The following is a 112,628-nucleotide window of genomic DNA, read 5'->3' on the forward strand; positions in this document are numbered from 1 at the left end:
TGGCCAAGAACCTGTCCGACGCTGAGCGAGCCGGCATCGCCGTGCACGTCGGCGCCAAGCCCGGCGACTGTGTGTTCTTCGGCGCCGGCACGACCAAGTCCACCCGCGGCCTGCTCGGTGCCGCTCGGCTCGAGATCGGTGAGCGCTGCGACCTGATCGACAAGGCCGCCTGGGAGTTCGTCTGGGTCGTCGACGCCCCGCTGTTCGAGCCGTCGAGCGACGCGGTCGCCTCGGGCGACGTCGCCGTGGGCGCCGGAGCCTGGACGGCCGTGCACCACGCGTTCACGTCGCCCCAGGATCTCGACACGTTCGACACCGATCCGGGCAACGCGATCGCCTGGGCGTACGACATCGTCTGCAACGGCAACGAGCTCGGTGGCGGCTCCATCCGAATCCACCGTGAAGACATCCAGAAGCGCGTCTTCGCGATGATGGGCATCGGCGAGGACGAGGCGCAGGAGAAGTTCGGCTTCCTGCTCGACGCCTTCAACTTCGGCGCGCCGCCGCACGGCGGCATCGCCGTCGGGATGGACCGCATCTGTGCCCTGCTTGCCGGCGCCGACTCGATCCGTGAGGTCATCGCGTTCCCCAAGTCGGGAGGCGGATTCGATCCGTTGACCGCAGCCCCAGCGCCGATCACGACCGAGCAGCGCAGGGATGCCGGGGTGGACTGGAAGCCCGAACCGAAGAAGGTGGACGTCGCACCCGCCAACTAGGCTCGCTGCATGAGCGACGACGGGCTGTTCGACCTTCCTGAAGCACCCCCGTCGACCGGCACGGGTGGTGGCAGTCTGTCGGGCAACACGCACGCCTCGGCGCCGCTGGCCGTACGCATGCGGCCGCGGTCGCTCGACGAGCTCGTCGGCCAGCAGCACCTGCTGGCGCCAGGATCGCCGCTGCGGCAGATGATCGAGGGCAACCAGCCGCTCACGATCCTGCTGTGGGGCCCTCCAGGCACGGGCAAGACGACGATCGCCAGCCTGCTCAGCGCCCACACGCAGCGCCGCTTCGTCGAGGTCTCCGCGGTCTCGGCCGGCGTCAAGGAGGTCCGCGAGACGATCGCCGGTGCCCGCCGTGCGCTGGCGCAGAGCGGCGTCGAGACCGTCCTGTTCGTCGACGAGGTCCACCGCTTCAGCAAGTCCCAGCAGGACGCGTTGCTGCCCGGCGTCGAGAACCGTTGGGTGTCGCTCGTCGCCGCGACGACCGAGAACCCGCACTTCAGCGTCATCTCGCCGCTGCTGAGCCGCAGCCTGCTGCTGACGCTCGAGTCACTGACCGACGACGACATCGGCGTGCTCGTCGACCGCGCGCTCACCGACGAACGCGGTCTCGGCGGCACCGTGACGTTGACCGAGGAGGCCAAGAGCCATCTCGTACGCCTGGCAGGTGGCGACGGTCGCCGGGTCCTGACCTATCTGGAGGCCGCCGCCGGCGCCGCGACGAGCCAGGGCAAGACCGAGATCGACGTCGACGACGCGGCTCTGGCCGTCGACAAGGCCGCGGTGCGCTATGACCGGCAGGGCGACCAGCACTACGACGTCATCAGCGCGTTCATCAAGTCGATCCGCGGCTCCGACGTCGACGCATCGCTGCACTACCTCGCCCGGATGATCGAGGCGGGGGAGGACCCGCGATTCATCGCGCGACGACTCATGATCCACGCCAGCGAGGACATCGGCATGGCCGATCCGACGGCTCTCCCGCTGGCGACCGCCACGGCGCAGGCCGTCGCGATGATCGGCTTTCCCGAGGCGCGCATCCCGCTGGCGCAAGCCGTGATCCACCTGGCGTCCGCGCCCAAGTCCAACGCCGTCGTCGAGGCGATCAACCGCGCACAGGCGGATGTCCATGCCGGCAAGGTCGGTGCCGTGCCGCCCGCACTGCGCGATGCGCACTACTCCGGCGCCAAGCAGCTCGGACACGGCCACGACTACAAGTACCCCCACAACGACGTCCGTGGCGTGGTCGGCCAGCAGTACGCACCCGACGACGTCGACGGGGCGACCTACTACGAGCCCAGCGAGCACGGGTTCGAGGCGCGACTGGGTGAGCGTCTCGCCGTGATCCGGGCCATCCTGCGCGACCGCTGACGAGATAAGGTCGTGGGCATGTCGGCGGAGCTCTGGATCCTCGTCGCGACCGCACTTCTCGCGGTCGTGACGATCGGTGCTGCCGTGATCGCCGTACGCGCCGCGCGCCGGGTCGCCCTGCCTCCCGAACCCCGGCCGGTCGCACGTGCGCCATACGAGTCGTCGCTCGTCATCACGTACGACGAGCCGGAGACGATGCACGTGCCTCACGAGCTGCAGCCCCGCATCGTCGAGGGCCATCTGATCGTGCCGCCGTCGCAGCAGCAGGTCGTCAACACCGCGCTGGGCCGCCCCGGCGTACGCCTCTCGATCCTGGCTCACGGACTGGCGCACGCCCTGCGCCCCGAGAGCCGCGACCGCATCACCGCGATGATGCGCCGCGAATACCGTCGTCGCCGCCGTGAGCGCCTGCAGGCCGGCCGCCGTGCCGTACGCGCCGGCCGCCCCACTCCGCCCTCCGAGGAATGGCTGGGGGGACCCTCATGAGATCCCGCGTCGTGTGGTTCGTCGCCGGCTCCGCCGCAGGGCTCTACGCCTCGGTCAAGGCCCGTCGAGCCGCCTACCGGCTCTCCACGCCGGGTCTCGTCGACCAGGCCGCAGCCCTCGGGCTCGGCTGGCGAGCGTTCAGCTCAGAGCTGCGAGACGGCATGGAGACCCGCCAGCGCGACATCGCGCGCGGGTTGTCCGGCGCCCCCCATGACCACACCGACCTGCTCCGCCTCGAGGCCGAGCACACCCAGAAGGACCAGACCTGATGCAGACCGCGGAGATCCGCCGCCGATTCCTCGCGCACTTCGAGAACGCCGGCCACACCGTCGTGCCCTCGGCGCCGTTGCTGTTCGACGACCCCAACTTGCTGTTCGTCAACGCCGGCATGGTGCCGTTCAAGCCCTACTTCCTCGGCCAGGAGACGCCGCCGTGGGACACCGCCACGAGCGTCCAGAAGTGCGTCCGTACGCAGGACATCGAGGAGGTCGGCAAGACCACTCGTCACGGCACGTTCTTCCAGATGAACGGCAACTTCTCGTTCGGCGACTACTTCAAGGCCGGCGCCATCACGCACGCCTGGAGCCTCATCACGAGCTCGGTCGACGACGGCGGGCTCGGCTTCGACCCCGACACGATCTGGGTCACGGTGCTGCACTCCGACGACGAGGCGCGCAGCCTCTGGAAGGAGATCGCCGGCCTGCCCGACGAGCGCATCCAAAGCCGAGGGCTGCTCGACAACTACTGGCACATGGGCGTCGCCGGCCCTGGTGGGCCGGCCAGCGAGATCTACGTCGACCGTGGTCCCGAGTTCGGCCCCGACGGCGGCCCGGTCGTCGACGAGGACCGCTTCCTGGAGATCTGGAACCTCGTGTTCATGCAGGAGGAGATCACCAACGTCCGCGCCAAGGACCAGTTCGACGTCCTCGGCGACCTGCCCAACAAGAACATCGACACCGGCATGGGCCTCGAGCGCGTCGCCTACCTGCTGCAGGGCAAGGGCAACCTCTACGAGATCGACGAGGTCTTCCCGGTCATCGAGAAGGCGTCGGAGATCTCCGGTCGCACGTACGGCAAGGACCACGCCGACGACGTACGCTTCCGGGTCGTCGCCGACCACGTCCGCAGCGGCCTGATGCTGATGGGCGACGGGGTGACGCCGGGCAACGAGGCACGGGGCTACGTCCTGCGCCGCCTGCTGCGCCGGGCCGTGCGCTCGATGCGCCTGCTGGGCTACGACGATCCCGCACTGCCCGAGCTGCTCCCGGTGAGCCTCGACCGCATGAAGGCGTCCTACCCCGAGCTCGAGGCCGACTTCCCGCGCATCTCCCAGATCGCGTACGCCGAGGAGGACGCGTTCCGCCAGACACTCGGCAAGGGCACGCAGATCTTCGAGAGCGCCGCGATCGCGGTCAAGGACAGCGGCGGCACGACGCTCCCGGGCGAGCAGGCGTTCGCACTCCACGACACCTACGGGTTCCCGATCGACCTGACGCTCGAGATGGCGTCGGAGCAGGGTCTTGCGGTCGACGAGGAGGGTTTCCGCTCGCTCATGGCCGAACAGCGCTCGCGCGCCAAGGCCGACGCGAAGTCCAAGAAGGGCGCGCACGCCGACACCACGGTCTATCGCGCTGCGCTCGACGCCAACGGCCCGACCGACTGGCTGGCCTACACCGATCTCACGACCGAGTCGCGGGTCATCGCACTGATCGCCGGCGGCGACAGCGTCCCGGCGATCCCGGCCGGCTCGATCGGTGAGGTCGTGCTCGACCGCACCCCGTTCTATGCCGAATCCGGTGGCCAGAACGCCGACGCCGGCGTGCTGACGTGGGACGGCGGCCGCGCCGAGGTCCTCGACGTGCAACGGCCCGTACGCGGTCTCGTCGTGCACCAGGTCCGCGTGCTCGACGGCGAGCTGACGCTCGACCAGCAGCTCGAGGCAGCCGTCGACCCCGAGTGGCGCCTCGGCGCTCGTCAGGCCCACTCCGGCACCCACGTCGTGCACGCCGCCCTCCGCGAGGTGCTCGGCCCCACCGCGCTGCAGTCCGGTTCCTACAACCGCCCGGGCTATCTGCGCCTCGACTTCGGCTGGAACAGCGCATTGTCGCCCGACCAGCTGCACCAGGTCGAGGACGTGTCCAACCGCGCCCTGCGAGCCGACCTGCCGGTCAGTGCGCAGATCATGTCGCTGCCCGAGGCTCGCGAGTGGGGTGCGCTCGCACTGTTCGGCGAGACGTACGGCGAGGACGTCCGCGTCGTCGAGATCGGCGGCCCGTGGTCGCGCGAGCTCTGCGGCGGCACGCACGTCGAGCGGTCGTCGCAGATCGGCACACTGGTCATCACGTCCGACGGCTCGGTGGGCGCCGGCAACCGGCGCATCGAGGCGTTGACCGGCATCGAGGGCTTCGACTACCTCGCCCGCGAGCGCGACGTCGTACGCCAGCTCACCGACATCCTCAAGACGCAGCCCGACGAGGTGCCCGCCCGTGTACGCGACCTGGTCGAGCGGCTCAAGTCCGCGGAGAAGACCGCCGAACGCATGAAGGCCGCGCAGCTCCTCGGTGCCGCCGGTGACGTCGCGGCCACGGCCAAGGACGTCAACGGCGTCGCCTACGTCGGCCATCACGCGGCCGGCGCCGGCGGGGGAGACGTGCGCACGCTCGCGCTCGACATCCGCGGACGCCTGCGCGATCGTCCGGCCGTCGTCGTCGTGATCGGCGACGCCGGCGACAAGCCCGCGGCAGTCGTCGCGCTCAACGACGCCGCCCAGGAGCGAGGCCTCTCGGCCAACCAGCTCATCGGTGTCGTCGGCGACAAGATCGGCGGCCGTGGTGGCGGCAAGGCCGACGTGGCCCAGGGCGGTGGCACGGACGTCTCGGCGATCCCGGCTGCGCTGGCTGCGGTCGAGGCGGCACTGTCAGCGTGACGATGCGTCGTGGCCGGAGGGTCGGTGTCGATGTCGGCGACGTACGCATCGGGGTCGCGGTCAGCGATCCCGACGGCATCCTCGCGACACCGGTCGAGACGGTTCCGGCGGGAACCGGCGCGATTGCCCGGCTCGCCGAGATCGTGCGCGACTACGAGCCGATCGAGTGCGTCGTCGGGCTCCCGGTCGGCCTGTCCGGCCGTGAGGGCCCGGCGGCAGTCAAGGTGCGTACGTTCTGCGCCGAGCTGCTGCCGGCGATCGCACCGGTGCCGATCCGGCTGTTCGACGAGCGCATGTCGACCATGACGGCCGAGGGGCAGCTGCGACACAGCGGACGCTCCGGAGCATCCAGACGCACGGTGATCGACCAGGCTGCCGCTACGGTGATCCTGCAGACGGCACTGGACACAGAACGGACCCGTGGGTCCGCCCCCGGAGAGAGCTTGTGAGGGATCGATGAGTGACAGCGGACTGGACCTGATGACGGGTGGCTCCTCGGGCCCAGGGCGCCGGCGTGCCAGCACGCCCCCGAGCAAGCCGTGGGGACGCCGCATCGTGACGCTCCTCGTCATCCTCGCGCTGGTGCTGGGCGGCTACTTCGTCTGGACCAAGGTCTCGGGCTTCATCAGCGGCCCGGCCGACTACTCCGGCACGGGCACCGGAAGCGTGACCGTGGAGATCCCGCAGAACTCCAACGGCCAGCAGATCGCCGACATCCTCGCCGAGAAGGACGTCGTCAAGAGCGCCGAGGCGTTCTACCAGCTTGCGCTCAAGGACTCGCGGTTCCAGGCGATCCAGGCCGGCTACTACAAGGTCAAGAAGCAGATGTCGGCCGAAGCGGCGATGAAGGCGCTGTCCGACAAGCGCAACATCGTCGGCGCGCCGGGGGAGAGCCGCGTGACGATCCCTGAGGGGTCGCGCATCAAGAGCATCACCAAGATCATCGCGGCGCGGACCAAGATCTCGGCGGCTGCCGTCACCAAGGCGCTCAAGGACCCCGACGCACTCGGGCTGCCCGCGGTGGCGAAGGGCAACCCCGAGGGCTACCTGTTCCCGGCGACGTACTCGGTCGGTGCCAAGACGACCGCGACCCAGCTGCTCAAGCAGATGGTCGCCAAGACACTGTCAGTGGCCAAGGACCTCGACATCGGCACCCGCGCCCGTGCCCTGGGCCTCGATGGCGAGCAGGTGCTGACCGTGGCCAGCATCCTGGAGTACGAGGCCAAGAAGGACTCCGACTACCCCAAGGTCGCTCGGGTCCTCTACAACCGGCTCAAGGCCGGCATGCTGCTGCAGCTCGACTCCACCGTGTCCTACGCCAGCGGCCGCGAGGGCGACGTGTTCACGACCCAGGCCGAGCGCGACTCCGACTCGCCCTACAACACCTACAAGGCCGCGGGCCTGCCGCCGGGACCGATAGGCTCGCCCGGCGAGAAGACCATCGAAGCGGCGCTCAACCCGGCCGATGGTGACTGGCTCTACTTCGTCGCGGTCAACCTCGAGACGGGCGAGACGGTGTTCTCCAACACCAAGGCTGAGCACGATGCTGCGGTCCTCAAGCTCCAGGAGTACTGCCGTTCCGCCGACGCCAAGGGTTGCTGATGCATTGCGCCGTCCTGGGCTCGCCGATCGCCCACTCGCTCTCCCCGGCGATGCACCGCGCCGCGTACGTCGAGCTCGGCCTCGACTGGACCTACGAGGCCGTCGAGCTCGAAGAGGATGGACTCGAGCTGTTCCTGTCGTCCCTGGGTGACGACGTCCGCGGCTTCTCGGTCACCGCACCGCTCAAGCGCCGCGTCGCCGAGCTGGTGCCCGAAGCCAGTGAGATCGTCGGGCGCCTCGGCGTGGCCAACACGATCCTGGTCGAGGACACCGGACTGCGCAGCGACAACACCGACGTGCCGGGTGCCGTGGCGGCGCTGCGGGAGCGCGGTGTCGAGCAGGCCCGCTCGGCACGCATCCTCGGGGGCGGGGCGACCGCAGCCTCCATGGCGTACGCCGTCGCGTCGATCGGCGCCGAACGCGTCGAGTTCGTCGTCCGCGAACCCTCCCGTGCGACCGAGGCCGCCCATGCGGCCAAGGCTGCGGGCCTCGCGGTGACGATCCACACGATCGACGAACCGCTGATCGACAAGCTCGACCTCCTGATCTCGACCATGCCGGGTGAGGTCGTCGGATCGCGCTCGCACGAGCTCGTCGACTCGTCGCGTGCGGTGTTCGACGTGGTCTACGACCCGTGGCCGACGCCGATCGCCAAGGCCGCCGAACAGGCAGGCGTCCGCGTGGTGTCGGGGCTCGACCTGCTGGCCCACCAGGCGGCGCTCCAGGTCGACCTCATGACCGGCAGCCAGGTTTCTCCACAGCTGTTGCGCCGAGCCGCACTGGCTGAGCTCTCGACGCGCTAGGTTCGCACCCGTGACCATCGCCATCGTTGCTCTGGCAGCGGCTCTCATCGGCGCGGCCGGGCCGTGGGTGCTCAGGCGCATGCCGGAGCCTCCCGAGCCCGATGAGGACAAGGTCACCTACGCCGACCTGTCGCGGACTCGCGGACTCGCCGTGGGACTGGCGATCGGCGCCGCGCTCATGGCCGGGATCGTCGCGTGGAAGATCGAGCCCCCCGAGCTGTTGCCCGTATGGGTCCTGGTGACGGGCGTGGGCTCATGGCTCGTGTTCATCGACTGGCGCACGAGGCTGTTGCCGTACGTCGTGGTCGCACCGACCTATCTGGCGACCTACGCGCTCGTGGGTCTCGGCGCGATCCTGCTGCAGGACGTCGATGTGCTCGTCGACGCGCTGGTGGCCAACATCGTCGTCTACGTGATCTTCCGGGTGCTCTATGCGATCGCGCGCGGCGCGTTCGGCTTCGGTGACGTACGACTCTCAGCAGTCCTCGCCACGGCACTTGGCGCCTTGGGCACGCACGAGGTGCTCGTCGGCATGTACGCCGGATTCCTTCTCGGCGCGGTGTTCGGTCTGGTGCTCTCGCGGCTCAAGATCGTCGACTCGAAGTCGTACGCCTTCGGGCCCTACATGGTCGTCGGCGCCGTCATCGGTGCCGCCTGGGGGCCCGCGCTCTACGGAAGTTGATCGCCGGGCTTGACCTTGACCCGAGGGTCAACGTCTAGCGTGGTCGGCATGAGGATCGGCGAGGTCGCCCGGCAGGCCGGGGTCACCATCAAGGCAGTGCGCTACTACGAGTCGCTCGGGCTGGTCTCGGCGCAGCGACTCGGCAACGGTTACCGCGACTACGACGACCGGGCCGTGCGCCTGGTCCGCGAGGTGCATGCGCTCGGTGCGCTCGGCATCAAGGCCGAGCAGACCCGGCCGTTCCTCGACTGCCTCGTCTCGGGCAACGCCGAGGGCGATGACTGCCCGGCCTCCCTCGAGACGTACCGGTCGGCGATCACCGACATGAGCGCACGGATCGCCGACCTGACCGAGCGCCGTGACGCCCTGGTCGAGCTGCTCGCCAAGGCCTCCGACCGCGCCGAACCGCTCTGCGACCTGACCCCCACCCGCCTCGACCTCCAGGAGATCCGATGAGCAAAGTCCCCGCCGTCACCGACGCCACGTTCGCGCAGGAGGTGCTCGCCTCGGAGACGCCTGTGCTCGTCGAGTACTGGGCCGAGTGGTGCGGCCCTTGCCGGCAGGTCTCGCCGGTGCTCGAGGAGCTTGCCGACGACTACGGCGACAGGCTCCGCATCGTCAAGATGAACTCTGACGAGAACGTCGTCACAGCCGCCGCCCAGCGGGTCATGGCCGTGCCGACGCTCCAGGTGTTCCAACGCGGTGAGCTCGTCGCGTCGATCGTCGGCGCCAAGCCCAAGCGGGCGCTGGCCGCCGAGCTCGACCGCTTCGTCCAGTAGGACGGACGCCGTCCCGGGTGACGCATGGGGCGTGGGAGAATTGCTCCCATGCTTCGTTGGTTGACCGCAGGTGAGTCGCACGGCCCCGCCCTTGTCGCCGTCCTCGAGGGATTGCCTGCCGGAGTGCAGGTGACCAGCAAGGACATCCAGGCGGCGCTCGCGCGTCGGCGCCTCGGCTACGGCCGCGGTGCCCGCATGGCGTTCGAGCAGGACGAGCTCGAGATCGTCGGCGGGCTGCGGCACGGCTCGACGTTGGGCAGCCCCATCGCACTGCGCATCGGCAACAGCGAGTGGCCCAAGTGGGAGCAGGTCATGGCGGCCGATCCGGTCGACGCCGACATCCTCGACGGGCTCAAGCGCAACGCGCCGCTGACCCGCCCGCGTCCGGGCCACGCCGACCTCGCCGGCATGCAGAAGTACGGCTTCGACGAGGCTCGTCCGATCCTCGAGCGCGCGAGTGCGCGCGAGACCGCGGCCCGCGTCGCCCTCGGCGAGATCGCCGCGCAGTTCATCCAGCAGACGACCGGCGCCACGATCGTGTCGCACGTCGTCGAGCTCGGCACCGTACGCGCGCCGGCCGGCGTGATCCCGAGTCACGGCGACGTCGAGGCGCTCGACGCCGACCCGGTTCGTTGCTTCGACCCCGAGACCAGCGCCGCGATGGTCGCGGAGATCGATCAGGCCCACAAGGACGGTGACACGCTCGGCGGCGTCGTCGAGGTCGTCGTCGAAGGGCTGCCGCCGGGCCTCGGCTCGCACACGCACTGGGACAAGCGGCTCGACGGTCGTCTCGCTGCCGCGTTGATGGGCATCCAGGCCATCAAGGGCGTCGAGCTGGGCGACGGCTTCGAGCTGGCCCGCACGCGTGGGTCGCTCGCTCACGATGAGATCGTGCCGACCGCCGACGGCATCCGGCGCGTCTCGGGTCGTTCTGGCGGCACCGAGGGGGGCATGACGACGGGCGAGATCCTGCGCGTACGTGCGGCGATGAAGCCCATCGCGACCGTCCCCCGCGCGTTGCGCACGGTCGACGTCGAGACCGGTGAAGAGGCGCGTGCCAACCACCAGCGGTCCGACGTGTGCGCCGTGCCGGCCGCCGGCATCGTCGCCGAAGCCATGGTCGCGCTCGTGGTTGCCGATGCGATCCTCGAGAAGTTCGCCGGCGACGCGGTCGAGGAGACCCGTCGCAACGTCGAGGGCTACCTCACGAACCTGAGGCACCGTTGAGCCCCGTTGTCGTCCTCGTCGGTCCGCCCGGTGCGGGCAAGACCACGGTCGCCGAATCGCTGGCCGAACGACTGGGGGTGCCGTTCCGCGACACCGACCAGGACGTCGAAGCTGGGGAAGGCGTGTCGGTGCAGGACCTCTTCATCGACCACGGTGAGGCGCACTTCCGTGCGTTGGAGGAGAAGGCTGTCGCTGCGGCGCTCGGCGACCACGACGGCGTGCTGGCCCTCGGCGGTGGTGCCGTGCTCAGCGCGGCGACCCGTGAACTGCTCCAGCAGCACCGGGTGCTCTTCCTCGACGTCAGTCTCCCGGCCGCGGTGGCGCGCGTCGGCATGAACGGCAATCGCCCCCTGCTGCTCGGCAACGTCCGTGCCCAGATGAAGAACCTGCTGGACCAGCGCCGCCCGCTCTACGCCGAGGTGGCGCGCTTCACGATCGTCACCGACGAGCTCGACGCAGCCCAGGTCACCGACCAGGCACTGGAACTGATCAAGGAGGACCGATGACCACGCGCCTGACCGTGCCGACCGATCGCCCGTACGACGTGGTGATCGGCAATGGTGTGCATGAGCAGCTGCGGGGACTCATCGGATTCGGGCTCGGCGTCCTGAGGGTCGCGATCATCCACTCGCCGACGATGGCCAAGCAGGCCGAGATCCTGCGCGAGCCGCTGGTCTCCGACGCGCTCGAGGTGCACCTGATCGAGGTGCCCGACGGCGAGTCGGCCAAGAACGCCGACGTGCTGGCGTTCTGCTGGAAGGTGCTCGGCGAGGCCGGGTTCACCCGGTCCGATGTCATCGTCGGCCTGGGTGGTGGCGCCACGACCGACCTCGCCGGATTCGTCGCCGCCAGCTGGCTGCGGGGCGTCCGGTTCGTCAACGTCCCCACGACGGTGCTCGGCATGGTCGACGCCGCGGTCGGTGGCAAGACCGGCATCAACACCGGCGAGGGCAAGAACCTCGTCGGCGCGTTCCACGAGCCGGTCGGGGTGTTGTGCGACCTCGACGTGCTCCGCAGTCTGCCTGCCGCCGAGCTCCGCAGTGGCCTGGCCGAGGTCGCCAAGTGCGGCTTCATCGCCGACCCGACGATCCTCGACCTGATCGAGGCCGCGCCCGAGTCGCTCGCCGACGCATCGTCCCCGATCGTCGCCGAGCTGATCGCCAAGGGCATCACGGTCAAGGCCCGCACGGTCGCCGGCGACCTGCGCGAGACCGGCGACGACGGGATCGGTCGCGAGGCGCTCAACTACGGTCATACGTTCGGCCACGCGGTCGAGCGGTTCGAGCACTACCGGATCCGCCACGGCGAGGCGGTGTCGATCGGCATGGTGTTCGTCGCCGAGGTGGCACACCGCGCAGGCCGCATCGACCAGGACCTGCTGGACCGCCATCGCTCGATCCTCGGCACGCTCGGGCTCCCCATGACGTACCGGCCGGGCATCTGGGAGGCGCTGTCGTCGACCATGCGGCTCGACAAGAAGACGCGCGGCGACCAACTGCGTTTCGTGGTCCTCGACGGTCTGGCCAGGCCGGCGATCCTGGCCGGGCCTGACGAGCAGCTGATCCTCGACGCCTACCGGGCCATCTCCTCGTGACCACGGAAGCACGCCGCAACCGCCTCGTCGCCGAGCTGGCCGCGCGCGGGCTCGACGGCATCGTGATCACGACACTGGTCAACGTCCGCTACCTCACGGGGTTCACCGGCTCCAACGGTGCGCTGGTCGTGCCGCGTGAGGGCGGTGCGGTGTTCCTGACGGATGGCCGCTATCGCGACCAGGCCGACGCGGAGCTGCCGGACGTCACGCACCAGATCGGCCGCGACCTGCTGGCTGGGGCGGCCGAGCACATCGCCGGCGGCACGTGGGCCGCCGAGACGCACACGCTCAGCGTCGACGGGCACGCGCGGCTCATCGAGCTCGCGCCGAGCATTACCTTCGTACCCGCCGAGCGGCTCGTCGAGGCGCTGCGCGAGGTCAAGGACGACGCCGAGGTCGATGCCCTGCGGCGCGCCTGCGACATCTCGACCCGCGCGCTCGAGTCGTTGCTGGAGGGCCCGGTGGCCGGACGCACCGAGCGCGCCGTGGCCCGCGACCTCGAGAACCGCATGCTCGACCTCGGCGCAGAGGCGATCGCGTTCGAGACGATCCTCGCCGCCGGTGAGAACTCCGCGATCCCGCACCACAGCCCCTCCGAACGCGTCCTCGGCGACGGCGACCTGGTCAAGATCGACTTCGGCGCCCGCGTCGCCGGCTATCACGCCGACTGCACGCGTACGTTCGTGCTGGGCCGCGCTGATGAGTGGCAGCGGGAGATCCACGCAGCCGTGCGGGAGTCGCAGGCGGCCGGGGTCGAGGCCCTGCGCGAGGGCGTCGCGGTGGCCGATTCGTACGCTGCGGCGTCCTCCAGCCTGGAGGCCGCAGGGTGGCTGCACGCGTTCACGACGGGGCTCGGACACGGCGTCGGGCTCGAGATCCACGAGGACCCGTTCATCGGGCCCTCACACACAGGTAAACTGGCTAGTCGCACTGTCCTCACGATGGAGCCGGGCATCTATGTCCCGGGTCGTGGGGGAGTACGTATCGAAGACACCGTCCTCGTGACCACGGGCGCCCCCGAGGTGCTCACCACGATGACCAAAGACCTCCTGGAGATTGGCTGATGGCCACCACGAACGACATCAAGAACGGCATGGTCCTCGACCTCGACGGACAGCTCTGGTCCGTCGTGTGGTTCCAGCACCACAAGCCCGGCAAGGGCGGCGCGATGGTCAAGACGACCCTCAAGAACGTCATGAGTGGCAAGACCGTCGACAAGACGTTCAACGCCGGCCTCAAGATCGAGACCGCCAACGTCGACAAGCGCGACTTCCAGTACCTCTACCACGACGGCGACTCGTACGTCTTCATGGACAAGACGACCTACGACCAGGTCAACATCTCCGAGGCCGTCGTCGGTGACGCCAAGGACTACATGCTCGACAACCAGGACGCGATGGTCGCGATGCACGAGGGCGTGCCGCTCTACATCGAGCTCCCGGCGTCGGTCGAGCTGCTCGTCGAGTACACCGAGCCGGGCCTGCAGGGCGACCGCTCCAGCGGCGGCACCAAGCCCGCCCGCCTCGAGACCGGCAAGGAGATCCAGGTCCCGCTGTTCATCGTCAACGGCGAGAAGATCAAGGTCGACACCCGCGACGGCAGCTACCTCGGTCGCGTGCAGGCCTGATGGCCGCTCGTACGAAGTCCCGCAAGCGCGCCCTCGACATCCTGTTCGAGTCCGAGGCGCAGAGCCTGCCGCCCGGCGGCACTCTCGCTGATCGCCGAGCGGACACCGAGTACCCGGTCAACGACTACGCCGTGCTGCTGATCGAGGGCGTCGTCACGCACCGCGACCGGCTCGACGAGATCATCACCGAGAACGCGAAGGACTGGACGCTCGACCGCATGCCGGCCGTCGACCGCAACCTGCTGCGCATCGGCGCCTACGAGATCCTCTACGTCGACGACGTCCCCGACGCCGTTGCCGTCAGCGAGGCGGTGAGCCTTGCCAGCGACCTGTCGACCGACGAGTCGCCGTCGTTCGTCAACGGCCTGCTCAGCAAGATCGTCGAGCTCAAGCCGACGCTGGCTGTCTGAGGCTGCTACTTCGAGGGTTCCGGGGTCTCGCAGTCGATCTTGGGGTTCACGCCCACGTAGTTGAGCGGTCCAGCCAGCACCGTGAGGACCGTGTCGCCGACCTTGGCGCACGTGGCATCTCCCGACGACGTGAAGTAGTCGCGCTGGGCGGCTGCCAGCACGCCGATGATGAGCCAGATGATTACGACCGCGGAACCGATGCGCATGATGCCCTCCTGATCCTGCGGAGTACCCCGAGCCGCGTCGTGCAATCGGAGCGCCTCGAGAAGGTGCAAGCGCTGCGGCTGCCCGACGTGGTCGTACGGCTCAGCGCCAGTCCCGAGGTGTTCGACGTCGGGGACGACGGCTCGTTCCACGCGACGTTCGATTTCTCGGGCTACGTGGTCGCCGAACGGCGCCCGCACAGCGGCAGCGAGTGGGAGAACGACGATGATCGCGAGCACGAGACGTGGACCGAAGGCGCGTGGGACTGGCGCATGCGACTCTCCGAAGAGATCGACCCCTCACAGCTCGCCACGATCCGGGCTCAGCTCGCCGAGCCGCGTCCGGATCACGAGTGACGCGCTGCTAGGCTGACCGACGAACATCGACATCCTTTAACGGCCGTCCCGAGAGGCGGAGAAGGAGGTCAGACATGGTCGCGTCTGATGACGCCCCCCGTGCTGACAACTCGCACGCACCCGCACGAACCGTCCTGGACGACAAGGACATCTCCCGCGCCCTGACGCGCATCACGCACGAGATACTCGAGCGCAATCGCGATGCCTCCGACGTGGTCCTGCTCGGCATCCCGACACGGGGCGTCCACCTGGCCCGGCGCATCGCGAAGCGTATGTCCGAGGTCGAGGGCCGGATCATCACCGCCGGCGCGCTCGACATCACGATGTATCGCGACGACCTGCGGCTCAAGCCGGCCCGGGCGCTCGAGCACACCGAGATCCCCGACGACATCGACGGCAAGATCGTCGTGCTGGTCGACGACGTGCTGTTCTCCGGCCGGACGATCCGCGCCGCGCTCGACGCACTCAACGAGCTGGGCCGGCCCAAGGCCGTGCAGCTCGCCGTGCTGATCGACCGCGGTCACCGTGAGCTGCCGATCCGCGCCGACTTCGTGGGCAAGAACCTGCCGACCTCGCTGGTCGAGAAGGTCAAGGTCGCCCTGACCGAGTCCGACGAACGCGACGCGGTCGACATCCAAGGGGGAGCGGCATGACGTTCACACACCTGCTCAGCGCGGGCGACCTCGACCGTACGGACGCGATCCGCATCCTCGACACGGCCGAGGAGCTCCTCGGTCTGGCCAGCCGGCCGATCAAGAAGCTGCCGACGCTGCGCGGCCGCACCGTGGTCAACCTGTTCTTCGAGGACTCGACCCGCACCCGCATCTCGTTCGAGGCCGCGGCCAAGCGACTCAGCGCCGACGTCATCAACTTCTCGGCCAAGGGCTCGAGCGTGTCCAAGGGCGAGAGCCTCAAGGACACCGCACTGACCCTCCAGGCCATGGGCGCCGACGCGGTCGTCATCCGCCACCAGCACTCCGGTGCACCGCACCGCCTGGCCAACGCCAAGTGGACCAACGGCGCGGTCATCAACGCCGGCGACGGCACCCACGAGCACCCGACGCAAGCGCTGCTCGACGCGTTCACGATGCGTCGCCACCTCGGCGAGCTCGAGGGCAAGAACATCACGATCGTCGGCGACGTCCTGCACAGCCGCGTGGCGCGATCCAACGCGCTGCTGCTCGACACCCTCGGCGCCAACGTCACGCTCGTCGCGCCGCCCACGCTCCTGCCGGTCGGCATCGAGAAGTGGCCGGTCGAGACGTCGTACGACCTCGACTCGTCGCTCGAGAAGGCCGACGCCGTCATGATGCTGCGCGTGCAGCAGGAGCGCATGAATGCCGCGTTCTTCCCCAGCGCCCGCGAGTACAGCCGCCGCTACGGTCTCGACACGCCACGGCTCAACCGGCTGCCGGACCACGCGATCGTCATGCACCCCGGCCCGATGAACCGCGGCATGGAGATCACCGCCGATGTCGCCGACCACGTGCGATCGGTCATCGTCGAGCAGGTCACCAACGGCGTGGCCGTACGCATGGCCGTCCTCTACCTCCTCCTCGGCGGCGCAGCCGGGGACTCCACCACCGAAGAAGGAACTGAATGAGCTCGTACGTCATCCGGGGTGCGAACATCCTCGGCGAGACCGTCAGCGACATCGCGATCGAGGACGGCGTCATCACCGCGATCGGCGCCGGCCTCGAGGGCGACGAGGTGATCGACGCGACCGGCCTGGTCGCGCTGCCCGGCCTCGTCGACCTGCACACGCACGTACGCGAACCTGGCCGTGAGGACGCCGAGACCGTCCTGACCGGCTCCAAGGCCGCAGCGCGCGGCGGATTCACGTGCGTGCACGCGATGGCCAACACCGACCCGGTCGCCGACACCGCGGGTGTCGTCGAGCAGGTCTGGCGCCTCGGCCGTGAGGGCGGCTACTGCGACGTGCAGCCCGTCGGCGCCGTCACGATCGGCCTCGGTGGAGAGCGACTCGCCGAGCTCGGCGCGATGGCCGACTCGGCCGCCGCCGTTCGGGTGTTCTCCGACGATGGCAAGTGCGTCTCGGACGCCGTGATCATGCGCCGAGCCCTGGAGTACGTCAAGGCGTTCGACGGCGTCATCGCGCAGCACGCTCAGGAACCCCGCCTCACCGAGGGCGCCCAGATGAACGAGGGCCCACTGTCCGGCGAGCTCGGCCTGACCGGCTGGCCGGCCGTCGCCGAAGAAGCCATCATCGCCCGTGACGTGCTGCTCGCCGAGCACGTCGGCTCGCGCCTGCACGTGTGCCACCTGTCGACGCGCGGCTCAGTCGAGATCATCCGCTGGGCCAAGGGCCGCGGCATCGACGTCACCGCCGAGGTCACGCCGCACCACCTGTTGCTGAGTGACGACCTGGTGCGCAGCTACGACCCGATCTACAAGGTCAACCCGCCGTTGCGCTCCAACGACGACGTCGCCGCAGTGCGCGAGGGCCTCGCCGACGGCACGATTGACATCGTGGCCACGGATCATGCTCCACACCCGATGGAGGACAAGGAGTGCGAGTGGTCCGCCGCCGCATTCGGCATGCTCGGTCTGGAGACCGCACTGTCGGTCGTCCAGCAGACCATGGTCGACCCGGGCCTGCTGACCTGGGCGGAGGTCGCCGAGAAGATGTCGGCCAAGCCCGCCGAGATCGGCCGCGTCAGCAACCAGGGCCGTCCGCTCGAGGTGGGGGAGCCGGCCAACATCGTGCTCGTCGACCCCGCCGCGACCCGCGTGATCGACGCCCGCGACACGGCCTCGCTGTCGCGCAACAACCCGTACGCCGGACTGACGCTGTCCGGTGAGGTCGTCGCGACCTTCCTTCGCGGCAGACCGACCGTCCGCGACCGCGCCCTCGTGGAAGGTGTGACGGTATGACAGACGCAATCCTCGTGCTCGAGGACGGGCGGGTGTTCCGCGGCGAGTCTTTCGGCGCGATCGGCGAGACGATCGGCGAGATCGTGTTCTCCACCGGCATGACCGGCTACCAGGAGACGCTGACCGACCCGTCCTACAAGGGCCAGATCGTCGCCATGACGGCGCCACACGTCGGCAACACCGGCATCAACGACGAGGACTTCGAGTCGCGCCGCATCTGGGTCGACGGCTACATCGTCCGTGACCCCGCACGCGTACGTTCCAACTGGCGCTCCAACCGCTCGCTCGACGACGAGCTGGCCGCGCAGGACGTCGTGGGCATCTCGGGCATCGACACCCGTGCGCTGACCCGGCACCTGCGCGAGCGCGGCGCCATGCGCGGTGGCATCAGCTCGGCGTCCACCAACGTCGATGCGCTGTTGGCCAAGGTCACCGCCGCACCCAGCATGAAGGGCGCCAGCTTCCTCGCCGACGTGACGACCGACGAGACGTACGTCGTGCCGGCCGTCGGCGACAAGCGGCTCACCGTCGCGGCGATCGACCTCGGCATCAAGGGCATGACCCCGCGCCGCATGGCCGAGCGCGGGATCGAGGTGCACGTCATGCCGGCCACCACGACGTACGACGAGATCACCGCGATCAGCCCCGATGGTGTGTTCATGTCCAACGGGCCCGGCGACCCGGCCACGACCGACCACGTGACGGCGGTGCTCAAGCAGGTGCTCGAGGCGCGGATCCCGTACTTCGGCATCTGCCTGGGCAACCAGGTCTTCGGCCGCGCGCTCGACCTCGGCACCTACAAGCTGGTCTACGGCCACCGCGGCATCAACCAGCCCGTGCAGGACCTGACGACCGGCAAGGTCGAGATCACGGCGCACAACCACGGCTTCGCGGTCGACGCGCCGATCGAGGGCACGTTCGAGACGCCCTACGGCCCCGGCCGGGTCACGCACGTATGTCTGAACGACAACGTCGTGGAGGGTCTTGCGCTGCTCGACCAGCCGGCGTTCAGCGTCCAGTACCACCCGGAGGCCGCGGCCGGTCCGCACGACGCGGCGTATCTCTTCGACAGATTCGTGGACCTCATGCAGGTTTCGACAAGCTCAACCGGCGGGGGACTCTGATGCCGAAGCGCGAAGACATCAAGAGCATCCTCGTCATCGGCTCCGGCCCGATCGTCATCGGCCAGGCCTGTGAGTTCGACTACTCCGGCACCCAGGCGTGCCGCGTCCTCCGTGAGGAGGGCATCCGCGTCATCTTGATCAACTCCAACCCGGCCACGATCATGACCGACCCGGAGTTCGCCGATGCGACCTACATCGAGCCGATCACGCCGGAGTTCGTCGAGAAGGTCATCGCCCAGGAACGCCCCGACGCGCTGCTCGCGACCCTCGGCGGCCAGACCGCGCTCAACGCCGCGATCCAGATGCACGAGGCGGGCGTGCTCGAGAAGTACGGCGTCGAGCTCATCGGCGCGTCGATCGACGCGATCCAGAAGGGTGAGAACCGCGAGTCCTTCAAGGCCGTCGTCGAGACGCTGCCCAAGGAGTGGGGCGCCGAGTCGGCCCAGTCCGTCATCTGCCACACGATGCAGGAGTGCCTCGACGGTGTCGAAGGCCTCGGCGGCTATCCCGTCGTCGTACGCCCGTCGTTCACGATGGGCGGGTCGGGCTCGGGCCTGGCCTACAACGAGGAGGACCTGCACCGCATCGCCGGCTCCGGCCTGGCTCTGAGCCCGACCACCGAGGTGCTCCTCGAGGAGTCGATCCTCGGCTGGAAGGAGTACGAGCTCGAGGTCATGCGCGACACCGCCGACAACGTGGTGATCGTCTGCTCGATCGAGAACCTCGACCCCATGGGCGTGCACACCGGCGACTCGATCACCGTCGCACCGGCGATGACGCTGACCGACGTCGAGTACCAGCGGCTGCGCGACATCTCGATCGGCATCATCCGCGAGGTCGGCGTCGACACCGGTGGCTGCAACATCCAGTTCGCGGTCAACCCCGAGGACGGCCGCATCGTCGTCATCGAGATGAACCCCCGCGTGTCCCGCTCGTCGGCGCTGGCGTCCAAGGCCACGGGATTCCCGATCGCCAAGATCGCCGCCAAGGTCGCGATCGGCTACACGCTCGACGAGATCCCCAACGACATCACGCAGGAGACGCCGGCGTCGTTCGAGCCGACGCTCGACTACGTCGTCGTCAAGGTCCCGCGTTTCGCGTTCGAGAAGTTCCCGGCGGCCGATGCGACGCTCACGACCCACATGAAGTCGGTCGGCGAGGCCATGGCGATCGGCCGCAACTTCACCGAGGCACTGCAGAAGGCGCTGCGCTCGCTCGAGCGGCCCGACGCAGCGTTCGACTGGCGCAAGGAGTGGGTCGATCTCGACAAGGACGCGCTCCTCGAGGAGATCAGCGTCCCGCACGATGGTCGGCTCAAGAAGGTCATGGACGCGATCCGCGCCGGTGCCACGCCTGAGGAGATCTTCGACGCGACCAAGATCGACCCGTGGTTCGTCGACCAGCTCGCGCTGATCAACGAGATCGCGGTCGAGCTCACCGGCGCCAAGGAGCTGTCCCCGGCGTTGCTGCGCCGGGCCAAGCGGCACGGCTTCTCCGACTCGCAGATCGGCAAGATCCGCGGTCTGAGCGAAGACGTCGTCAGGGGAGTGCGGCACGCCCTCGGCGTACGCCCGGTCTACAAGACCGTCGACACCTGCGCCGCGGAGTTCTCCGCCAAGACGCCCTACCACTACTCGTCGTACGACGAGGAGACCGAGGTCGAGCCGCGCACCAAGCCGGCCGTGCTGATCCTGGGCAGCGGCCCGAACCGCATCGGGCAGGGCATCGAGTTCGACTACTCGTGCGTCCACGCGGCGCTGGCGCTGTCCGAGGTCGGCTACGAGACCGTCATGGTCAACTGCAACCCCGAGACCGTCTCGACCGACTACGACACGTCCGACCGGCTCTACTTCGAGCCCCTGACGTTGGAGGACGTGCTCGAGATCGTGCACGCCGAGCAGCAGGCCGGCCCCGTCGTCGGCGTCATCGTGCAGCTCGGTGGCCAGACCCCGCTCGGCCTGGCCGCGGGTCTCGAGGCGGCTGACGTGCCGATCGTCGGCACGCAACCGTCCGCGATCGAGCTGGCCGAGGAGCGTGGCGCGTTCGCCAAGGTCCTGGCCGACGCCGACCTCCCGGCGCCCAAGCACGGCATGGCGACGTCGTTCACCCGGGCACGCGAGATCGCCGAGGAGATCGGCTATCCCGTCCTGGTCCGCCCGTCGTACGTCCTGGGCGGCCGCGGCATGGAGATCGTCTACGACGAGGGCACGCTCAAGGACTACATCAGCCGGGCCACCGAGATCTCGTTCGAGCGGCCCGTGCTGGTCGACCGGTTCCTCGACGACGCGATCGAGATCGACGTCGACGCGCTCTACGACGGCACCGAGCTGTTCCTCGGCGGCGTCATGGAGCACATCGAGGAGGCCGGCGTGCACTCCGGCGACTCGGCGTGCGCCCTGCCCCCGATCACGCTCGGCGACGCGGAGGTCGAGCGCATCCGCGCGTCGACCGAGGCGATCGCCAAGGGCGTCGGGGTGCGCGGCCTGATCAACATCCAGTTCGCGCTGTCGTCGGACATCCTCTACGTCATCGAGGCCAACCCCCGCGCGTCGCGCACCGTGCCGTTCGTCTCCAAGGCGACCGCGACGCCACTCGCCAAGGCCGCTGCCCGGCTCATGCTGGGGGAGTCGATCGCCGAGCTGCGTGCGGCCGGCATCCTCCCGGCGACCGGCGACGGCGGCAAGCTGCCCGACAACGCTCCCATCGCGGTCAAGGAGGCGGTCATGCCCTTCAACCGCTTCCGTACGTACGAGGGTCGCTACGTCGACACGCTGCTCGGCCCCGAGATGCGCTCGACGGGCGAGGTCATGGGCTTCGACTCCGGCTTCGGCACGGCGTTCGCCAAGTCGCAGGCCGGCGCCCAGAACGGCCTGCCGACGTCCGGCAAGGTCTTCGTGTCGGTCGCCAACCGCGACAAGCGGCACATGATCTTCCCGGTCAAGCGCCTCGCCGACCTCGGCTTCGAGATCCTCGCGACGAGCGGCACCGCGGTCGTGCTCGCGCGCAACGGGGTGACCGCCACGGTCATCCGCAAGCTCAACGAGGAGCCGCTGCCGGGCCAGGCGCGCAGCACGATCGTCGACAAGATCCACGACCAGGACGTGCAGCTCATCATCAACACACCTCATGGTGTGACGTCCGGCGGCAGCCCGCGCATCGACGGCTACGAGATCCGCACCGCAGCGGTCGCCGAGGGCATTCCGTGCATCACGACGGTCCAGGGCCTGGCTGCTGCGGTGCAGGGCATCGAGGCACTGATCGAGGGCAAGATCGGGGTCAAGTCGCTGCAGGACTGGGGCCGCATCGTCACCGAGGCGCGGGCATGAGCGCCGCAACGGTCGACGGATCTTCAGGCGTTCGCGTTGCTGGGGCAACCCAAACGCATGACGATCGGTCCCGCCACGCGCACGGTCGAACCGATCTTCAGGCGTTCGCGCTGCACGGACGACGCAACCGCATGAAGATCGGTCCCGCCTTGGAGGTTGCGGCATGAGCTTTGGTTCGCGTGCACGGGCGGCGATGGCGGCGTACGGTCCCGCATGCGTCGGCATCGATCCGCACTCGTCCCTGCTCGCCGAGTGGGGCCTGCCCGACGACGTCGAGGGCCTTGACCGCTTCGCCACGATCTGCGTCGAGGCGTTCGCCGGCAAGGTCGCGTTCGTCAAGCCGCAGTCGGCGTTCTTCGAGCGGTTCGGCGCGCGTGGCGTCGTCGTCCTCGAACGTACGATCCAGGACCTGCGCCACACGGGCTCGCTCGTCGTCCTCGACGTCAAGCGCGGTGACATCGGCTCGACCGCCGCTGCCTACGCCGACGCCTACCTCGACGAGGACGCGCCGATGGCCGCCGACGCGATCACGGTCAACCCGTTCCTCGGCTTCGGCTCGTTGCAGCCGTTCTTCGACGTCGCGGCCAAGAACGACGCCGGGGTCTTCGTGCTCGCCCTGACCTCCAACAAGGAGGGGCCCGAGGTCCAGCACGCCGTCAACGGTGACCGTACGGTCGCCGGCGACGTGCTCGCGCAGCTGGCCGCCCTCAACGCCGATGCGTTCCCGATGGGATCGTTCGGTGCCGTCGTCGGGGCGACGATCGGCGACGCCGCCGAGGATCTGGCCATCAACGGACCGCTCCTCGTCCCCGGATTCGGGGCGCAGGGCGGCACGGTGGACGACATTCGCCGGTTGTTCGGCTCGGTCATCGACAACGTCATCCCGTCGACCTCACGCGGCGTGCTGTCCGCCGGCCCCGATGTCCAGGCGCTCCGCGATTCTGTCGCCCGGGTCAACGCCGAACTTGTAGGGTCATAGCGTCCGGGGTCGCCCGCTTCCGAGGAGTCCATGCATGAAGAGAACCGCCGCTGTCCTGATCACGACGATCGTCGCGATCACGACCCTTTCGGGCTGCGGTGGTGGAGATCCCTATTGCGACGCGGTCGACAAGCACAAGGACTCCCTCAACACGTTCGGCGAGACCCGCACCGATGCGGCCTACGTCACCTACGCGAAGCTGCTCACCGACATCAGCAAGGACGCCCCGGCCTCGATCAAGGCGGACTGGACGGCGTTGGCCACGGCCACGACCGGCATCGTCGACGCCCAGAAGAAGGCCGGCATCAAGCTCGAAGAGATGAAGGACAAGGCCAAGCTCAAGAAGCTGGACACCAACCAGCTCAAGGAGATCAACACGGCCTACCAGAAGTTCAACGGCACCACCAAGCAGCGCAACGCCGTGGTCAAGAACGTCAAGCAGGAATGCAAGATCAAGCTCAGCTGAAACACCATTCCGTACAACAGATGAGGTGAGGCAAGTGGCACTCCCGATATTGACGCCGGAGCAGCGCAAGGCTGCACTCGAGAAGGCAGCGGCCGCCCGGCAGCTGCGAGCCGAGGTCAAGAACCGCCTCAAGAACTCGCGCGCCAGCCTGACCGAGGTCATCCAGGAGTCGCGCGCCAACGAGGTCATCGCCAAGCTCAAGGTCATCGACCTCCTGCAGTCGATGCCCGGGGTCGGCAAGGTCCGCGCCCAGGAGATCATGCAGCGCATCGGCATCGCCGACAGCCGCCGGCTCCGCGGTCTGGGCGCCAACCAGATCAAGGCCCTGATCGCCGAGTTCGCCGATAGAACAGGCCGCTCTGGCCGTGCCTGACGGGTCTCCTGCACCCGTCACACGTCCTTCGCGGCTCGTCGTCCTGGCCGGTCCGACCGCGGTCGGCAAGGGCACGGTCGCGGCCTGCGTACGCCGTAGCCACCCCGACATCTGGATCTCCGTCTCGGTGACGACCCGCCCGGCGCGTCCGGGCGAGGTCGACGGCGTCCACTACCACTTCATCTCCGACGCGGAGTTCGACCGCCTGATCGCCGAGGACGGGCTGCTCGAGTGGGCCGTCGTCCACCGGGCCGCCCGCTACGGCACGCCGCGCGCGCCCGTCGAGGAGCGGCTCGCCGCCGGCACTCCGGCGTTGCTGGAGATCGACCTGCAGGGTGCGCGCCAAGTTCGCGAACGTATGCCCGACGCACTGATGTGCTTCCTCGCGCCGCCCAGCTGGGCCGAGCTCGAACGCCGCCTCGTCGGCCGGGGGACCGAGGGCCCTGAGGAACGTGAGCGGCGACTGGCCACGGCCCGCACGGAGCTCGCCGCCGAGCCGGAGTTCGACGTGACGATCGTCAACACCGATGTCGAGACTGCTTGCCAAGAATTGGTAGACTTGTTCAGATCCGGCACGAGCCGGGTGCATTCCTAATCTTTTTGTGAGGCTCTCTGTGTCCACGACACGCTCGACTGCCATCGGCATCACCAACCCGCCGCTGGACGATCTTCTGGAGAAGGCGGACAGCAAGTACAAGCTCGTCCTCTACTCCGCCAAGCGTGCGCGCCAGATCAACGCCTACTACTCGCAGCTCGGCGAGGGCCTGCTCGAGTACGTCGGACCGCTCCTGGAGACCGGCGTGCAGGAGAAGCCGCTCTCGATCGCGCTCCGTGAGATCAACTCCGACCTCCTGACCGTCGAGGACGTCGACCCCGAGGCCGAAGCCGCGGCCACCAAGGCCTGATCCACGCTCTCTGAAGTGAGGCGGTAGGTATGGCAGAGATCGTCCTCGGCGTCTCAGGCGGCATCGCGTCCTACAAGGCCGCGGAGCTGCTGCGCCTGTTCACCGAGTCGGGCCACAGCGTCCGGGTCGTGCCCACGGTGTCGTCGCTGCACTTCGTCGGTGCCGCCACGTGGGAGGCCCTGAGCGGCAAGCCCGTGCAGACCGGTGTGTTCGAGCATGTCGACGAGGTCGCACACGTCCGCATCGGCCAGCACGCCGACCTGGTGCTCGTCGCACCCGCGACGGCCAACATCCTGGCCAAGGCGGCGCACGGTCTCGCCGACGACCTGCTCACCAACACCCTGCTCACGGCTCACTGTCCGGTGGTCTTCGCCCCGGCGATGCACACCGAGATGTGGAATCACCCCGCCACCCAGGCCAACGTCGCGTTGCTCCGGGAGCGGGGTGTCGTCGTCCTCGAACCCGCTGTGGGCCGCCTGACCGGTGTCGACACCGGCAAGGGCCGGCTGCCTGCGCCTGCTGAGATCTACGCGGCCGCGTTGCAGGTGCTCGAGGGCCGCCCGCAGGACCTCACCGGCCTGCACGTGGTCGTCTCGGCCGGCGGCACGCGCGAATACCTCGATCCGGTCCGCTTCCTCGGCAACCGATCGTCCGGTCGCCAGGGTTATGCCCTTGCCGAGGCTGCCGTCGCGCGGGGCGCCCGCGTCACGGTCGTCGCGGCCAACGTGGCGCTGCCCGACCCCGCCGGTGCGGAGATCGTACGAGTCGTCAGCACCGAGGACCTGCGCGAGCAGATGCACCTCGCCGCTGCCGACGCGGACGCCGTCGTGATGGCAGCCGCCCCGGCCGACTTCCGTCCCGCCGAGTTCGTCGAGGCCAAGATCAAGAAGACCGCGGATGGCGTCGCCCCCGACATCCACCTCGTCGAGAACCCCGACATCCTGCTCGAGCTCGTCGGCGCGCGCACCAGCAAGCGGCCGGTCATCGTCGGATTCGCCGCCGAGACCGGTGACGCCCGCGCCAGCGTCATCGAGCATGCCCGCGCCAAGCTGGCTCGCAAGGGTTGCGACCTCCTCGTCGTCAATGACGTCAGTGCCGGCAAGGTCTTCGGCCAGGACGAGAGCGAAGCCGTCATCCTCGGCGCCGACCAAACCGTCGAAGAGATCTCGTACGGTCCCAAGATCCGTCTGGCGCACGCGATCTGGGATGCTGTCGTCCAACGCTTGGACTGACGAAACAACCAGTCATCTCGCTCGTTAGAATGCTGTACAGCCCTCAACCCAGGAGAAAATGTGAGCCGCTTCTTCACGTCCGAGTCGGTGACCGAAGGTCACCCGGACAAGATCGCCGACCAGATCAGCGACAGCGTCCTCGACGCACTGCTCGCCCAGGACCCCAAGAGCCGCGTGGCCTGCGAGACGTTCATCACGACGGGCCTGATCGTTGTCGGTGGCGAGGTCACGACCGAGGCATACGCAGACATCGCCAAGATCGCTCGCGATCGGGTGCTCGAGATCGGCTACGACTCGTCGGTCAAGGGCTTCGACGGCGCGTCGTGTGGCGTGCAGATCACGCTCGACGCGCAGTCTCCTGACATCGCGCAGGGCGTCAACACGGCGTTCGAGGGCCGCACGCAGGGCTCGGCCGACCCGCTCGACCTCCAGGGCGCCGGCGACCAGGGCCTGATGTTCGGCTTCGCGTGCGACGAGACCCCCGAGCTCATGCCGCTGCCGATCACGATCGCGCACCGCCTCGCCGAGCAGCTGACCGCCGTACGCAAGGACGGCACGCTGCCCTACCTGCGCCCCGACGGCAAGACCCAGGTCACGGTCGAGTACGACGACAACGACAAGCCCGTACGCGTCGACACCGTCGTGCTGTCGACGCAGCACGAGGACGGCATCGACCTCGACTCGCAGCTCACGGTCGACATCAAGAAGCACGTCGTCGACGTGATCCTCGCCGACTTCGACATCGACACCTCCGACTACCGCCTGCTGGTCAACCCGACCGGCAAGTTCGTCATCGGTGGCCCGATGGGTGACGTCGGCCTCACCGGTCGCAAGATCATCGTCGACACCTACGGCGGCTACGCCCGCCACGGTGGCGGTGCGTTCTCCGGCAAGGACCCGAGCAAGGTCGACCGTTCGGCCGCCTACGCGATGCGCTGGGTCGCCAAGAACATCGTCGCTGCCGGCCTCGCCACCAAGGTCGAGGTCCAGGTCGCCTACGCGATCGGCAAGGCCCACCCGGTCGGCTTCTACGTCGAGGCGTTCGGCACCGAGACGGTCCCGGTCGACAAGATCCGTGAAGCCGTGCTCGAGGTCTTCGACCTGCGTCCGGCCGCGATCATCCGCGACCTCGACCTGCTCAAGCCGATCTACGCGCAGACCGCGGCCTACGGCCACTTCGGCCGCGAGCTGCCTGGCGTGGTCTGGGAGACCACGGACCGTGCCGAGGCGCTCAAGGCTCACGTCGGCGCCTGATCGTCACTGACTGCCGAACGACCCCCGCCATCAGGCGGGGGTCGTTCTGCGTCTGCGCAGCGTCGGTGTGGGTGGCGGCTGATAGAACAGCACCGTGATGACACACGAGGGTCCCGAGCAGCTGGCTCTGGTCCCGCCTGCGCCGGTGACCCGACGGCGTGCTCCGGCGGCCAAACCGCAGCCCGAGGCCGCTCCGATCCGCCCGGTCGCCCGGGTCGTGGTCGACAGCGGCTTGGCGCACCTCGACCGGCTCTTCGACTACCTCGTCCCGACGACGCTCGCCGCCAAGACGGTGCCGGGCTGCCGGGTCAAGGTCCGGTTCGCGGGTCGTCTGGTCGACGGGTTCGTCGTCGAGCGGGTCGACGCGACCGAGCACGTCGGCCGGCTGGCGTTCCTGGCCAAGGTCGTGTCACCCGAGCCGGTGCTGCATCCTGAGGTGCTGTCGCTCGCTCGTGCCGTTGCCGACCGCTATGCCGGCACGCTCGGCGACGTCCTGCGTCTCGCCATCCCGCCGCGCCACGCCCGTGCCGAGGGGTTGCGCGCCACACCCGCCGAGGGGGCCCTGCCGGTCGGCAGCGCGGCCGGCTGGCAGACGTACGCTCACGGGCTCGGCTTTGTCGCGGCGCTGCGCGCAGGAGAGCGGCCCAGGGCCTGGTGGGGTGCCATCCCCGGCCAGGATCCGGCCCAGCTGGTCGCCGAGGCGGTGCTGGCGACGCTCGGCTCGGGTCGCGGCGCGGTCGTGTGCGTGCCCGACATACGCGATGTCGCCCGTTGGGACGCGGTGTTCACCGAGGTGCTGGGGGAGGGCCGGCACGTGGCTCTCACGGCGGCCGGCGAGGCCGCCGACCGCTATGCGGCGTTCCTCGCGGCATCTCGCGGCGACGTGCAGGTCGTCCTCGGCACCCGTGCGGCCGCATTCGCCCCGGTCAAGCACCTCGGGCTGGTCGCGATGTGGGACGACGGCGACGACCTGTTCGCCGAACCGCGATCGCCCTACCCGCATGCGCGCGAGGTGTTGTTGCTGCGGGCCACGGCCCAGGACACCGCGGTGCTGATGGGTGGCTACGCGCGCACGGCCGAAGGGCAGTCGCTGGTCGACAGCGGATGGTGCAGCGAGCTCGTGGCGGACCAGCGCGCCCGTCGCAAGGCCTGGCCCCGGCTGACGGTCACGGACGGCTCGGTGGACGGTTCCGCGCCGGTCAGGCTCCCACAGGAGGCGTTCCGCGCGATCCGCGGAGCCGACGGTGCGGTGCTGATCCAGGTCCCGCGACGTGGCTACCGCGAGTCCCTGTCGTGCCAGACCTGCCGCCAGCCGGCCCGGTGCGAGGCGTGCCAGGGTCCGCTGGGCCAGCCGTCGGCCTCGGCGCCCGTCGCCTGCCGCTGGTGCGGGCGTGACGCGTCGCCGTGGGCGTGCCCACACTGTCAGGGCACCGAGCTCCGCTCGCCGGTCGTGGGGGCGCTGCGCACGGCTGAGGAGTTCGCCCGCGCCTTTCCCGACCTCGAAGTCGTGACGTCGGGTGGCCAGACGATCCTCGACCGGGTCGAGCCCGGCCGGCGTCTCGTGCTCGCGACCCCCGGTGCGGAGCCACACGTTCCGGGCGGCTATGCCGTCGTGATCCTGCTCGACACCTGGCTCATGCTGGCGCGCGAGGACGTACGCGTCGAGGAGGAGTCGCACCGTCGTTGGTTCAACGCCCTCGCCCTCGCTGGGCCGGGTGCCATCGCGGTCGCCGTGGGTGACGCCCAGACCCTGCAGGCGCTCGTCCGCGCCGATCCCGCGGGATTCGCAGCTCGCGAGCTCGCCGGTCGCGCGGAGACGCATCTGCCGCCCACTGCCAGGCTCGCCACGGTCGACGGGCCCGACGAGGTTCTGGCCAACCTGGCCAACCGGATCTGGACGCCCAACACCGAGATCCTCGGACCGGTGCCGGTGGACGCACGCTCCACGGAGGCGGGGGAACGTCTGATCCTGCGGGCACCTCGACGCGAAGGCGCCGACCTCGCCGCCGCCCTCTCCGCGCTGGCCGCCGAGCGCAGCGCCGCCAAGCAGCCGGGACTCCGCATCCAGGTCGACCCGCTGTCGCTCTGACCGCGGCACCAGCCCCCTCAGCGTCGACGCCTAGACTCGACGCCGTGAGAGTCGTCTTCGCAGGTACGCCCGAGACCGCCCTCCCATCCCTCGAGGCGCTCGTCGCCAGCCGCCACGACGTCGCCGCGGTGATCACCCGTCCCGACGCGCCGGCCGGCCGCGGTCGCACCCTGAAGCCGTCTCCCGTCGCCGAGGCCGCCGCCGCTCACGGCATCGAGGTGCTCAGGCCCGCCAAGCCGTCCGACCCTGACTTCATGGACCGCCTCCGGGCGATCGCCCCCGACTGCATCCCGATCGTCGCGTACGGTGCTCTGATCCGCCGCGAAGCGCTCGACATCCCGCAGTACGGCTGGATCAACCTGCACTTCTCGGTGCTGCCGGCCTGGCGCGGCGCCGCGCCGGTTCAGCGGGCGATCATGGCCGGCGACGAGGTCACCGGTGCGACGGTGTTCAGCCTGGTCGAGGAGCTCGACGCCGGGCCCGTGCTCGGCTCGATCACCGAACGCATCCGCGAGGAGGACACGTCGGCGGAGTTGCTGGCGAGACTGGCGGACTGGGGCAGCAGGCTGCTGGTCGACGTCGTCGACCACATCGAGGACGGTGACATCGCGGCCGTACCGCAGCCCGAGGACAACATCTCGTACGCCCCCAAGCTCACGACCGACGAGGCCAGGATCGACTGGAACCGGCCGGCGTTCGCGATCGATCGGCACATCCGAGGCTGCACGCCAGCTCCAGGTGCCTGGACCCTGCTCGAGGGCGAGCGGGTCAAGGTCGGGCCGGCAACGATCGCGGACGACCGCACGCTGGTGCCCGGTCAGCTGTCGATCGGCAAGCAGGAGGTCCGGGTCGGCACGACCACGACCGATCTCGTGCTCGGTGAGGTCCAGGCGTTCGGCAAGAAGCGCATGCGTGCCGCCGACTGGGCCCGCGGCACGTCCTTCCCTGACGGTGTGGCGTTTTCATGACGGAGCGCCAGCGAGGTCACATCGGGGCGCTCGTGCCGTCGGCTCCGTATCGTTGGCTCTTCTTGGAGGCGACGGCATGACCGATCCGTCCCGTGCGGTTGCGTTCCATGTGCTCAGGGCTGTGGCCGAGCGCGATGCGTACGTCAACCTGGTCCTCCCGGCGATGCTCGCCGAGCACCAGATCGAGGGTCGTGACGCAGCGTTCGCGACCGAGCTGGTGCACGGCACGGTCCGCAGGCAGGGCACCTACGACGCGATCATCGGTCAGGTGGCCAGCAAGGGCCTCGGCTCGATCGACCCGCCGGTGCTCGATGCCTTGCGGCTCGGCACCCACCAGCTCCTGAGCATGCGGGTGCCCGCGCACGCGGCGGTCTCCGAGACAGTCGACCTCGTGCGCCGCGAGATCGGCCACAAGCCCGTGCACTTCGCCAACGCCCTGCTGCGCAAGATCGGCCAGAAGGACCTCACCGGCTGGCTTGAGGTCGTTACGGCAGGCCTCGACGGCGACGAGGCCCGGTCCGTACGCACCTCGCATCCCGTGTGGATCGTCACGGCGCTGCGCGAGGCACTCGGTGGCCATGCGGCTCAGATCGACAAGCTCCTGGCGGCCGACAACGCCCCGCCGCGGGTCACGTTGGTGGCCCGCCCGGGGCTCTGCAGCCCAGACGCGTTGCCCGGCACGCCGGGCAAGCTCTCGCCCTACGCCCGCATCCTCGACGAAGGCGGCGACCCGGGAGCGATCCCGCAGGTGCGCGACGGCCGCGCCGGCGTGCAGGACGAGGGTTCCCAGCTCGTCGCGATCACGCTCGCCGAGGCTCAGGTGGACGGTGACGACGCCCGCTGGCTCGACCTCTGCGCCGGACCGGGTGGCAAGGCAGCGCTCCTCGGCGCGTTGGCCAAGCAGCGTGGCGCTCACCTGGTCGCCAACGAGGTGCTGGAGCACCGCGCCGACCTGGTGCGCCAAGGCGTACGCCTGCTCGACAACGTCGAGGTCACCACAGCCGATGGGCGTCACGGTCCGTGGGAGCCTGCGAGCTTCGACCGCGTCCTGGTCGACGCCCCCTGCACGGGCCTCGGGGCGCTCCGTCGCCGACCCGAGTCGCGCTGGCGCCGGTCCGAAGCCGACCTCGACGACCTCGTGCCGCTCCAGGAAGCCCTGCTCGCCCGCGCGCTCGAGCTCGTACGCCCTGGTGGCGTCGTGGTCTATGCAACCTGCTCGCCGCACGTCAGGGAGACGACGGGCGTCGTCGACGCGGTCACCGCAGGACGCGGCGACGTCGATGTGGAGTCCACCCATCAGTGGTGGCCCCACATCGACGGCACCGATGCGATGTTCTGCGCGCTACTCCGCCGCGGCTGACACGAGCTCCGGCGCCCTCGCCGACTGCCGCGGCGCCCGCATCACCACCATGGCGATGAGGAATGCCACCACGGCGAATCCCATCGAGGTCAGGAACGCGGCTTCCGCTCCCGGGACGACCTGCCCCGGAACAGCGCCCGAGGCGTAGACCGACACGATCACCGCGAGTCCGACGGCTCCACCGAGCTGCTGCATCGTCTGGAGCAGGCCTGATGCCGCTCCGGCGTGCTCGGGTTCGACGTCCGCGAGGATCGCGACGGTCGTGGGCATGAACGCCAGCCCTGCCGACGCGCCGCTGAGCAGCATCGGGCCGAGGATCGCCGTGACGTAGCCGCTGGTGGTGCTGATCTGGCTGAGCCACAAGAAGCTGACGGCCATGCCGACGGTGCCGATCGCGATGAGCCGCTGAGGACCGAATCGACCCACCAGGCGCGCCGAGATCCGTGAGACCGCGAAGATCGCAAGGGTCAGCGGCAGGAACGCGAATCCCGAGGCGAGCGGACCGAAGCCCAGCACGCGCTGGTCGTACTGCACCAGCAGGAAGAACATCGGGAACTGTGAACCGACGAGCAGCGACATCACCACGAGCGCGCCTGCCCGGCGCCGATTGCGCAGCAGGCCCAGCCGGAGCAGCGGGTGCGGCGCGATGCGCTCCGTACGGACGAACAGAGCCAGCAGCACGGCGGCGAGTGCGAAGCCGCCGATCGTGCCGATCGAGTCCCATCCGTGGTCGGGTGCGTTGATGAACGCGTAGACCGCGGCGACCGAGCCGAGTGTCGCCGTGGCTGCGCCGACGACATCGAAGCGACCGGGGCGACGTGCCGTCTCGTCGACGAACCGCCGAACGAGTGCGAGCACCGCGACGCCGATCGGCACGTTGATCATGAGCGTCCAGCGCCAGGACCCCAGATCCGTGAGCGCACCGCCGAGGATCAGGCCGATCGAGCCTCCGGCGGAGGAGACGGCGGTGAACAGGGCGAGGGCCCGGTTGCGCGAGGCAGCATCGGGCGTCGAGGTCGTGAGCAGCGCCAGCACGCTGGGTGCCGCGATGGCTGCGCCGACACCTTGCAGGACTCGCGAGGTCACGAGGAACTCGGGGTTGGGCGCGAGTGCGCCCGCCAGAGAGGCCACGGTGAACAGCCCGAGGCCGATCTCGAACACCCGGAGGCGTCCGAACACGTCGCCGAGACGGCCGCCGAGAAGCAGCAGTCCGCCGAACGCGAGGGTGTAGGCGTTGAGCACCCATGAGAGACCGGCCGGCGAGAAGTCGAGGTCGGTCTGGATGCGGGGGAGGGCGACGTTCACGACGGTGACGTCGAGAACGAGCATGAGCTGGGCGATCAACACGATCGCGATGCCGTACGAGGCTCTGCGGCCGGTGTCCGGGGGCGCGGTGATGGAGGTCATGGTGAGGTTTCCTGTCCCACGAAATGAAGTGTCGTACACTCGAACGGAGAAGGGCTCCGGTTCTTCGAACGACTATACGGAGACAGTCTCCGGTTAGCAAGGGAGGTGGGACCGTGGTGCCCGTCACGTCCACCGAAGACGCCGTCGAAGCGCCGGCCAAGCCGCTGCGTGCTGACGCCCAGCGCAACTACGACAAGCTCGTGGCTGCCGCACGTGAGGTGTTCGCCGAGCGCGGCGCCGAGGGCTCGCTCGACGAGATCGCCAAGCGCGCCGGTGTGGGACCAGGCACGCTCTATCGGCACTTCCCGACCCGCGACGACCTGATTGATGCACTGATGCGCGACTGGTCGGCGCGAGTCCTCGCCGACAGCGAGGCAGCGGTGGCGGCCGACCTCCCGGCGCGCGAGACGCTCGAGCGCTGGTTCATGGACCTGATCAAGCACCTGACGTTGCATCGTGGTGCCGCAGCCAAGCTCAGCGCCGCCTTCGACGACCCGGCCTCGCCGATCTACCGCAAATGCCAGATGCTGGCGGACGCCAACGATCTCGTGGTCAGTCACCTCACCGAGACACATGCGCTCCGCGACAACGTCGAGTCGCGCCAGGTCATGCGGCTGGTCAGTGGCATCGCGACCGTCGCAGACGCGTCGGGCATCCCCATCGAAGAAGCCGCCCCGATGCTCGACATCGTGATCGACGGCATCCTGCGCGACCGCGCCACCTCCTGATCGGCGCTCGGCGCACCACTACGCTGGCGGCATGGGCATCCAGATCACCCCGAGCATGCTGGCGTCGGACTTTGCCAACCTTGAGTCCGAGGCGGCGCGCATCTCGAGTGCCGACTGGCTGCACATGGACGTCATGGACAACCACTTCGTGCCCAACCTGACCTTGGGAGCGCCGGTCATCGAAGCGCTGGCCAAGGTCGCCAAGCAGCCGATCGACGCGCACCTCATGATCGAGGACCCCGATCGTTGGGCCCCCGCGTACGTCGAGGCCGGCGCCCAGAGCGTCACGTTCCACGTCGAGGCGGCGAAGGCGCCCGTACGCCTCGCCCGTGAGATCCGCGCCAAGGGTGCCCGCGCCTCGATGGCGCTCAAGCCGGCCACGCCGATCGAGCCCTACGAGGACCTGCTGCCCGAGCTCGACATGGTGCTGGTCATGACCGTCGAGCCGGGCTTCGGCGGCCAGAAGTTCCTCGACATCTGCCTGCCCAAGATCCAGCGGGCCCGCACCCTGATCGACAAGCACGGCGGCGACATCTGGCTCCAGGTCGACGGGGGAGTCTCTCTCGAGACGATCGAGCGGTGCGCGGAGGCCGGCGCAGACACCTTCGTCGCCGGCTCAGCCGTGTTCAGTGCCGACGACCCCGATGCGATGGTCGCCGAGCTGCGATCACATGCCGGACGTCACACCCGCTGACTGAGACCCGCGGGCTAGACTTGAGGCAACGAGCAGCAACATCGCTCGCGTGCTCCGGGGTCGGTGTAATTCCGAGCCGGCGGTGACAGTCCGCGACCCGCGGTCACATCATTCGTGATGAGGCAGCGGTTGAGCCGGTGAAATTCCGGCACCGACGGTGAAAGTCCGGATGGGAGGAGCACTGTGTCGTGGCGCGGAGCGCCACGACCGTTGGTGGCACTTGGTCACCAGAGACCCCGGGACGCGTGAGTCATCACGACCTGGAGGAATGCATGGCAACCGACACCGAGAACAGCGCGATGCAACGCGCGCTCGACGCGGCCCGCACCGTCAGACGTACGCTGCCCAATCCGCGCGTCGGCTGCGTCCTGCTCGCGCCTGACGGCACCGAGATCGCCGTTGGCGTCCATCGAGGCGCCGGCACACCGCACGCCGAGGTCGACGCGCTCACGCAGGCTGGTGACGCCGCTCGCGGTGCCACCGCGGTCGTCACGCTCGAGCCGTGCAACCACACCGGCCGCACCGGACCCTGCGCTGAGGCGCTGATCGAGGCCGGCGTCGCCCGTGTCGTGTTCGGGCAGATCGACCCCGACCGTTCCGCCGCCGGCGGTGCCAAGACGCTGCGCGCGGCCGGCATCGAGGTCGAGCCCGGCGTGATGGCCGAGGAGGCCACCGACCTCAACGTCGAGTGGACGTTCGCGGTGACTTCGGGCCGGCCGTTCGTGACGTGGAAGTACGCCGCAACGCTCGACGGTCTCAGCGCCGCGCCCGACGGCACGAGCAAGTGGATCACGAGCGACGAGGCCCGCCGCGACGTGCAGAAGTTCCGCGCGGAGTCCGACGCGATCGTCGCCGGCACCGGTGCGGTCCTCGCCGACGATCCCCGGCTCTCGGTGCGCGACGAGAAGGACATCCCGCTCCCGTACGACCAGCAGCCTCTGCGGGTCGTGGTGGGCGAGACCAAGATCCCCAACTACTACCGGGTGTTCGACCGCGTGGCGCCGACGCTGCTGGTCCAGTCCCGTGACCCCGAGGTCGTGCTGCAGAAGCTCATCGACAACCAGATCCGGCACATCTGGCTCGAAGGCGGACCGCGCCTCGCCGGTGCGTTCTGGAACGCCGGCGTGATCGACCGCGTGATCGGCTACATCGCCCCCGCCATGCTCGGCTCCGGCCGGGCGGCACTCGAGGGCGAGGCGACGACACTGGCCGACCTGCGGCCCATCGACCTGCACGACCTGACGATGGTCGGCCCGGACATCCGCATCATCGGCACCCCCGGCCGCATGCAACGAGAGGACTTCGACTGATGTTCACCGGACTCATCGAGGAAAAGGGCACGGTCACCGCGGTCGAGGACCTGGGCGACTCCGTACGCCTGACGGTTCGCGGACCGCTGGTGGTCTCCGACGCCCAGCACGGCGACTCGATCGCGGTCAGCGGCGTGTGCCTCACCGTCATGGAGCAGGACACCGACTCGTTCGCCGCCGACGTCATGAAGGAGTCGCTCGACAAGACGTCGCTCGGCGACCTGCGGGTCGGCGACGAGGTCAACCTCGAGCGCGCGACCAGGGCGGGCGCACGACTGGGCGGGCACATCGTGCAGGGTCATGTCGACGGCACCGGGCGGATCCTCGACCGTACGCCCAGCGAGCACTGGGAGGTCGTCCGCATCGCGGTGCCGGTAGACCTGGCGAAGTATCTCGTCGACAAGGGCTCGGTGACGGTCGACGGCACGTCCCTCACGGTCGTGGAGGTCGTGGACGCCGACGAACCGTGGTTCTCGGTGTCGCTGATCCCGACGACGCTGGCCGAGACGACGCTCGGCACCAAGGGCCCGGGCGACCGGGTCAACCTCGAGGTCGACATCCTCGCCAAGTACGTCGAGCGCCTCCTGGGCGCCCGAGCAGAAGGAGCCACAGCATGACTGAGCACGAGAGCGTACGGCTCGACAGCATCGAGCGGGCGATCGAGGACTTCCGCCAGGGCAAGGCGATCGTGGTCGTCGACGACGAGGACCGCGAGAACGAGGGCGACATCATCTTCTCGGCGAGCAAGGCGACGCCCGAGCTCATGGCGTTCCTGGTCCGCTACTCCAGCGGTCTCGTGTGCGCGCCGATCACCGGTGAGATCCTCGACCGGCTCGCGATCCCGCTGATGACCCCGCACAACCGCGAGAAGATGCGCACGGCCTACACGATCTCGATCGACGCCCGCGACGGCATCACGACCGGCATCTCGGCCGCGGACCGCGCGCGCACGTGCCGGGTGCTCGCGGACTCGGCCACCGAGCCGTTCGAGCTCAACCAGCCTGGCCACATCATCCCGCTGCGGGCCAAGCCCGGGGGAGTGCTGGAGCGCGCCGGCCACACCGAGGCAGCGGTCGACTTCGCCCGCCTGGCCGGGCTGACGCCGGCCGGTGTCATCGGCGAGGTGCTCAACGACGACGGCACGCTGATGCGGGCGCCGGAGCTGCGTGAGTTCGCCGACGAGCACGGCATCGCGCTGGTCTCGATCGAGGACCTGCAGGTCTACCGCCGGCTCCACGAGTCGCAGGTCGAGCGGCTCGCGACGACACGGCTGCCCACGGAGTTCGGCACGTTCACGGCGCACGGCTACCGCGACATGATCGAGGGCTCGGAGCACATCGCGCTGGTCTACGGCGATCCCGGCACCGAGGACGTCCTGACCCGCATCCACTCCGAGTGCCTGACCGGCGACGTGTTCGGCTCCCGGCGCTGCGACTGCGGTCCCCAGCTCGAGCTCTCGATGACCGAGATCACGACGGCCGGCGCGGGCATCGTCGTCTACCTCCGCGGCCATGAGGGGCGCGGCATCGGCCTGCTGCACAAGCTGCAGGCGTACGCCCTGCAGGATGCCGGCACCGACACGGTCGACGCCAACCTGCAGCTCGGCTTCGGCGAGGACGAGCGCGACTATGCCGCCGGCGCACAGATCCTGCGCGACCTGGGCGTCACGTCGGCCCGACTGCTGACCAACAACCCCGACAAGACGATCGCCCTCGAGGCTTACGGGGTCAAGATCAGCGAGCGGCTGCCGCTGCGCATCGCGCCCAACGAGGACAGCCTGCGCTATCTGCAGACCAAGGCCGACCGCATGGGCCACGACCTTCCCGGACTAGGAGAGCTTTCATGAGCGGAGCGGGAGCACCCACGATCTTCGTCGACGGGACCGGCGCGCGCGTCGCGATCGTCGCGTCGCGCTGGCACACCGAGGTCATGGACGGCCTGATCGCCGGTGCCGAGCGCGCTCTGGCCGATGCCAAGGTCGAGGACGTCACGCTGGTCCGGGCTCCCGGATCGTTCGAGCTGCCGATCCTCTGCCAGGCGTACGCCCGTGAGGGCTACGACGCGGTCATCGCCCTCGGCGTGATCATCCGCGGTGGCACCCCGCACTTCGAGTACGTCTCGGCGGCGGCGACCGACGGCCTCAATCGCGTCGCGCTGGACACCGGAGTCCCGATCGGCTTCGGGTTGTTGACGTGCGACGACGAGGCGCAGGCGCTCGACCGCGCGGGCCTGCCCGACAGCCACGAGGACAAGGGCCGCGAGGCTGTCGAGGCCGCGCTGTCCGCGTGGAACGTCCTGCGCACGCTCGGCTGACGACGAGCGGGCGCAGGACGATCCGCGTGGTTGGGGGCGATCAGGCGCGTACTCGGTCGTAGGCCAGGGACAGGACGCCGTCGCCGTTGGCGGTGTTGGCCAGGACCCATGCGCCTGCACGGGCAGCCCTTCGTCGAAGAGGCGTGCTCCGTAGCCCCGGTCGCGCGGGTCGGCGTCAGCCTGGTCGGCGACGGCCGGCCAGAACCCCATGAAGCCCTCGGCGTTGTTGCGGCCGAGCAGGGCCGTCGTCGCCGGCTCCCAGAGACCGGTCACGTGGTCGCGTGCGATTCCTGTCAAGGAATATGACGATGTTTCTGAATCCGAGCCTGTCTCGCTCGTGGTCCTGCGAACCATGCGCTGGGGGACCGCCGATAGACTGCTCCGCGATGAAGACCTTCGATGAACTCTTCGCCGAGCTGTCCGACAAGGCAGCCAACCGCCCTGAGGGCTCGCGCACCGTCGCCGAGCTCGATGCCGGCGTGCACGCGATCGGCAAGAAGCTCGTCGAGGAAGCGGCCGAGTCGTGGATGGCGGCGGAGCACGAAGGCGCCGAGCGCGCCGCCGAGGAGCTCAGCCAGCTGCTCTACCACGCCCAGGTCATGATGATCGCCCGCGGCATCACGCTCGACGACGTCTACGCGCATCTGTGACGGATCGGCCCTTCGGCGCCGTTCCGTGCCTTCGAGTCCCGTCACAGAACTCCTGAGAAGAGAAGTCCATGCTCAAGATCGCCGTACCCAACAAGGGCGCCCTCGCCGAGTCCGCCGCACAGATGCTGACCGAGGCCGGCTACCACCAACGCCGCAACACCAAGGATCTCGTCACGCTCGACCCTGACAACGACGTCGAGTTCTTCTACCTCCGTCCCCGCGACATCGCGATCTACGTGGGGGAGGGCACGCTCGACGTCGGCATCACCGGCCGCGACCTGCTGCTCGACTCCGGCGCCAAGGCCGCGGAGAACATCTCGCTCGGCTTCGGCGCCTCGACGTTCCGCTTCGCCGCGCCGATCGGTGCGATGTCGTCGATCGCCGACCTCGCGGGGTCGCGGATCGCGACGTCCTACCCGGGCATCGTGCAGCCCTACCTCGCGGAGCGTGGCATCAGTGCTGATGTCGTACGCCTCGACGGCGCTGTCGAGTCGTCCGTACGCCTTGGAGTCGCTGACGCGATCGCCGACGTCGTCGAGACCGGCAGCACGCTGAAGCAGGCCGACCTCGAGGTGTTCGGCGAGCCGATCCTGTCCTCCGAGGCGGTGCTGATCACTCGCCGCGATGCCCCGGAGCCCGAGGGATTCGCGGTCTTCAAGCGCCGCATCGACAGCGTCCTGGTCGCGCGGACGTACATCATGATGGATTACGACATCCGGGTCGACCAGGTCGAGCGGGCCGTCGAACTGACCCCCGGCATCGAGTCGCCGACCGTCTCGCCGCTTCATCGTGAAGGGTGGGTCGCCGTGCGCTCGATGGTGCCGCGCGACGCCGCCCAGAAGGTCATGGACTCGCTCTTCGAGATCGGCGCCCGAGGCATCCTCGTGACGGACATCCTGGCGTGCCGGATCTGAGGACGTTCCGCCCCGGCGGAGCCCGCGTCGTCGCTTACGCCGTTGGCGTCATCATGCTGGTCATCACCGTGGTGATCGGCTTGGCGCTGCCGGACGACATCTCGTTCACGGTCGCCGAGGACATCACGCTGTGGCTCATCATCATCGCCGTGCTGGTGTTCCTGCACGGCATCGGCCGCAGCTTCGTGCGCGCTGATGACGACGGCGTCGAGGTGCTCAACGGCTACCGGCACCACCGCATCCCGTGGTCGGACATCCAGGGCTTTGCGATGGGCAGCGGCGCTCCGTGGCCGACGCTGGTCACGAACGACGACGAGCGGGTCATGCTGTTCGCCATCCAAGGCTCCGACGGCGGGTACGCGCGCGAGGCCGTCGCCTACCTGCGCAGCCGGGTGCCGTCATGACCGAGCGAAGCGAGGCCATCGCATGACACATGACCGAACGCTCGCGAGTCCGCAGTTCCCCGGTGACGACGGATCGGTGGATCCGGCCCTGGCTGAGGCGTTCGGCGACGACGTGGCAGTGCTCGCCGCGCTGGCCGACGCCCGGGTGTTCGTCCCGATCATCGCGTTGCTCGGCGAGGTGCCGGCCGAGGGCGACAAGAACGCCGACATGGCTGCGGTCCTGATGACCGGCGCCGACGGCCGGCAGGCGCTGCTGGCGTTCAGCAGCATCGCGTCGATGGCCGTCTGGGACGCACAGGCCCGCCCGGTGCCGATCCTGGGCCGCGACGCCGCCCGGGCGACGCTCGACGAGGGCGCGGCGGCGATCCTGCTCGACCTCGGCAGCCCGACGTTCACGGTCGTCGAGACCGACGACGTCGGACACCTCGCTGCGGGCCACCGACTCGTCCAAAGCGCGGCCGGGCCCGCCTGGCTCGCTTGACGCGAAGGTCAGCCGGCGGCGATCGAGCGTACGGCTGACAGCGGCACCGTGATGTGGACGTTGCCGTCGTGCCGCTCGACCCGGGCGACGAACCCGGCGTTGCCGACCGTCCGGAGCAGCTTGTCGTTGGAACCCTCGGTGATGAACGTCAGACGGGGAGCGCCGTGCGACTTGGCCCGGCCGGCGGCCTGCTTGACCAGCATCGTGCCGAGGCCCTGGCCCTGCCACGCGTCCTCGACGAGGAGCTGGAACGTCCAGACGGTGTCGAGCGCCTCGAGCACGCCGTGGCCGACGACATCGAGGCCGACCTGCACGACCAGCGCGACACCGGACTCGGGCGACACGAGACGACGCGCCATCCGCGTCGTCATCGGCATGCGCAGCGGCACCTGGTAGCGGTTGTAGAGCGTCTCGACGCTGCATCGAGCGTGCAGGGCGGCGACCGCCTCGATGTCGGCGAGCGTCGCCTCGCGCACCATCGGCACCTGCTGGCGCGGCGAGGGGGAGATCAGCGGCGTCTCGTAGCCAGCATCGCTCACGAGTGACAGCAGAGCCTGGGCGCGGGCCCGCTCGACCGAGGTGAACGGGATCGCGCGGCTGATGCGCAGCACCGATCCGTTGCGGCGGGTCAGGTCGAGCACGTCGTGGCCGCGATAGTCGGCGACGTCCGGCGGCTCAGTCTCGAGCAGCTCCCGCAGGACTTCCTCGGCGTCGCGGCCTTCCTCGAGGACCTCGTGCACGCCCCGGAGGTAGCGCGTCGGTGCGTCGATCAGCGAGTCGTCGCTGACCCGTGTGGCGGAGACCTGTGCGCCGCCGGCCTCCTCGAACAGCTCGGCGAGCTGGACGTCGCCCCAGCCTTCGGGCGCGCTGACGATGAACTCGTCGGTGACGCGCGGGCTCGTGGGGAAGACCTGCATGCCGAGAATGTTGACCCCGGAGCGTCCGCACGCCAGAGCGATCTCGGCCAGGATCCCCGGCCGGTCGGCGAGTGTCGTGCGGATGCGCCAGAGCATGGTGTCAGCCTGACCCACCAAGTTTTCCACACCGGGTCGCCCATGTTTCGGCGAGGGAAAGTCCGGGTTTGGTGGATAAACGACTGCGCTGATAACCTTGAAGGCGAAGTGGAGGTCCACCTCCCACCTGCTTGGTCCTTGACCTTGGGGTTACGCCGGTTCATCGAGCATCAACGAACTGGCCGACGGCGTCATTCCTGCGGGAATACGCCACTGGTGGCTTCCGTTTTGTACGGGGGCCATTTTTTCTTGGCCTCCCACACGATCTCAGGAGGATCCATCACCACAGAGCTGCGCGTCAACGACCGAATCCGCGTTCCCGAAGTACGCCTCGTCGGTCCTGGCGGTGAACAGGTGGGCATCGTCCGTATTGAGGATGCCCTGCGACTGGCAGCGGAAGCTGATCTCGATCTTGTCGAGGTGGCTCCGACCGCTCGCCCGCCCGTCTGCCGTCTCATGGACTACGGCAAGTTCAAGTACGAGACCGCACAGAAGGCACGCGAGTCACGCCGCAACCAGACCAACACCATCATCAAAGAGATGAAGTTGCGTCCGAAGATCGACCAGCACGACTACGACACCAAAAAGGGTCACGTCGTCCGATTCCTCAAGGCTGGCGACAAGGTCAAGATCACCATCATGTTCCGCGGACGCGAGCAGCACCGACCCGAGCTGGGCTACCGGCTGCTGCAGCGCCTCGCCGCTGACGTCGAGGACCTCGGTTTCATCGAGTCCAACGCCCGTCAGGACGGCCGCAACATGACGATGGTGCTCGGCCCGCACAAGAAGAAGTCCGAAGCCCAGGCCGAGGTCAAGGCCGAGAAGGTCAAGACCACGGCAGCCAAGGCCGCCGAGAAGGATGCCGAAGCCGCCGAGGTCAAGGCACACCGCGAAGCCGCCCAGAAGACTGCAACACCCAAGAAGCCACGTCGGCGTTCTGAGAACCTCGACCCAGACATGGAGGCATAAATGCCGAAGTTCAAGCCCCACTCGGGGATGAAGAAGCGCGTCAAGGTCACGGGCAGCGGCAAGCTGCGCCGCGAGCAGACCAACCGCCGCCACCTGCTCGAGGTCAAGTCCTCCTCGCGCAAGCGCCGTCTCGAAGGTTCGACCGACGTCGCCAAGGCTGACGTCAAGCGCGTGAAGAAGATGCTCGGTCTCTGACCGCGCCCCCCGACATACCGAAATACTTGAAGGAGAACTGAGATGGCACGCGTCAAGCGCTCTGTCAATGCACAGAAGAAGCGCCGCCAGACACTGGAGCGCGCTGCGGGCTACCGCGGTCAGCGTTCGCGGCTCTACCGCAAGGCCAAGGAGCAGGTCACCCACTCGCTGGTCTACAGCTACCGTGACCGCAAGGCCAAGAAGGGCGACTTCCGTCGTCTCTGGATCCAGCGCATCAACGCTGCCGTCCGCGCCGAAGGCATGACCTACAACCGTTTCATCCAGGGCCTCAAGGCCGCGGGTGTCGAGGTCGACCGCAAGATCCTCGCCGAGCTCGCGGTTCACGAGCCGGCGGCGTTCTCCGCGCTCGTCCAGACCGCGAAGGACAACCTTCCGGCTGACGTCAACGCACCCAAGGACGGCGCCGCGGCCTGACCGCGACACCGCCCGAGCTGAAATTCACGTGGTGGCGAGTACGCCCGGTGAGCTCACCGTCCGCTCAGGACGGGTGAAGCACACCCGGCGGCTCGCCACTCGTGCGTTCCGGGCCGAGACCGGCGAGTTCCTCGCCGAAGGCCCCCAGGCCGTACGCGAGGCGCTCACCGTGCCGGACGCGACCGTCGAGGTCTTCGCGACCGCGACGGGCACCGCGCAGCACACCGATCTCGTCGATGCGGCCGAAGCCCTGGACGTGCCCTGGCACGTCGTGACCGACGACGTCGTCGAGTCGATCGCCGACACCGTGCAGCCGCAAGGTGTGGTCGCGCGATGCCGGATCCCGGCGGCGTCGCTCGACTCCCTGCTGGCGACGGATCCGACCTTTCTCGTGGTCTGCGCCGACATCCGCGATCCCGGCAACGCCGGCGCGGTCATCCGGTGCGCCGACGCGGCGGGTGCGCAGGGCGTGGTGTTCGTCGGCGACAGCGTCGACCCCTACAACCCCAAGTCCGTACGCGCGACAGTCGGCAGCGTCTTCCACCTTCCCGTCGTGACGGAGCGCGATGTCGCCGCCACGCTCGCGCGCCTCCAGGGTCTTGGTCTGCAGGTGCTCGCGGCTGACGGCGGGGGAGACGTGAGCCTGTTCGCCGACGACCTCGACCTCGCGCAGCCGACGGCGTGGCTCATGGGCAACGAGGCGTGGGGTCTGCCGGCTGCCACCCGCTCGCTCGCCGACCGGGTCGTCTCGGTGCCGATCTACGGTCGTGCCGAGAGCCTCAACCTCGCCACGGCGGCCGCCGTGTGCCTCTACGCGTCGGCCCGCGCCCGTTCGACTGGGTGAAGATGTGACGGGGTTGGGTCGTCCGAAATGGTCCGTTGGTACTACATTCAGGGCTCATGGACTTCGACGACTTCCCGGACGGCGTCATCGTCGCCGGCCCGGACGGCAAGGTCCTGTACGTCAATGAGCGCATCCGCGTCATGGCGCGTGCCGAGGGCGACGAGATGCTCGGCATGCATCTCAGCGAGGCCGTGCCGTTCGACGACCTGAGCGGCAACTCCTGGTACGACACCACCCGGCCCTACGACGGCATCGCCACCCGCAAGCGCATCTCGGAGCAGGCGTGGTGGTCGCCCAAGGGCAGCGAGTACCTCATCACCGCGTCGCTCGTCCGCGAGCGCCCGGCCGGCCCGGTCAGCCAGGTCGTCGTGAGCGTCCGCAACGCGCGGATCCGCAACCAGCGCGACCGGGAGCGGTCCGACCTCGTCGCGACGGTGGCGCACGAGCTGCGCTCGCCGCTGACCGGCATCAAGGGATTCACCTCGACGCTGCTGACGAAGTGGGACAAGTTCTCCGAAGAACAGCGTCAATTCATGCTCGAGACGGTCGACGCCGACGCCGACCGGCTCAGCCGGCTCATCACCGAGCTGCTGGACGCTGCCCGCATCGACGCGGGCCGGCTCACCCTCAAGCGCGGGCCGGTCAAGCTCGACGAGATCGTCCGGCACGTGCTGACGAATGTGTCCGGTGGCGCGGCGGAGCCGTTCGAGATCTGCATCGGCGACGACCTCGACCTCATCTGGGGCGACAGTGACCGAATCACGCAGGTCGTCACCAACCTCGTGGAGAACGCGATGCGCCACGGCTTCGGTCTGCGTGAGCTCGCCGTGCAGAACGTGCCGGGGGCCGGCGGCGAGGGCGGGGTCTCCCTCGAGGTGCACGACAACGGCCCCGGAATCCCAGAGGAGATGCGCCAGCGCGTCTTCAGCCGCTTTTGGCGGGCCGGACCCGGTGCCGGCAGCGGGCTGGGGATGTACATCGTGCGAGGCATCGTCGAGGAGCACGGCGGCAAGATCGACATCGGCGACGCCGAGGGCGGCGGCGCGTTGATCAGCGTCTGGTTCCCGATCAACGAGCCCGACACGATGACCGACTGACCAGCACCGTTCACTAGACTGACCACTGGTCCCGACGAGTCCGGGAACCGCTCCGTCGAAAGTCAGGTCTGCTGTGTCCGCGCCCAATTCCTCGTACGACCCTGTGGAGGTCACTCCGTTGAACGCCGAAGAGGTCGAGCGCGTACGCGATGAGGCGCTTGCGGCGATCGTAGCGGCCGACACGTTGGACGCCCTGAAGCAGGTGCGCATCGACCACGCGGGCGACCGGTCGCCGTTGGCGCTGGCCAACCGCGAGATCGGCGCGCTGCCACCGCAGGCCCGCAAGGACGCCGGCCAGCGCGTCGGCCAGGCGCGTGGGGCGATCAACCAGGCGCTCGCCGCCAAGACCGCCGAGGTCGAGGCGGCTGAAGAGGAGCGCGCACTGGTCACCGAGGCCGTCGACGTGACGCTGCCGTGGGACATCGAGCCCGTCGGCGCCCGCCACCCGATCACGACGCTGTCCGAGCACATCGCCGACATCTTCGTCGCGATGGGCTGGGAGATCGCCGAAGGACCCGAGGTCGAGGCCGAGTGGCTCAACTTCGACGCTCTCAACCTGGGCCCCGACCACCCGGCCCGCACGATGCAGGACACGTTCTGGGTGACCCCCGAGCGCGCCGCGATGGTGCTGCGCACGCACACCTCACCGGTGCAGGCCCGCACGATGCTCACCCGCGAACCCCCGATCTACATCGCCTGCCCGGGTCGGGTCTTCCGCACCGACGAGCTCGACGCGACGCACTCGCCGGTGTTCCACCAGGTCGAGGGTCTCGCGATCGACGAGGGTCTCTCGATGGGTCACCTCAAGGGCACGCTCGACCACTTCGCCCAGGCGATCTACGGCGATGGCATGACGACGCGCTTCCGCCCGTCCTACTTCCCGTTCACCGAGCCCAGCGCCGAGATGGACCTGCTCTGCTACGTCTGCCACAACGAGCCTGACGCCGTCGCCGACTGCCGTACGTGCAAGGGCGAGGGCTGGGTCGAGTGGGGCGGCTGCGGCGTCGTCAACCCGCGCGTGCTCGTCGCGTGCGGCGTCGACCCGGAGCGCTACTCGGGCTTCGCGTTCGGCATCGGCATCGACCGGACGATCACCTCCCGCTACGACATCGCGGACCTGCGCGACCTGTTCGACGGCGACATCCGTTTCACCCAGCCTTTCGGAGTTGAGCTGTAGTGCGCGTACCAGTTGAGTGGCTTCGGGAGCTCGTGAAGCTGCCGGAAGACGTCACGACCGAGGAGCTGGCTGCACGCCTGACGCAGTTCGACCTCAAGCTCGAGGAGATCATCTCGTCCGGCATCAGCGGTCCGCTGGTCGTCGGCCGGGTGCTCTCGCTGGTCAAGGAGCCGCAGAAGAACGGCAAGACCATCAACTGGTGCCGGGTCGACGTCGGTCCGGAGCACAACGACGCCGACGGCGCTCGCGGCATCGTCTGCGGTGCCCACAACTTCGTCGAGGGCGACCTGGTCGTCGTGTCCCTGCCCGGCACGGTGCTGCCGGCTCTGGGCTTCGAGATCACGGCTCGCAAGACGTACGGGCACGTGTCCGACGGCATGATCTGCTCGAGCGCGGAGCTCGGGCTTCCGGGCGATGCCAGCGGCATCATCGTGCTGGACGCCGACTCGGCCACGCCCGGCGACGACGCCATCGCGCTGCTCGGACTGGGTGACGAGATCCTCGATCTCGAGGTCAACCCGGACCGCGGCTACGCGCTGTCGATGCGCGGCGTCGGACGCGACACCGCCCTGGCGTACGAGCTGGAGTTCGCCGATCCGGCCAATATCGAGGTGACCGGCACGGGGGAGGGCTATCCCATACGCGTCGAGGACGCGGAGGCGTGCCCGGTCTTCGCGGCGCGGGCGGTGACTGGGTTCGACCCGACGCGTCCGACTCCGCCGTGGATGGCGAAGCGCATCGAGCAGGCCGGCATGCGCTCGATCTCGCTGGCGGTCGACGTCACCAACTACGTCATGCTCGAGATCGGCCACCCGATCCACGGTTTCGATCTCTCGAGCCTGCGGGGACCGATCGTGGTCCGCCGGGCGACCGAGGGCGAGAAGCTCACGACCCTGGACGGCGTCGTGCGTACGTTGTCGGCCGACGACACCGTGGTCACCGACGATCGCGGACCGATCAGCCTCGCCGGTGTCATGGGCGGTGCCGAGACCGAGCTTTCAGACACGACGACCGACATCCTCATCGAGGCGGCGCACTGGAAGGCGCCGATGATCGCCCGCACGGCGCGGCTCCACAAGCTGCCGTCCGAGGCGTCCAAGCGCTATGAGCGTGGCGTCGACCCCGAGCTCCCGGCGCGAGCGACCCAGCGGGTGGCCGACCTGCTCGCCGAGCTCGGCGGCGGCACGATCGAGGCTGGGCTCACCGTCGTCGGCTCGCCGGCACCGCGCCCCGCCGTCGAGATGTCCGTGCACCTGCCGACCCGGGTGTCGGGCGTCGACATCGACCCCGCCACCGTGGTCGAGGCGCTCGAGGGCAACGGCTGCGAGGTTGCGCTCGACCACGAGTCGCTGGCCGCCACCCCGCCGAGCTGGCGGTTCGACCTCAACGACCCCAACGACCTCGTCGAAGAGGTGCTGCGCGTCGTGGGCTACGACCAGGTGCCCTCGGTCGTGCCGGTCGCACCCGCGGGGCGCGGCCTGACGACGGCGCAGAAGCTGCGCCGTCGCGTCGGCAATGTCCTCGCGGGCGACGGGCTGATCGAGGTCAAGACCTTCCCGTTCGCGGGCGCTGCGGACTTCGACCGCCTCGGCCTGCCCGCCGACGACCTGCGCCGGCGCCAGGTGCTCCTGGAGAACCCGCTGTCCGCGGAGGAGCCGGGCATGACGACGACCCTGCTCACGGGTCTGCTGCGCAGTCTTGTGCTCAACCTCGGCCGTGGCCACGCCGACGTCCACATCACCGAGACCGGGCGGGTGTTCCTGCCGAAGTCCGACGACGCCGAGGCGCCGATCTACGGTGTCGACCGCCGGCCCACCGACGACGAGATCGCGGTGTTCGAGGCGGCCCTGCCGGACCAGCCGCATCACGTGGGGCTGGTCATGAGCGGCGAGCGCGTGCGCACGGGTTGGGCCGGACCCGGGCGCCGGGCCACTTGGGCCGACGCGGTTGCGATCGTGCAGCACGTCGCGGACGAGCTGCACGTGGACGTCGAGGTGCAGCAGGCGCACGTCATGCCGTGGCACCCCGGACGATGCGCCGCGATCGTGGTCGCAGGCGTGGTGATCGGCCACGCCGGCGAGCTGCACCCGCGAGTCCTCAAGGCGTACGGGCTGCCGGCTCGCGTGGTCGCCGCCGAGATCGATCTCGACGCGTTGATCGCCGCATCTCCCGAGATCGGCCCGCGCCCCGACTTCTCGTCGTTCCCGGTCGCCAAGGAGGACCTCGCGCTGATCGTCGACGACGAGGTCCCGGCTGCCTCGGTGCAGCGGGTCCTGGCCGGGGCGAGCGCGTTGATCGAGTCCGTGCGACTGTTCGACGTCTACTCCGGTGACCAGGTGCCGGATGGCAAGAAGTCCCTGGCGTTCGCGCTGCGGCTCCGCGCTCCCGACCGCACCCTGACCGACGACGACATCAAGGGCGCGCGTGAGGCTGCGGTCGCGGCCGCCGGATCACTCGGCGCTGCACTGCGCGTGTGACGCGAACGCCGACGTGCGGGGCTGATCGCTCCGCACGTCGGCGTGAGCGCGATCAGTCCTCGAGCACCGGCAGAGCGCAGTAGACCCTCGGGTTCGACGCGTTGACGTACACCGGCACGTTCTTGTTGCGAGCCTCGGCGCTGAACTTGATGGACGACGTGTCGGCGCGGGGGATCGGCAGGTCGACCGAGACCTTCGTGCCCTTCTTGACCCGCAGGCTGTAGACCAGGTCGCCGTCGAAGTGGATGCGGAACTGGGCATCCGCACCGGCGTCCGATCGGTCGTCGAGGCCCACGTCGACCCGCAGCCGCTTGCACGACTGGTGCGTCGACCAGCGCGACTCGCCGTGAGCACTTGCCGTCGTCGACCAGTACTCGGCGACCGGCGTCCCGGCCACGGTCTGCGGTCCGTACTGGTTGGTGTACTGCCATCCGTACCGTTCGAGCAGGCTGCCCACGACATGGGTCCAGGAGTACGCCCGAATGACGACTTGAGGGCTGGCTCCGCTGGACCGGCCGGCACCGGCCGGCTTGAACACCCGGTAGCTCCAGTTGCTGGCGCGCGGCGGGACGCTGCGGGCGTACGTGCCGTCCGCCTGCACGGTCGCGTGGGCGATCGTCACCCAGCGGGTGCTTTCCTGGTCCGAGAAGAGGTACTGGATGCTGACGAGCGAGCCCTTCGCCGTCGGCGACACCTTGCCGGAGAAGACGACCGGCGTGCCCAGGGCGACGTCGGTCTTGGACACGTGGAGTGTCACGTCGTACCTGCTGACCGCCTGGGCCTGGGAGAGGAAGGCGGACGGAACGATCGCGAGTGCGAACGCCGCGAGGATCAGTGCGAGCTTGCGCATGAGGTGCTCCTTCGGGGTCTGATGACCGTGTTGCCGATGGAGATGCCGCGCGGCATCGAAAAGTTGCCGCGCGGGGCATACGTTACTCCGCGGTGTCGTGGGTCCCTGCGGTGTGAGCCGGCTGCGCAGCCTGCTGGAAGACGGCCCGCAGCATGCTGAAGGCGCCCAGCGCGCCGAAGGCAGCGGCGATCAGGAAGTCCTTGCGATAGCTGGGCAGCGCATCCGGGAAGGCGTCCCAGAACACGGACCAGAAGCTGTCGTGCGTGAACGCCTCCCAGGTCGACAGCCCGCTCAGCTCGCCGATCTCCGATGCCGCGTCGTAGACCATGCCGGAGAGGAACGACAGCAGCAGCGTGACGACCACGATGGCGAGGATCAGGAGCGCACCGACCCGGCTGATCGAGCCGCCGGAGCCGCGGGCATACAGCTGGACGGCGGCCCAGACGACGCCGAAACCGACGATCGAGGCGATGAAGCCGAACTTCCACAGGATGAGCCACACCGCGACGCCGGCCGGGATCGCGAGCAGCGCGAACAGCGTGCCCCGTCCGACATTCTCGACAGGCGTGGGTACGGCAACGGCTTCAGACATGTTATCCCCCGGATGAGTGGTGCAGACGCCATGTCTGCTCCGAGGACTCTAGGTGAGCGCGCGCCAGGGCGTACGAGCATTGACCAAACTGGTTCAGAACGAGACGGCGGGCGGGGTCGCTTGGCCCTCGGGAGCCTCGTAGAACTCCCGCGCGTGAACGCCGGCGATGCCGGTGAACAGCAGCCACGGGATCGTCCGCACGAGGCCGTTGAGCTTGGCGACGGCGTCGTTGTAGTACTGGCGGGCGAACGAGATCTTGTTCTCGGTGTCGGCGAGCTCGGCCTGCAGCGACTGGAAGTTGGCCGAGGCCTTGAGGTCGGGGTACGCCTCGGCGACCGCCAGCACGTCGATGATCGCCTTGTCGAGCTTGGCCTGCGCTGCGGCCTTCTCCTGCACCGAGCCACCCTTGGCCGCGGCTGCCGCACCGGCGCGCGCCTCGGTGACCGCCTCGAAGACGCCCTTCTCGTGCTGGGCGTAGCCCTTGACCGTGTTGACGAGGTTGGGGATGAGGTCCGCGCGGCGCGTCAGCTGCACGTCGATCCCGCCGAGTGCCTCCTGGGCGCCGATGTCGACGCGACGCAGCTTGTTGAAGGCGTAGACGGTGAACAACGCGAGCACGACGACGACCGCCAGGATGATGATCCAGATCATGAGTTCTCCTCGTTGGGTGAAGTGGGTCGAGCGGGGTTACCAGGAACCGCCACCGCCGCCTCCACCGCCGCCGCCTCCGCCGCCGCCTCCGCCGCCACCCGAGGATGACGACGACTGCGTGGCCGAGTAGGCGCTGATCGAGGAGGCCAGCGAGGATTCAAATCCAGAGAAGGCGTCGTTGCTGCCGAAGAAGCCGTGGCTCGTGGTGGTCGACCCACCGCCGTACCAGGTCGGCACGGGCGGCTCCGAGCCCGTCGCGAGCTGATACTTGCGAGCCCAGCGGTCGGCGCAGTCGAACGCGACGGCGTACGGGATGAAGGCCGTGTAGAGGTCCTTGCGGCCGCTGAAGTCGAAGCGGTCCTGGGCCGAGGTGGTCGACAGGAGGCGCTTGAACCCACCGGCGCGCGACCACAGGTCGCGGCCGAGGGTCGTACGACGTCGGCCCACGCCGGGCGCCATGAGGCCGATGCCGCCGATGACGAACCCGGCGATCGGCAGCAGATACATCGAGACCGGAGGATGGAAGAAGATCGCCGCGACCAGGAAGAGCAGCGCCGCCGCGCCGACCCCGAGCCTCGCGAGGGTCTCCGAACCGACGCGCCGTTGCGCGCCGATGCCGTCGGCCCATGCGCTGGTCTGGGCGGCGAGGGCGTTGCGCACGGACTGGAGCTTCTGTCCCGAGGTCACCGAGTCAGGGCTGGACTTGAAATGGGCTCCGGGCTGAGTGACGCCCAGTGACTCGCCCACGAACCGGGTCACGTCGTCGGTCTTGGCCCACGCGTCGGCGTCTCCGACACCGGTGACGGTCCACGACTTGCTGCCGTTGTCGGTCAGCGTCGTGAGCCCCTGCTCGGCCTGGTAGAGCAAGGTCGCCACGAGTCCGCGATTGGGGACGGTCTCGGTCGTCACGTACGCCGTCTGGACCGGGCCGAGACCCGGCGGCGGTTCGTACATCACCGGGGTGCCGGGCTCGTCCTCGCGCGCCCGTCGATCCAGGTAGTAGCCGGCGAGCATCAGACCCACCGCGACGGCCACCACGATGCCGAGGGCGGTCGTGCTGGTGCCGAGGGCGCGGTCGGCGGTGACTGGCCACGGCACGGTGACCCGGTCAGGCGTCTTGATCGGCAGCCCGATGCGTACGGTCACCGGCGTGCGGGGGGAGAGGTGCCCGGTCGTGATGGTCACCTGGTCGGTGCCGGCGCCGGCGATGTCGCACGTGCCGGTGCCGTCGAAGCTCGACGTGCACTGCACCTTGCCGGACTTGGCGGGGAGGGTGACGTGGATCGTGGACTTGTCGATGTCCATCTGCCAGCCTTGGCCGACGACGTTCCAGTAGAACACCGACTCGGCCGGCTGCTTGTCGGTCCAGCTCGAGGACGCGAAGGTGCCGGGACCGGCCGTGCTGGGCGCCAGCGCACCGGAGATCCGATAGGTGATCGTGTAGACGTGCGAGCCGGGGCTGACGAACGAGTCGGCGTCGCCGATCTTGGCGACGCGGTAGGCCCGGCCCTTCTGCCATTGCATGTCGAACGGGACGCTGCCGCCGTCGAGCTGCACCTTGACGTCCTCGGGCTCGAGTCGCACCTGCTTGTCGGAGGGATCATTGACGTTCCAGAACCGGAAGATGCCGTGCCGGCCGCCGGGGAACTCGGTGGTGATCTGTTCCTTCGCCACGAGATCGCCGTTGGCGGTCACGACATAGTCTGCGGTGTAGTCCGTGATGCGAACGGGATCCGGTCCCGTGGTGGTGGAGTCCGTCGGGACCAGCGCCGCGAGCGCGGGGATGAACAGCACCGCTGCGGTCACGACGAGCGCCACCACGCGCAGAAGGATCCGCATGGCTTGCATCCTAGGGGCGAAGTCGGCTCGGCTCGGGAGAATTGGTCGACCCACCCCGGCTGCAAGAAATTGCAGAGGTGTGCAAGAATGTGAAGCATGTCCAAAGTCCTCACCTCCCTGCCCGTCGGCGAACGCGTCGGAATCGCGTTCTCCGGTGGCCTCGACACCTCCGTCGCCGTCGCCTGGATGCGCGACAAGGGTGCGATCCCGTGCACCTACACCGCTGACATCGGTCAGTACGACGAGCCCGACATCGCCGGCATCCCGGGTCGCGCGATGCAGTACGGCGCCGAGCTCGCGCGCTCGATCGACTGCAAGCGCCCCTTGGTGGAGGAGGGCCTGGCCGCACTCGCGTGCGGTGCGTTCCACATCCGGTCCGGCGGACGTACGTACTTCAACACCACGCCGCTCGGCCGCGCCGTCACGGGCACGCTGCTCGTCCGCGCGATGCACGAGGACGGCGTCGACATCTGGGGCGACGGGTCGACGTTCAAGGGCAATGACATCGAGCGGTTCTACCGCTACGGGCTGCTGGCCAACCCGGAGCTGCGCATCTACAAGCCGTGGCTCGACGCCGACTTCGTGCACGAGCTGGGTGGCCGCAAGGAGATGAGCCAGTGGCTCACCGAGCGTGACCTGCCCTATCGGGACAGCCAGGAGAAGGCCTACTCGACCGACGCCAACATCTGGGGCGCGACGCACGAGGCCAAGACGCTCGAGCACCTCGACACGTCTCTGGAGTCGGTCGAGCCGATCATGGGCGTCAAGTTCTGGGATCCCGAGGTCGACATCGCGACCGAGGACGTCACGGTCTCGTTCAAGGCCGGCCGCCCGGTGGCGATCAACGGCGAGACGTTCGACGGTGACCCCGTCGCGCTGGTCCACGAGGCCAACACGATCGGCGGCCGCCACGGGCTCGGCATGTCCGACCAGATCGAGAACCGCATCATCGAGGCCAAGAGCCGTGGCATCTACGAGGCGCCGGGCATGGCGTTGCTGCACATCGCGTACGAGCGGCTCGTCAACGCGATCCACAACGAGGACACGATCGCCAACTTCCACCAGCACGGCCGTCGCCTCGGCCGGCTGATGTACGAAGGCCGGTGGCTCGACCCGCAGGCCATGATGCTGCGGGAATCCGTGCAGCGCTGGATCGCTTCGGTCGTCGACGGTGACGTCACGCTGCGGCTGCGCAGGGGCGAGGACTACACGCTCCTCGACACGCAGGGCTCGACGTTCTCCTACCACCCCGAGAAGCTCTCGATGGAGCGCACCGAGAACGCGGTGTTCGGGCCGACCGACCGCATCGGTCAGCTGACGATGCGCAACCTCGACATCGCCGACTCCCGCGCGATGCTCGAGCGCTACGCCGACCAGCCGCTCGACCAGGGTCAGGTGCTCGTCGAGAACGGCACGCTGTTCGGCGACCTGCCCGCAGGAGGTGCGACGCGCATCGAGGCCAACCCGACGATCGACACCGACGAGGAGCTGGCGCTCGACGCCGCTGCGATGGAGCTCGGCGCCGACTGAGCGCCGGACGACCCCTGACCGTACGACCACAACTCTGCAAAGGTGGAGAGATGACCACGATCACCGCAGCCGTCGCCGGCGCCAGCGGATACGTCGGCGGCGAGGTCCTGCGTACACTGCTCGCGCACCCCAACGTCGAGATCGGCGCCCTGACCGCCGCGTCGAGCGCCGGCAGCACGTTGGGGGAGCACCAGCCCCATCTGGTGCCGCTCGCCGACCGCGTGCTCGAGCCGACGACGGCTGAGGTGCTGGCCGGGCACGACGTCGTGTTCCTCGGCCTGCCGCACGGTACGTCCGCGGCGATCGCCGCCCAGCTCGGCGACGACACCCTCGTCATTGACTGCGGTGCTGACTTCCGCCTGCAGAGCGCCGACGACTGGGAGACGTTCTACGGCGGCGATCACGCCGGCACCTGGCCCTATGGCCTGCCGGAGCTGCCCGGTCAGCGCGACGTGCTCGCCGGTGCCAAGCGGATCGCCGTGCCGGGCTGCTTCCCGACCGCCTCGACGCTCACGATCATGCCGGCGCTCGCCGCAGGCCTGATCGCGCCCGACATCACGGTCGTCGCGCCCACGGGCGCCTCGGGCGCAGGCAAGTCGCTCAAGCCGCACCTGCTGGGCTCGGAGATGATGGGCCAGGCCAGCGCATACGGCGTGGGTGGCGTGCACCGCCACACCCCCGAGATCGAGCAGAACCTCGAGCTCGTCTCCGGCACCCGCCCGACGGTCTCGTTCACGCCGATCCTGGCGCCGATGTCCCGCGGCATCCTCGCGACGGTGTCCGCGCCGGCGCTCGACGGGGTCACCGCTGAAGACGTGCGCGCCGCGTACGTCAAGGCGTACGCCGACGAGCCGTTCATCCACGTGCTGCCCGAGGGCCTCTGGCCACAGACCAAGGCCGTGCTGGGGGCCAACATGCTGCACGTGCAGGCGACGCTCGATCCGCGTGCCCGCAAGGTCATCGCGATCGGCGCGATGGACAACCTCGCCAAGGGCACGGCCGGCGGCGCGATCCAGTCGATGAACATCGCGCTGGGCCTGCCCGAGACGACGGGCCTCACCACGATCGGGGTTGCACCATGAGCGTTCCCCTGAGGGACGGATCTTCATGCGTTCATGTCGTCAGGACGACGCGAACGCAGGGACATCGGTCGTCTGCCTCGACCGTTCGTACGGATCTTCATGCGTTCGTGTCACCAGGACAGCGCAAACGCATGAAGTTGCGTCCCACCAAGGGAGCCCCTGCATGAGCGTGACCGCTGCCAAGGGGTTCACCGCTGCGGGAGTGCCCGCGGGCCTCAAGTCGACCGGAGCGCCCGACGTCGCCGTCGTGGTCAACACCGGACCGTCCAGGGCCGCCGCCGCGGTCTACACGAGCAACCGCTGCAAGGCCAACCCCGTGCTCTGGAGCGAGGAGGCCATCAAGGGTGGCTCCGCCGTCGCCGTGGCGATCAACTCCGGTGGCGCCAACTGCTACACCGGGCCCGAGGGGTTCGCGACGACGCACCAGACGGCGGAGGTCGTCGCCGAGGCGCTCGGCGCGGGTGCGATCGACGTCCAGGTGTGCTCGACCGGACTGATCGGCCTGCTCAACGACCGTGACGCCCTGCTGTCAGGCGTACGTTCGGCAGTCGCCGGGCTGAGTGCCGACGGCGGGCACGCCGCGGCAACCGCGATCATGACGACCGACACCGTCGCCAAGGAAGCCGTGGCCCAGGGCGATGGCTGGACGATCGGCGGCATGGCCAAGGGCGCCGGCATGCTGGCGCCGGCCCTCGCGACGATGCTCGTGGTCATCACCACCGACGCTGACATCGACTCGGCGACCGCCGACACGGCGTTGCGCGCCGCGACCGCGCAGTCGTTCGACCGGCTCGACTCCGACGGTTGCCAGTCGACCAACGACACCGTGCTGCTGATGGCGAGCGGTGCGTCCGGCGTGACGCCCGACGCGGCCGCGTTCACCGACGCCCTCACGACGGTCTGCAAGGACCTGGCGATGCAGCTGCTCGCCGACGCCGAGGGCGCCGACCACGAGATCGCGATCGAGGTCGTCAACGCGGCGACCGTCGACGACGCGCTCGAGGTGGGTCGCTCGGTCGCCCGCAGCAACCTGTTCAAGTGCGCGATCTTCGGCAAGGACCCCAACTGGGGCCGCATCCTCGCCTCGGTCGGCACGACCCAGGCGGCGTTCGACCCGGCCGACCTCGACGTCGCGCTCAACGGCGTGTGGGTCTGCCGCAACAGCGGACCGGGGGAGTCGCCCGATGCGATCGACCTCGCCGAGCGCGCGGTCTCGGTCACGATCGACCTCAAGTCAGGCTCGGCAACGGGCACCATCTGGACCAACGACCTCACGCAGGCGTACGTCCACGAGAACTCGGCCTATTCCTCATGAATGATGCGACGGACAGCACCCTCGACGAGTGGCAGCCCGAGGACTGGAAGAAGGCGACCGACAAGGCCGCCACTCTCGCCCACGCCCTCCCGTGGCTGAAGAAGTATCACGGCAAGGTCGTCGTGGTGAAGTACGGCGGCAACGCCATGACCGACGACGCGCTCAAGCACGCGTTCGCCGAGGACATCGTGTTCCTGCGGCTCGCGGGGTTCAAGCCCGTCGTCGTGCACGGCGGTGGACCGCAGATCAGCGCGATGCTCGACAAGCTCGGCATCGAGTCGGAGTTTCGCGGCGGGCTGCGCGTCACCACCCCGGAGACGATGGACGTCGTCCGCATGGTGCTCACGGGCCAGGTCGGCCGCGAGCTCGTCGGTCTGCTCAACCAGCACGGTGACCTGGCCGTCGGACTGTCCGGCGAGGACGGCGGACTGTTCACCGCCGAGAAGACCATGCCAGTCATCGACGGCGTCGAGACCGACATCGGCCTGGTCGGCGAGGTCGTGGGCGTACGCCCCGAGGCCGTGCAGGACCTGATCGAGGCCGGCCGCATCCCGGTCGTGTCGACGGTCGCGCCCGACGCCGACGGCCAGGTGCACAACGTCAACGCCGACACCGCTGCCGCTGCGCTCGCCGTGGCGCTCGACGCCGAGAAGCTGCTCGTCCTGACCGACGTCGAGGGGCTCTACGCCGACTGGCCCAACAGCTCGGACGTCATCGGCGAGATCAGCCCCGAGTCGCTCGCCGAGATCATCCCCGAGCTGTCGACCGGCATGATCCCCAAGATGACGGCATGCCTCAAGGCGGTCCAGGAGGGCGTACGCCGCGCCACCGTGATCGACGGTCGCGAGCCGCACGCGGTGCTGCTCGAGATCTTCACCGACGAGGGCGTCGGCACCCAGGTCGTACCCGGCGCCGAGACCCGCATCCGCACGGCGCTCTACGCCACCAGCGTCACGAAGGACAAGGCTCAGAAGGACAAGGCCCAAGGAGACAAGGCATGACCGTCAGCGACTGGACCGAGCGCTACCAAGGCGCGGTCATGAACACGTTCGGCACCCCGCAGGGCGTGCTGGTCCGTGGCGAGGGCGCGTACGTCTGGGACGCTGACGGCACGAAGTACCTCGACCTGCTCGGCGGCATCGCGGTCAACGCGCTCGGCCACGGTCACCCGGCGATCCTCGACGCCGTGACGCAGCAGCTTGGCACGCTCGGCCACATCTCCAACTTCTTCACCTCCAAGCCCCAGGTCGAGCTCGCCGAGAAGCTGCTCGACCTGATCGGCCACGAGGGCCGGGTGTTCTTCACCAACTCCGGCACCGAGGCCAATGAGGCGGCGTTCAAGGCGACCCGCCGCACCGGCCGTACGCGCATCGTCGTCGCCGAGGGCTCGTTCCACGGCCGGACGATGGGCGCGCTCGCGCTGACCAGCAAAGAGGCCTACCGCGCACCGTTCGAGCCGCTGCCCGGTGACGTCAGCTGGGTCCCGTACGGCGACACTGCAGCGCTCGAGGCCGCCGTCGACGACACCGTCGCGGCTGTCCTGCTCGAGCCGATCCAAGGCGAGGCCGGTGTGGTCGTGCCGCCCGACGGTTATCTCCAGGCCGCACGCGAGATCACGTCGAAGCAGGGTGCGCTGCTGTGGCTCGACGAGGTGCAGACCGGCATGGGCCGCAGCGGAGCCTGGTTCGCGCACACCGAGTCCGGCATCGTGCCCGATCTCGTCACGGTCGCCAAGGGTCTCGGCGGCGGCATCCCGATCGGCGCCTGCATCGCGCTCGGCGATGCAGGCCAGCTGCTGCAGCCCGGCAACCACGGCACGACGTTCGGCGGCAATCCCGTCGCGACAGCCGCGGCGCTCGCGGTCATCGCGACGATCGAGTCTGACGGGCTGCTCGACAACGCGCGCAAGATCGGCGACATCTTCCGCGACGGACTGGCGAGTCACCCGCTGGTCGCCGAGACCACTGGCCGCGGGCTTCTGGTGGGCGTCGTGCTCACCGAGCCCGTGACGGCTGACGTGCAGAAGGCGGCTCTCGCCGCAGGCCTGATCATCAACAACGCGACGCCCACGCGGCTGCGCCTCGCCCCGCCGCTGATCCTCACGGTCGAGCAGGCCGAAGGTGCGGTGGCGACGCTCACGCAGATCCTCGACGAGGTGATGGCATGAGGCACTTCCTGCGTGACGACGACCTGAGCCCGGCGGAGCAGGCCGAGGTCCTGGCGCTCGCCGCCGAGATCAAGGCCGATCCGTATGCCCGCAAGCCGCTCGCCGGGCCGCAGACCGTCGCGGTGATGTTCGACAAGTCCTCGACGCGTACGCGCGTGTCCTTCGCCGTCGGCGTCGCCGACCTCGGCGGCAACCCGTTGGTCATCGACCAGGCGACGACGCAGGGCGGCCGCGGCGAGTCCGTTGTCGACACCGCGCGAGTCCTGGGGCGCATGACCAGTGCGATCGTCTGGCGGACGTACGCCCAGGCGGGCCTCGACGAGATGGCCGCCAACGCCGGCGTGCCCGTCGTCAACGCGCTCAGCGACGAATTCCACCCGTGCCAGATCCTCGCGGACTGGCAGACCGTCATCGAGCACAAGGGCAGGCTGGCCGGGCTGACTGTTGCCTACCTCGGCGACGGCGCCAACAACATGGGCCATTCCTACCTGCTCGGCGGCGCGACGGCCGGCATGCACGTACGCATCGGCGCTCCCGTCGGCTATCAGCCGGATCCGGCGATCGTGGCCGACGCCGACAAGATCGCTGCCACGACGGGCGGCTCCGTCTCCGTGACGGACGATCCCACCGCGGCGATCTCGGGCGCCGATGTCGTCATCACGGACACCTGGATCTCGATGGGGCAGGAGGCCGAGAAGCAAGAGCGCCTCGCATTGTTCGGCGACTACGCCATCACCGCTGAGACCCTCGCCAAGGCCGCACCCGACGCGATCGTCCTGCACTGCCTGCCGGCCTATCGCGGGCTCGAGATCTCGTCCGAGGTCCTCGACGGGCCGCAGAGCGTGGTGTGGGACGAGGCCGAGAACCGTCTGCATGCCCAGAAGGCGCTGCTCGTCTGGCTGCTCGACAAGGCGCACTCATGACGGTGCCTCCCACCAAAGCGGCGCGCCAGCAGCTGATCGTCGAGCTGCTCGGCCACCAGCTCGTACGCTCGCAGGGCGATCTCGCCGAGCTCCTGGAGTCGCACGGTGTCAACGCGACGCCGTCGACGATCTCCCGCGACCTCGTCGAGCTCGATGCCGTACGCGTGAGGCACCCCGACGGCGGGCTGGTCTATGCCGTGCCGGCCGAGGGCGGCGACCGTACGCCGAGGCCCGGCACCGGCAGCGCCTCGGGCCACGCCCGGCTCGCCAAGATCCTGCGCGAGCTGATGGTGACCGCCGAGGGATCGGCCAACCTCGTCGTGCTGCGCACGCCCCCGGGGGCCGCCCAATACCTCGCCTCGGCGATCGACCACGCTTCTCAGCACGACCTGCTCGGCACGATCGCCGGTGACGACACCGTCATGCTGATCTGCCGAGACCCCGATGGCGGCGAGGCCGTCGCAGAACGTTTCGCGGCACTTGCCGCAGCCACCCCGAAGGAGCCGACGTGAGCGAGACCCCCGACGACAAGACCAGCCTCTGGGGTGGCCGCTTCGCCTCCGGTCCGTCGCCCGAGCTCGTCGAGCTGTCGCGGTCGACGCACTTCGACTGGCGCCTCGCCCCGTACGACCTCGCCGGCTCACGCGCCCACGCGATGGTCCTGCAGGCCGCCGGCTTGTTGAGCCGCGACGACCTCACCGCCTTGATCGCCGGCATCGACGCGCTGGCCGCCGACGTCGAATCGGGCGCCTTCACCGCGCAGCCCGACGACGAGGACGTGCACACCGCACTCGAGCGGGGACTGCTCGAACGCCTCGGCCCGGAGCTCGGCGGTCGCCTGCGTGCGGGCCGCTCCCGCAACGACCAGGTCGCGACGCTGTTCAAGATGTACCTCCGCGACCACGCCAAGGCGATCAGCCGGCTCGTCCGCGAGCTCGCCGAGGCGCTGGCGACGCAGGCCGAGCGCCACATGGGCATCGCGATGCCCGGGCGTACGCACCTCCAGCACGCCCAGCCGGTGCTGCTCGCGCACCATCTCCTGGCCCACGCGTGGCCGTTGGTCCGCGACCTCGACCGGCTCACCGACTGGGATGCCCGGGTCGGAGCCGACTCGCCGTACGGCTCCGGTGCGCTCGCCGGGTCCTCCCTGGGCCTCGACCCCGAGAAGGTCGCGGCCGACCTCGGCTTCAGCGGCTCCACGGCCAACTCGATCGACGGCACCGCGGCGCGCGACTTCGTCGCCGAGTTCGCGTTCGTGACGGCGCAGATCGGCATCGACGTGTCCCGGCTGGCCGAGGAGATCATCCTCTGGAACACCAAGGAGTTCGGCTTCGTCACGCTGCACGACGGCTACTCCACGGGCTCGAGCATCATGCCGCAGAAGAAGAACCCCGACATCGCCGAGCTCGCCCGCGGCAAGTCCGGCCGCTTGATCGGCAACCTCGCCGGCCTGCTCGCGACGCTCAAGGCGCTCCCGCTGGCCTACAACCGTGACCTGCAGGAGGACAAGGAGCCGGTGTTCGACTCGATCGACACGCTCGAGGTCCTGCTGCCGGCGTTCACGGGCATGATCGCGACGCTGACGTTCAACACCGAGCGCATGGAGTCGCTGGCGCCGCAGGGATTCGCCCTCGCGACGGACATCGCCGAGTGGCTCGTACGCCAAGGCGTGCCGTTCCGCGACGCCCACGAGATCTCCGGCGCGTGCGTCCAGGCGTGCGAGCAGCGCGGCATCGAGCTGTGGGACCTCAGTGACGACGACTTCCTGGCGATCTCGCCGGCCCTCACGCCGCAGGTCCGCGAGGTGCTCACAGTCGAGGGCTCGCTGGCGTCGCGCGACTCGCGTGGCGGCACGGCGCCCGTACGCGTGGCCGAGCAGCTCGCCGAGCTCCGCGCGCGGGTCGCCTCGCACCCCTGACCTACTTCGTGCCGGTCACCACGAGCATCTCGCAGGGCCCTTCGAACCCGTTCGGCCCTTCGAACTGAGCCAGCTGTTCGGTGATCTCGGCCCACGCCTCCGCGCGACCGGTCTCGTCGAGCCCGGACAGCATCTGGTGGAGGGCACCGAAGGACTCGCGCTCGAACTGCACGCACTCGGCTGCACTTCGCATGCGTACAGGTGACGGCACCGTCGTGACGGTGATGTCGGTCAGCCCAGCTTTGGTGAAGACCTCCTCGGCGACGCCGGGGGAGCCGAGGCTGAACGGTCCGGGCTGGCCCGGCAGCGGCGGTGGCAGCTCCGCGCGTCGGCGGATGATCCCTACGGGGATCGAGAAGAATCCGTTGCGGTCCGCCGTGGAGTAGACGACCGCAGAGACCCGCCCTCCGGGTCGAAGGGCGCGGCACATGCCGGCGAGGGCAGCCTGTTGGTCCGGGAAGTAGATCAGCCCGACCCGTGAGATCGCGACGTCGTAGGCACCCGCCTCGACCTCCGAGAGGTCCTCACCGTCGGCGACCAGCGTGTTGATGTTCGACATCCCGGCCGACTGCGCCACCTGCTGGGCGTACCCGAGGATCGCGGGTGAGATGTCGGTGGCGAGGACCTCACCGCCCGGGCCGACGCGTCGCGCGGCCGCCAACGTCTGGCCGCCGGCCCCCGCCGCGACGTCGAGGACCCGGCCACCTGTCGTGACGGCGGCGTCGTCGAGCATCGTCTCGGTGGCCGATCCGAGCCAGGACTCGATCGTGGGTCCCCAGCGATTCCAGGCATCCGCTGCCGCCTCCCACTGGGCTCGGGTCGTGGTCTTGAACTGGACGGGATCGAAGGTGATGGACATGGCTGACTCCTCAGGTTCGTGAGTGGTTACCTGTCATGCTCGCCGTGTACACCGGCCGCCACCAGTGCAGGTTCTGCACCTATCCGGTACGAATTCTGGACCGCCATCTCGGTGAATTCGGACTACGATTGGCCCATGCGTGACTACGGGCAGTACTGTCCCGTCGCCCTCGCGAGCAGCGTGCTGGCGGACAGGTGGACCCCCCTGATCGTGCGGGAGATGGTGCTCGGAAGTCGCCGGTTCAACGACATCGATCGCGGGCTGCCAGGCATCTCGCGCACTCTGTTGATGCAACGCCTCCGCCACCTCGAGCACAAAGGTGTGCTCGAACGCGTGCCGATTGCCGGCGGCCGAGGTCACGAGTACCAGCTGACGCCCGCAGGTCGAGACCTCGAAGGTGTCGTCATGGCCTTTGGCGAGTGGGCCGTGAAGTGGATGTTCTCCGAGCCCGAACCCCGCGACGTCGATCCGATCACGCTGACGTGGTGGATGTCCCGGAGACTGGACTTCGAGCGGGTTCCCGACCAGCGCGTCGTGATCGAGTTCGACTATCGCGGGGACGACCCGACGAGGCTCTGGCTGATCCTGGACCGGCACGAGTCCTCCGTCTGCGCCGACCATCCCGGCTTCGACTCCGACGTCACCGTGCGCACGGAGCCCGTGGCGCTGATGCGGGTCTTCTCGGGCCTGACGACGCTGCGCGAGGCTCGAGCAACCGGATCAGTGGAGCTCGAGGGGATTCCGCGGTTGACGCGCGAATTCCCGACCTGGTTCCTCTGGAGCCCGTTCGCCTCCGCGGTTCGCGCCCGTCTGGCCCGTGCCGCTGAGCCTGTGTGAGCCATGGCTAGTGTGGTCCCACCGCACCGCAGACATGGGGGAGACCGTGGCACTTCGCACCAAGGCCGGCAGCACCCTGCGCAAGGTCATCGGACCGCAGCGCACCGAGGCCGTACGCCGTTGGGAGCGCAAGGCGCGTCGCACTGCGGCCCGCCGGCTCAACCCGGAGGCGCCCCGTGCGGTGGAGAAGTCCGCACCGAAGTACGTCCCGTCCGATGCGTTCGCCGACTTCCCCGAGCCCACGAGGTCGCGCCACCAGCTGCTGATCGCGCTCCACAAGCAGCTGCAGCCGCGCACCTACCTCGAGATCGGGGTCTTCACGGGCTCGAGCCTCGGTTTGTCGCGCACCCGGTCGATCGGGGTCGACCCCGGCTACACGATCACCAAGGAGATCGAGTGCGAGGTGCAGCTGCACCGCACGACGAGCGACGAGTTCTTCTCCCGCCCCGACCCGGTCGCGTTCTTCGACGGCGTCCCGATCGACCTCGCGTTCATCGACGGGATGCACCTGGCCGAGTTCGCCCTGCGCGACTTCATGAACGTCGAGAAGCACATGTCGCCCGCCGGCGTGGTGCTGCTCGACGACATGCTCCCGCGCAACTCGCTCGAGGCTGCGCGCGACCGGCGCACCGCCGCGTGGGCCGGTGACGTGTTCAAGGTCGCCGACATCCTGAGGACCTATCGGCCCGACCTGACGATCATCCCGGTCAACACCTCGCCGACCGGCACGGTGCTCGTCCTCGGGCTCGACCCGACCTCCCGCGTTCTCGACGACAACTACGACGCCGCGCTGGCCGCGTGCCTCGCGCCGGACCCGCAGGTCGTCCCCGAGGAGACGCTGCGCCGCACCTACGCGGCCGACCCGGTGACACTGATGACTTCGCCGGTGTGGGCCAAGCTCGTCGGGCTTCGCAAGAAGAACGTCAGCCGCGCCGCACTCGACAAGGCACTCGGCGCCCTCACCGCGTGACCGAGAGCGCCGTCGTCACGTACGCCCGCGGGCTGCTGGGCCGCGTGCTGCACGGGCACGACGTGGCGGTGCGCATCACGGAGGTCGAGGCGTACGGCGGGATCAACGACCCGGCCTCGCACGCCTACACTCGCACCGCCCGGTCCGAGATCATGTACGGCGCTCCGTGGCGGCTGTACGTCTATCGGTCGTACGGCATGCACTTTTGCGCCAACGTCGTGACCGGTCCGACCGAGGAGGCGTCCGCGGTGCTGATCCGTGCCGGCGAGGTGGTCGACGGCATCGATGTGGCTCGCCGCCGTCGCCCGGCGGTCAAGGACGTCGCCCTGGCGCGCGGCCCCGGCAATCTGGCCAGGACGCTGGGTCTGACACTCGACGACCTCGGCACCGATCTGCTGGCACCCGATGGCGTACGCCTGGGGGAGTCGCCGGCCGGCACACCTGACATCAGCGCCGGACCGCGTGTCGGAGTGTCCAAGGCTGCGGACGTGCCGTGGCGATTCTGGATCACGGGCGACCCGACCGTGTCGGCCTACCGCCGCAGCCCACGGGCCTAGAGAACTCTCTGCCACATTTCTCGCCGGGACTGTCGTATGCGCTGTCCTCCGTTCGTGGTGTTGGTGAAGGACCCCACCAACCGAGGAGACCATCCCGATGCCTGACATCAAGAGCCGCTGGCTCGCTCTCTACGTTCTGTGCCTCGGCGACCTGATGATCGTGCTCGACTCGAGCATCGTCAACGTCGCCCTTCCGTCGATCCAGACCGACCTCGCCTTCTCGCAGGCCGCATTGGCCTGGGTGGTCAACGGCTACCTGCTGACGTTCGGCGGGTTCCTGCTGCTGTCGGGCCGCTTCGGCGACCTGCTCGGCAACAAGCGGGTGTTCCTGGGCGGCGTCGTGTCGTTCACGATCGCCTCGATCGGCTGCGGGCTGGCCCCGTCGGCCGAGCTGCTGGTGATCGGCCGCGCCATCCAGGGCCTCGGCGGCGCAGCGGTCTCCGCCGTCGCGCTTGCACTGATCATGGGCCTGTTCACCGAGCCGGGGGAGCGCGCCAAGGCGATGGGCGTCTTCGGCTTCGTGATGTCCGGCGGCGGCGCCCTCGGCGTCCTGCTCGGCGGTGTCCTCACCGGTCTGTTCTCGTGGCACTGGATCTTCCTGGTCAACATCCCGATCGGCGTGGCCGTGTGGATCGCCGCTCGTCGCGTGCTCCCTGCGGATGACGTCGTGCCCTCGGAGGCTCGTGTCGACGTCGTCGGTGCCGTCCTGGTCACCGCGTCCCTGATGCTCAGCGTCTACGCCATCGTCGGTGGCAACGATGCAGGCTGGACGTCGGCCCGCACGCTCCTCATGCTCGGCGGCGGACTCGCGCTGATGATCGCCTTCATCGCCCGTGAGGCTCGCATCACCAACCCGCTCGTCCCGCTGCGTCTCTTCGCGCACCGCAACGTCTCGGTCTCGCAGATCGTCGGTGTGTTGTGGGCCGCGGCGATGTTTGCCTGGTTCTTCCTCGCGGCGATCTACCTGCAGAAGGTCCTGCACTACGACGCCCTCGACGTGGGCCTGGCGTTCGTCCCGATGAGCGTCGTGATGGCCTACTGCTCGCTGCGGGTCTCGGACAAGCTCGTCATGCGATTCGGCATCCGGCCGCCGCTGGTCGCCGGCCTGCTGATGGCGGCCGCGAGCCTGGCGCTGTTCTCCCGGGCACCTGTCGGCGGCAGCTTCGTGGTCGACGTGCTGCCGTCGATGATCCTGCTGGGCTTCGGTGCCGGCATCGCGTTCAACCCCGTGCTGCTGGCCGCCATGGGCGACGTCGAGCCGCACGAGGCGGGTCTCGCCTCAGGCGTCGTCAACACGTCGTTCATGATGGGCGGCGCGCTGGGTCTCGCGGTGCTGGTCAGTGTCTCCTCGGCGCGCACCGAGAGCCTGCTCGCCGATGGCGCGGCGCAGGTCGAGGCGCTCAACGGCGGCCTCCAGCTGGCCTTCGCGGCCGGTGCGGTGGCGGCCCTGCTGGCGGCGATCGTCGGCGGTGTGTTCCTCCGGCCCAAGCCGATGTCCGACATGGCGCCCGAGGGTTCTGAGGTCGAGGTCGCCGCGGCCTGAGGCGTACGAGCTGTCGCTACCGCTGGTCGGTCGACCAGCGGTAGCGGCGTTCCGGGCGACCGGCGCTGCCGTAGTTCAGGCGTACGACGGCGTGCCCCTCATCGACGAAGTGCTCCAGATAGCGGCGTGCGCTGACCCGCGAGATCCCGACACGTTCACCGCACTCGGTCGCCGACAGCTCGCCGGTGTCCCTGAGTGCAGTGCCGACCAGGTCCGCGGTCTCCTGGCTGAGTCCCTTGGGCAACGGCTGGCCGGCCGGCTGTGCCGTTCCGAACGCCCGGTCGATCGACTCCTGGTCGGCCTCACCGTGCTCCAGCAGGGCGAGCGTGTCGCGTACGCGCAGGAGCCGGGCAGCCAGGTCGGGATACTCGAACGGCTTGACGAGATAGTGCATCGCACCGCCGTGCAGTGCTGCTCGTACGACCTCGGCGTCGCGATCAGCCGTGACCATGACGACCCCCGCGACGTTGCCGGCGGCGCGCAACCGCTGCAGCACGTCGAGGCCGCTCATGTCGGGCAGGTGCACGTCGAGCAGGATCAGCTCCGGTGCGAGCTCGCCGACGAGGCGCAGGGCCTCCTCGCCGTTGCGAGCCACGCCGACGACGCTGAAGCCCTCGGTCTTCTCGATGAATCGCGCATGGATCCCGGCGACCATGAAGTCGTCGTCGACCACGAGCACGCCGATCACGCGGGCACCCCGGCCAGCGGCAGCTCGACCCGGAACGTCGTGCCGTCCTCGTCGTCGACCGTGACGCTCCCGCCGCGCTGCGTGCAGATCAGCTGCACGAGCGGCAGCCCGATGCCACGACCGCCCAGCACGTCAGGCTTGGTCGAGAACCCGCGCACGAAGATGGCGTCGCGCATGCCGTCAGGGATGCCCGGCCCGTTGTCGTGCACCTCGAGCACGAGCCGGCTCGCATCGACGTGGGTGGTGACCACGACCTCCGGCGACGGCTCGGTGCGGCACGCGTCGATGGCGTTGTCCACGAGGTTGCCGACGACGGTCGTGAGATCGGCCGACTCAGCGGACGTCAGGCCCGGCAGGCGCGAGTCCGGGCTCAGCGTGAGCGAGACCCCGGCCTCGGCCGCGACGCTCGACTTGGCGATGAGCAGGGCGGCCACTGCGGGATCCGCGATCCGGCTCGTGACCTCGTCCGTGATCTCGGCGCGCCGGCGGGTCAGCGTGCCGACGAGGGCGGTCACCTCGTCGTACTCCTGGAGCTGCACGAGCCCCGAGATCGTGTGGAGCTGGTTGGCGAACTCATGGGTCTGGGCGCGCAACGTGTCGGTGATCGACAGGTTGGAGCTGAGCTGGCTCTGCATCGAGACGAGCTCGGTCCGGTCGCGCATGGTCGTGACGGTACCGATGCCCTCGCCGTGGCTCGACGCCGAGCGCTGGTTGAACACCAGCACGCGGGCGCCTACGAGCACGACGGCGTCCTGGCTGTCGCTGCCCGCAGTCAGCAGCTCGGTGACCTGCGGATCGAGGGCCAGGTCCGCGACCGGACGACCCACGACGCCGGCATCTAGGTCCAACAGCTCGCGGGCGCTGTCGTTGACCATCGTGACCTTGCCGTCCGTGCCGACGGCGATGACGCCCTCGCGAATGCTGTGCAGCAGCGCCTCACGGTGATCGGCCAGCGTGGCGATCTCCTGTGGCTCCAGCCCACGCGTACGTCGCTTGATGAGCCGCGCCAGCAGCAGCGAGCCGGCCACGCCGAGCAGCGCGCCGACACCGAGGAACAGCGCCAGGTCCGGTGCGGCGTTGGTCAGGCGCTGCCAGTTGGACGGATAGCGCTGCTGGGCGATCGACAGGCCGACGAGCTTCCCGTCGTCGTTGAGGATCGGGGCGTGACCGGCGACGGCCTGGTGCCCGTTGTCGTCGACGTCACCGACCCAGCCACGCCCTTCACGGACACGACTGTCGCCGAGGTCGATCGTGCGGCCGACCAGGCGTGGATCGGACGACGACAGGACGACACCCTTCGGGTCCGCGATCGTGACCTCCGTGGCACCGGAGAGGCTGAGTGCCCGGCTGATCGACGGCGCGAGGGCGCTCGCCGGCGTCGGACCGTCGATCTCGGAGCGTACGACCGAGATGTTCGCGAGGTACTCCGCGACCGACCGCATCTGCGATCCACGTTCGCTGGAGAACGTCATGGTCGACTGCCGAACCGAGATCGCCGCGACGATCGCCAGCACGAGGGCGACGACGACCAGCTGTAGGCCGAGGAACTGCCCCGCGAGTGTGAGCCGTTGCCGGCGCGGTGACCACAAAGACCACAACCTCCTTTGGTTCCGCAATAGTGACTCACGCCACACCTGGAGGCCATGCTCGGGGTCGACCACAGGAGGTTCCATGACGTCGAGAAGACGTGTCCACGCAAGGCTCGCGGGTGTCATCCTCGCAGTCTCGGCCGCGATGGTGCTGGCGAGCTGCGGCGTCACCCGCGGATCCGACGACGAGGGTCACCGCCGGCTCCAGATGTGGATCCCCAACAGCCCGGGCGGTGGGTACGACCTCACGGGCCGCGCCGCGACCCACGTCATGGAGGACGCGGACCTCACCGGCCGCTTCGAGATCACCAACGTGCTCGGCGCCAGCGGCACGGTCGCGATGCAGCGGCTGCTCAACGCCGAGGGCTCGAACGACGTCGTGATGACGATGGGCCTGGGCGTCGTCGGCGCGGTCTACACCAACGAGTCGAGCGCCCGAGTCTCCAAGGCGACGCCGATCGCCCGGCTGATCGAGGACCAAGAGGCACTCATCGTGCCCAAGGACTCGCCGTTCAAGACCGTCGAGGACTTGGTCGACGCGTGGAAGAAGGACCCCAAGAGCGTCACGATCGGCGGTGGATCGTCGCCGGGCGGACCCGACCACATCTTCCCGATGCAGCTCGCCAAGACGATCGGCATCCAGCCCAAGCAGGTCAAGTACATCGCGTACGACGGCGGTGGCCCCCTGACCACGGCGCTGCTCGGCGAGAAGATCGACGTCGGCACCTCTGGCCCCAGCGAGTTCGAGGGCCAGATCAAGGACGGCTCGCTCCGTGTGCTCGCGGTCTCCGGTGCCGAGCGGCTCGACAACATCGACGCGCCGACCCTCAAGGAGTCCGGCGTCGACATGGTCTTCGCCAACTGGCGTGGGGTCCTCGCACCTCCGGGCATCTCCGACGAGACCCGCGACTACCTCATCACGCTGTTCGAGGACATGCACAAGACCAAGGGCTGGCAGGCCGAGCTCAAGCGCAACGGCTGGATCGACGCCTTCATCACGGGTGACGAATTCGGCGCCTTCCTCAAGGAACAGGACGAACGGGTCGCCACGACCCTGAAGGAGCTGGGACTCGCATGACCACGACACAGCACACCCCGCCCGGCCAGAGCCGGGTCGTCGACAAGGCCCAGTACGGCCTCGCGGCGGGCATCGGCGTCGCCGGCGCCTACGTCATCTACGACGCGACGACGTTGCACAAGGGATTCGCGGACCAACCGGTCCAGCCCTACACATTCCCCTTCATCGTCGGCGCGGGCCTGATCGTCCTCGCAGCGCTGCTGGCACTCGCCACGGCGCGAGGTGACGTGCCCGAGTTGGAGGAGGGCGAGGACGTCGACCTCACCAAGGGCAGCGACTGGGTCACGGTCGGCAAGCTCGTCGTGGTCTTCGCGCTCAACTTCGCACTGATCAGCTGGCTCGGCTGGGCCATCACGGGCGCTCTGTTGTTCGCCGGCACGGCCCACGTGCTCGGCGCCCGCTCGATCGTCCGGTCCCTCGCGATCGGCGTCGTGCTGTCGGTCCTTTCCTGGTACGGCTTCTACTCCGGCCTGGGTCTCGCGATCCCGGCCGGCGTCCTGGACGGAGTGCTCTGATGGGATCGTTCGACCTGTTGATGCAAGGCTTCGAGAACGCCTTCACCCCGACCAACCTGCTCTACGCGTGCATCGGCGTGCTGCTCGGCACCGCTGTCGGCGTCCTGCCCGGCATCGGCCCGGCCATGACCCTCGCGCTGCTGCTCCCGATCACCTACAGCGTCGAGCCCGCGAGCGCGTTGATCATGTTCGCCGGCATCTACTACGGCGGCATGTACGGCGGCTCGACCACCTCGATCCTGCTCAACACACCGGGGGAGTCCTCCTCGGTCGTGACGGCGATCGAGGGCAACAAGATGGCCAAGGCGGGCCGGGCAGCTCAAGCCCTCGCCACCGCCGCGATCGGCTCGTTCGTCGCCGGCACGATCGGCACGCTGCTGCTCGTGCTGTTCGCCCCCAAGCTCGCCACGGAGGTCGTCAAGCTGGGCGCACCGTCGTACTTCGCCCTGCTCCTGCTGGCGCTCTTCGCAGTCACGGCCGTCCTCGGCTCGTCACGACTCCGTGGGTTCACTGCACTCTTCATCGGCCTGGCGATCGGCCTGGTCGGCACCTCGACAGGACAGCCCCGCCTCACGTTCGGCAGCCCGCTGCTCGCCGACGGCATCGACATCGTGGTCGTCGCGGTCGCGATCTTCGCGATCGGTGAGGCGCTGTGGGTCGCGTCCCACCTGCGCCGCCGGCCCCTCGACATCATCCCGGTGGGCCAGCCGTGGATGAGCCGCGACGACTGGGGCCGCTCCTGGAAGCCGTGGCTGCGCGGCACTGCGTTCGGCTTCCCGTTCGGTGCGCTGCCGGCCGGCGGTGCTGAGCTCCCGACGTTCCTGTCGTACATCACGGAGCGCAAGCTCGCCAAGAACCCCGAGGAGTTCGGCCACGGCGCCATCGAGGGCGTCGCGGGTCCGGAGGCCGCCAACAACGCCTCAGCCGCCGGGACGCTCGTGCCCCTGCTGGCCATGGGCCTGCCCACCACGGCGACGGCAGCCGTCATCCTGCTCGCGTTCCAGAGCTACGGCATCGAGACCGGCCCCGGCCTGTTCGACAGCCAGCCGATCCTCGTGTGGACGCTGCTGGCCAGCCTGTTCATCGGTAACACCCTGCTGCTGGTGCTCAACCTGCCGCTGGCTCCGGTCTGGGCCAAGCTGCTGCAGATCCCGCGGCCCTACCTCTACGCGGGCATCCTGTTCTTCGCCTCGCTCGGCGCCTACAGCGTCAACTTCCAGTGGTTCGACCTGCTGATCCTGCTCGTCATCGGGCTCCTCGGCCTGGCGATGCGGCGCTTCGGTCTCCCGGTGCTCCCGCTGATCATCGGCGTGATCCTCGGCCCCAGGCTCGAGGCGCAGCTGACCGAGGCTCTCGCGATCTCGTCGGGAGACGTCAGCACGCTGTGGAGCGAGCCTGTCGCGGTCATCGTGTACGTCATCATCGGCGCCACGCTTCTCTTCATCGTCGGCAACGGCCTGCGCACCATGGCAGCCAACAACAGGAAGCAGGTCAGCGCATGAGCGTCGTCGTGGCTTACAGTCCGGATGTCTACGGAAAGGCAGCGCTCGAGTACGGAGCGACCGAGGCGTCACGCCGCGGCGAGAAGCTCATCGTCGTCAACGACACCAAGGGTGATGCGTACGTCGACAAGCGCCTCGCCGCCGAGAAGGAGATCGACGCGCTGCGTGCTGAGCTCGAACGGCTCGACGTGCAGACCGAGGTACGCCAGGACGTCGTGCCCGACGTCGCCGAGGCGGTCCTCCAGGTCAGCGCCGAGTCGTCGGCGACCCTGATCGTCGTGGGCATACGCCACAGGTCACCGGTCGGCAAGCTCCTGCTCGGCAGCGTGGCGCAGCGCATCATCCTCGATGCGACGTGCCCCGTGCTGGCCGTCAAGCCAGACGTCGGTTAGTCGTCCTCGGGCTGCGAAGCACCGGGAATGTCGCAGACGCCGTCCTCGCACACGGGGGCGGCGTCTGTGCCGATGATCTCCAGCGGCCCGGTCATTCGCCCGACGCCGCCTTCTGCAGCACCTCGATGAACACCGACGGGTCCTGGGCGCCGGAGACGCCGAACTTCTTGTCGATGACGAAGAACGGCACGCCCGAGATGCCGTACGCGATCGCCTGGTCCTTGTCAGCCTGGACGTCCGCCAGGAACTGCTCGGACTTCAGCGCCTCGACGACCTCGGCCCGGTCGAGCCCGATCTCCGCAGCCAGGTCGGCGAGGTCGTCGATGCGACCCACGTGCCGGCCCTCCGCGAAGTACGCCGACAGCAGCCGCTCCTTCATGTCGAGCTGGCGGCCCTGCGACTTGGCGTAGTGCAGCAGCTCGTGCGCCTTGACGGTGTTGGTGTGCTGCAGCGCATGGAAGTCGTACGACAAGCCCTCGGTCGCGCCCAGCTCCGTCATCTGCGCCAGCATCGACTCGACCTGCGCGGGAGCCATGCCCTTGTGGCCGACCAGGAAGTCGACCTCCGTGCCGTCGAAGTCGACGGGGGTGTCGGGCGCCAGCTCGAACGAGTGGTACTCGACTTCGAGGGCTCCACCGCCCTCCGCGAACTCGGCTGCTGCGGTCTCGAACCGGCGCTTGCCGATGAAGCACCACGGGCAGGCCACGTCGGACCAGATGTCGACCTTCACTGTTTCAGTCACGCCGTGTGCAACGTCATGGCTCCCAGCCCGTATTCCGCTCGCCAGGAGAGGAGTTTCGCCGGTACGCTCATGTCATGACAATTGCCGTGGCGTACCGTCCCGACGACTTCGGACGGGCCGCCCTCGACTGGGCTGCCGCCGAGGCGCGCACCAAGGGTGAGTCTCTCCTGATCATCAACGTCCACCGTGTCGAGCCGCGCCTCGACACGGGGCACGCCAAGGGTCGTCACCTTCAGGACCTCACCGAGGGACTCGCCAAGGACAACGTCCCCTACGAGCTGCGCCAGGTCGAGGGTGAGAACGTCGCCAGCACGGTCCTGTTCGAGGCGGAGCAGGCCAGTGCGTCGCTCGTCGTGATCGGCGTACGCCCGCGCAGTCCCGTCGGCAAGATCCTGATGGGCAGTGTCGCGCAGCAGATCCTGCTCGACTCCGCAGTGCCCGTCGTCGCCGTCAAGCCTTAGGACGGGGGAGCGCCGCGCTAAAGTCGCGGTGCATCCCCGACCCCGAAGGACTGGCCAGTGACCCACGTACTCGACGACCTCGACGCGCGAGGACTCATCGCGCACTCGACGGACCGCGACGCCCTGCGCGCGGAGCTGTCTGAGGGGCCGATCACCTACTACGTGGGCTTCGACCCGACAGCGCCGAGCCTGCACATCGGCAACCTCCTGCAAATCCTGACGGCACGCCGACTTCAGCTCGCGGGGCACAAGCCTCTGATGCTGGTCGGCGGCTCCACCGGACTCATCGGTGACCCGAAGGAGGCCGGCGAGCGGGTCATGAACACCAAGGAGACCGTCGGCGAGTGGGTCGACAACATCCGTGAGCAGGTCTCCCGCTTCGTCGAGTTCGGCGGTGACAACGGTGCGACGGTCGTCAACAACCTCGACTGGACCGCGGGCCTCAGCACGATCGACTACCTGCGTGACGTCGGCAAGCACTTCCCGGTCAACCGCATGCTGGCCCGCGACGTCGTGAGCAGCCGGCTCGAGTCCGGCATCAGCTACACCGAGTTCAGCTACGTCCTGCTGCAGTCACTCGACTACCTCGAGCTGCACCGGCGCCACGGCTGCGTCCTCCAGACCGGAGGCAGCGACCAATGGGGCAACATCACCGCCGGCGTCGAGCTGATCCGCCGAGCGGACGGCGACAAGGTGCACGCGTTGGCCACCCCGCTCATCACCAAGGCCGACGGCACCAAGTTCGGCAAGACCGAGTCCGGCACGGTGTGGCTCGATCCAGGGCTCACGAGTCCGTACGCCTTCTACCAGTCGTGGATCCAGGCCGAGGACTCCAAGGTCATCGAGTACCTCCGCCAGTTCACGTTCCTGGGCCTCGACGAGATCAGCCAGATCGAGGCCGAGCACCTCGAGAAGCCCGGACTGCGCGGCGCACAGCGACGCCTCGCTGCTGAGGTCACGACGATCGTGCACGGCCAGGAGGAGACCGCGGCCGCCGAGCTTGCCTCCCGAGCGCTGTTCGGACGCGGCGAGCTCTCCGAGCTGTCGGAGTCGACGCTCGCGGCAGCCTTGCGAGAAGCCGGCGCCGTCGACCTGGCCGCAACCGATCGCCCCACGGTCGTGGATGCCTTCGTGGCCGCCGGGCTGGCCGACAGCAAGTCGGCCGCCCGCCGGGCGGTCGCCGACGGGGGAGCGTACGTCAACAACGAACGGGTCTCCGACCCTGATCTCGAGCTCACCACCGAGCACCTCCTGCACGGCACCTGGGCGGTCCTGCGCAAGGGAAAGCGGTCGATCTCGGGCGTGTCGGTGTCCTGATCCCCGTCATTTCAGGGGCTCGAGACCATGTGACGTGGACCATACGGAGCCGATTTGACGAAGCGGGAAACGCCCCCGTAATGTTCTTCTTGTTGGACAGCACGGCGGAGCGAAAGGCCGAAAGGCCGGTCACTCGGAGCTTCCAACCAGCTCAACCGAAGCGGTCGACGGCACGGCGCCTCAGGCGCCCGGAGACGGACCGCGGACAACGAAGCTGAACATGGTGACCGACCCGGTTTGACCGGTGAAAACGAGCCGTGTAAGTTAGACGAGTTGCCCCAAGGCAGAGACCGCGAGGTCGAAGCCGAGGTGAGCGTCTGATCCTTGAGAACTCAACAGTGTGCCAAAAGTCGACGAGATTAATTAGTAGTACCCCGTCGAGACCATCGGAGAGCTTCGGCTCGCCGACCTTGATGGAAATCAATTCCGACAATTTATTTGTCAGCAAATAGTTTGTCAGAGTCGAACTGAAGTTTGGCAGCGCTTTAGCTGCTTCAACGGAGAGTTTGATCCTGGCTCAGGACGAACGCTGGCGGCGTGCTTAACACATGCAAGTCGAGCGGTAAGGCTCCTTCGGGAGTACACGAGCGGCGAACGGGTGAGTAACACGTGAGCAATCTGCCCTTCTCATCGGAATAACCATTGGAAACGATGGCTAATGCCGAATATGACCTCGGATCACATGTTCTGAGGTGGAAAGCTCCGGCGGAGAAGGATGAGCTCGCGGCCTATCAGCTTGTTGGTGAGGTAATGGCTCACCAAGGCATTGACGGGTAGCCGGCCTGAGAGGGTGACCGGCCACACTGGGACTGAGACACGGCCCAGACTCCTACGGGAGGCAGCAGTGGGGAATATTGGACAATGGGCGAAAGCCTGATCCAGCAACGCCGCGTGAGGGATGACGGCCTTCGGGTTGTAAACCTCTTTCAGCAGGGACGAAGCGAAAGTGACGGTACCTGCAGAAGAAGGACCGGCCAACTACGTGCCAGCAGCCGCGGTAATACGTAGGGTCCGAGCGTTGTCCGGAATTATTGGGCGTAAAGGGCTCGTAGGCGGTTTGTCGCGTCGGGAGTGAAAACTCAGGGCTCAACCCTGAGCGTGCTTCCGATACGGGCAGACTAGAGGTATGCAGGGGAGAACGGAATTCCTGGTGTAGCGGTGGAATGCGCAGATATCAGGAGGAACACCGGTGGCGAAGGCGGTTCTCTGGGCATTACCTGACGCTGAGGAGCGAAAGCATGGGGAGCGAACAGGATTAGATACCCTGGTAGTCCATGCCGTAAACGTTGGGCGCTAGGTGTGGGGACCTTCCACGGTCTCCGTGCCGCAGCTAACGCATTAAGCGCCCCGCCTGGGGAGTACGGCCGCAAGGCTAAAACTCAAAGGAATTGACGGGGGCCCGCACAAGCGGCGGAGCATGCTGATTAATTCGATGCAACGCGAAGAACCTTACCTGGGTTTGACATATACCGGAAAGCTGCAGAGATGTAGCCCCCTTTTGGTCGGTATACAGGTGGTGCATGGCTGTCGTCAGCTCGTGTCGTGAGATGTTGGGTTAAGTCCCGCAACGAGCGCAACCCTCGTCCTATGTTGCCAGCACGTAATGGTGGGGACTCATAGGAGACTGCCGGGGTCAACTCGGAGGAAGGTGGGGATGACGTCAAGTCTTCATGCCCCTTATGTCCAGGGCTTCAAGCATGCTACAATGGCCGGTACAAAGGGCTGCGAAACCGCAAGGTGGAGCGAATCCCAAAAAGCCGGTCTCAGTTCGGATTGGGGTCTGCAACTCGACCCCATGAAGTCGGAGTCGCTAGTAATCGCAGATCAGCAACGCTGCGGTGAATACGTTCCCGGGCCTTGTACACACCGCCCGTCACGTCATGAAAGTCGGCAACACCCGAAGCCAGTGGCCCAACCGTTTACGGAGGGAGCTGTCGAAGGTGGGGCTGGCGATTGGGACGAAGTCGTAACAAGGTAGCCGTACCGGAAGGTGCGGCTGGATCACCTCCTTTCTAAGGAGCATTTGGCAGCCGGCGCAAGCTTGGTTGTCCATTGAGTTGTTTGTACGGCGAATGTCTGTACGCAACTCAGCTCACTAGTGGATCGTCGATTATTTGGCTTGATGACAGCCAACAGCGTCAGTACTTCTCTTCGGAGAGTGGAACCTCGCTGAAACGTAGTCATCAACTCAGGCACACTGTTGGGTCCTGAGGGATCAGCTCGTAGAGTTGAGACCTCGGACCACATACCCCCACGAACCACCAGGTTCACCCCTTAGGGACATCTGGCAGGCGCGGGATCTTTATGTGGGACCGAACGTATTTTGAGAACTTCACAGTGGACGCGAGCATCTTTGTAGTAACAACAAGCTACTAAGTGCACATGGTGGATGCCTTGGCATCGAGAGCCGATGAAGGACGTTGGAGTCTGCGAAAAGCCCCGGGAAGGTGACAACCGACCTGTGATCCGGGGATGTCCGAATGGGGAAACCCACCTGGAGTAAAGTCCAGGTACCTCTGTCTGAACACATAGGACAGTAGGAGGGAACGTGGGGAAGTGAAACATCTCAGTACCCACAGGAAGAGAAAACAAAAGTGATTCCGGTAGTAGTGGCGAGCGAAACCGGATCAGGCTAAACCTCAGTGATGTGATAGCCGGCAGGCGTTGTCACTGGGGTGTTGTGGGACCACATGGTCTGTTCTGCCGAGCAGGCAAAGAGTCATAAACCATGAGTGAAGTGAAAGCCAACTGGAAAGTTGCGCCATAGAGGGTGATAGCCCCGTACACGTAAGCTCATGGCTCTTTTGTGTCATCCCAAGTAACACCGAACCCCTGAAATTCGGTGTGAATCTAGCGGGACCACCCGTTAAGCCTAAATACTCCTCGATGACCGATAGCGGACTAGTACCGTGAGGGAAAGGTGAAAAGTACCCCGGGAGGGGAGTGAAATAGTACCTGAAACCATGTGCATACAATCCGTTGGAGCTCTTCCTTGTGAAGGGTGACAGCGTGCCTTTTGAAGAATGAGCCTGCGAGTTAGCGTTCTGTAGCGAGGTTAAGGCGTCGAGCCGTAGCCGTAGCGAAAGCGAGTCCGAATAGGGCGACCATAGTTGCAGGATCTAGACCCGAAGCGGAGTGATCTATCCATGGGCAGGTTGAAGCGCGGGTAAGACCGCGTGGAGGACCGAACCCACCTAGGTTAAAAACTGGGGGGATGACCTGTGGATAGGGGTGAAAGGCCAATCAAACTCCGTGATAGCTGGTTCTCCCCGAAATGCATTTAGGTGCAGCGTTGCGTGTTTCTTGCCGGAGGTAGAGCACTGGATGGGCTAGGGGGCCTACAAGCTTACTGAACTCAGCCAAACTCCGAATGCCGGTAAGTGAGAGCGCAGCAGTGAGACAGTGGGGGATAAGCTCCATTGTCGAGAGGGAAACAGCCCAGACCATCAGCTAAGGTCCCAAAGCGATAACTAAGTGGAAAAGGATGTGGAGTCGCAGAGACAACCAGGAGGTTGGCTTAGAAGCAGCCACCCTTGAAAGAGTGCGTAATAGCTCACTGGTCAAGTAATTCCGCGCCGACAATTTAGCGGGGCTCAAGTTATCCACCGAAGCTATGGGATTCATGCAATAGCCAGGCCTTCGTGGTCCAGGCGCATGGATCGGTAGGGGAGCGTCGTGTGGCGAGAGAAGCGGCGGAGTGATCCAGCCGTGGACGCCACACGAGTGAGAATGCAGGCATGAGTAGCGAATGAGGAGTGAGAAACTCCTCCACCGAATGACCAAGGGTTCCAGGGTCAAGCTAATCTTCCCTGGGTAAGTCGGGACCTAAGGCGAGGCCGACAGGCGTAGTCGATGGACAACGGGCTGATATTCCCGTACCGGCATTAGATCGCCCATGCCGAACCCAGAAATGCTAAGTGCCCAAAACTGGCGGGACTCTTCGGAGCGAAGCCGGCGCTGCGCACGACCCGATCTGGTAGTAGGCAAGCAATGGTGTGACGCAGGAAGGTAGCTCATCCCGGGCGATGGTTGTCCCGGGCTAAGGACGTAGGGCGAATGGTAGGCAAATCCGCCATTCACATGCCTGAGATCTGATGGGGAGACGTTTTAGTCGAAGTGAGTGATCCTATGCTGCCGAGAAAAGCATCTAGCGAGATCTAGAGCCGCCCGTACCCCAAACCGACTCAGGTGGTCAGGTAGAGAATACTAAGGTGATCGAGTGAACCATGGTTAAGGAACTCGGCAAAATGCCCCCGTAACTTCGGGAGAAGGGGGGCCGGATGCGTTATCGGACTTGCTCCGAGAAGCGTTGAAGGCCGCAGAGACCAGGCCCAAGCGACTGTTTACTAAAAACACAGGTCCGTGCTAAGTCGAAAGACGCCGTATACGGACTGACTCCTGCCCGGTGCTGGAAGGTTAAGGGGACGTGTCAGCGCAAGCGAAGCACAGAACTTAAGCCCCAGTAAACGGCGGTGGTAACTATAACCATCCTAAGGTAGCGAAATTCCTTGTCGGGTAAGTTCCGACCTGCACGAATGGAGTAACGACTTGGGCGCTGTCTCAACCATGGACTCGGCGAAATTGCACTACGAGTAAAGATGCTCGTTACGCGCGGCAGGACGGAAAGACCCCGGGACCTTTACTATAGTTTGGTATTGGTGTTTGGTTCAGTTTGTGTAGGATAGGTGGGAGACTGTGAAGCTTGGACGCCAGTTCAGGTGGAGTCATCGTTGAAATACCACTCTGGCTGTACTAGACATCTAACCTAGGTCCATTATCTGGATCAGGGACAGTGCCTGATGGGTAGTTTAACTGGGGCGGTTGCCTCCTAAAATGTAACGGAGGCGCTCAAAGGTTCCCTCAGCCTGGTTGGCAATCAGGTTTCGAGTGTAAGTGCACAAGGGAGCTTGACTGTGAGAGTGACAGCTCGAGCAGGGACGAAAGTCGGAACTAGTGATCCGGCGCTGGCAAGTGGAAGCGGCGTCGCTCAACGGATAAAAGGTACCCCGGGGATAACAGGCTGATCTTCCCCAAGAGTCCATATCGACGGGATGGTTTGGCACCTCGATGTCGGCTCGTCGCATCCTGGGGCCGTAGCAGGTCCCAAGGGTTGGGCTGTTCGCCCATTAAAGCGGCACGCGAGCTGGGTTTAGAACGTCGTGAGACAGTTCGGTCCCTATCCGCCGCGCGCGTAGGAAACTTGAGAAAATCTGTCCCTAGTACGAGAGGACCGGGATGGACGAACCTCTGGTGTGCCAGTTGTTCCGCCAGGAGCACTGCTGGTTAGCTACGTTCGGAAGCGATAACCGCTGAAAGCATCTAAGCGGGAAGCGTGTTTCAAGATGAGGTTTCCCACTGGTTTACCAGGTAAGGCCCCCAGCAGACCACTGGGTTGATAGGCCGGAGGTGGAAGTGCAGCAATGCATGGAGCCGACCGGTACTAATAGGCCGAGGGCTTGTTTCTTACAAAGATCTACCGCGTCCACTGTGAGGTTCCCGAGATATGTTCGGGAACCGGAAAAGCTCCCTTCGGGAGAGCTCCAAGGTTTTGATATCTCAATAGAGTTTCGGCGACCATGGCGAAAGGGAAACACCCGGTTACATTCCGAACCCGGAAGTTAAGCCTTTCAGCGCCGATGGTACTGCACGGGAGACTGTGTGGGAGAGTAGGACGTCGCCGGACAATCTTTAGCGCGAGGCCGCTCCTTCGGGAGCGGCCTTGCTGCATTTTCGCAACATTTGATGGAAGGAACGACTCATGGCTGAGTCGAGAAACCCCCGCCGTGACGGTGGGAAACCAGCTGGCCGAGGCGCCGGCAGTGGTGGTGCTCGTGGCGGCAAGCCCGCGGGCCAGGGACGAGATCGGCGCGGCAGCGGAGATCCTTCGCGCCGGGACGGTAAGCCCGCCGACACTCGTGGAGGCAAGCCCACGCATCCGCGCCGAGACGGCAAGCCCTACGAGGCACGTCGTGATCGACGTCAGGAAGAGGGCGATCGGACCGCAGCGCAGAAGATCTATGACGGCCCGCCGATCCCGGACGACGTCAGTGCCAAGGACCTGGACAAGCACGCCCGCCAGGCTTTGCAGGCTCTGCCTGAGAAGCTCGCCGACAAGGTTGCGCGGCATCTCGTCATGGCAGGTCTGCTGATCGCCGAGGATCCCGAGACGGCCCACCTGCACGCGCTTGCTGCCAAGGCACGCGCGACCCGAACGGGTCTCGTGCGCGAGGCCTGCGGCGAGACGGCATATGCGGCGGGCAAGTTCGCCGAGGCGTTGTCGGAGTTTCGCGCGGCCCGCCGGATGACCGGTGGCTATCTCTACGCGCCGATGATGGCCGACTGCGAGCGCGCCCTGAAGCGTCCGGACAAGGCGATCGCCTATGACACCCCGGAGATCCGAGGCCACCTGGACGACGCCGGCCAGATCGAGCTGTCGATCGTGGTCGCCGGTGCGCGCCGTGACCAGAAGCAGTACGACGCCGCCGTCCGGCTGCTCGAGACCGAGCCGCTGCACACCAAGGGCCGTTCGGACTGGGTGCCGCGTCTCCGCTATGCGTACGCCGATGCGTTGCTGGATGCCGGGCGCCGCGACGAGGCCGTCGAGTGGTTCCACCGCACGGTCGCGGTCGACGGCAACAAGCAGACCGACGCCGAGGAGCGCCTGGTCGAGCTCGAGAAGCGTCCACAGAGCTGACGTACGTCGCGCTTGTCCACAGCGCGTGACGTGATGGATGCCCCCTGCCGTTGGCAGGGGGCATCGTCGTTTCATGACTGATGACAACAACAGGGTGCACCTTGCGGGCCGGGTCTCGGCGGACCCCGAGACTCGCGTCCTTCCAAGCGGCGACGAGGTCGTCTCGTTCCGCCTGATCGTCCGACGCAGCGCAGCAGCGCGCCGACGATCCAAGCAAGTCGTCGACACGATCGAGTGCTCGGCGTGGAGTTCGGCGATGCGACGCGTGGTGAGCCGCCTCGAGGCCGGCGCGGAGGTCGAGGTGACCGGCGAGTTGAGGCGCCGATTCCCCCGCGGCGCGATCAGCTTCGTGTCCGTCGATGTCGACTCCTGCCGGAAGGTCACGTCCCCGGCGGTAGCCTCGGGGACATGACTCTGAGCGCGACCGGTTTGGGCTCGACGACGCAGTCGCTCAGCACGGTCTACGACCTGGCGATGCTGGACCTCGACGGCGTCGTCTACGTCGGCCAAGACGCCGTGCCCGGGGCCGCCAAGGCGCTGGAGATCGCACGCGCCGGGGGCATGCGGCTGGCCTACGTGACGAACAATGCCTCGCGGACGTCGCACGAGGTGGCCGATCACCTGCGTGAGCTGGCGATGCCCGAGGTCTCCGACAGCGACGTGGTCACCTCGGCGCAAGCTGTGGCGCACCTCGTGGCGGACGCCGTACCCGCCGGATCGCCGGTGCTGCTCGTCGGCGGCGAGGGTCTCCGCTCACCGCTGGAGGAGCGCGGCTTGCGTTGCGTGACGAGTCTTGACGACGGTCCTGTGGCGGTGGTGCAGGGATTCCACCCTGACGTTGGCTGGCGTCAGCTGTCGGAAGCGTCCTTTGCGATCCAGACCGGTGTGCCGTGGTTCGTCAGCAACACCGATCTGACGATCCCGACCGCTCGCGGCATCGCTCCCGGCAACGGTTCGCTGGTGCAGGCCATCCGCAACGCGACCGGGGCGACGCCGACGGTCGCCGGCAAGCCCGAGAAGGCGTTGTTCGACGAGACGATGGAGCGCGTGGGCGGCGAGCGGCCGCTTGTCGTGGGTGATCGTCTCGACACCGACATCGAGGGTGCGGTCAACGCCGGTACGGACAGCCTCGCCGTTCTGACGGGCGTCAGCACGTTGCAGGAGATCATCGACGCCGGGCCGCGCAGCCGGCCCACGTACGTGTCAGCGGACCTGGCCGGGCTCAACGAACCGCACCTCACGATCGAGTACGACACGGACCGGGCGCGTTGCGGTGCTGCCACGGCTTTGGTGCGCGATGACGTGGTGAGCGTGGAAGCCGGCGATCCACACAGCACCGACGCTCTGCGAGCGGTGATCGGACTCGCGTGGTCGTTGCGTGATCGCTCCGACGTCTCGGTGACGGTGGATGGGACACTGAAGGCATGAGCGAGTACTCCGACACCGACCTGTCTGACGCGATGGAGCAGGAGCAGGTCGACCAGTCCACCGCGGAGCCGATCGAGCCGACCGGCCACGTGGCGATCGACGAAGCGCTCGAACGTCTGGCCCGGCTCAACGACCTGGAAATCACGTCGCACCCGCAGGAGTTCGATGCGATCCACCGGGTGCTCCGCGAGTCGCTCGCCAACGCGGGCCGCGACGGGGACCTCCCCGAAAGCCCGTGACGGAGTGACCAGACGGCTTCGGTTGGATGCCGAGCTCGTGCGCCGCGGCTTGGCGCGCTCGCGCGAGCATGCCGGCACGCTGATCGAGGAGGGTCAGGTCAAGGTCGCCGGATCGGTCGCCACCAAGGCGGCAACCGGCGTCACCACGGACCAGGCGATCGTCGTGCGCGCGAGCAACGAGCCGACCTACGCCTCACGAGGTGCGCACAAGCTGCTCGGTGCGCTGGCTGTGTTCGAGCCGATGGGGCTCACGGTGGCGGGCAAACGGTGCCTCGATGCCGGGGCTTCGACCGGTGGCTTCACCGACATCCTGCTGCGCAAGGGCGCTCGCCAGGTCTGCGCGGTCGACGTGGGCTATGGACAGCTGGTGTGGGCGTTGCAGTCGGACGATCGCGTCGTCGTGTTCGACCGGACAAACGTCCGTCGGCTCGAGGCGGACGACATCGGCGGTCCTGTCGAGCTGATCGTCTCGGATCTGTCGTTCATCTCCCTTACGGTGGTCATGCCTGCCCTGACGAGGGTGTGCGAGCCGAGCAGCCCAGAAGGCGGAGGTGACATCGTGCTGATGATCAAGCCGCAGTTCGAGGTCGGCAAGAGCAACCTCGGCAAGAACGGCGTGGTGCGCGATCCGGCGTTGCATGCCGATGCCGTCCACCGGGTGTGCCTGTCGGCCTACGAGCAGGGCTGGGGCACCAAGGCCTTGGCACCGAGCCCGCTGCCCGGGCCGGCCGGCAACGTCGAGTACTTCTGCTGGCTGCGCAGTGACGCCGAAGCGCCCAGCGAGGAGGCGGCGCACGCCGTCGTCGCGGCGGGGCCGTTGGACGCGACGTCGGGGGAGGGCGCATGACTCGCCGGGTCCTGTTGATCGTGCACGTCGCGCGCGAGGAGGCGAGCAAGGTCGCCACCGCATTCGCCGCGGACCTGCGGGCCGAGGGTGTCGACGTCTGCGTGCTCGATGCCGAGCTCGAGACGTTGCGGGCCGCCGGCCTGGACAATCCCGGCGTCGTCGAGGCCCAGCCCGGTGCCGCCGACGGCTGCGAGCTGGCCGTGGTGTTCGGCGGAGATGGCACGATCCTGCGCGCCGCGGAGATGTGCCGCGGCACCAGCACCCCGGTGCTCGGGGTCAATCTGGGACACGTCGGCTTTCTGGCTGAGGCAGATGTCGAGGACCTGCACGACGTGGTGCGCGGTGTCGTGGACGGCACCTACACCGTCGAGGAGCGACTCACGGTCGACGTGTCGGTCACCGTCGGCGGCGAGGTGGTCGCGACCAACTGGGCGCTCAACGAAGCATCGGTCGAGAAGGCGGCGCGCGAGCGCATGCTCGAGATCGTCGTCGAGATCGACGATCGCCCGGTGTCACGGTGGGGCTGCGACGGTGTCGTGTGCGCGACCCCGACCGGGTCGACCGCCTACAACTTCAGCGCAGGTGGGCCGATCGTGTGGCCTGAGGTCTCGGCGCTGCTGATGGTGCCGATCAGTGCCCACGCCCTGTTCGCGCGGCCGCTTGTCGTCTCACCGGACTCGACGCTGGCCATCGAGGTGGTGGGCGAGCTCTCCACCGGAGTCCTGTGGTGCGACGGTCGGCGCGCAGCCGATCTGCCGGTGGGCGCACGCGTCGAGGTCGTCAAGGGCAAGACGCCCGTACGCCTGGCTCGTCTGCAGCCCGCCTCGTTCGCAGACCGATTGGTGCGCAAGTTCGACTTGCCTGTCGCGGGTTGGCGCGGTTCGGCCGAACGCCGCAGAGGAGATTCCTGATGTGGCAGCATCTGCGACTTTCGTCGCTCGGCGTCATCGACTCGGCTGAGCTCGAGCTCTCGGAGGGCTTCACCGTCATCACCGGTGAGACGGGGGCCGGCAAGACCATGGTCGTCACGGCGTTGGGACTTCTGCGCGGAGATCGCGCCGACCTGGGCCTCGTGCGTCGTGGTGCCGACCAGGCGCGGGTGGAGGCCAGCATCGGTGTCCCGCCCGGCGCGGCGGCGATCGCTGCGGTCGAGGACGCGGGAGGGCGGATCGACGACGACGTCGTGATCCTCGGTCGAGTGTTGTCAGCGCAGGGCCGGTCGCGCGCGATCGCGGGCGGCGCCACGGTGCCTGCCGCCCTGCTGGCGGACGTCACGGACGAGCTGGTGGCGGTGCACGGCCAGTCTGACCAGCACCGGTTGCTGCGTGCCACTGAGCAGCGAGCGGCGCTCGACCGGTTCGCCGGTGAGGCGTTCGCGGCGGCTGCTGAGGCATACGCACCGGCCTATGCCCGGTGGCGCACGGTCGAACGTACGTTGCTGGAGCTGCGCACGCATGCGCAGGAACGGGCTCGCGAGCTCGACGTCCTGCAGTTCGGGCTCGATGAGATCAACGACGTCGAGCCGCAGGCTGGCGAGGACGAGCAGCTCAAGATCGAGGAGGGGCGTCTGGCGCATTCGGAGTCCCTCGCTCGTGCCGCTGACCAAGCGCACCGCTCTCTCGTCGGTGAGGCCGACCTCGACGCAGCTCGCACACAGGTCGCCGAGGCCTCTGCGGCGTTGCGGGAAGCCGCGGGGCACGACCCGGCACTCGACGCACTGGCCGAACGAGTCCTCGAGCTCGGCATCCTGCTCGACGACGTCGGCGCAGAGCTGGGCGCGTACTCGGGCGGTGTCGAGCTCGATCCCGAACGGTTGGCCGCACTGCAAGAGCGCCGGGCCGCATTGGCCGGCCTCCAGCGCAAGTACGGCCCCACACTCGACGACGTCCTGGCCTGGGCCGAGAAGAGCGCGACCCGCCTGGGCGAGCTCGGCAATGACGATGAGTCGGTTGCTGCTCTCGAGGCGGAGCAGGCCGAGCTCATCCCCGAGGTGACCCGCCTGGCGCACGAGATGTCGGCGATTCGCACCGAGGCCGCGGCCCGCCTGTCGTCGCTGGTCGACGAGGAGATCGCGCAGCTGTCGATGCCGTCGGCGCGGCTCGAGGTGCAGGTGACTGCTGGTGCCGATGCCGTGCCCGGCCCTCACGGCATCGACGAGGTCGAGTTCCTGTTCGCGGCCAACAGCGGCACCGGGCTGCGACCGCTGCACAAAGGGGCGAGCGGTGGTGAGCTCTCCCGCCTGATGCTGGCGCTCGAGGTCGTCCTCGCCGACCGCACGACCGTGCCGACCTTGGTGTTCGACGAGGTCGACGCCGGCATCGGCGGCAAGGCGGCGGTCGAGGTGGGCCGCCGACTCTCGCGCCTGGCCGAGCACGCGCAGGTCATCGCCGTGACGCACCTGCCGCAGGTCGCCGCGTTCGCCGATCACCACTTCGTGGTGTCCAAGGACGACGACGGCACGGTCACCAGCAGCGCGGTGATCGAGCTCGACGAGCACCATCGGGTCGACGAGCTGGCACGCATGCTGGCCGGCCAGGAGGACTCCGCGACCGCCCAGGCGCACGCCCGTGAGCTGCTGGACCTCGCCCGGAGCTGACCTGAGTTCTGCCTGAGACTCTGTCTTTTGGGCGACACGCCGGGGGAGCGCGCAAATCGATCGGCCTCAGCGGGAAGCATGGTCGGCGATGGCCATCAGGAAGCACAAGAGACCCAACACGCCCGAAGCGTCCGGGGTCGTCGGCACGGTGAGGTTCGTCCAGCGCGAGAGCGATGTCACGTCGCTCCGCGAGGGTGACATCGCTGTCGTGGACCACCCCGAGCTCGATGCCCGACAGGCGCAAGAACTCATCGACCAGCGCGTTCGGGCTGTGCTCAACGCCGGGCGCTCCAGCAGCGGCCGCGTGCCCAACGTCGGGCCGCAGATGTTGGCCCATGCCGGCATCCTGCTGATCGACCTCGAGGACGCCGCCATCTGGTCGAAGCTCAAGAACGGCGAACGCGTACGGATCGAGGACGGCAAGGTCTTCCGTGACGAGATCCTCGTGGTCAGTGGCACGGAGCTCGACGACGCACACACGACCGCCGCGCTGGCGGACGCCGAGAGCGGCTTGGCCACCCGGCTGGACTCGCTGGCCGCCAACGCCAGCGACCACATCCAGCGCGAGCAGACGATGCTGCTCGACGGCGCGCACGTGCCACGGATCCGCACGAAGCTGCGGGGCCGGGCGGTCGTCGTGGTCTCCCGGGCGTACGACGACGAAGCAGACCTGCGAGGCCTGCGCCGCTACATCCGCGACGACGACCCGGTGTTGATCGGCGCGGGCGCGGGCGCCGACGTCCTGTTGAAGGCCGGCTACACCCCGGCCCTCGTGATCGGTGCGCTCGACAACCTCTCGGACGCTGCGATCCGTGTTGCCGGCGAGGTCGTGGTGACGACGTCGTCGGGCACGGTCGACACCCCCGAGCGGCTCGAACGGCACGGCAAGGAGATCGTGACGTTCGTGTCGAGCGGCGCCGACGACGATCTCGCGATCGTGCTGGCTGACACCAACGAGGCGGCCGTCATCGTGCACGTGGGGGCGCCGGCGACGCTGTCGAAGTTCCTGGAGCGGCCCCCGTCAGAAGTGGCGCGCATGTTCGTCGCCCGGCTGCGGGCCGGCTCCAAGATCGTCGACGCCAAGGCCGTCAACCACTTCACCTCACAGCGATTCGCGATGTGGCCGGTACTGCTCCTGCTCGCTGCAGGCGTCGCGGCTGTCGCCGTCTCGATCGCCGTGACCCCGGTCGGCAACGACTGGTTCGACTCACTCGGTGATCAGCTCGCCGATCTCGGCACCTGGATCAAAGGACTCTTCACGTGATCAACTTCCGCTTCCACCTCGTCTCGATCGCCGCGATCCTGATTGCGCTCGCGGCAGGTGTCGCGCTGGGCTCAGGGCCTCTCGACGACACGGGCGACTCTCTCCGTGGCGATGCGACCACGAGCCAGGACACGACCGACCCGGGCCTCGCGGCGTTCGAGTCGGGCTACGCCGCGCGTACGTCGCCCGGCCTCCTGAAGGACAAGCTCAAGGGGCAGACCATCGTGATGCTGACGGTGCCGGGCACCAGCGCCGCGGAGATCAGGGGCATCACGACCAACCTGGAGGCGGCCGGTGCAGATGTCACGGGCGAGGTCAACCTCACGAGCAAGCTCCTCGACGCGTCGGGGCGCCAGTTCGCCGAGAGCGTGGCGCAGCAGTCAGCCTCGAACGTCCCCGGCGTCAGCGCCGCAGGGGACAGCTACGGCCGGGTCGGGTCGGCGCTGGGCCGCGCACTGATGGCCGACAAGGCGGCGGCACCCGATCAGACCGCGAGCACCATCCGGTCGGCGTTCTCCGAGGGCAAGCTCATCACGCTGACCGCCCCACCCAAGAAGGTCGCGACCCTGGCCGTGCTCGTGACGGGCCCTGAGCGTACGGGTGGATCCGACCAGAGCACGGTCATCGCATCGCTCGCCGGCGCTCTCAACAGCAGCGGCAAGGGCATCGTGGTCGCCGGCCCGTCGTCGTCGAGCACCGACGGCGGGGCAGTCAAGGCGGTGCGCGACGGCGACTTCGCCACGGAGGTCTCGACCGTCGATGTCACGGACACGGCCGCGGGACGGGTCGTCACGGCACTCGTCGCGGCTGCGCAGGCCGCCGGGCAGCCGGGGGCATGGGGTACGTCCCGCAGTGGCAGCGGAGCCGTGCCGGCGCGCTGACCGCGCTCTGTGGGGGAGCCGACACGTGTGTCGTTGGGCTCCAGGGGTGTTCTGTTGGTAGGCTGGAATCCCGTGGAGGCCTGATGCAATTCCTGCATCATGAGCGCTCGACATCGGTTTTCGACCACGGGAGTCACCTTGGCAGGTAACGCGGTTACCAAGCATGTTTTCGTCACCGGCGGGGTCGCTTCCTCGCTCGGCAAGGGGTTGACCGCCTCGTCCCTCGGGCGACTGCTCAAGTCGCGGGGTCTGCGGGTCACGATGCAGAAGCTCGACCCCTATCTCAACGTCGACCCCGGCACGATGAACCCGTTCCAGCACGGCGAGGTCTTCGTGACGGACGACGGTGCCGAGACCGACCTCGACGTCGGACACTACGAGCGGTTCCTCGACGTCGACCTCTCGGGCAAGGCCAACGTCACGACCGGGCAGGTCTATCAGGAGGTCATCGCCAAGGAGCGCCGCGGTGACTATCTCGGCGACACCGTGCAGGTCATCCCGCACATCACGAACGAGATCAAGGCTCGCATCCGGGCGATGGCCGGCCCCGACGTCGACGTCGTGATCACCGAGATCGGCGGCACCGTCGGCGACATCGAGTCCCTGCCGTTCCTCGAGGCGGCCCGCCAGGTTCGCCACGACGTCGGCCGCGGCAACGTGTTCTTCCTCCACGTGTCGCTCGTGCCCTACATCGGACCGTCGGCCGAGCTCAAGACCAAGCCGACGCAGCACTCGGTCGCGGCGCTGCGCTCGATCGGCATCCAGCCCGACGCCATCGTGTGCCGGGCCGACCGTGACATCCCGGTCAGCATGAAGCGCAAGATCTCGCTGATGTGCGACGTCGACGAGGAAGCCGTCATCACCGCGAGCGATGCGCCATCGATCTACGACATCCCCAAGGTCCTGCACAGCCAAGGCCTCGACGCGTACGTCGTGCGGCGGCTCGACCTGCCGTTCCGTGACGTCGACTGGACGCAGTGGGACGAGCTGCTCCGCCGCGTGCACCACCCGGCGGAGGAGATCACGATCGCGCTGGTCGGCAAGTACGTCGACCTGCCCGATGCCTACCTCTCGGTCGGTGAGGCGCTGCGGGCCGGTGGATTCGCCCACGACGCCAAGATCAACCTGCGCTGGGTCCCGTCGGACGACTGCGAGTCGGCGACCGGCGCGGCACAGAACCTCCACGACGTCGACGGCATCTGCGTGCCGGGCGGCTTCGGCATCCGTGGCATCGAGGGCAAGCTCGGCGCCCTGACGTACGCCCGGGAGCGCGGCATCCCGGTGCTCGGGCTCTGCCTGGGCCTGCAGTGCATGGTCATCGAGTATGCCCGCAACGTCGCCGGCATCGAGGGCGCGAGCTCGTCGGAGTTCGACCCGCAGACGCCCCACCCGGTCATCGCCACGATGGCCGAGCAGCTGGCGATCGTCGACGGCGCCGGAGACCTGGGCGGCACGATGCGGCTCGGCCTCTATCCGGCCAAGCTCCAGCCCGGCAGCATCATCGCGGAGGTCTATGGCGCGGACAAGGTCGAGGAGCGCCACCGGCACCGCTACGAGGTCAACAACTCCTACCGGGCGCAGCTCGAAGCAGCAGGTCTGGTCTTCAGCGGCACGTCGCCGGACGCCAACCTCGTCGAGTTCGTCGAGCTGCCGCGCGAGGTGCACCCGTACTACGTCGCCACGCAGGCTCATCCGGAGCTGCGCTCGCGGCCGACCCGGCCGCACCCGTTGTTCTCCGGCCTGATCGGTGCGGCGCTGGCTCGCCAGCTCGAGCTGCGGCTGCCGGTCGACGAGCAGGCGAGCGCGAACGTATGACCAGCCACCCGCGACTGCCGGGTGAGCTGGCCGACCCGGGGTCATTGAGGGACTCCGACCAGTCCTGGCCGGTGAGCGGCACCGACGTCAAGTACGAGAGCCCGTACGTCAGCCTGCGCATCGACACGATCGTCGATCCCACGGGTGGCGAGCACGGCCGTGCCGTCGTGCAGCCCAACGGCGCGATCGGCGTGCTGGCGATCGACGAGCACGACCGGGTGCTGCTGGTCGAGCAGTATCGCCACCCCGTCGGGCGACGCCTGTTCGAGCTGCCCGCCGGCACCCTCGACGTACCGGGGGAGGCGCCTCTCGACGCCGCGATCCGCGAGCTCGCCGAGGAGGCCGATGTCGTGGCTGACGAGTGGGACTCGATCCTGCACCTGTTGGCGACGCCCGGCTACTCGACCGAGGCATGGGAGGTCTTCCGGGCCACCGATCTCAGCGCCGTGCCGCACGCCGACCGTACGCAGCGCGAGGCCGAGGAAGCCGACATGGCGCAGTGGTGGCTACCGTTCGACGACGCCGTCGACGCGGTGCTCTCCGGTCGTATCACCGACTCGCTCACGGTCGCGGGCATCCTCGCCGCACAGGTGCTGCGCACCAGATGACGACCGACGTGGAGCGGGCGGTCCAGGACTACCTGAGCCACCTCAGCGTCGAGCGTGGCCTCGCCGACAACACGCTCCACTCATATCGCCGCGACCTGAGGCGCTATCTGCAGTTCCTGCATGCGCGCGAGCTGACGGATCCAGCGGCGATCACCGAGAACGACATCGCCGCGTTCCTCGGCGCACTTCGTACGGGCGACCCCGATCATGTGTCGCTGGGCACCGCGAGCGCCGCTCGTACGATCGTCGCGGTCCGTGGGCTCCACCGCTTCCTGCTGCGTGAGCAGATCGTGCCGACCGACGTCACGGCCGCGGTCAAGCCGCCTCGACCGGCCTCGAGGCTGCCCAAGGCTCTGCCGCTGTCGGACATCGAGGCGATCCTCGACGCCGCCGGTGCGCCGGGCACGACGCTCGCGTCGCGCGACCGGTCACTGCTGGAGGTCCTCTACGGCACCGGTGCCCGGATCTCCGAGGCCGTCGGGCTCGACCTCGACGACCTCGACCTCGAGGACTCGACCGTGCTCCTGCGCGGCAAGGGCGGCAAGCAGCGCATCGTGCCCCTCGGGTCGTACGCCCGACAGTCGTTGAGCGACTATCTGACCGCGTCACGACCGGCGCTGGCGTCGGCCCGGACCAGCACGCCGGCGGTGTTCCTCAACGCCCGCGGAGGGCGACTCTCGCGGCAGAGCGCGTGGACCGTCCTGACCCGGGCGGCTCAGCGGGCCGGCATCGCCGTGGACGTCTCGCCACACACGCTGCGGCACTCGTTCGCGACCCATCTGCTGGACGGCGGAGCGGACGTCCGGGTGGTCCAGGAGCTGCTGGGACACGCCTCGGTGACGACGACGCAGATCTACACCCTGGTCACCGTCGAGAAGCTTCGCGAGATCTATGCGACGGCCCATCCGAGGGCGTCGAGATAGGTTCTGGCTGCGATCTCGGCAGGCGCGCCGATCGAGTCCTCGAGGGCGGTCGCCAAGTCGACTTTTCGCGGTAGAGTGACGCTCGTCCGCCGGTCGAGTTCGAGTGCAGGGGTAGCTGATGAGCAAGGAACTGGGACCGACCGGACGGCCGATGCCGAACTTCCCGAAGCCCCAGCCGCGCAAGCCCGGGCAGCCCGCGACGATCATCGCGATGTGCAACCAGAAGGGTGGCGTCGGCAAGACCACGACGACCATCAACCTCGGTGCGGCGCTCGTCGAGACCGGCCGCAAGGTGCTGCTCGTCGACTTCGATCCCCAGGGCTCGATGACCGTCGGCCTCGGCGTCAGCGCCCATGAGCTCGACCAGAGCATCTATCACGTCCTGATGGACCGGGAGATCTCGATCAAGGACCTGATCATGCCGACCGCGGTCGACGGACTGGACCTCGTACCGTCCAACATCGACCTGTCCGCGGCTGAGATGCGGCTCGTGACCGAGGTCGGCCGCGAGCAGGTGCTGGCGCGGGTCCTCAAGGCGGTCCGCAAGGACTACGACGTCATCCTGATCGACTGCCAGCCGTCGCTCGGACTGCTGACGGTCAACGCGCTGACCGCGGCCGACGGTGTCCTGGTGCCGCTGGAGTGCGAGTACTTCGCCCTGCGCGGGGTCGCGCTGCTCAAGGACACGATCGAGAAGGTGCGCGACCGCACCAACGACGAACTGCAGATCATCGGTCTGCTCGGCACGATGTACGACAGCCGCACCCTGCACGGCAAGGAGGTCCTCGCGACCCTCGTCGAAGGCTGGGGCGACCTGGTCTTCCACACCGTCATCCGACGCACCGTGAAGTTCTCCGACTCGACGGTCGCGGGGGAGCCGATCACCGAGTACGCCCCGACATCGCCTGGCGCCGACTCCTACCGGCAGCTCGCGAGGGAGGTTCTCGTTCGATGCCCCGAGGCGTGACACCGTCGTCGGGCGGCAGCGGCAAACGGCCCACCATGCCGGGGGTCGACGAGCTCTTCCGGGCCACCGCTCCCGCACCCGCAGCCGAGGAGGGTGACGCCGGCGCCGCTGTCGCAGCCAGCGGCCGGGTCAAGCACGACGAGAAGATGACGGTCTACGTCACCGCGGCCGAGCTGCTGGCCGTCGAGCAGGCCAGGCTCAAGCTCCGCAGCGAGTTGGGCCGCAGCGTCGACCGCGGCCGGTTCGTCCGCGCGGCGCTGGCCGTCGCGCTCGCCGACCTCGAGTCGCGCGGCACCGACAGCGACGTCGCCCGGCGATTGAGCGAGTCGTGACGATCGCGGACGTCGACGAGTCCGCACCGTCCGGGTTCTCCGTCGGCCTGACCAACTTCGAAGGTCCGTTCGACCTGCTGCTGCAGCTCATCTCGAAGCACCAGCTCGACATCACCGAGGTTGCCCTGTCCAAGGTGACCAGCGACTTCATCGCGTACATCAAGGAGCTCGGCGACGACCTCGAGCAGACCACGAGCTTCCTGCTCGTCGCGTCGACGCTGCTCGACCTCAAGACCGCGCGGCTGCTGCCGCAGGCCGAGGTCGAGGACGAGGAGGACCTTGCCCTGCTCGAGGCGCGCGACCTGCTGTTCGCCCGCCTCATGCAGTACCGCGCGTTCAAGCAGGTTGCCGGCGTGATCGCCGCGCGCCTCGCCGAGGAGCAGAAGCGGTTCCCGCGGATCGTCACGCTCGAGCCGCGGTTCGCCGACCTGCTGCCCGAGGTGCTGATCTCGATCGGTCCGGCCGAGCTGGCGCAGCTCGCGGCACAGGCGTTCGAGGCCAAGCCCGTGCCGATCCTGTCGCTGACGCACCTGCACGCTCCGCAGGTCAGTGTGCGTGAGCAGGCGCACCTCGTGGTCGACCAGCTGCGCCGCAAGGGCGAGATGACGTTCCGGGCACTGACCGCCGATGCGCCGGACCTGATGACCAAGGTCGCCCGCTTCCTCGCCGTGCTCGAGCTGTTCCGCGAGGGCGTCATCGCGTTCGAGCAGGCGACGCCGCTGGGCGACCTGCACGTACGCTGGACCGGCACTGATGACGGCGACATCGACGTCGGCGACGAGTTCGACGAACCGATGATCGCGCCTGATGACATGCCCGTGATCGAGGTCGACGACGACCAGGCCGCGGACGAGCCGATCGCCGACGAGACCCCTGAACCCCGTGAGAGCAGTGATGACTGACCAGCACGTACCGACCGGCCCGCACGAGCTCGAGCTGGAGATGCTCGACCTGAAGCCCGCCCTCGAGGCGGTGCTCATGGTCGCCGACCAGCCACTCGACCACCTGACGCTGGCCCAGGCCGTCGGTCACCCGCCCGTCGATGTCGAGCAGGCACTGGGCGAGCTCGCCGCCGAGTACACCGAGCAGGGTCGCGGCTTCGAGCTGCGCAACATCGCCGGTGGCTGGCGGTTCTTCACCCGCGAGGAGTTCGCCGGAGCGGTCGAGCGTTTCATCCTCGACGGCCAGCAGGCCCGGCTGACGCAGGCGGCGCTCGAGACGATGGCCGTCGTGGCGTACCGGCAGCCCATCAGCCGCTCACGCATCTCGGCGATTCGCGGCGTGAACGTCGACGGCGTCGTCCGCACGCTCGTGACCCGCGGCCTGATCGAGGAGGAGGGCGTCGACGCCGAGAGCGGGGCGATCCTCTACCGCACGACGAGCTACTTCCTGGAGCGCATGGGCCTCGGCAGCCTCGACGAGCTGCCCGACATCGCCGGCCACCTCCCGGAGCTGGAGGACATGGAGGACGAGGTGCTCTCGGGTGCCGAAGACGCACTCGGCACGGACGACGGGTCCTTGAGCTTGGCGAAGGGGCCGGACGAGGATTCGACAGACTCAACCGGCGACGCCGAGACGGCACCGGAACCCGACGTGGCCGACGAAGACGACGACGCACGTGGCTGAGATCCGCCTGCAGAAGGTCCTGGCGCAGGCCGGCCTCGGCAGTCGCCGGCGCTGCGACGACATGATCGCCAACGGTCGCGTCGAGGTGAACGGCGAGATCATCGACACGATGGGCGCCCGGGTCGATCCATTGACCGACGTCATCCGGGTCGACGGCAAGCGCATCCCGCCGCCCAACGACCACGCGTACGTCATGCTCAACAAGCCGCGCGGCGTCGTGACATCGATGGCTGATGAGCGCGGCAGGCCTGACCTGTCGGCGATCGTGGCAGGTCGTGAGGACCGCCTGTTCCACGTCGGCCGGCTCGACACGGACACCTCCGGGCTGCTGATCCTGACGAACGACGGCGACCTGGCGCACAAGCTGGCGCACCCGTCGTTCGAGATCACCAAGACGTACGTCGCGCTGGTGGACGGCACCGTGACCGAGGGCACCGGCGCCAAGCTCAAGGCCGGCATCGAGCTCGACGACGGCCCGGCGCAGGTCGACCGCTTCATCGTCAAGGACACGTCACGGGGGCGATCGCTGGTCGAGCTCGACATCCACATGGGCCGCAACCGCATCGTGCGTCGGCTCCTCGATGCGGCGGGGCACCCAGTGCGCGAGCTCAGCCGTACGGCGTTCGGACCCTTGCACGTCGGCGGCCTGGCCTCCGGCGCGATGCGCGACCTCACCCGCGACGAGCTCGGGGCCCTGTTCGATAGCGTTGACCAGTGACTTCTTCGCTTGCCGGCCCCGTCCTGGTCATCGGGTGCGGGCTCATCGGTACGTCTGCGGCGCTCGCTCTCTCCGAGGCTGGCGTCGAGGTGCACCTGGAGGACATTCGTACGTCCAACCTCGAGCTCGCGGTGTCGCGCGGGGCGGGCAGCGCTGATCCGGTCGACTCTCCGTCCCTCGTCATCGTGGCCGTACCGCCGGCTGAGGTCGTCGCCACGGTCCGCCGAGTGCTCACCGAGTGGCCGGCGGCTGCTGTCACCGACGTGGCCAGCGTCAAGTCGGACCTGCAGCAGCAGATCGGCCGTGAGACGGGCAGCCAGCGCTACGTCGGCAGCCACCCGATGGCCGGGAGCGAGCGCTCCGGGCCCATGGCTGCGTCCGCTCGGCTGTTCGAGGGCCGTCCATGGGCCGTCACGACCGCGGCCGGCACCGATCAGGACGCGATCGACCTCGTGGTGCAGCTCGCGGAGCTCGTCGGGGGAGTGCCGCTCGTCATGGACGCGCCCGACCACGACCGTGCGGTGGCGCTCGTCTCGCACGTCCCGCACATCCTCTCGGTGCTCACGGCCGCACAGCTCAACGGCGCGCCGGGCGAGCACCTCGCTCTCGCCGGCCCGGGCCTGCGCGACGTCACGCGCATCGCCGGCAGCGACATCGCGCTCTGGCAGGACATCCTGGGCGCCAACGCCGGGCAGGTCCGTGCGGTGCTGCAGCACGTACGCGAGGACCTCGACCGCGTCATCGACTCGATCGGTGCGGACACCGACCGACTGGGCCGGGTGCTGCAGTCCGGCCAGGACGGCACCCGCCTGATCCCGGGCAAGCACGGCGACAAGCTCGCCGACCTGGCGACCGTGTTCGTCTCGGTGCCGGACCGCCCGGGCGAGCTGCCCCGTCTCATGGCCCACACGGGCGAGGCCGGGGTCAACATCGAGGACATCCGAATCGACCACGAGCTCGGCCGCCCGGTCGGACAGGTCGAGATCGCCGTCGTGGCGACCTCGGCCGATACGCTCGTCGAGGCACTGACCGCACGCGGCTGGTCCGCATACCGCTAGAAGGAGTGGCACACGTGAGCAAGTCCCTGGTCGTGGCGATCGACGGGCCGTCAGGCTCGGGCAAGTCGAGCACGTCTCGAGGCGTCGCCGACCGGCTGTCGCTGGCCTACCTCGACACGGGGGCGATGTATCGCGCGATGACCTGGGCGCTCCTCGAGCGCAGGGTCGACCTGCAGGACCCCGACGCGATCGCCAAGGCGGCCGACGACGTACGCCTGACGTCTGGCACCGATCCGCTCGACCCCACGATCCACGTCGACGGGATCGATGTGGCCGGCCCGATCCGCGGCGATGACGTCACGGGATCGGTCAGCCTCGTCGCCGCCGTCCCGCACGTCCGCGAGATGCTGGTCGACCTGCAGCGCGAGACGATCGCGCAGAGCGACGGGATCGTCGTTGAAGGCCGCGACATCGGCTCAACCGTCGCTCCGGATGCACCGGTGAAGATCTACCTCGTCGCCGACCCGGCGGCCCGCGCCGCCCGTCGCGCCGCCGAGACCGGTGCGAGTGACACCGCCGCCACGGAGCTGGCCCTGGCCCGGCGCGACGAGATCGACTCGACACGGGCCGCGTCGCCGCTGGCCAAGGCCGACGACGCCGTGGTGGTCGACGGCACGCACCTGACGCTCGAAGAGGTCATCGACACGATCGTCGGGATCGTCGACGCGGCACGATGAGCTCCGCCGACGGGCTGCCCGAGCACGGGCTGCGACTCGTACGTCGCCTGGCGCGCGGGCACTTCCGGCGGCGCTGGGACATCCATGAGCACGGTCTCGAGCACGTCCCGCGTACGGGCCCCGTGATCCTCGCGAGCAACCACATCGGCTGGCTGGACGGGCCTCTGTTGTTCATCACCGCCCCACGGGCGCCCCACGCCCTGGTCAAGGAAGAGGAGTTCCACGGTCGTACCGGCCGCCTGTTGACGTTCGTCGGCCAGATCAAGGTCAGCCGGACGCGCAACGACACCGGCGCCGTGCGCCGATCGGTACAGGCCCTCGCGGCCGGTCAGGTCGTCCTGGTCTATCCGGAGGCGACGCGTGGCAACGGCGAGTTCGACGTGTTCAAGAACGGCGTGGCCTACCTGGCCCTGGTGTCGGGCGCTCCGGTCGTGCCGATCGCGATCTTCGGGACGCGGCAGGCGGGTGAGGCCGCGGACGCCCGACCGGCCAAGGGCGCGCGCCTCGACATCGTCTACGGAGACCCGATCCAGCTGCCGATGCAGGTTTGGCCGCGAGATCGTGGGACAATGGCAGACGCGGGTGATCGGATCCACGATCACCTGCGTGCTCATGTCTCCCGGGCCAAGTCAGTGCTCCAGCGCGACCTCCCCGGCCCCCTTCCGACAGGATCCACCGATGGCTGACGTTGTACCCGTTCTCGCTGTGATCGGGCGCCCCAACGTCGGCAAGTCGACCCTGGTCAACCGCATCATCGGTCGCCGGGAAGCTGTCGTCGAGGACGTGCCCGGCGTGACCCGTGACCGCGTCTCGTACGACGCGCACTGGAATGGTCGCGCGTTCACGGTCGTCGACACCGGCGGCTGGGACCCCGACGCCCGCGGACTGGCCGAGCGCATCGCCGCGCAGGCCGAGATCGCGATCCAGGTCGCCGACGCCGTGCTCTTCGTCGTCGACGCGACCGTCGGCATCACGGACGTCGACGAAAAGGTCGTCCGCATCCTGCGCGCCGCCAAGAAGCCTGTCGTGCTCGCCGCCAACAAGGTCGACGACCAGCGCACCGAGGCTGAAGCAGCTGGCCTGTGGAACCTCGGACTCGGTGAGCCCTACCCCGTCTCGGCGCTGCACGGCCGGGGGAGCGGCGACATGCTCGACGCTGTCCTCGAGGCGCTGCCCAGCCCGCCGCCGGAGGACTTCGACGCGCCGCAGGGACCCCGCCGGGTCGCGATCGTCGGCAAGCCCAATGTCGGCAAGTCGAGCCTGCTCAACCGGCTCGCGGGTGAGGAGCGCGTCGTCGTCGATGATGCATCCGGCACCACGGTCGACCCGGTCGACGAGATCGTCACGCTGGGCGGTCGCACCTGGAACTTCATCGACACCGCAGGCATCCGCCGGCGCGTACGCGATGCGTCTGGGCACGAGTACTACGCCAGCCTCCGCACGAGCTCTGCGATCGATCGGGCCGAGGTCGCGGTCGTGATCATCGACGGCAGCCAGCCGCTCACGGAGCAGGACACCCGCATCATCAGCTCGGTTGCCGAGGCCGGCCGCGCGTTGATCGTCGCGTTCAACAAGTGGGACCTCGTCGACGACGAGCGCCGCTACTACCTCGAGCGCGAGATCGAGCGCGAGCTCGTCCAGGTGCCGTGGGCGCCGACGATCAACATCACGGCGCGCACCGGTTGGCACATCGACCGGCTCGTACGCGCGCTCGATGCCGCCCTCGAGGGTTGGGAGACCCGCGTGACCACTGGGGCGCTCAACGCGTTCCTCGGTCGTCTGGTCGCCGAGCACCCGCACCCCGTGCGGGGTGGCAAGCAGCCCAAGATCATGTTCGGCACGCAGGCGTCGACGGCTCCGCCGACGTTCGTGCTGTTCACCTCGGGCAAGCTTGAGGCGTCCTACATGCGATTCATCGAGCGCCGGCTCCGCGAGGAGTTCGGCTTCGTGGGGTCGCCGATCCACCTCCAGCAGCGTCCGCGCAAGAAGCGCGAGCGCCGCTGAACCTCAGCCTTTGAGGTGTGGGAGGCGGTATTGCACATATGCCGACAGGTGGATCACGTGGAAGCCACCTACGATCGCCACAGGAATCAGGTAGTGGTCAAGGCTGCCATCGATGACGAAGAAGTAGTCGATCTCGTCGGGATCATAGATGCGTCGCACAGTCCCGGTGCTGGACAGCCATGCCACCCAAGAGTTGTTCGCGCGAACCGTTCCAGTCTTGACCTGGATCCTCATTGGTTTGTCGGCGACGACTAGCAGATCGTATCTGCAGGGTTCGAGGGGCCACGACACGTCGTATCCACACAGCGAAAACCAGGCAGCTGCCAACATCGACCCAGCGCGCGGTAGATGGGAGAGGGCTGGACCAGAGACTGGTACCGGCATGCCCGCAGCAGGTTCTCTGGACTGGAGATGACCGATGTCCAGAGAAAGCCGGATCGCGTGGGCCCTCAAGGTTGCTTGCCAGGAGCCGCCCCGGAGACCCAAGGCATCGGCGACTTGCGCCCAAGAGTCCGACGCTTGCACGGCTGCCGCCAGCTCTTCGTCGGTCCAACGACGTTGTCCGGTGAAGTGACTGTGATCAAGATGGAGCGCGTCGGCCCGTTGCCGGACGGCACGGATGGTTGACCCGGACGTGGCACTGAAGCCGAGCGTTCGGAGCACTCCGCGCCACGAATGGGACTGGGTGATTGCGACTGCAAGGGCGTTGTCCGAATAGGGCGGAGTGCGGCTCATCCTTCGATCCTGTCTTTGAGCTCTGACACTCGTAGGCCGCCCAAGGATTTGCTCGTAGTGTCCCGCCTTTGTGCGTTCGAGACTGCCGAGCCGGTGCGGTCCGGCGGGCCGCCATACGGTAACCTCGTTGCGTCGCGGGCTGTAGCGCAGCTTGGTAGCGCACTTGACTGGGGGTCAAGGGGTCGCAGGTTCAAATCCTGTCAGCCCGACACGGTGACTTTGTACGTTTGTGCAGGTCAGAGGTACTGAGAGCCCTTCTCCGATCACTACCGGAGAGGGGCACTCTGCGTTCTCGTGTCACGAGGACGTCATGCCCAGCCGTCGTGAATCGCACCAGCGGTCCGTACTCCGCTCCTGCCACGCGGTCGAGCGCCCCCACTGCCGAGACCGCCTCCCGCATGCGGTTCCTTGTCCCAGTCAGGACCTCGAATCGCCTCCGTCCGACCGATGGACGTCGCCCGACGATCATCGGCGTTCGTCGTCTCGGGCGACCGGGATCGCCCTAGAGTTGCCGGTATGACTGACGAACCCGACCCCATCGCGTACACCGCCCTCGAGCCCGGCACGCCGGTGCAGTCCAGCGACGGTCAGCAGTTCGGCACGGTTGCCGCCGTGCTGGTGGTCGAGGAGGTCAGCGTCTTCGACGGCATCGTCGTGGAGACGCCCAGAGGCACACGGTTCGTCGACGCCGACCACGTCGGCACGATCACGACGGCATACGTACGCACGTCGCTGACGGCCGACGATGCGGCGCAGCTGCCCGAGCCGGACGACTCGCCGGTCTACCGCGCGGACGCGACCGACGACACCGGCAGCTCGCTGGCGGACCGCTTCGGCCGGATGTTCGGCCGAGGCACGTGGAAGCGCGAGCAGTAGCGCTCACCTCGTCTGCCACGATTGGCGCATGTCACTCAGCGCCATCGCGATCTTCTGCGGCTCCAGCTTCGGCAACGACCCTGCGTACGCCGAGGCGGCCCGGCTCACGGGGCGTACGCTCGCCGAGCGCGACATCACGGTCGTCTACGGCGGCGGGCACGTCGGGTTGATGGGCACCGTCGCTGATGCCGCGCTGGGAGCCGGCGGTCGGGTCATCGGTGTCATCCCGCGACAGCTCGACGACCGAGAGCTCGCGCATCACGGCTTGAGCGAGCTGCACGTCGTCGAGTCGATGCACGAGCGCAAGGCGTTGATGGCTGAGCTGTCGGATGCGTTCATCGCCCTGCCAGGCGGTGCCGGCACGCTCGAGGAGATCGCCGAGCAGTGGACGTGGGCACAGCTGACGATCCACGAGAAGCCCTCGGGGTTCCTCGACGTAGCCGGGTTCTGGGCACCGATGCGGGACCTGCTCGACGGGATGGTCGGCTCCGGATTCGTGCGGCAGGAGCAGTCCGGCATCGTGTCGTTCTCCGATGATCTCGACGAGCTGCTGACCATGCTGGCGGCGCCGCCGTCGTGGACCGACAAGTGGGGCAAGGCGAACGAGGAAGCGCCTCAGCCGTGACACCGCCCGTGATCCACGTGGCGGCGGCATTGACGGTCGACGCCGACGGGCGCGCGCTGATGGTCCGCAAGCACGACACCACGGTGTTCATGCAGCCCGGAGGCAAGATCGAGGCCGGCGAGAGCCCGCTGGACTGCCTGCGCCGTGAGCTGTTCGAGGAGCTCGGCCTCGAGCTCGCCGCGGAGGACTTCACGTGGCTGGGCACGTTCGAGGAGGACGCCGCCAACGAGCCCGGGCACCGGGTGCTCGCCGAGGTCTTCACGCTGACGATCGACGCCGCCGCTCCGGTCGTCGCCGCCGAGATCGCCGAGAGCATCTGGGTCGACCCCGCGGCGCCGTGAGACATCGACCTGGCGCCGCTCAGCAGCCGGGCGCTGCTGCCGCTGCTCGTCTAGCGCCGGCGCAACCGGTCGAGGGCTCGACGATCCCGCTTGGTCGGCCGTCCGGCGCCGCGATCGCGCCGAGGCATGATCGCCACCTCTTCCTTGGGCGGCGGCGGGGGAGTGTGGTCGTCGTAGCACTCGACCGCAACGGCCGCGCCGACCCGCTTGACGATGATCCGGGTGACGACGACGATCCGCAGGCCGCCCTCGGTGAGCGCCTCGACACGATCGCCGACCTTGACCGGTTGCGCGGGCTTGGCCTTGGCGCCGTTGATGCGCACGTGGCCGGCCTTGCACTCCGCCGACGCAAGGGAGCGCGTCTTGTAGAGGCGTACGGACGACACCCACACGTCAGCCCTGGTGGTGTCGGTCATGGCGCGTCCCAGGTGATGACGATCTCGTCGCCCTCGACCGCAGCGCGTACGGCGGTGAAGTCGGGCGTGCCGGGCAGCCCTGGGGCGGCGGGGCCGGCGTAGCCACCCACGACCACGACCTGCGCGCCCGCGGCACGGGCCGACTCGATGCCCGCCGGGGCGTCCTCGAACACGACGACGTCCTCGGGTCGCAGCCCGAGCAGCTCGGTCGCGCGAAGGTAGCCCTCCGGATCGGGCTTGCCGCGCGCCACGTCCTCCGCCGGTACGACCACAGGTGGCACCGGCACGCCGGCCTCGGTCATGCGGGTCTTGGCGAGCAGCAACGGCGCGGACGTGACCAGAGCGGTGCGCTCGGCCGGGATCGAGGCGACGAATGCCGCGGCGCCCGGGACCTCGACGATCCCGTCCGGTGTCTCGACCTCGATGGCGGCCAGCTCAGCGGCGAGTGCCTCGTGATCGGCATCGGCGGGAGCGAACCGGCGGACCGTGTCGATCGTCTGTCGACCGTGCGAGAACCCCAGCACGTCGGCGACCACCAGATCGAAGCGCTCGGCGAACGCTTGCCAGATCGCCTCCACGACGGCGTTGGAGTCCACCAAGGTGCCGTCCATGTCGAAGATCACGGCTCGGGCGCGGACCGTCTGCTCCATGCGATTGATCCTCGCACGCAGGCGGACGCCGGCCGTGGCAGGCTGGGTGCATGGCCTCTGACGACATCGAGATCGTGCCCATCACGGGTGACATGATCCGCCTGGGACAGTTCCTCAAGTTCGCCAACTTCGCCGAGTCCGGCGCGGCGGCAGGGGAGCTGATCCAGGGCGGCGACGTCAGGGTCGACGGCGAGGTCGAGACCCGTCGTGGCCGCCAGCTGGCCAAAGGCATGGTGATCGAGGTGCAGCTGCCCGGCACGACCCTCGTGGCGCGCGTCGGTTGAGCCGGTCGAAGAGTTTCGTCTCGGCGCTGGTCGTGCTGGTCGGCATTGCGCTCGCAGTCACGCTGTACGTCCGCGACGACGACACCACCGATGCGGTGTTCGACAGCAAGGCGTCCGCTGTTCCCTCGACGATCATCGCGCCACAGTCCGCGACGATCGTCCCCGGCGGGATGCTGGTGACAGCCGGCGATCAGCGTCATGTCGTGCCTCATGCGGTCGGCGCACGGTGGCTGCCGACCGGCACGGTGCTCCTGGCGATCGAACGCAAGGAGCCCGGCTATGTCGCGCAGGTCTATCGCCTCTATGACCCAGTACGCGGCGCGTTCAGCGGCTCGACGATCAAGGGCCAGCTGGGCCCGCCCAACGACCCGACGACCGGCATCTCGTTCGTTGACGGTGACCGGCTGGTGCGCTGGAATCTCGCGCTCACGAAGCGCAGTGTCCTGAACCTGCCGGCCGCGCCACGGGCCAAGGGCGGCGGCGGCGACGTCGTACGCTCGTACGCCGCGCAGCCCGTCACGGTTGGCGGCGCGACCTTCCTTCGCTTCAGCGAGGTGGAGAACGAGGAGGAGACTTTGGCATACGGGGTGATGCGTGTCGCCGCGGACGGCTCGACCTCGGACGTGCTCAAGGGCGATCGGATCACCCGCCTCCGCGTCTCGGCGGATGGTCGGAGCCTGCTGGCCGTCCAGCAGCACAAGGGCGAGCCTTGCGGGGGTTGCGTCGTGCGGCAGGACGTTGTCGAGATCGACCCGGCCGACGGGACGATCGCCGGCACGTACGGAGCACCGCCCGGCTACACGAAGCAGTGGCGCATCACCCGGCTCGACAAGGTCGGCGGCACCGTGGCGGTGCGCTACGAAGGCACCTGCGTGACGGGCGACCTCGCGTGCATACCGAAGCAGTACGGCACGTGGACCTATCGCGACGGCGACTGGTCGAAGGTCGCCGGCAGCGAGCGCATCGAGACCTGGTGGCAGGGCCGTGATGACCGGATCGTCCGGCGCGCCGACCGCAACGTGCTGAAGACGCCGCTGGAGTGGCTGCACGACGGCGAGCGCACCTCGGTGGACGGCCACCTGGCCGACGAGGACAACAACACCGGTGACGTCGCCGGTGGTCTGCTCCGACCGGCATCCTGACCGGGAACAGCGCTCGCCGTCGCGGCGTTGAACCGGCGTACATCAACCTGGGAGATGACATGGCACAGCTCGAGCTCGGTCTCGACACCTTCGGCGACGTGACGTTCGGCGACGACGGCACACCGTTGCCGTACGACCAGGTGATCCGCAACATCGTCGACCAGGCGGTGCTCGCCGACGAGCTCGGTCTCGCGTTCTTCGGCGTGGGCGAGCACCACCGCGAGGACTTCGCCGTCACGGCTCCTGAGGTCGTGCTCGCCGCGATCGCTGCGCGTACGACCAACATCCACCTCGGCACCGCGGTCACGGTGCTGAGCTCGGACGACCCGATCCGCGTCTACGAGCGCTTCGCGACGCTCGACGCGCTCTCCAACGGTCGCGCCGAGGTGATCCTCGGGCGTGGGTCGTTCACCGAGTCGTTCCCGCTGTTCGGCTTCGACCTGAGCCAGTACGAGGAGCTGTTCAGCGAGAAGCTCGACCTGTTCGCGGCGCTGCGCGAGGAGGGCCCGATCACCTGGTCCGGCCACCTCCGGCCACCGTTGGATGGCCAGGAGGTGTTCCCCAAGACGGCTGCGGGCGGCCTCACGACGTGGATCGGCGTCGGCGGGAGCCCTGAGTCGGTCATCCGCGCCGCGCGCTACGGCCTCCCGCTGATGCTCGCGATCATCGGCGGACCGCCCGCGCAGTTCAAGCCGTACGCCGACCTCTACCGGCAGGCGCTCGAACAGCTCGGCAAGCCGCTGCTGCCCATCGGCGTCCACTCGCCGGGACACGTCGCCGACACCGACGAGCAGGCGCTCGACGAGCTCTGGCCGCACTACGAGGTGCAGCGCACCCGCATCGGTCGCGAACGGGGCTGGCCGCCGGCGACGCGCGCCGAGTTCGAGGCGTCGGCTGGTCCGGAGGGCGCCCTGTACGTAGGGTCGCCGCAGACCGTCGCCGACAAGATCGTCCGCAACACCAGGATCCTCGGCATCGACCGGTTCGACCTGAAGTTCAGCAACGGCACGCTGGCGCACGACAAGCTCATGCGCAGCATCGAGCTGTACGGCAAGGAGGTCGTGCCGCTCGTACGGGTGGCGCTCTAGAGTCCTCAGCATGATGCTCGACTCGCTGCCGACCCCGCGTACACCTGACCCGATGGATGCGCCGCCGTTGAGGTGGGGCGTGATGGGGCCGGGCTGGATCGCGGCGCAGTTCACGAAGTCCCTGCAGACGTACACCCGTCAAGAGGTTGTCGCGGTCGGCTCGCGCTCGCTGCCGAGGGCGCAGGAGTTCGCCGCGCAGCACGACGTACGCACGGCGGTCGGCAGCTACGAAGAGCTGGTCGCGCTGGACGACGTCGACATCGTCTATGTCGCCACGCCGCACCCGGCCCACCTCGAGCTCGCGATCCTGAGCCTCGAAGCGGGCAAGCACGTGCTCGTCGAGAAGCCGATCGGGCTCAGCGCCGGGCAGGCTCGCGAGATCGCGGCCGTCGCGGAGCGCACGGGGCTCTACTGCGCCGAGGCGCTGTGGACGATGTTCCTGCCCAAGTGGGACGTCGTGCGTCAGGTGGTCGAGCTCGGCGGGCTGGGGGAGATCAGGTCAGTCCACTCCGAGTACGGCGAGTCGTTCCCCGACGGCCACCGGGTGTTCGACCCGGCCCTCGCCGGCGGCCCGTTGCTCGACCTGGGGATCTATCCGCTCGCGTTCGTCACCTCACTGCTCGGTCCGCACGAGGCCGTTGCAGCGCTCGGCCAGCAGGACCCGCACGGTGTCAACGGGCAGCTCGGCGCCACGATGACGCACGCCGGCGGCACGCTGTCGGTCATTGCGACCACGCTGCACGGCTTCCTGGCCAACCAGGTGACGATCGTCGGCACCGAGGGCATCCTGACCGTCGAGCCCACGCACCACAGCCCGGGGCCGCTGACCCTGCGCTGTGCGGACCGCACGCTGACGTACGACGAGCCCCGTGGCAACCAGGTCTCAGGCCTGCACTTCCAGGCGGTCGAGGCGGCTCGACGCATCACCGCGGGCGAGACGCAGACGCCGTGGTGGACCCTCGGGGCGTCGATCACCGCGCTCGAGGCGTCGGACGAGATCCGGCGGCAGATCGGCGACGACCTGAGGGCCGCGGGCCTACGCGAATGAGCCTCAGGCGGTCGCGCTCCAGCGGCCGTCGCGGTGACGTATCCGGATCGGGTGGTCGAAGCACTCACTGACCCGCTTGCTGGTCAGCACGTCGCCGACGGGACCCGACGCCAGCACGCGACCAGCGCGGAGCAGCACGGCGTGCGTCGTCGAGCGCGGCAGCTCCTCGAAGTGATGCGTCACCATGACGGTGGCGGTCTCCGGGTGCTGGATGCGCAGCTCATCGAGCGTGGAGAGCAGCTGCTCGCGGGCGGCGACATCCAGCCCGGTTGACGGCTCGTCGAGGAGAAGCAGCGGCGGCTCGTGCATCAGGGCGCGGGCGATGAGCGTACGACCTCGCTCACCCTGCGACATCGTCAACCAGTGCGGCGAGGTCGGCACGTCGACGCCGAGGGTCTTCATCAGCAGGCGGGCACGATCGTGCTCCTCCGGTGAGGGGTTCCATCGCGGCACCAGCTCGATCGAGCCGGCGACCCCCGTGAGCACGATCTGCTCGACGGTGAGGTCGGACTGCAGCGGGTGACGCGGGTTGACGTAGCCGATGTGGCCGCGGAGCTCACGCATGTCGACACGGCCGAGCTGCTTGCCAAGCACGTGGACCGTGCCGCGTGTCGGGTGGGTCACGGCTCCGCACAAGTTCAGCAACGTCGTCTTGCCGGCGCCGTTGGGTCCGATGAGCGCCCAGTGCTCGCCCCGGCGCACCGTGAGGTCGATGCCGGACAGGAGCAGCCTGCCCTCGCGCTCGAAGTCGACCCCGTCCACACCCAGCACGACGGCATCTGGTTGGTTCACGCAACCAGCCTAGGCAACGCCTACAGTGGCCCGGTGACCGAGCGCGCGATCGAGATCGTCCAGGACCGGGATCGCCCGTCGGGTCACACGCTGCGCATCGACGGCACCGACCAGTCCCACGTCGACCTGGACGATCCACGGCGGCTCGAGTTCGACTACATGCAGCGCATCGCCGATGTCATCGACGCCCTCGCCGAGCCCGGCCGGCCGTTGCGGTTCGTACACATCGGCGGAGCGGCGATGACGATCCCGCGATACGTCTCGGTGTCGCGGCCGACGTCGGCACAGATCGTGCTCGAACCCGATGAGCGGGTCACGGCGCTCGTGCGCGAACAGCTGCCACTGCCGCGCAACAGCGGCATCAAGGTGCGACCGGTCGACGGTCGCACCGGCATCGCCGCCCTGCGCCCCGACTTCGCCGACGTCGTGATCCTCGATGCGTACGACGGCGCCCAGGTGCCCGCGGAGCTCGCGACGACCGAGTTCTTCGCCGAGGTCGCTCGAGTCGTCGTGGACAGCGGAGTCGTGCTGCTCAACCTCGCGGATCGCGCGCCGTTCCCGTACGTACGCCGGGTCGTCCGCGGCGTGCGCGACCATTTCGACCAGGTCATGATCAGCGCTGAGCCGGCAACCCTCAAGGGCCGGCGGTTCGGCAATGTGCTGGTCTCGGCGTCGCAGTCGCCGTTGCCCTGGGAGGCGTTGGCGAGGCGGGCGGCGAGCTCACCGTTCCCGTACCGGGTGCTGCCCTATCGCGACGTCATCGAGAAGTTCGCCGGCAAGACGTCGTTCAGCGACGCAGACAGCGAACGCTCGCCGGCGCCGCCGGGCGGAGCGACGTTCTTCAGCTGACCCGGGAGGCGGTGCACCAGTCGCCCATCCAGCCGCTGGAAGGGCGAGCAGGTCACCGCCGACGCAGCGGAAGGGCGAGCAGGTCACCGCCGACGCGCTGCGGCTTACGCGTGCAGGGCCTCGGTCAGCGAGTCGACCGCGCCGTCGATCTCCTCGCGCGTGATGACCAGCGGTGGAGCGATGCGCAGCGTACGTTCGTGGGTCTCCTTGCAGAGCACTCCGCGATCGCGCAGCGCCATCGACACCTCGCGACCGGTCTTGGCCGCCGGGTCGATGTCGACGCCGGCCCACAGGCCACGCCCGCGAACGGCCACGAGCCCCTTGCCGACCAGCTCGTTGAGCCGGCCGTGCAGGTGCTCGCCGAGATCGCGTGAACGCTCCTGGAACTCACCGCCCTCGAGCAGCTCGACGACCGCGCGACCGACGGCACAGGCCACGGGGTAACCGCCGAAGGTCGACCCGTGCTGGCCGGGCTTGAGGACACCGAGCACGTCAGCGCGACCCACGACCGCCGACACCGGGATGATGCCGCCCCCGAGAGCCTTGCCCAGCGTGTAGAGGTCGGCGCGCACGTTCTCGTGGTCGAGCGCGAACAGCTTGCCGGTGCGAGCCAGGCCGGACTGGATCTCGTCGGCGACGAGCAGCACGTCGTTCTCGTCGCACAGCGCCCGGACGCCGGCGAAGAACCCGGCGGGCGGCACGATGACGCCGGCCTCGCCCTGGATCGGCTCCATCAGCACGGCGGCGGTGTTGGGCGTGATGGCGGCGCGTACGGCGTCGAGGTCGCCGTAGGGCACCGTGATGAAGCCCGGTGTGAACGGGCCGTAGTTGTCGTGGGCGACCGGATCGTCGGAGAACGACACGATCGTCGTCGTGCGGCCGTGGAAGTTGCCGGCGGCGACGATGATCTCCGCGCGATCGAACTCGACGCCCTTGACCTCGTAGGCCCACTTGCGGGCGACCTTGATCGCGGACTCGACGGCTTCCGCGCCGGTGTTCATCGTCAGCACCATCTCGGTGCCGGTCAGGGCGGCGAGGTCTCGGCAGAACGCGCCGAACTGGTCGTTGTGGAAGGCGCGCGAGGTCAGCGTAAGGCGGTCGAGCTGGCTGCGGGCCGCGTCGAGCAGTGCGGGGTGCCGGTGACCGAAGTTGAGCGCCGAGTAGCCCGACAGGAAGTCGAGGTAGCGGTTGCCGTCGACGTCCGTCACCCATGCGCCCTCGGCCTCGGAGATCACGACCGGAAGGGGGTGATAGTTGTGTGCTCCCCACTGCTCGTCGAGGGTGATGAAGGACGCGGTGTCGTGTGCGGTTGCTGCCATGTGACCCACGGTACATACGTACGAGGCTCACCTCGAACTCCGGTGATCCCGGTAGCGATCGCGTCGTCAGGTCACCGCCGGTGATGGTGACGAATCGGCCGGTCGATAGCCTGAGACCGTGCCCGGGACCGTGTTCGACGTCGCGCTGCGACCCGCGGCGGGTCCCGTCCGCCTCGTACGCTCGACAGCCGCCGCGCTGGCCTGCGTCGCCGCTGCTGCGGCCGGCCACCTGACCGCCGGCGGGACGATCGGGACCGCCGCGGTCCTCACGACGTTCGCGGGCGCCAGCGTCGTCGCCTGGCTGCTCTCGGCGCGCCGGGTCACGCCGGGCCAGCTGCTCGGCCTGCTCGTGCTGTGCCAGGTCTGGGTGCACCTCGGCTGCTCCACCGGCGAGATGCGGATGTCGGCGCCGATGGTGGCGGCCCACGTGCTCGCGACCGCGGTCAGCGCCGTGGCGCTCGCGCGTGGTGAGGCGTTCGTGTGGCAGCTCGCCGAGCGGCTCGGTCTCCGCGTCGCGCCGCACGGTCTGCGCGCCGCCGCGATCCCGTCCTGGCGGCCGGCCGCGCCCGTCGTCGTGGCGCGATCACTGCAGGACGTACGTCTGGCGCACTCACGCGCCGAGAGGGGACCGCCGAGCGGGTCCTGACCCCGCTTCGCATCCTCCTCTCAGAAAGTTCTCTTCATGAATCGCACCACCGCGCGGCTGTCTGCTGCGCTCATCACGGTTGCCCTCGTGGGCATCGCCGGCCCGGCTTTCGCGCACGTCAGCGTCTCGTCGACCGATGCGTCGCCGGGCGGGTTCGGCAAGGCGGTCTTCCGCGTGCCGACCGAGTCCGAGACGGCGTCGACGACCAAGCTCGTCATCACGCTGCCCCAGGACACGCCGTTCGCCTTCCTCAACGCGCAGACCAAGCCGGGCTGGAAGGTCACGATCAAGGAGGCCAAGCTCGCCAAGCCGACCAAGGTCGGCGACTTCGAGCTCACCAAGGCCGTACGCACCGTCACCTGGACGTCGACCGGCGCGGGCATCCCGCCTTCGCAGTTCGACGAGTTTGCGATCTCGGGCGGGCCGTTCCCGGATGCCGACACGATCGCGTTCACGGCCAAGCAGACCTACAGCGACGGCAAGGTCGTCGTCTGGGACCAGATCCAGAAGGGCGACACCGAGCCCGAGCACCCGGCGCCGACGCTCAGCCTCTCGGCACCCGTCGAGGACTCCGCAGCTGACGCCAGCACGCCGAAGAGCACGAGCGATGCCGACACCACGGGTCGGTGGCTCGGCGGCGGTGCCCTGGCGGTGGCGGCCGTCGCCCTTCTTGTGGCTCTGCGGGAGAATCGACGTCGTGCGTAACGTCGTTCTCCGCGCGGCTCTCCTGAGCCTCGTCCTGCTTCTGGTGGGGTCGGGCCCGGCGTCGGCGCATGCGTCGCTCGTCGGGTCCGACCCCAAGGACGGGGCGACTCTGCGGACCGCCCCATCGGGGATCACGTTCACGTTCAACGAGAACGTCGGCAACCCGGCCTACATCTCGGTCACCGCGCCCAACGGCAGCAAGGTCGACGTGACTAGGGTCCGGGCCGTCGACAACCGCGTGACCGGCACGGTCGCCGACGTCGACCAGAAGGGTCGCTACACCGCGTCCTACCGCGTCGTCTCGGCCGACGGCCATCCCGTCGAGGGCACGATCCACTACTCGGCGACGACCGGCCGCACGGTCAAGCAGGTCGAGCCACCCAACGAGGAGACGTTCATCCACCGCCACAGTGCCCACCTGTTCTGGGGCATCCTCGCCGCGGCCGTGGCGATCGCCCTGCTTCTCGCACCGTTGAGGAGGCGAGATGACACGCGCAACCCGTGACGTGGTCCTGGCCTTCCTGCTGGCCGGCTTCACGCTGGTCGCGTTGCTGGAGATCGGGGGAGGGGCGCCCCAGATCGCCCTGGCAGGCATCCCCAGCGCGGGCGGCTTCATCGGCTGGGCCGTCCCGTTCACCAAGCTGCTGACCGATGCCTCGGCGGTGCTGGTGATCGGCTTCCTCGCGGCCGCGGTGTTCCTGCTGCCGTCGTCGGGCAACGAGGTCGAGGGACTCTCGGTCCGCGCCGTACGCATCGCCGCGCGCTGGGCGACGGTGTGGGCGGTCGCCAGCGTCTTCTACTTCTTCATCAAGGTTGGCGAGACGTTCGCCGCCCCGCTGACCGGGCTCAGGTGGCCCTACATCACCGGCTACGCACAGGCGTCCGAAGGCCGCGCGATCCTGCTCCAGGCACTGCTGGCGGCCGTCGTGGCGGTCGGCGCACGCTGGACGCTCGGCACCCGGTCGCTGGCCGCCCTGCTCGGCTTCGCGCTGGCCGGCATGGCGCCGATCGCGCTCACGGGCCATTCTGCGTCGTCGGGGTCACACGACCTGGCCACGACGAGCCTGCTGCTGCACCTGCTGGGCGTGACGCTGTGGGTGGGGGGGCTCGCCGCGCTCGGCTGGGTCGCGACGCATGGCAGCAAGCGGCTCGAGGCCGCTGTCGCCCGGTTCTCGGCGCTGGCCACGTGGGCGTTCGTCATCATCGGCGTCTCAGGCGTCGTCAACGCCTCGGTGCGCCTGGGCTCGGTCGGTGAGGTCTTCGGGTCGGCATACGGTCGACTGGTCCTGCTCAAGGTCGCGGCGCTCGCGGTCCTCGGCTGGCTGGGCTGGCAGCAGCGGCGCCGGATCAGGAGCCAGGGCGCCGGATTCCTGCGGCTCGCCATCATGGAGCTGTTCATCATGGCCGCCACTATGGGGCTGGCGGTGGCGTTGTCGCGCACCCCGACGCCCGTCGGCAACAACGTGTTCAACACGCCGATCGAGGAGTTGCTCGGTGGCCCACTTCCACCGGCGCCGACTGTCCTGCGCCTGCTGTGGGGCTGGTCCGGCAACGGTGTCGGTCTGGCGGTCGTCTGCCTTGGCACGGCGCTCTACCTGCGCGGCGTCTGGGCGATGCACCGTCGCGGCGACGCGTGGCCCGCCGGACGTACGA

General features: G+C 68.4%; 117 protein-coding genes, 1 tRNA gene, 3 rRNA genes and 1 riboswitch (2 of these 122 cut by a window edge). Of the genes, 105 read left to right on the plus strand and 16 right to left on the minus strand.

All coding sequences use genetic code 11. The features are described from left to right. The 17 genes in view from aspS to nusB are tightly spaced (at most 48 nt apart) and all read left to right on the plus strand, a layout consistent with a single transcriptional unit that may run on beyond the window. A protein-coding gene (aspS, locus tag ESP70_RS00295) for an aspartate--tRNA ligase (protein ID WP_149687407.1) crosses the window boundary here: on the plus strand, nt 1–716 show its final stretch. It extends 1,063 nt beyond the left edge of the window; 716 of the gene's 1,779 nt are visible here — the last part of the coding sequence; the start codon falls outside the window, past its left edge; its stop codon occupies nt 714–716. Nucleotides 717–725: 9 nt separating this feature from the next. Continuing rightward, nucleotides 726–2,090: a replication-associated recombination protein A gene (locus tag ESP70_RS00300; protein ID WP_149687408.1), complete on the plus strand. Its 1,365-nt coding sequence runs from the start codon at nt 726–728 to the stop codon at nt 2,088–2,090. 18 nt (nt 2,091–2,108) lie between these two features. After that, nucleotides 2,109–2,576, plus strand: a complete 468-nt coding sequence (locus ESP70_RS00305; RefSeq protein ID WP_149687409.1) for a hypothetical protein — start codon at nt 2,109–2,111, stop codon at nt 2,574–2,576. Continuing rightward, on the plus strand, nt 2,573–2,845 hold the full coding sequence (locus tag ESP70_RS00310) for a DUF6167 family protein (protein ID WP_149687410.1): 273 nt from the start codon (nt 2,573–2,575) through the stop codon (nt 2,843–2,845). The genes ESP70_RS00305 and ESP70_RS00310 overlap by 4 nt, the downstream gene beginning before the upstream one ends. Next, nucleotides 2,845–5,502 carry an alanine--tRNA ligase gene (gene alaS / locus ESP70_RS00315; protein ID WP_149687411.1) on the plus strand — a complete coding sequence of 886 codons (2,658 nt, stop codon included), beginning with the start codon at nt 2,845–2,847 and terminating at the stop codon, nt 5,500–5,502. The genes ESP70_RS00310 and alaS overlap by 1 nt, the downstream gene beginning before the upstream one ends. A gap of 2 nt (nt 5,503–5,504) precedes the next feature. Further along, a complete protein-coding gene (gene ruvX / locus ESP70_RS00320; protein WP_149688511.1) occupies nt 5,505–5,951 on the plus strand; it encodes a Holliday junction resolvase RuvX in 447 nt (148 codons plus the stop codon). Between the two features lie 7 nt (nt 5,952–5,958). Further along, complete coding sequence (mltG, locus tag ESP70_RS00325) at nt 5,959–7,104, plus strand: endolytic transglycosylase MltG (protein WP_149687412.1); 1,146 nt, start codon at nt 5,959–5,961, stop codon at nt 7,102–7,104. Beyond that, nucleotides 7,104–7,907, plus strand: a complete 804-nt coding sequence (locus tag ESP70_RS00330; protein WP_149687413.1) for a shikimate dehydrogenase — start codon at nt 7,104–7,106, stop codon at nt 7,905–7,907. The genes mltG and ESP70_RS00330 overlap by 1 nt, the downstream gene beginning before the upstream one ends. 10 nt (nt 7,908–7,917) lie before the next feature. Next, a complete protein-coding gene (locus ESP70_RS00335; RefSeq protein ID WP_149687414.1) occupies nt 7,918–8,589 on the plus strand; it encodes a prepilin peptidase in 672 nt (223 codons plus the stop codon). Between the two features lie 48 nt (nt 8,590–8,637). After that, complete coding sequence (locus tag ESP70_RS00340) at nt 8,638–9,045, plus strand: MerR family DNA-binding transcriptional regulator (protein ID WP_149687415.1); 408 nt, start codon at nt 8,638–8,640, stop codon at nt 9,043–9,045. Then, the gene (trxA, locus tag ESP70_RS00345; protein WP_149687416.1) at nt 9,042–9,368 is read left to right on the plus strand and encodes a thioredoxin; all 327 of its coding nucleotides are present in this window, start codon (nt 9,042–9,044) and stop codon (nt 9,366–9,368) included. The genes ESP70_RS00340 and trxA overlap by 4 nt, the downstream gene beginning before the upstream one ends. Nucleotides 9,369–9,416: 48 nt before the next feature. Beyond that, nucleotides 9,417–10,595 carry a chorismate synthase gene (gene aroC / locus ESP70_RS00350; protein WP_149687417.1) on the plus strand — a complete coding sequence of 393 codons (1,179 nt, stop codon included), beginning with the start codon at nt 9,417–9,419 and terminating at the stop codon, nt 10,593–10,595. After that, on the plus strand, nt 10,592–11,101 hold the full coding sequence (locus ESP70_RS00355; RefSeq protein ID WP_149687418.1) for a shikimate kinase: 510 nt from the start codon (nt 10,592–10,594) through the stop codon (nt 11,099–11,101). Before aroC ends, ESP70_RS00355 begins: the two co-directional genes overlap by 4 nt. Beyond that, entirely contained in the window at nt 11,098–12,189 is a 1,092-nt protein-coding gene (gene aroB / locus ESP70_RS00360; protein WP_149687419.1) for a 3-dehydroquinate synthase, read from the plus strand. Before ESP70_RS00355 ends, aroB begins: the two co-directional genes overlap by 4 nt. After that, nucleotides 12,186–13,253, plus strand: a complete 1,068-nt coding sequence (locus tag ESP70_RS00365) for a M24 family metallopeptidase (RefSeq protein ID WP_149687420.1) — start codon at nt 12,186–12,188, stop codon at nt 13,251–13,253. Before aroB ends, ESP70_RS00365 begins: the two co-directional genes overlap by 4 nt. After that, nucleotides 13,250–13,816 carry an elongation factor P gene (gene efp, locus ESP70_RS00370; protein WP_188110526.1) on the plus strand — a complete coding sequence of 189 codons (567 nt, stop codon included), beginning with the start codon at nt 13,250–13,252 and terminating at the stop codon, nt 13,814–13,816. The genes ESP70_RS00365 and efp overlap by 4 nt, the downstream gene beginning before the upstream one ends. Then, complete coding sequence (gene nusB / locus ESP70_RS00375) at nt 13,816–14,226, plus strand: transcription antitermination factor NusB (protein ID WP_056214298.1); 411 nt, start codon at nt 13,816–13,818, stop codon at nt 14,224–14,226. Before efp ends, nusB begins: the two co-directional genes overlap by 1 nt. Nucleotides 14,227–14,231: 5 nt before the next feature. Here the strand turns inward: nusB and ESP70_RS00380 are convergent, their stop codons facing one another. Further along, nucleotides 14,232–14,432, minus strand: a complete 201-nt coding sequence (locus ESP70_RS00380; protein WP_149687421.1) for a hypothetical protein — start codon at nt 14,430–14,432, stop codon at nt 14,232–14,234. Nucleotides 14,433–14,471: 39 nt separating this feature from the next. Here ESP70_RS00380 and ESP70_RS00385 point away from each other — a divergent pair, with 39 nt between their 5' ends. The 16 genes from ESP70_RS00385 (at nt 14,472) to ESP70_RS00460 (ending at nt 31,757) form a co-directional block, all read left to right on the plus strand. After that, complete coding sequence (locus ESP70_RS00385) at nt 14,472–14,786, plus strand: hypothetical protein (RefSeq protein WP_149687422.1); 315 nt, start codon at nt 14,472–14,474, stop codon at nt 14,784–14,786. A gap of 74 nt (nt 14,787–14,860) precedes the next feature. Next, nucleotides 14,861–15,439 (plus strand): bifunctional pyr operon transcriptional regulator/uracil phosphoribosyltransferase PyrR, encoded by a 579-nt coding sequence (gene pyrR / locus ESP70_RS00390; RefSeq protein WP_149687423.1) that lies wholly within the window; start codon nt 14,861–14,863, stop codon nt 15,437–15,439. Further along, nucleotides 15,436–16,389: an aspartate carbamoyltransferase catalytic subunit gene (locus ESP70_RS00395; RefSeq protein WP_149687424.1), complete on the plus strand. Its 954-nt coding sequence runs from the start codon at nt 15,436–15,438 to the stop codon at nt 16,387–16,389. Before pyrR ends, ESP70_RS00395 begins: the two co-directional genes overlap by 4 nt. Further along, nucleotides 16,386–17,681, plus strand: coding sequence for a dihydroorotase (locus tag ESP70_RS00400; protein ID WP_149687425.1), 1,296 nt, complete (start codon nt 16,386–16,388; stop codon nt 17,679–17,681). Before ESP70_RS00395 ends, ESP70_RS00400 begins: the two co-directional genes overlap by 4 nt. Then, a complete protein-coding gene (gene carA / locus ESP70_RS00405) occupies nt 17,678–18,805 on the plus strand; it encodes a glutamine-hydrolyzing carbamoyl-phosphate synthase small subunit (protein ID WP_149687426.1) in 1,128 nt (375 codons plus the stop codon). The genes ESP70_RS00400 and carA overlap by 4 nt, the downstream gene beginning before the upstream one ends. Then, on the plus strand, nt 18,805–22,131 hold the full coding sequence (gene carB, locus ESP70_RS00410; RefSeq protein ID WP_149687427.1) for a carbamoyl-phosphate synthase large subunit: 3,327 nt from the start codon (nt 18,805–18,807) through the stop codon (nt 22,129–22,131). The genes carA and carB overlap by 1 nt, the downstream gene beginning before the upstream one ends. Before the next feature lie 163 nt (nt 22,132–22,294). Beyond that, nucleotides 22,295–23,110, plus strand: a complete 816-nt coding sequence (gene pyrF / locus ESP70_RS00415; RefSeq protein ID WP_149687428.1) for an orotidine-5'-phosphate decarboxylase — start codon at nt 22,295–22,297, stop codon at nt 23,108–23,110. 34 nt (nt 23,111–23,144) lie between these two features. Next, the gene (locus ESP70_RS00420; RefSeq protein WP_149687429.1) at nt 23,145–23,576 is read left to right on the plus strand and encodes a hypothetical protein; all 432 of its coding nucleotides are present in this window, start codon (nt 23,145–23,147) and stop codon (nt 23,574–23,576) included. Between the two features lie 34 nt (nt 23,577–23,610). Beyond that, the gene (mihF, locus tag ESP70_RS00425; RefSeq protein WP_056397000.1) at nt 23,611–23,949 is read left to right on the plus strand and encodes an integration host factor, actinobacterial type; all 339 of its coding nucleotides are present in this window, start codon (nt 23,611–23,613) and stop codon (nt 23,947–23,949) included. Continuing rightward, nucleotides 23,942–24,544 carry a guanylate kinase gene (gene gmk, locus ESP70_RS00430; RefSeq protein WP_149687430.1) on the plus strand — a complete coding sequence of 201 codons (603 nt, stop codon included), beginning with the start codon at nt 23,942–23,944 and terminating at the stop codon, nt 24,542–24,544. Before mihF ends, gmk begins: the two co-directional genes overlap by 8 nt. Before the next feature lie 19 nt (nt 24,545–24,563). Beyond that, complete coding sequence (gene rpoZ / locus ESP70_RS00435; RefSeq protein ID WP_056214269.1) at nt 24,564–24,854, plus strand: DNA-directed RNA polymerase subunit omega; 291 nt, start codon at nt 24,564–24,566, stop codon at nt 24,852–24,854. A 29-nt stretch (nt 24,855–24,883) separates the two neighbouring features. Beyond that, the gene (gene coaBC / locus ESP70_RS00440; protein WP_149687431.1) at nt 24,884–26,086 is read left to right on the plus strand and encodes a bifunctional phosphopantothenoylcysteine decarboxylase/phosphopantothenate--cysteine ligase CoaBC; all 1,203 of its coding nucleotides are present in this window, start codon (nt 24,884–24,886) and stop codon (nt 26,084–26,086) included. A 60-nt stretch (nt 26,087–26,146) separates the two neighbouring features. Then, nucleotides 26,147–27,340, plus strand: coding sequence for a methionine adenosyltransferase (gene metK, locus ESP70_RS00445; protein WP_149687432.1), 1,194 nt, complete (start codon nt 26,147–26,149; stop codon nt 27,338–27,340). A gap of 97 nt (nt 27,341–27,437) precedes the next feature. Beyond that, entirely contained in the window at nt 27,438–29,429 is a 1,992-nt protein-coding gene (locus tag ESP70_RS00450; RefSeq protein WP_188110527.1) for a primosomal protein N', read from the plus strand. A gap of 44 nt (nt 29,430–29,473) precedes the next feature. Beyond that, nucleotides 29,474–30,397: a methionyl-tRNA formyltransferase gene (gene fmt / locus ESP70_RS00455; RefSeq protein ID WP_149687433.1), complete on the plus strand. Its 924-nt coding sequence runs from the start codon at nt 29,474–29,476 to the stop codon at nt 30,395–30,397. 76 nt (nt 30,398–30,473) lie between these two features. Next, a complete protein-coding gene (locus tag ESP70_RS00460; protein WP_149687434.1) occupies nt 30,474–31,757 on the plus strand; it encodes an RsmB/NOP family class I SAM-dependent RNA methyltransferase in 1,284 nt (427 codons plus the stop codon). Here ESP70_RS00460 and ESP70_RS00465 read toward each other — a convergent pair. Next, entirely contained in the window at nt 31,740–33,164 is a 1,425-nt protein-coding gene (locus ESP70_RS00465; protein WP_149687435.1) for an MFS transporter, read from the minus strand. The genes ESP70_RS00460 and ESP70_RS00465 overlap by 18 nt on opposite strands. A 113-nt stretch (nt 33,165–33,277) precedes the next feature. Here ESP70_RS00465 and ESP70_RS00470 point away from each other — a divergent pair, with 113 nt between their 5' ends. The 10 genes from ESP70_RS00470 to ESP70_RS00520 all read left to right on the plus strand — a co-directional run bounded on the left by ESP70_RS00470 (nt 33,278) and on the right by ESP70_RS00520 (nt 40,658). Continuing rightward, nucleotides 33,278–33,892, plus strand: a complete 615-nt coding sequence (locus tag ESP70_RS00470; protein ID WP_246161725.1) for a TetR/AcrR family transcriptional regulator — start codon at nt 33,278–33,280, stop codon at nt 33,890–33,892. A 31-nt stretch (nt 33,893–33,923) separates the two neighbouring features. Continuing rightward, complete coding sequence (gene rpe / locus ESP70_RS00475; protein WP_149687436.1) at nt 33,924–34,586, plus strand: ribulose-phosphate 3-epimerase; 663 nt, start codon at nt 33,924–33,926, stop codon at nt 34,584–34,586. A gap of 46 nt (nt 34,587–34,632) precedes the next feature. Beyond that, nucleotides 34,633–34,771: riboswitch (FMN riboswitch) on the plus strand. An 87-nt stretch (nt 34,772–34,858) separates the two neighbouring features. Next, a complete protein-coding gene (ribD, locus tag ESP70_RS00480; protein WP_149687437.1) occupies nt 34,859–35,896 on the plus strand; it encodes a bifunctional diaminohydroxyphosphoribosylaminopyrimidine deaminase/5-amino-6-(5-phosphoribosylamino)uracil reductase RibD in 1,038 nt (345 codons plus the stop codon). Further along, nucleotides 35,896–36,513: a riboflavin synthase gene (locus tag ESP70_RS00485; protein WP_149687438.1), complete on the plus strand. Its 618-nt coding sequence runs from the start codon at nt 35,896–35,898 to the stop codon at nt 36,511–36,513. Before ribD ends, ESP70_RS00485 begins: the two co-directional genes overlap by 1 nt. Then, complete coding sequence (locus ESP70_RS00490; RefSeq protein WP_149687439.1) at nt 36,510–37,742, plus strand: bifunctional 3,4-dihydroxy-2-butanone-4-phosphate synthase/GTP cyclohydrolase II; 1,233 nt, start codon at nt 36,510–36,512, stop codon at nt 37,740–37,742. The genes ESP70_RS00485 and ESP70_RS00490 overlap by 4 nt, the downstream gene beginning before the upstream one ends. Next, on the plus strand, nt 37,739–38,209 hold the full coding sequence (gene ribH, locus ESP70_RS00495) for a 6,7-dimethyl-8-ribityllumazine synthase (RefSeq protein WP_149687440.1): 471 nt from the start codon (nt 37,739–37,741) through the stop codon (nt 38,207–38,209). Before ESP70_RS00490 ends, ribH begins: the two co-directional genes overlap by 4 nt. A 386-nt stretch (nt 38,210–38,595) precedes the next feature. After that, nucleotides 38,596–38,859 (plus strand): phosphoribosyl-ATP diphosphatase, encoded by a 264-nt coding sequence (locus ESP70_RS00505; protein WP_149687441.1) that lies wholly within the window; start codon nt 38,596–38,598, stop codon nt 38,857–38,859. A gap of 68 nt (nt 38,860–38,927) precedes the next feature. Beyond that, nucleotides 38,928–39,773, plus strand: coding sequence for an ATP phosphoribosyltransferase (gene hisG, locus ESP70_RS00510; protein ID WP_149687442.1), 846 nt, complete (start codon nt 38,928–38,930; stop codon nt 39,771–39,773). Beyond that, nucleotides 39,761–40,177 (plus strand): PH domain-containing protein, encoded by a 417-nt coding sequence (locus tag ESP70_RS00515; protein ID WP_149687443.1) that lies wholly within the window; start codon nt 39,761–39,763, stop codon nt 40,175–40,177. The genes hisG and ESP70_RS00515 overlap by 13 nt, the downstream gene beginning before the upstream one ends. A 22-nt stretch (nt 40,178–40,199) precedes the next feature. Beyond that, on the plus strand, nt 40,200–40,658 hold the full coding sequence (locus ESP70_RS00520; RefSeq protein ID WP_149687444.1) for an SseB family protein: 459 nt from the start codon (nt 40,200–40,202) through the stop codon (nt 40,656–40,658). Between the two features lie 8 nt (nt 40,659–40,666). On the opposite strand, the gene ESP70_RS00525 is transcribed toward ESP70_RS00520, so the two are convergent. After that, on the minus strand, nt 40,667–41,671 hold the full coding sequence (locus ESP70_RS00525) for a GNAT family N-acetyltransferase (RefSeq protein WP_149687445.1): 1,005 nt from the start codon (nt 41,669–41,671) through the stop codon (nt 40,667–40,669). A gap of 42 nt (nt 41,672–41,713) precedes the next feature. Here ESP70_RS00525 and infC point away from each other — a divergent pair, with 42 nt between their 5' ends. The 7 genes from infC to pheT all read left to right on the plus strand — a co-directional run bounded on the left by infC (nt 41,714) and on the right by pheT (nt 48,865). After that, nucleotides 41,714–42,640 (plus strand): translation initiation factor IF-3, encoded by a 927-nt coding sequence (infC, locus tag ESP70_RS00530; protein ID WP_223148574.1) that lies wholly within the window; start codon nt 41,714–41,716, stop codon nt 42,638–42,640. Then, complete coding sequence (gene rpmI / locus ESP70_RS00535) at nt 42,641–42,835, plus strand: 50S ribosomal protein L35 (protein ID WP_056214226.1); 195 nt, start codon at nt 42,641–42,643, stop codon at nt 42,833–42,835. Nucleotides 42,836–42,877: 42 nt separating this feature from the next. Then, entirely contained in the window at nt 42,878–43,270 is a 393-nt protein-coding gene (rplT, locus tag ESP70_RS00540; RefSeq protein WP_056214223.1) for a 50S ribosomal protein L20, read from the plus strand. A 31-nt stretch (nt 43,271–43,301) separates the two neighbouring features. Beyond that, entirely contained in the window at nt 43,302–44,114 is an 813-nt protein-coding gene (locus tag ESP70_RS00545; protein WP_149687446.1) for a TrmH family RNA methyltransferase, read from the plus strand. A gap of 56 nt (nt 44,115–44,170) precedes the next feature. After that, on the plus strand, nt 44,171–45,211 hold the full coding sequence (locus tag ESP70_RS00550) for a sensor histidine kinase (RefSeq protein WP_149687447.1): 1,041 nt from the start codon (nt 44,171–44,173) through the stop codon (nt 45,209–45,211). 73 nt (nt 45,212–45,284) lie between these two features. Next, complete coding sequence (gene pheS, locus ESP70_RS00555; RefSeq protein WP_149687448.1) at nt 45,285–46,388, plus strand: phenylalanine--tRNA ligase subunit alpha; 1,104 nt, start codon at nt 45,285–45,287, stop codon at nt 46,386–46,388. Beyond that, the gene (gene pheT / locus ESP70_RS00560) at nt 46,388–48,865 is read left to right on the plus strand and encodes a phenylalanine--tRNA ligase subunit beta (protein WP_149687449.1); all 2,478 of its coding nucleotides are present in this window, start codon (nt 46,388–46,390) and stop codon (nt 48,863–48,865) included. The genes pheS and pheT overlap by 1 nt, the downstream gene beginning before the upstream one ends. Nucleotides 48,866–48,917: 52 nt before the next feature. On the opposite strand, the gene ESP70_RS00565 is transcribed toward pheT, so the two are convergent. The 4 genes from ESP70_RS00565 to ESP70_RS00580 form a co-directional block, all read right to left on the minus strand. After that, on the minus strand, nt 48,918–49,715 hold the full coding sequence (locus ESP70_RS00565; RefSeq protein ID WP_149687450.1) for an NPCBM/NEW2 domain-containing protein: 798 nt from the start codon (nt 49,713–49,715) through the stop codon (nt 48,918–48,920). A gap of 82 nt (nt 49,716–49,797) precedes the next feature. Further along, complete coding sequence (locus ESP70_RS00570) at nt 49,798–50,307, minus strand: hypothetical protein (RefSeq protein WP_149687451.1); 510 nt, start codon at nt 50,305–50,307, stop codon at nt 49,798–49,800. 93 nt (nt 50,308–50,400) lie between these two features. Beyond that, nucleotides 50,401–50,958 (minus strand): LemA family protein, encoded by a 558-nt coding sequence (locus tag ESP70_RS00575; RefSeq protein WP_149687452.1) that lies wholly within the window; start codon nt 50,956–50,958, stop codon nt 50,401–50,403. A 36-nt stretch (nt 50,959–50,994) separates the two neighbouring features. Then, a complete protein-coding gene (locus tag ESP70_RS00580; protein WP_149687453.1) occupies nt 50,995–52,797 on the minus strand; it encodes a DUF2207 domain-containing protein in 1,803 nt (600 codons plus the stop codon). A 96-nt stretch (nt 52,798–52,893) separates the two neighbouring features. Between ESP70_RS00580 and argG the strand changes: the two genes are divergently transcribed. The 8 genes from argG to argH all read left to right on the plus strand — a co-directional run bounded on the left by argG (nt 52,894) and on the right by argH (nt 61,732). After that, the gene (gene argG, locus ESP70_RS00585) at nt 52,894–54,327 is read left to right on the plus strand and encodes an argininosuccinate synthase (RefSeq protein ID WP_149687454.1); all 1,434 of its coding nucleotides are present in this window, start codon (nt 52,894–52,896) and stop codon (nt 54,325–54,327) included. A 50-nt stretch (nt 54,328–54,377) separates the two neighbouring features. After that, entirely contained in the window at nt 54,378–55,409 is a 1,032-nt protein-coding gene (gene argC / locus ESP70_RS00590) for an N-acetyl-gamma-glutamyl-phosphate reductase (protein ID WP_149687455.1), read from the plus strand. 163 nt (nt 55,410–55,572) lie between these two features. Further along, nucleotides 55,573–56,724, plus strand: a complete 1,152-nt coding sequence (gene argJ / locus ESP70_RS00595) for a bifunctional glutamate N-acetyltransferase/amino-acid acetyltransferase ArgJ (protein WP_149687456.1) — start codon at nt 55,573–55,575, stop codon at nt 56,722–56,724. Next, a complete protein-coding gene (gene argB / locus ESP70_RS00600; RefSeq protein ID WP_149687457.1) occupies nt 56,721–57,725 on the plus strand; it encodes an acetylglutamate kinase in 1,005 nt (334 codons plus the stop codon). Before argJ ends, argB begins: the two co-directional genes overlap by 4 nt. Then, nucleotides 57,722–58,891: an acetylornithine transaminase gene (locus ESP70_RS00605; RefSeq protein ID WP_149687458.1), complete on the plus strand. Its 1,170-nt coding sequence runs from the start codon at nt 57,722–57,724 to the stop codon at nt 58,889–58,891. Before argB ends, ESP70_RS00605 begins: the two co-directional genes overlap by 4 nt. Further along, nucleotides 58,888–59,814: an ornithine carbamoyltransferase gene (gene argF, locus ESP70_RS00610; protein WP_149687459.1), complete on the plus strand. Its 927-nt coding sequence runs from the start codon at nt 58,888–58,890 to the stop codon at nt 59,812–59,814. Before ESP70_RS00605 ends, argF begins: the two co-directional genes overlap by 4 nt. Next, nucleotides 59,811–60,326: an arginine repressor gene (locus tag ESP70_RS00615; RefSeq protein WP_149687460.1), complete on the plus strand. Its 516-nt coding sequence runs from the start codon at nt 59,811–59,813 to the stop codon at nt 60,324–60,326. Before argF ends, ESP70_RS00615 begins: the two co-directional genes overlap by 4 nt. Continuing rightward, nucleotides 60,323–61,732: an argininosuccinate lyase gene (argH, locus tag ESP70_RS00620; RefSeq protein WP_149687461.1), complete on the plus strand. Its 1,410-nt coding sequence runs from the start codon at nt 60,323–60,325 to the stop codon at nt 61,730–61,732. Before ESP70_RS00615 ends, argH begins: the two co-directional genes overlap by 4 nt. 1 nt (nt 61,733) lies before the next feature. Here argH and ESP70_RS00625 read toward each other — a convergent pair whose 3' ends face one another. After that, nucleotides 61,734–62,591, minus strand: coding sequence for a class I SAM-dependent methyltransferase (locus tag ESP70_RS00625; protein ID WP_149687462.1), 858 nt, complete (start codon nt 62,589–62,591; stop codon nt 61,734–61,736). Nucleotides 62,592–62,726: 135 nt separating this feature from the next. Here ESP70_RS00625 and ESP70_RS00630 point away from each other — a divergent pair, with 135 nt between their 5' ends. The 4 genes from ESP70_RS00630 (at nt 62,727) to ESP70_RS00645 (ending at nt 66,498) form a co-directional block, all read left to right on the plus strand. After that, nucleotides 62,727–63,428 carry a winged helix-turn-helix transcriptional regulator gene (locus ESP70_RS00630; RefSeq protein WP_149687463.1) on the plus strand — a complete coding sequence of 234 codons (702 nt, stop codon included), beginning with the start codon at nt 62,727–62,729 and terminating at the stop codon, nt 63,426–63,428. A gap of 46 nt (nt 63,429–63,474) precedes the next feature. After that, complete coding sequence (locus ESP70_RS00635; RefSeq protein WP_223148575.1) at nt 63,475–64,398, plus strand: class I SAM-dependent methyltransferase; 924 nt, start codon at nt 63,475–63,477, stop codon at nt 64,396–64,398. Beyond that, nucleotides 64,395–64,955: a DNA-3-methyladenine glycosylase gene (locus ESP70_RS00640; protein WP_149687465.1), complete on the plus strand. Its 561-nt coding sequence runs from the start codon at nt 64,395–64,397 to the stop codon at nt 64,953–64,955. The genes ESP70_RS00635 and ESP70_RS00640 overlap by 4 nt, the downstream gene beginning before the upstream one ends. 97 nt (nt 64,956–65,052) lie before the next feature. Next, nucleotides 65,053–66,498 carry a DHA2 family efflux MFS transporter permease subunit gene (locus tag ESP70_RS00645; protein ID WP_149687466.1) on the plus strand — a complete coding sequence of 482 codons (1,446 nt, stop codon included), beginning with the start codon at nt 65,053–65,055 and terminating at the stop codon, nt 66,496–66,498. Nucleotides 66,499–66,514: 16 nt separating this feature from the next. Here ESP70_RS00645 and ESP70_RS00650 read toward each other — a convergent pair whose 3' ends face one another. Both ESP70_RS00650 and ESP70_RS00655 read right to left on the minus strand, forming a co-directional pair. Continuing rightward, nucleotides 66,515–67,186 (minus strand): response regulator, encoded by a 672-nt coding sequence (locus ESP70_RS00650; protein ID WP_149687467.1) that lies wholly within the window; start codon nt 67,184–67,186, stop codon nt 66,515–66,517. Next, a complete protein-coding gene (locus ESP70_RS00655; RefSeq protein WP_223148576.1) occupies nt 67,183–68,775 on the minus strand; it encodes a sensor histidine kinase in 1,593 nt (530 codons plus the stop codon). The genes ESP70_RS00650 and ESP70_RS00655 overlap by 4 nt, the downstream gene beginning before the upstream one ends. An 82-nt stretch (nt 68,776–68,857) precedes the next feature. On the opposite strand from ESP70_RS00655, the gene ESP70_RS00660 reads away from it, so the two are divergent. The 4 genes from ESP70_RS00660 to ESP70_RS00675 are packed head-to-tail and all read left to right on the plus strand — an operon-like array spanning nt 68,858 to nt 72,262. Continuing rightward, a complete protein-coding gene (locus ESP70_RS00660; RefSeq protein ID WP_149687469.1) occupies nt 68,858–69,853 on the plus strand; it encodes a Bug family tripartite tricarboxylate transporter substrate binding protein in 996 nt (331 codons plus the stop codon). Next, nucleotides 69,850–70,368 (plus strand): tripartite tricarboxylate transporter TctB family protein, encoded by a 519-nt coding sequence (locus tag ESP70_RS00665; protein WP_149687470.1) that lies wholly within the window; start codon nt 69,850–69,852, stop codon nt 70,366–70,368. Before ESP70_RS00660 ends, ESP70_RS00665 begins: the two co-directional genes overlap by 4 nt. Then, entirely contained in the window at nt 70,368–71,870 is a 1,503-nt protein-coding gene (locus tag ESP70_RS00670) for a tripartite tricarboxylate transporter permease (RefSeq protein ID WP_149687471.1), read from the plus strand. Before ESP70_RS00665 ends, ESP70_RS00670 begins: the two co-directional genes overlap by 1 nt. Beyond that, on the plus strand, nt 71,867–72,262 hold the full coding sequence (locus ESP70_RS00675; RefSeq protein WP_149687472.1) for a universal stress protein: 396 nt from the start codon (nt 71,867–71,869) through the stop codon (nt 72,260–72,262). The genes ESP70_RS00670 and ESP70_RS00675 overlap by 4 nt, the downstream gene beginning before the upstream one ends. A gap of 91 nt (nt 72,263–72,353) precedes the next feature. Here ESP70_RS00675 and ESP70_RS00680 read toward each other — a convergent pair whose 3' ends face one another. After that, nucleotides 72,354–73,004 (minus strand): DsbA family oxidoreductase, encoded by a 651-nt coding sequence (locus tag ESP70_RS00680; RefSeq protein ID WP_149687473.1) that lies wholly within the window; start codon nt 73,002–73,004, stop codon nt 72,354–72,356. Nucleotides 73,005–73,078: 74 nt separating this feature from the next. Between ESP70_RS00680 and ESP70_RS00685 the strand changes: the two genes are divergently transcribed. The 26 genes from ESP70_RS00685 to der all read left to right on the plus strand — a co-directional run bounded on the left by ESP70_RS00685 (nt 73,079) and on the right by der (nt 99,459). Beyond that, nucleotides 73,079–73,465, plus strand: a complete 387-nt coding sequence (locus tag ESP70_RS00685; protein ID WP_149687474.1) for a universal stress protein — start codon at nt 73,079–73,081, stop codon at nt 73,463–73,465. Between the two features lie 57 nt (nt 73,466–73,522). Next, on the plus strand, nt 73,523–74,782 hold the full coding sequence (gene tyrS / locus ESP70_RS00690) for a tyrosine--tRNA ligase (protein WP_149687475.1): 1,260 nt from the start codon (nt 73,523–73,525) through the stop codon (nt 74,780–74,782). Nucleotides 74,783–75,276: 494 nt separating this feature from the next. Then, nucleotides 75,277–76,794 (plus strand): 16S ribosomal RNA (locus tag ESP70_RS00695). A 350-nt stretch (nt 76,795–77,144) separates the two neighbouring features. After that, nucleotides 77,145–80,246 (plus strand): 23S ribosomal RNA (locus ESP70_RS00700). Nucleotides 80,247–80,348: 102 nt separating this feature from the next. After that, nucleotides 80,349–80,465, plus strand: a 5S ribosomal RNA gene (rrf, locus tag ESP70_RS00705). The 16S, 23S and 5S rRNA genes sit together here, the layout of an rRNA operon. A 75-nt stretch (nt 80,466–80,540) precedes the next feature. After that, nucleotides 80,541–81,476 (plus strand): tetratricopeptide repeat protein, encoded by a 936-nt coding sequence (locus ESP70_RS00710; RefSeq protein WP_149687476.1) that lies wholly within the window; start codon nt 80,541–80,543, stop codon nt 81,474–81,476. Nucleotides 81,477–81,549: 73 nt separating this feature from the next. Further along, the gene (locus ESP70_RS00715; RefSeq protein ID WP_149687477.1) at nt 81,550–81,888 is read left to right on the plus strand and encodes a single-stranded DNA-binding protein; all 339 of its coding nucleotides are present in this window, start codon (nt 81,550–81,552) and stop codon (nt 81,886–81,888) included. Continuing rightward, on the plus strand, nt 81,885–82,904 hold the full coding sequence (locus ESP70_RS00720; RefSeq protein ID WP_149687478.1) for an HAD-IIA family hydrolase: 1,020 nt from the start codon (nt 81,885–81,887) through the stop codon (nt 82,902–82,904). Before ESP70_RS00715 ends, ESP70_RS00720 begins: the two co-directional genes overlap by 4 nt. Continuing rightward, nucleotides 82,901–83,143, plus strand: a complete 243-nt coding sequence (locus tag ESP70_RS00725; RefSeq protein ID WP_149687479.1) for a hypothetical protein — start codon at nt 82,901–82,903, stop codon at nt 83,141–83,143. Before ESP70_RS00720 ends, ESP70_RS00725 begins: the two co-directional genes overlap by 4 nt. Nucleotides 83,144–83,147: 4 nt before the next feature. Next, nucleotides 83,148–83,990, plus strand: a complete 843-nt coding sequence (locus ESP70_RS00730) for a TlyA family RNA methyltransferase (RefSeq protein WP_246161728.1) — start codon at nt 83,148–83,150, stop codon at nt 83,988–83,990. After that, complete coding sequence (locus ESP70_RS00735) at nt 83,987–84,901, plus strand: NAD kinase (protein WP_149687481.1); 915 nt, start codon at nt 83,987–83,989, stop codon at nt 84,899–84,901. Before ESP70_RS00730 ends, ESP70_RS00735 begins: the two co-directional genes overlap by 4 nt. Then, nucleotides 84,901–86,586, plus strand: a complete 1,686-nt coding sequence (recN, locus tag ESP70_RS00740; RefSeq protein ID WP_149687482.1) for a DNA repair protein RecN — start codon at nt 84,901–84,903, stop codon at nt 86,584–86,586. Before ESP70_RS00735 ends, recN begins: the two co-directional genes overlap by 1 nt. Nucleotides 86,587–86,674: 88 nt before the next feature. Then, nucleotides 86,675–87,850 carry a putative cytokinetic ring protein SteA gene (steA, locus tag ESP70_RS00745; protein ID WP_149687483.1) on the plus strand — a complete coding sequence of 392 codons (1,176 nt, stop codon included), beginning with the start codon at nt 86,675–86,677 and terminating at the stop codon, nt 87,848–87,850. Further along, nucleotides 87,847–88,731: a copper transporter gene (locus tag ESP70_RS00750; protein WP_188110424.1), complete on the plus strand. Its 885-nt coding sequence runs from the start codon at nt 87,847–87,849 to the stop codon at nt 88,729–88,731. The genes steA and ESP70_RS00750 overlap by 4 nt, the downstream gene beginning before the upstream one ends. 99 nt (nt 88,732–88,830) lie before the next feature. Continuing rightward, nucleotides 88,831–90,546, plus strand: a complete 1,716-nt coding sequence (locus ESP70_RS00755; RefSeq protein WP_149687485.1) for a CTP synthase — start codon at nt 88,831–88,833, stop codon at nt 90,544–90,546. After that, nucleotides 90,543–91,154, plus strand: coding sequence for an NUDIX domain-containing protein (locus ESP70_RS00760; RefSeq protein WP_149687486.1), 612 nt, complete (start codon nt 90,543–90,545; stop codon nt 91,152–91,154). Before ESP70_RS00755 ends, ESP70_RS00760 begins: the two co-directional genes overlap by 4 nt. Beyond that, nucleotides 91,151–92,077: a site-specific tyrosine recombinase XerD gene (gene xerD / locus ESP70_RS00765; protein ID WP_149687487.1), complete on the plus strand. Its 927-nt coding sequence runs from the start codon at nt 91,151–91,153 to the stop codon at nt 92,075–92,077. Before ESP70_RS00760 ends, xerD begins: the two co-directional genes overlap by 4 nt. Nucleotides 92,078–92,195: 118 nt before the next feature. Then, complete coding sequence (locus tag ESP70_RS00770; protein ID WP_056214112.1) at nt 92,196–93,044, plus strand: ParA family protein; 849 nt, start codon at nt 92,196–92,198, stop codon at nt 93,042–93,044. Further along, complete coding sequence (locus ESP70_RS00775; protein ID WP_246161730.1) at nt 93,029–93,376, plus strand: hypothetical protein; 348 nt, start codon at nt 93,029–93,031, stop codon at nt 93,374–93,376. The genes ESP70_RS00770 and ESP70_RS00775 overlap by 16 nt, the downstream gene beginning before the upstream one ends. Beyond that, entirely contained in the window at nt 93,373–94,278 is a 906-nt protein-coding gene (locus tag ESP70_RS00780; RefSeq protein WP_149687488.1) for a segregation and condensation protein A, read from the plus strand. The genes ESP70_RS00775 and ESP70_RS00780 overlap by 4 nt, the downstream gene beginning before the upstream one ends. Beyond that, nucleotides 94,271–95,002, plus strand: a complete 732-nt coding sequence (scpB, locus tag ESP70_RS00785; protein WP_149687489.1) for an SMC-Scp complex subunit ScpB — start codon at nt 94,271–94,273, stop codon at nt 95,000–95,002. Before ESP70_RS00780 ends, scpB begins: the two co-directional genes overlap by 8 nt. Continuing rightward, nucleotides 94,995–95,720, plus strand: a complete 726-nt coding sequence (locus ESP70_RS00790; RefSeq protein ID WP_149687490.1) for a pseudouridine synthase — start codon at nt 94,995–94,997, stop codon at nt 95,718–95,720. Before scpB ends, ESP70_RS00790 begins: the two co-directional genes overlap by 8 nt. After that, complete coding sequence (locus ESP70_RS20260; RefSeq protein ID WP_223148577.1) at nt 95,717–96,778, plus strand: prephenate dehydrogenase; 1,062 nt, start codon at nt 95,717–95,719, stop codon at nt 96,776–96,778. The genes ESP70_RS00790 and ESP70_RS20260 overlap by 4 nt, the downstream gene beginning before the upstream one ends. A gap of 14 nt (nt 96,779–96,792) precedes the next feature. Then, nucleotides 96,793–97,455: a (d)CMP kinase gene (cmk, locus tag ESP70_RS20265; protein ID WP_223148578.1), complete on the plus strand. Its 663-nt coding sequence runs from the start codon at nt 96,793–96,795 to the stop codon at nt 97,453–97,455. Continuing rightward, nucleotides 97,452–98,141 carry a lysophospholipid acyltransferase family protein gene (locus ESP70_RS00800; RefSeq protein ID WP_149687491.1) on the plus strand — a complete coding sequence of 230 codons (690 nt, stop codon included), beginning with the start codon at nt 97,452–97,454 and terminating at the stop codon, nt 98,139–98,141. The genes cmk and ESP70_RS00800 overlap by 4 nt, the downstream gene beginning before the upstream one ends. After that, entirely contained in the window at nt 98,134–99,459 is a 1,326-nt protein-coding gene (der, locus tag ESP70_RS00805) for a ribosome biogenesis GTPase Der (protein WP_149687492.1), read from the plus strand. The genes ESP70_RS00800 and der overlap by 8 nt, the downstream gene beginning before the upstream one ends. A 3-nt stretch (nt 99,460–99,462) precedes the next feature. Here the strand turns inward: der and ESP70_RS00810 are convergent, their stop codons facing one another. Beyond that, complete coding sequence (locus ESP70_RS00810; RefSeq protein ID WP_149687493.1) at nt 99,463–100,194, minus strand: group I intron-associated PD-(D/E)XK endonuclease; 732 nt, start codon at nt 100,192–100,194, stop codon at nt 99,463–99,465. Between the two features lie 135 nt (nt 100,195–100,329). Here ESP70_RS00810 and ESP70_RS00815 point away from each other — a divergent pair. The 4 genes from ESP70_RS00815 to ESP70_RS00830 all read left to right on the plus strand — a co-directional run bounded on the left by ESP70_RS00815 (nt 100,330) and on the right by ESP70_RS00830 (nt 102,036). Continuing rightward, nucleotides 100,330–100,403, plus strand: a tRNA-Pro gene (locus ESP70_RS00815). A 307-nt stretch (nt 100,404–100,710) separates the two neighbouring features. Beyond that, nucleotides 100,711–101,070 (plus strand): hypothetical protein, encoded by a 360-nt coding sequence (locus ESP70_RS00820; protein WP_149687494.1) that lies wholly within the window; start codon nt 100,711–100,713, stop codon nt 101,068–101,070. A gap of 28 nt (nt 101,071–101,098) precedes the next feature. Then, a complete protein-coding gene (locus ESP70_RS00825; protein WP_149687495.1) occupies nt 101,099–101,695 on the plus strand; it encodes an LOG family protein in 597 nt (198 codons plus the stop codon). Next, entirely contained in the window at nt 101,692–102,036 is a 345-nt protein-coding gene (locus ESP70_RS00830) for an NUDIX hydrolase (protein ID WP_246161731.1), read from the plus strand. Before ESP70_RS00825 ends, ESP70_RS00830 begins: the two co-directional genes overlap by 4 nt. A gap of 50 nt (nt 102,037–102,086) precedes the next feature. On the opposite strand, the gene ESP70_RS00835 is transcribed toward ESP70_RS00830, so the two are convergent. Continuing rightward, complete coding sequence (locus ESP70_RS00835; protein ID WP_149687496.1) at nt 102,087–102,452, minus strand: RNA-binding S4 domain-containing protein; 366 nt, start codon at nt 102,450–102,452, stop codon at nt 102,087–102,089. Continuing rightward, nucleotides 102,449–103,102, minus strand: coding sequence for an HAD-IA family hydrolase (locus tag ESP70_RS00840; RefSeq protein WP_149687497.1), 654 nt, complete (start codon nt 103,100–103,102; stop codon nt 102,449–102,451). Before ESP70_RS00840 ends, ESP70_RS00835 begins: the two co-directional genes overlap by 4 nt. 50 nt (nt 103,103–103,152) lie before the next feature. On the opposite strand from ESP70_RS00840, the gene ESP70_RS00845 reads away from it, so the two are divergent. Genes ESP70_RS00845 through ESP70_RS00860 form a run of 4 tightly spaced genes read left to right on the plus strand, consistent with a single transcriptional unit; the run spans nt 103,153 to nt 106,664 of the window. Further along, a complete protein-coding gene (locus ESP70_RS00845) occupies nt 103,153–103,386 on the plus strand; it encodes an RNA-binding S4 domain-containing protein (RefSeq protein ID WP_149687498.1) in 234 nt (77 codons plus the stop codon). Then, the gene (locus tag ESP70_RS00850) at nt 103,383–104,528 is read left to right on the plus strand and encodes a hypothetical protein (protein ID WP_149687499.1); all 1,146 of its coding nucleotides are present in this window, start codon (nt 103,383–103,385) and stop codon (nt 104,526–104,528) included. Before ESP70_RS00845 ends, ESP70_RS00850 begins: the two co-directional genes overlap by 4 nt. A gap of 59 nt (nt 104,529–104,587) precedes the next feature. Further along, nucleotides 104,588–105,616: an LLM class flavin-dependent oxidoreductase gene (locus ESP70_RS00855; RefSeq protein ID WP_149687500.1), complete on the plus strand. Its 1,029-nt coding sequence runs from the start codon at nt 104,588–104,590 to the stop codon at nt 105,614–105,616. Between the two features lie 10 nt (nt 105,617–105,626). Next, complete coding sequence (locus ESP70_RS00860) at nt 105,627–106,664, plus strand: Gfo/Idh/MocA family protein (RefSeq protein ID WP_149687501.1); 1,038 nt, start codon at nt 105,627–105,629, stop codon at nt 106,662–106,664. Between the two features lie 3 nt (nt 106,665–106,667). Here ESP70_RS00860 and ESP70_RS00865 read toward each other — a convergent pair whose 3' ends face one another. Continuing rightward, nucleotides 106,668–107,456 (minus strand): ABC transporter ATP-binding protein, encoded by a 789-nt coding sequence (locus tag ESP70_RS00865; RefSeq protein WP_149687502.1) that lies wholly within the window; start codon nt 107,454–107,456, stop codon nt 106,668–106,670. A 33-nt stretch (nt 107,457–107,489) separates the two neighbouring features. On the opposite strand from ESP70_RS00865, the gene ESP70_RS00870 reads away from it, so the two are divergent. Further along, nucleotides 107,490–108,305, plus strand: coding sequence for a spermidine synthase (locus ESP70_RS00870; RefSeq protein WP_246161732.1), 816 nt, complete (start codon nt 107,490–107,492; stop codon nt 108,303–108,305). Between the two features lie 104 nt (nt 108,306–108,409). On the opposite strand, the gene rocD is transcribed toward ESP70_RS00870, so the two are convergent. Further along, entirely contained in the window at nt 108,410–109,624 is a 1,215-nt protein-coding gene (gene rocD, locus ESP70_RS00875; protein ID WP_149687503.1) for an ornithine--oxo-acid transaminase, read from the minus strand. A gap of 118 nt (nt 109,625–109,742) precedes the next feature. Here rocD and ESP70_RS00880 point away from each other — a divergent pair, with 118 nt between their 5' ends. The 4 genes in view from ESP70_RS00880 to ESP70_RS00895 are tightly spaced (at most 36 nt apart) and all read left to right on the plus strand, a layout consistent with a single transcriptional unit that may run on beyond the window. Next, nucleotides 109,743–110,270, plus strand: a complete 528-nt coding sequence (locus tag ESP70_RS00880) for a hypothetical protein (protein WP_149687504.1) — start codon at nt 109,743–109,745, stop codon at nt 110,268–110,270. A gap of 36 nt (nt 110,271–110,306) precedes the next feature. Continuing rightward, nucleotides 110,307–110,975 (plus strand): YcnI family copper-binding membrane protein, encoded by a 669-nt coding sequence (locus ESP70_RS00885; RefSeq protein WP_149687505.1) that lies wholly within the window; start codon nt 110,307–110,309, stop codon nt 110,973–110,975. Next, a complete protein-coding gene (locus tag ESP70_RS00890; RefSeq protein WP_188110425.1) occupies nt 110,968–111,480 on the plus strand; it encodes a copper resistance CopC family protein in 513 nt (170 codons plus the stop codon). The genes ESP70_RS00885 and ESP70_RS00890 overlap by 8 nt, the downstream gene beginning before the upstream one ends. Beyond that, nucleotides 111,461–112,628: the 5' portion of a bifunctional copper resistance protein CopD/cytochrome c oxidase assembly protein gene (locus ESP70_RS00895; protein ID WP_149687507.1), read on the plus strand. It continues 791 nt past the right edge of the window; the window shows 1,168 of its 1,959 coding nt (coding positions 1–1,168); its start codon is at nt 111,461–111,463; its stop codon lies off the right edge, out of view. Before ESP70_RS00890 ends, ESP70_RS00895 begins: the two co-directional genes overlap by 20 nt.

Source organism: Aeromicrobium ginsengisoli, assembly GCF_004134905.2.
Lineage (GTDB): Bacteria > Actinomycetota > Actinomycetes > Propionibacteriales > Nocardioidaceae > Aeromicrobium > Aeromicrobium ginsengisoli.

Bases quoted from the DNA above. Each gene is read 5' to 3' on its own strand.
- ESP70_RS00300 (WP_149687408.1), top strand. From the start codon at position 726: ATGAGCGACGACGGGCTGTTCGACCTTCCTGAAGCACCCCCGTCGACC.
- ESP70_RS00305 (WP_149687409.1), top strand. From the start codon at position 2,109: ATGTCGGCGGAGCTCTGGATCCTCGTCGCGACCGCACTTCTCGCGGTC.
- ESP70_RS00310 (WP_149687410.1), top strand. From the start codon at position 2,573: ATGAGATCCCGCGTCGTGTGGTTCGTCGCCGGCTCCGCCGCAGGGCTC.
- alaS (WP_149687411.1), top strand. From the start codon at position 2,845: ATGCAGACCGCGGAGATCCGCCGCCGATTCCTCGCGCACTTCGAGAAC.
- ruvX (WP_149688511.1), top strand. From the start codon at position 5,505: ATGCGTCGTGGCCGGAGGGTCGGTGTCGATGTCGGCGACGTACGCATC.
- mltG (WP_149687412.1), top strand. From the start codon at position 5,959: ATGAGTGACAGCGGACTGGACCTGATGACGGGTGGCTCCTCGGGCCCA.
- ESP70_RS00330 (WP_149687413.1), top strand. From the start codon at position 7,104: ATGCATTGCGCCGTCCTGGGCTCGCCGATCGCCCACTCGCTCTCCCCG.
- ESP70_RS00340 (WP_149687415.1), top strand. From the start codon at position 8,638: ATGAGGATCGGCGAGGTCGCCCGGCAGGCCGGGGTCACCATCAAGGCA.
- trxA (WP_149687416.1), top strand. From the start codon at position 9,042: ATGAGCAAAGTCCCCGCCGTCACCGACGCCACGTTCGCGCAGGAGGTG.
- aroC (WP_149687417.1), top strand. From the start codon at position 9,417: ATGCTTCGTTGGTTGACCGCAGGTGAGTCGCACGGCCCCGCCCTTGTC.
- aroB (WP_149687419.1), top strand. From the start codon at position 11,098: ATGACCACGCGCCTGACCGTGCCGACCGATCGCCCGTACGACGTGGTG.
- nusB (WP_056214298.1), top strand. From the start codon at position 13,816: ATGGCCGCTCGTACGAAGTCCCGCAAGCGCGCCCTCGACATCCTGTTC.
- ESP70_RS00380 (WP_149687421.1), bottom strand. From the start codon at position 14,432: ATGCGCATCGGTTCCGCGGTCGTAATCATCTGGCTCATCATCGGCGTG.
- pyrR (WP_149687423.1), top strand. From the start codon at position 14,861: ATGGTCGCGTCTGATGACGCCCCCCGTGCTGACAACTCGCACGCACCC.
- ESP70_RS00395 (WP_149687424.1), top strand. From the start codon at position 15,436: ATGACGTTCACACACCTGCTCAGCGCGGGCGACCTCGACCGTACGGAC.
- ESP70_RS00400 (WP_149687425.1), top strand. From the start codon at position 16,386: ATGAGCTCGTACGTCATCCGGGGTGCGAACATCCTCGGCGAGACCGTC.
- carA (WP_149687426.1), top strand. From the start codon at position 17,678: ATGACAGACGCAATCCTCGTGCTCGAGGACGGGCGGGTGTTCCGCGGC.
- carB (WP_149687427.1), top strand. From the start codon at position 18,805: ATGCCGAAGCGCGAAGACATCAAGAGCATCCTCGTCATCGGCTCCGGC.
- pyrF (WP_149687428.1), top strand. From the start codon at position 22,295: ATGAGCTTTGGTTCGCGTGCACGGGCGGCGATGGCGGCGTACGGTCCC.
- ESP70_RS00420 (WP_149687429.1), top strand. From the start codon at position 23,145: ATGAAGAGAACCGCCGCTGTCCTGATCACGACGATCGTCGCGATCACG.
- coaBC (WP_149687431.1), top strand. From the start codon at position 24,884: ATGGCAGAGATCGTCCTCGGCGTCTCAGGCGGCATCGCGTCCTACAAG.
- ESP70_RS00450 (WP_188110527.1), top strand. From the start codon at position 27,438: ATGACACACGAGGGTCCCGAGCAGCTGGCTCTGGTCCCGCCTGCGCCG.
- ESP70_RS00460 (WP_149687434.1), top strand. From the start codon at position 30,474: ATGACCGATCCGTCCCGTGCGGTTGCGTTCCATGTGCTCAGGGCTGTG.
- ESP70_RS00465 (WP_149687435.1), bottom strand. From the start codon at position 33,164: ATGACCTCCATCACCGCGCCCCCGGACACCGGCCGCAGAGCCTCGTAC.
- rpe (WP_149687436.1), top strand. From the start codon at position 33,924: ATGGGCATCCAGATCACCCCGAGCATGCTGGCGTCGGACTTTGCCAAC.
- ribD (WP_149687437.1), top strand. From the start codon at position 34,859: ATGGCAACCGACACCGAGAACAGCGCGATGCAACGCGCGCTCGACGCG.
- ESP70_RS00485 (WP_149687438.1), top strand. From the start codon at position 35,896: ATGTTCACCGGACTCATCGAGGAAAAGGGCACGGTCACCGCGGTCGAG.
- ESP70_RS00490 (WP_149687439.1), top strand. From the start codon at position 36,510: ATGACTGAGCACGAGAGCGTACGGCTCGACAGCATCGAGCGGGCGATC.
- ribH (WP_149687440.1), top strand. From the start codon at position 37,739: ATGAGCGGAGCGGGAGCACCCACGATCTTCGTCGACGGGACCGGCGCG.
- ESP70_RS00505 (WP_149687441.1), top strand. From the start codon at position 38,596: ATGAAGACCTTCGATGAACTCTTCGCCGAGCTGTCCGACAAGGCAGCC.
- hisG (WP_149687442.1), top strand. From the start codon at position 38,928: ATGCTCAAGATCGCCGTACCCAACAAGGGCGCCCTCGCCGAGTCCGCC.
- ESP70_RS00520 (WP_149687444.1), top strand. From the start codon at position 40,200: ATGACACATGACCGAACGCTCGCGAGTCCGCAGTTCCCCGGTGACGAC.
- ESP70_RS00525 (WP_149687445.1), bottom strand. From the start codon at position 41,671: ATGCTCTGGCGCATCCGCACGACACTCGCCGACCGGCCGGGGATCCTG.
- infC (WP_223148574.1), top strand. From the start codon at position 41,714: ATGTTTCGGCGAGGGAAAGTCCGGGTTTGGTGGATAAACGACTGCGCT.
- rpmI (WP_056214226.1), top strand. From the start codon at position 42,641: ATGCCGAAGTTCAAGCCCCACTCGGGGATGAAGAAGCGCGTCAAGGTC.
- rplT (WP_056214223.1), top strand. From the start codon at position 42,878: ATGGCACGCGTCAAGCGCTCTGTCAATGCACAGAAGAAGCGCCGCCAG.
- ESP70_RS00550 (WP_149687447.1), top strand. From the start codon at position 44,171: ATGGACTTCGACGACTTCCCGGACGGCGTCATCGTCGCCGGCCCGGAC.
- ESP70_RS00565 (WP_149687450.1), bottom strand. From the start codon at position 49,715: ATGCGCAAGCTCGCACTGATCCTCGCGGCGTTCGCACTCGCGATCGTT.
- ESP70_RS00570 (WP_149687451.1), bottom strand. From the start codon at position 50,307: ATGTCTGAAGCCGTTGCCGTACCCACGCCTGTCGAGAATGTCGGACGG.
- ESP70_RS00575 (WP_149687452.1), bottom strand. From the start codon at position 50,958: ATGATCTGGATCATCATCCTGGCGGTCGTCGTCGTGCTCGCGTTGTTC.
- ESP70_RS00580 (WP_149687453.1), bottom strand. From the start codon at position 52,797: ATGCGGATCCTTCTGCGCGTGGTGGCGCTCGTCGTGACCGCAGCGGTG.
- argG (WP_149687454.1), top strand. From the start codon at position 52,894: ATGTCCAAAGTCCTCACCTCCCTGCCCGTCGGCGAACGCGTCGGAATC.
- argC (WP_149687455.1), top strand. From the start codon at position 54,378: ATGACCACGATCACCGCAGCCGTCGCCGGCGCCAGCGGATACGTCGGC.
- argJ (WP_149687456.1), top strand. From the start codon at position 55,573: ATGAGCGTGACCGCTGCCAAGGGGTTCACCGCTGCGGGAGTGCCCGCG.
- argB (WP_149687457.1), top strand. From the start codon at position 56,721: ATGAATGATGCGACGGACAGCACCCTCGACGAGTGGCAGCCCGAGGAC.
- ESP70_RS00605 (WP_149687458.1), top strand. From the start codon at position 57,722: ATGACCGTCAGCGACTGGACCGAGCGCTACCAAGGCGCGGTCATGAAC.
- argF (WP_149687459.1), top strand. From the start codon at position 58,888: ATGAGGCACTTCCTGCGTGACGACGACCTGAGCCCGGCGGAGCAGGCC.
- ESP70_RS00615 (WP_149687460.1), top strand. From the start codon at position 59,811: ATGACGGTGCCTCCCACCAAAGCGGCGCGCCAGCAGCTGATCGTCGAG.
- ESP70_RS00625 (WP_149687462.1), bottom strand. From the start codon at position 62,591: ATGTCCATCACCTTCGATCCCGTCCAGTTCAAGACCACGACCCGAGCC.
- ESP70_RS00630 (WP_149687463.1), top strand. From the start codon at position 62,727: ATGCGTGACTACGGGCAGTACTGTCCCGTCGCCCTCGCGAGCAGCGTG.
- ESP70_RS00645 (WP_149687466.1), top strand. From the start codon at position 65,053: ATGCCTGACATCAAGAGCCGCTGGCTCGCTCTCTACGTTCTGTGCCTC.
- ESP70_RS00660 (WP_149687469.1), top strand. From the start codon at position 68,858: ATGACGTCGAGAAGACGTGTCCACGCAAGGCTCGCGGGTGTCATCCTC.
- ESP70_RS00665 (WP_149687470.1), top strand. From the start codon at position 69,850: ATGACCACGACACAGCACACCCCGCCCGGCCAGAGCCGGGTCGTCGAC.
- ESP70_RS00670 (WP_149687471.1), top strand. From the start codon at position 70,368: ATGGGATCGTTCGACCTGTTGATGCAAGGCTTCGAGAACGCCTTCACC.
- ESP70_RS00675 (WP_149687472.1), top strand. From the start codon at position 71,867: ATGAGCGTCGTCGTGGCTTACAGTCCGGATGTCTACGGAAAGGCAGCG.
- ESP70_RS00685 (WP_149687474.1), top strand. From the start codon at position 73,079: ATGACAATTGCCGTGGCGTACCGTCCCGACGACTTCGGACGGGCCGCC.
- ESP70_RS00710 (WP_149687476.1), top strand. From the start codon at position 80,541: ATGGCTGAGTCGAGAAACCCCCGCCGTGACGGTGGGAAACCAGCTGGC.
- ESP70_RS00715 (WP_149687477.1), top strand. From the start codon at position 81,550: ATGACTGATGACAACAACAGGGTGCACCTTGCGGGCCGGGTCTCGGCG.
- ESP70_RS00720 (WP_149687478.1), top strand. From the start codon at position 81,885: ATGACTCTGAGCGCGACCGGTTTGGGCTCGACGACGCAGTCGCTCAGC.
- ESP70_RS00725 (WP_149687479.1), top strand. From the start codon at position 82,901: ATGAGCGAGTACTCCGACACCGACCTGTCTGACGCGATGGAGCAGGAG.
- ESP70_RS00735 (WP_149687481.1), top strand. From the start codon at position 83,987: ATGACTCGCCGGGTCCTGTTGATCGTGCACGTCGCGCGCGAGGAGGCG.
- recN (WP_149687482.1), top strand. From the start codon at position 84,901: ATGTGGCAGCATCTGCGACTTTCGTCGCTCGGCGTCATCGACTCGGCT.
- steA (WP_149687483.1), top strand. From the start codon at position 86,675: ATGGCCATCAGGAAGCACAAGAGACCCAACACGCCCGAAGCGTCCGGG.
- ESP70_RS00755 (WP_149687485.1), top strand. From the start codon at position 88,831: ATGAGCGCTCGACATCGGTTTTCGACCACGGGAGTCACCTTGGCAGGT.
- ESP70_RS00760 (WP_149687486.1), top strand. From the start codon at position 90,543: ATGACCAGCCACCCGCGACTGCCGGGTGAGCTGGCCGACCCGGGGTCA.
- xerD (WP_149687487.1), top strand. From the start codon at position 91,151: ATGACGACCGACGTGGAGCGGGCGGTCCAGGACTACCTGAGCCACCTC.
- ESP70_RS00770 (WP_056214112.1), top strand. From the start codon at position 92,196: ATGAGCAAGGAACTGGGACCGACCGGACGGCCGATGCCGAACTTCCCG.
- ESP70_RS00775 (WP_246161730.1), top strand. From the start codon at position 93,029: ATGCCCCGAGGCGTGACACCGTCGTCGGGCGGCAGCGGCAAACGGCCC.
- scpB (WP_149687489.1), top strand. From the start codon at position 94,271: ATGACTGACCAGCACGTACCGACCGGCCCGCACGAGCTCGAGCTGGAG.
- ESP70_RS00800 (WP_149687491.1), top strand. From the start codon at position 97,452: ATGAGCTCCGCCGACGGGCTGCCCGAGCACGGGCTGCGACTCGTACGT.
- der (WP_149687492.1), top strand. From the start codon at position 98,134: ATGGCTGACGTTGTACCCGTTCTCGCTGTGATCGGGCGCCCCAACGTC.
- ESP70_RS00810 (WP_149687493.1), bottom strand. From the start codon at position 100,194: ATGAGCCGCACTCCGCCCTATTCGGACAACGCCCTTGCAGTCGCAATC.
- ESP70_RS00820 (WP_149687494.1), top strand. From the start codon at position 100,711: ATGACTGACGAACCCGACCCCATCGCGTACACCGCCCTCGAGCCCGGC.
- ESP70_RS00825 (WP_149687495.1), top strand. From the start codon at position 101,099: ATGTCACTCAGCGCCATCGCGATCTTCTGCGGCTCCAGCTTCGGCAAC.
- ESP70_RS00835 (WP_149687496.1), bottom strand. From the start codon at position 102,452: ATGACCGACACCACCAGGGCTGACGTGTGGGTGTCGTCCGTACGCCTC.
- ESP70_RS00840 (WP_149687497.1), bottom strand. From the start codon at position 103,102: ATGGAGCAGACGGTCCGCGCCCGAGCCGTGATCTTCGACATGGACGGC.
- ESP70_RS00845 (WP_149687498.1), top strand. From the start codon at position 103,153: ATGGCCTCTGACGACATCGAGATCGTGCCCATCACGGGTGACATGATC.
- ESP70_RS00855 (WP_149687500.1), top strand. From the start codon at position 104,588: ATGGCACAGCTCGAGCTCGGTCTCGACACCTTCGGCGACGTGACGTTC.
- ESP70_RS00860 (WP_149687501.1), top strand. From the start codon at position 105,627: ATGATGCTCGACTCGCTGCCGACCCCGCGTACACCTGACCCGATGGAT.
- rocD (WP_149687503.1), bottom strand. From the start codon at position 109,624: ATGGCAGCAACCGCACACGACACCGCGTCCTTCATCACCCTCGACGAG.
- ESP70_RS00885 (WP_149687505.1), top strand. From the start codon at position 110,307: ATGAATCGCACCACCGCGCGGCTGTCTGCTGCGCTCATCACGGTTGCC.